This is a genomic window from Hoeflea sp. AS16 (genome assembly GCF_038900095.1).
GTDB lineage: Bacteria > Pseudomonadota > Alphaproteobacteria > Rhizobiales > Rhizobiaceae > Hoeflea.
The window spans coordinates 1-115,343 of record NZ_JBBMQQ010000010.1; the positions used below are offsets into that span (position 1 = coordinate 1).

The following is a 115,343-nucleotide window of genomic DNA, read 5'->3' on the forward strand; positions in this document are numbered from 1 at the left end:
CTGTCGGCAGCCGCATCCACGTCCTCGACGATCGCAACGGGGTTGGTCACCGCATCGATCACCGGAACGTCATTGGTGCCGGTAATCGTGATGGTCACCGTTTGCGTCACCGTGAAGATGCCGTCGTTGATCTGCACGTCGAAGGACAGTGTGACGACGTCGCCATTGGCAAGAAAGTCGACCGCTTCATTGCCGACGGCATAGGTCCAGTCGATCGAACCACCGGCCTCGGTCGTCGATTCGACCGTGATGCCGCCGGGCGAATTAAGACTGAAGCCGGCCAGAAGAGCATCAAGCTGCGCCGCGGTCAGCGAGCCGCCGCTCTTCAGCGCCTGGGAGACGACATTGCTTGCCGCAACTTCCGCAGTCCGGGCTTCGCCGAAATCCGGATCGAAGAAGGTGATCGAGCCCGTGGCGGCAGCCGGATCGGCATCGACGCCACCCGGATTGTCGACAGATTCGACAATGCTACCGGTGCTCACGCCGCCGGTCAGCTCGGAAGCGATATTGCCGGTGTCCTCGTCCGTGGCAGCCGTGGTCGCGCCACTGCCATTGCTGGAAGTATCCTCCAGCAGGTTCAGCGTCTGCAGCCCGTCGCCGGCGATCGAGGCGCCGCTCGAATCCTCGAACTCCCCGCCCGAACCGGTCGGCGCCTGCTGTGCGACCGAAAGCGTGTTTCCAGGTCCGGCAGCAACGTTGAAACCGTTCGTTTCAAGGGCTGCAACCAGCACTTCCTGCGGCACTTCGATGTCGCCGATAACAAAGGTCGGAACACTCAGGGCGCCGCCGATGATCCGGATCTGCGATCCGTCCGGCTGGATCAGCAGCAGATCATTGCCGTCGAGCTGCATGTTTTCAATGCTTGCGCTGGCCGCCAGGGTCACCCGGTTGTCCGCGTCCGGAACGATCACGCTGATCCCCGGCGCTCCGCCGGAAGAACCACTGTCTGATGATACAGAAGCTGACGGATCCGAACCGGTATCCGCCTGGGCCATCAAAACCGCATCCATGCCGCTGTCGGCTTCTGCGTTTTCGATTATGGTTTCCGAAGAATCAAGGCCGCGGTCTTCAATCATGACAGGACTCCTAAACTGAATTTACCCACCCTTAACCAGTTAGTATTTCATCAACAAATACTTTGAATCCAAATCGAATATATAAGTATGCCGAATTGGATTTTGTAAAGATATGGTAAATTCTTGCGCATATTTATCTATGCTTTTTAGCCTTTAATAATATTCGAATGCGAAATATGGCCTCGACCGCGCGGAATCGCCTGCCTGGTCGCCCCAAGATATTTGATTCAATTTTTATCGAAACAACTGCGTAATCGTTAGTTTTGTTTGTTTCTGAGATCTTATGTTTCTTTGAGTAGTCTTCCATCAGCAAACGGGGAAGGCGAAACAGATGTATAGCCAAGTAAAAAAGGCAATCACTCGCACCAATACTGTTCTCATGATGTCTCTGCTCTGTGCTTCCGCGGCACAGGCAAATGTCTACGGGACTCTCCAAACAAACCCCGTGGTTTTAAACGCGACCAACACAGCCGCGCCGCTGCAACAGAGCCTGATTGCCGTTCCTGACGGCACCCGGAAACTGGCGTGGCTGCCTGCCGCCCAGGCCGCCACGACCCTGCACCTGACCAACACCGGCCTGCCTCGCCTTGCGTCCGCAACCTTCGCCGTCCTTTCGGCGACAGGTTCCGCAAACCCGGCTGTCGCCCGCGACCCGATCACCACCGCCGCCATCCCGGCCGCAACCGCGCCCGCCGGCAAGGCCATCGGCAGTTCCACCCGCCTGGCCATTCGCAACACGCTTCGCCAGGAGCGGCCGCTGTTTGGCGCCCATCGCATCCGTTTCGGCAAGATCGGCAGCGGCGCCCGCATTTCCGGCCTGATCCGCAAGGCAGCCGCCTCCGGCTCGTCCGCCATCTGCATCAATCACTGCGCCAGCCTTGCAGATCGCCTGAAGCTCGAGGGATCGGACATCGCGGCCCAGCTCCGCCATGTCTCGGCCTCGGTCAACAAGATGGTCACCTACCGGACGGACCAGGAAAACCACGGCCGCCTCGATCAATGGTCGACGCCGAACGAGACCCTTGGCCGCGCCAGCGGCGACTGCGAGGACTACGCCATCCTCAAGATGGCCATCCTGAGCCATCTCGGCGTACCAATGAATGCGATGGAAATCGTCGTCGTCAAGGACACCAGCCGCCGGCTGTTCCACGCCGTTCTCTCGGTCGCACTCAATGACCGCACCGTCATCCTCGACAACATGACCGACGCGGTTGAATCAGACACCGAAAAGCGCAGCTATGCGCCACTGTTCTCGCTGTCGGGCAATGCCAACTACATCTTCGGCTACAAGGGCGGAAAACAGAACCTCACCGCATCGCTGAAGAACATCGCCGCGATCGCACCCGGCGCAGGCTTCTGAAAAGTCCGAACGGCTCGCAGTCCCAGCAATGGTCCAATAGGATTCGGCCGGTCAGGTCGGGCCGGAGACAAAGGCAATCGCCGCCGGCGGATCATCCATGTCCGGAGCCAGCGCCATGCTCAACCGCCCGCGCAACCGCCGCTCGCCGTAACCCACGGTAAAGCCGGTATATTTCGGACGGCCGCTGTCGCGTCTCATATCTTCGATCAGGTCGATCAGCGGTGTTTCCAGCGTCAGCTTTATGTTGCTCAGCGCCTCGATGGTATCCAGACCGGTAAACCGCGTCTGCAGGTACATGAGAAAACCGCTGTTCTGGAACAGGATCTTCTTGTCGATAGAAATGATGAACCCGGGAACCGGGCAGGCTGCGACGATTGTCTTGGAATTGAAATTGTCGAGCCGGTGGCGCAAGCGGTCATGCTGCTCCAGCACCCGCTGCATGATCGAGGCCCGGAGATAGGAACTCAGGCCATTGTCACCGGTTCTGATCTCGTTGAGTTTCGACACGTAGTCCGCCACCGACATTCCGTCGGTCCGGGTCACGGTGTCCAGCGCCTTCCAGAACACGTTTTCCAGCCGGAAACCCCGGCGCTTGCCACCGGAGTTGATTGCGCGGAAATGCGGTTTGAACGGATCTGGATCAGACATCATCAGATGCTTTCTTCGAAGAGCAGCTACCGCTCTGTCAGGGCCTCGTAACGCGCTTTGCTCAATGGCTTGATTAGATAGTCGAGAACCGATTTTTCACCGGTCAGGATTTCAACAGAGGCAATCATGCCCGGCCGGATGGCATGTTTGATTTCGCCTTTTCCAAGCTGGAAATCACCGGTCTGGACCAGAACCTGGTAATAGGTTTCGCCGGTCTCGGGATTGACGATGCTGTCCGCGGATACGTTCGAGACGCTGCCTTCGAGGCCGCCGTAAATCGAGAAGTCATAGGCGGTCAGCTTGACCAGCGCCTTCTGTCCCGGCTGGACAAACGCCACGTCCTTGGGTGAAATCCGCGCTTCCACCAGCAGCGTGTCAGTCACCGGAACAACCCCGGCAACCACCGAGCCGGGCTGCAGAAATGCGCCGATCGTGTTGACTTCCATCGTATTCACGATCCCGTCCACCGGGGAAACGATGTCGGTGCGCCGAACCCTGTCCTGCGCTCCGGTCAGCGTCGCTTCCAGCACGCTGATGTCGGCAAGCGTATCGCCGAGTTCACGGCGGGCTTCCTGCTTGAACTGCGAATCCAGTTCCTGAACCTGCAGCTCGGCTTCGCGAAGCGCGCTTTCAAGCCGCTTGAGACTCTGGTTCACGTTTTCCCGCTGGCCCTGCTGCTGGGCGATCTCGCGATCGAGCCGCAACAGGTCGATTTCCGGATGCAGCTTCCGCTTGACCAGCGGCGCGATCTTGTCGCGTTCGTTGAGCATCGCCTTGATGACCAGATCGGTCTGCTCGATATTGGATTTTGCCTCGCCGATTTCATCCAGCCGCTGCTGCCGCCTTGCCTCCAGCACCTGCAGCTTGTTGAGATAATTCTCGCGCCGTGCGTCGAGCAGGCTGGCCTCGTTGTCGCAGATGCTCTGCGACACCCGCCGGGTCTGCTCGGGACAGACGAAATCGGTATCGAGCAGATCATCGATCTCCAGCTCCAGCCGGGCGATCCGCGCCTGCAGCGCATCGTAGCGAGCCTGGGATTCTCCCAGCGACGCCAGGTTGCCCGAGCTGTCCAGCCGGACCAGCAAGTCGCCTTTCTTGACCAGCTGGCCGATCGTCACCGCGATTTCCTGCACGACACCAGGTTCACTCGATTGCACGATCTGCGTCTTCGACAGCGGAATGACCTTGCCGTCGCCACGCGAAATCTCGTCCACCCGCGCCCATGCCGCCCACACCAGAAACGTGATCACCGTCAACAGGCAGATCCAGACGATGTAACGCGACATGACCGGCGGTGTGTCCTGCTCCATCGCTCGCATCACTGAACCCCGGTCGATTTGCGTTGCAATGCTGCAATCACCTGTTCCTTCGGGCCATCCGCGATCAGCTTTCCGTTCTCGATGACAATCAGCCGGTCAATCAGGTCGAGCATGCTGTACCGGTGCGTCGAAAGTACCAGCGTCACTTCCGGCGCAATCGCCTGGCGCAGGCAGCCGATCAGATGGCGTTCACTGGCAAGGTCCATGGCCCCGGAAGGCTCGTCCAGGAATATGACCTTGGGAGAGGCCAGCAACAGCCGCGCAATGGCCACCGACTGTTTCTGCCCGGCCGAAAGATTGCTGCCGTTTTCACCGACCTGCATGTCGAACCCGCGCGGATGCCGCGCGACGAAGGATTCGATTCCCACCTTGCGCGAGACCTCGATCAGGTCCTCATCCGTGGCATTCGGATTGCCCATCAGCAGATTGTCTTTCACCGATCCAGAAAACAGGTCACTGGTCTGTCCGGCCACGGCCACGGCCGAGCGGACTTCGGAGGGATGAAACTGCTGCATGTCGATACCGTCGATCAGCACCCTGCCCTCATGCGGCTGGTACAGTCGCGACATCAGCCGGCCGATGGTCGTCTTGCCCGATCCGATCCGGCCGATGATGCCGACCTTCTCGCCGGCCCGGATTGAAAACGACAGCCCGTCGAGCGCATCCTGATCGGCCTGCGGATAACGGAAATGGACATTCTCGAAAGCAATGTCGCCCCGCACGATGACCCGGTTGACGAAGCCCGAGGTCTCCGGCGTGTCCTCCGGCTGCTCCATGATCTTGTCAAGAATCCGCAGCGAAAGCAGCGCCTGGCGGAACCGCGCCAGCGTCATAGTCAGCTGGCCCAGCGGGCTGACCGCCCGGCCCGACAGAATCACCGAGGCGATGATCGCACCGGTCGTTACATGGCCTTCGCGGAACAGATAGGCGCCAACAAGGATGATGCCGACGGTCACCAGCTGCTGGACGAACTGCGTCGCATTGACGGCAAAGGCCGAAATGCTCTTGATCTGTTCATTGGTTGCCGAGCTGTTGATGGTCAGGTCGCGCCAGCGCTTGAGCAGCAGGCCTTCGGCCCTCAGCCCCTTGACGGTTTCGGTTGTGTAGATCGTTTCAACCAGCATCGACTGGCGAAGTGCGGCCTCATTGGCCGCCGCCGCGACCCTGCGGCTGATCAGCGACTGCGCCACCAGCCCGATGATGGTCACCGCGACCAGCGCCACGGCCGGCACATAGGCCAGAGGCCCGCCGATCGAATAGATGACGGCGATGAAGATGAACACAAAGCACGTGTCAATCATCGTCGCGATCGTGTTGGAGGTGAAAAACTCCCGCACGAATTCATACTGCGACACCCGGCTGACATACTCGCCCGTCGACATCGAGCGCGCCGACAGCGACGTGTTCATCACCTTCTGAAACAGGATATAGGCAAGCTTCAGATCGATCTTCCGGCCGGTATAGTCGATCAGCGAGGCACGCGCGAACTTGAGAAGAAAGTCGAACGTGAACGCAAGGCTGATCCCGGCGGCGAGAACCCAGAGGGTTGAAATCGCCTCGTTCGGCAACACCCTGTCATAGACATTCATGACGAACAGCGGTGACGCCAATGCCAGGATGTTGATGAACAGGGCAGCAAAAGCGACCCGGACAAAGGTCCGCCAATAGGGACGGGCAGCAGCATACAGCCAATGCTGTTTTTCGATCCTGCCCGTGTGCAGCTCGCCGGTCTCGTCGCGGTTGTTGAAGTAGACCTTCTTGAAATCCAGAACGGTCGGATCGAGATCCGCCACCTTGCCGCGAAGGTCGACGCTCTCCGGAGCTGTCTCGCCGACAGCCTCCTTGCACACGAAGGTTCCGTCATCATTGATGGCAAACACCGGAATGAACGAGCCATCCAGTGTCTTGACCAGCGCCGGAAGATCCGCATTGCCGCCCAGCAGGTCGGCAAGATGGATCTTGGAGACATCAAGACCGATGCGATGGGAAACCTCGCGCACGGTCTCGATATCGGCTTCCGCGAGCTGGTCGTCGGGAATTCCGGAGTACAGGACCGTCGCAGAACCGCTGCGCTCGAAATGAACGCTTATTTCACGGAAAGCATCGTTGAACCTCATCGCCGCTCACCGATCAGCATCTTCACCCCGATAAATGGAAGAATCAATTCTTCCGGACGGGAGCGAGAAGATCGAAAGGTGCGCCTGCGACCTGCCGCGACGGCAGGCGGTTGTAGACCGGCTCGGCTTCATGGGAGATCGCCTTGAACTCTTCCCGGGCATAAGCCTCGGACTGAGGTGCGCTATCCAGATTGAAGGCCCGAACCAGCGAACCCATGGCAGCCAGCGCCTGGTAGTCGGCATAGACCGCAGCATACTGCGCCGTCTTGGCCAGAACCTCGGTGTTGAAGCGGGTGTTCTGCGCGCTCAGCACATCGAGAAGCGAGCGCTCACCAACCCGGAACTGGTCCCGGTAGGATGCCACCAGCGAACCCGAAGCCTGCGCCTGTTCGCGCAGAAGTGCAGCCTGCTGGGCACGCTTGCTGCGCTTGTCCCAGGCCGACTGGATCGATTCCTGAACTTCGCGGTGAACCAGCGCATTGTCCATACGGGCCTGACCGGCGCGGCGGATGCGCTCCTGTTCGGCTGCGAGGTCACGGCCGCCGCGATAGAGGTTCCAGCGGGCCACGACCTTGGCTTCAAGATCGGAGGTACGGCCTTCCGAACCATCGATGTCATTGCCGACACGGGCCTTGGCCTCAAACGAGATCACCGGCAGATAGGAAGCCTTGGCGCCGCGGGCGAGAGCGTCTGCCGCGTCGACATCGGCACCGGCGGCCGCGATCCGCGGGCTCTGGCGGCGCGCGATGTCAATCGCTTCGGCTGCGCTGCGCGGCAGCGCCTTGGCCACCGACGGCGGATATTTCATGGAATCGAGCTTGACGCCGACCAGACGCAGAAAACGGATCTGCGCCTGCGCCAGGTCCTCTTCGGCTTCCTTGAGCCGTGCCTTGGCCGACAACAGCCGCTCGCGGCCCTGTGTACGGTCGGCCGATGTCAGCGTACCGCCGGAAACACCCGATGAAATGTCGGACACGATGCCCGCCAGCACATTGGCGTTCTTGCGGGCAATCGCCACGATTTCGGCCTGCAGCAGGATCTCGAAATATTCCTGGGTCACGGCCAGCGCGATGGCTTCCGAACGCTCTGCGACGCGGAACGAGGCGCCATCAACGCGGGCGGCCTGCCGTTCGACTTCAGCACGGCGGGCGCCGCCGTCAAAAAGCGTCTGCTTGAAGGTCAGGCCGACATCGGAAGAGTTGAGCGTATCATCCTCGGTGCCAAGACGGCGACGGCCAGGGCTGTCGAGCTTGCGGCCACCGAGCGAAGCTTCAAGATCCAGCGTCGGCAGGTAAAGACCACGGGCCTGCCGGAGTTCAAACTCGACGGCTTCCCGATTCTCGACCGAAGACAGAATTTCAGGATTGGACCTCAGCGCTTCGTCAACTGCCTCCTTCAGCGTCAGCGCGCTGGCCGGCACTGCGGCAAGAGCACTGAACCCGATCGAAAAACAGCACGAATAGAAAAGCGTCTTAATCATCACGACCCCAAAAACCTACACCCGATAATTGCTTGTTACACATATAGCTCTGCAGACGCGAGTCATGAAATTACGAATCCTTAAGTACTAAGGCATCACGATCAGGATTGTTGCGTTTTTGACACATGAATTGACCATAAGCATTGGCTTAAACCGCAAGCATAAGCAAAGAATAATTCGATTTTACGCGCGTAAAATTTTCTTTTATATTGATAGCTTGAAAAATTTCGCCAGAAATTCTGTGTATATATTTCGATTCTGGCAAATTGTATTTTGAAAGAATGCGATTCTGTTGTGACAAGGTGCGAAATTTCGAACCATTGATTTACTTATGGGCATAAATATATATACAATTAGTAGTTGCAAAAAATATGGCAAAGCCGAATCATTCGAGACAATAACTATCGCGAAAAAACGTGAAAAAACAACACGGCAGCAGCTGGGAATCAGCGCGATTCAGCCGGCTGCCGACTGAAAACCGGCCGTACAGCTCCGGCAACCGATCCGCGAACGCATCGCGCCGCCACTGGCATCGCAGCACCCGGCAGGTTTCGCTGCCGCGAAACGCCGGGATCATGCCGAACTTGGGAAAAAATGGTGGGCGCGCACGGGCTCGAACCGTGGACCCGCTGATTAAGAGTCAGCTGCTCTACCAACTGAGCTACGCGCCCCACCTGTTCCGTCACCGGAACGAGGGGGCGTATAGACCGGATGAGAGAGCTTGTCCACACTGTTTTTTCCACCATCGCAACATGCGGCCCAAAATCGGCGCAAAACACATCAAATCAGAAGCTTGCCCTCGGCAATCCGCACCGCTTCCCCGCCGATCCGGACGTGGGAAACTTCTGTCCCGGCGCAGTCGATATGCAGATGAATGAGCGACGGCCGGCCCATTTCCACCCCCTGCTCGATCACCAGCGCATGGTTGCCCTCGGGCAAGCCGTCGAAATGGTGAATCGCACCCGAAAGCGCCGCCACGGCCGAACCGGTCGCCGGGTCTTCCGGCATGCCGTCGCCCGGAGCGAACATGCGGGCATGGAACGATGCCGAGTGATTCACGCCGCCACGGCAATAGACATAGGCAAAGGCCAGCTGCCCGTCCCCCATCGGCGCAACCCGCTCCCATTCGGCCGCATTGCACTCGGCCTTGGCAGCAGCGGCAAGATCATGCACCGGAACCAGCACGAACGGCACGCCGGCGCTCCACAGCGAAACCCGGTGATTCTCGAACCCGATCTCGTGCGGATCAAGTCCCAGCGCCGCACCTATGTCGGCCGGCTCGATTTCCACATCCAGTTCGCGCGAAAGCTTCGGCAGATCGAACTCCGCGAACCCGGCCTTGCCCTGCATCATCCGGACCGCGCAACGCACCTGGCCGATCTGCTCTTCCAGCATCTTGACCAGATCGATGCCATTGGCCGGCAACGCGCCGCCAAGCCGCCGGTCGGCCAGCGCCACCGCGGCCCCGACGGTCGGATGGCCGGCGAAGGGAAGTTCGCGGTGTGACGTGAAGATCCTGAGCCGCGCGGTGTGTGCCGGGTTCCCGGGCTTGAGCACGAACACCGTCTCGGACAGGTTGAACTCCCGCGCGATCGCCTGCATCTGTCCGTCGCTGAAATGATCGGCCTCGAACACCACCGCCAGCGGATTGCCGGCCAGGGCTGATCCGGTGAACACGTCATAGATTGCGTAATCTGTCATGCCCTGGTGCATCCTCTGCTTCTGCCGCCTGCGCGGTCACGTTTGCCGCGAGCGCGCATCCTATCCTTTTCCCGCAGCCTGCCAACTGCTGTCTGACGCTTGCGGGTTGAAATGAAAATCGATCATCGCCTGCATGTAGGTCGGCGTGGTCGGACCGGCGTCCTGCGCTGCGCGCACCACCACCACGTCCTCGATTTCCTGCTCGGGATCGGTGCGGATGTGCTCACGCATGCGCGCGGCCAGCACATCGGCGGTCTCGTCAAGCCGGAACCGGCGAAACACCGCCACCCGGCGGCCCTGGCGCCAGCACAGCAGCCGCCTCTCCGCCACCGCCTGCGACAGGTCCAGCCCGGTCTCCTCCCGCGCCTCGCGATGGATGCTGCCCTCGACATCGACCATGCCGCCCTTGATGTCGCTTTCATCGAGCGAACCGGCCGGGGCATAGACCTTGCCGGGATTGGCCGTCTTCGCCGCCATCCGGATCAGCATCATCGCCCCATCCGCCGACAGGATTACCGCCGAGCCGAACAGGTGCCAGGCGTCGGCCTCGGGCTGGGTCTTCACCCAGTGCAACAGCGCCGCATAGGGCGCCCGGTGGCTCACGCCGCGGATCTCCCTGCCCTCGAGCCTGAGCCCGCGGTGGATCATCACCGTGCCGTTGAAAAGCCAGGGCCGCTCCACCTGTTCGCGCGCCCAGTGCGCCTCGATGGCAGCTTGCTCGGTACGTTGCCAGGGATGCTCTGCCGGATCGACGGCAAGGTGCACCGCATCGATCTCGAAGATACGGCTTTCGGGAATCCCGGCCATCGCGGTCAGACCATGTCGAAGGTCATCGCCACCGGGCAATGATCCGACGCCTTGGGCCGGTCCCAGCCGGTGCGCGGATAGCGCTCGACCTCCTGCCCTTCCGGAAACAGCGTCCGCCAGGGCTGGCCGGCGCGGACGATGTCGGGCAGCCGGTCGCGGCTGGTGCGCGTAAGCGCCGGCGAGGCCATCAGGTAATCGAGCTGGCACAGGTGCCGCTCTTGCGGCCCGCGGGTGTGGTAGAGCGTCCAGCGGTCCATTTCGGGACGCCGCGCCACCACGTTCTCGCAAAAGCCGCCGGCCTCCAGCACCCGCACCGCGCCGTCCTCGGCCTCTTCCGGCGTGAATGTGTAGCCGTTGCGACGGTCGCCGGTGATCACCAGCTTCTCGGAATAATCGTTGAAATCGCCGGCAATGACATAGCGCTTGCCGCCGCCATCCGGGCCGAAGCGGTCGGAGATGATCTTGCGCACTGCCCGCGCCTCCGCCACCCGCACCGCCATGGTGTGGGTGCGCCCGTCGACGCCGTTGCGCGGGCCGCCCATCGACTTGAAATGCACCACGTAGACCGTCAGCCGCTTCGGCCCGATCTTCAGGTCGACCTCGAGGCAATCGCGCTTGAACACCTTGTCGTGCGGCTTGGCCACCTCGGCCAGATCCGGCGTGTAGACCCCCGCCGCCTTGTAGCTCAGATGGGCGTGGCTGGTGACCTCGAGGATCTCGATCTTCGCTCCGTCGAGCGTGTGCTCGCGCGCCATCAGCGCCAGGTTGATGCCGCGGCCGTCATTGCCGTCGATCAGCACCTTGTGGCGGTAGCCGTCGCCGATCATCTTGAACAGATAGCCATATTCGAACCGGTGCAGCGTATCGAGGTTCTCCACCTCCTGCATGCACAGGATGTCTGCATCCGCGTCCGCAATCGCCAGCGCGGTCAATTGCCGCGTGTCGTCGGTCAGCGAGATGGCGCGGGCGATTTCGGCCTGGTGATATTGCGCCTCGGAGGAAAAATCATAGAGCTGCGCCACCCGGTCCTGCCTGAGCTCGTTGCGGTAACCGGAGAAATCGAACCGGCTCATCAGGTTCTCGGTATTGAAGGTGGCAATGCGAACTGTCATGCGGCGTCCCTGTCCTGGCCCGTAAGCGGGGCTTGAAACCTAACAGTCCGGCCCGGCACCGCAAGGCAAATTGATTAGCCCCCGGCGATCAGCAAACCGGCGGCTGACGACACCGGCTCAGCGGCCGGTCAGCAGACCGAGCACCAGTTGCTGCACCGCGCCGCCATCGCCCATCTCGACCCGGTCGAAGTCTCGGCCGCGGGCGCGCTGCTCGTCCGACAGCCGCTTGAGATGGCGCTGCAGTTCGGCCCGCACCTTGTGGCAGCCCGGATCATCGGGCGCGGAGAGCCCGACACTGACATCCTCGATCGCCCGCACCATCTCGATGATGTACTGCCCGTGAACCCGTTCGTGCTTGGCCAGCCCGTCATAAAACCGCTTCCAGCTCGAGGCCACCGCGGCCGGAACCGGCCCGAGCGGCTTGGGAAGCGTGTAGGTGATGATCAGCTTCGGAATGTTCCGGGCGATGACGCAACCGCCATCGGCACGCTGTTTGTAGTCGCGCCGCCAGGTCAGCTTGAAGGTGGTGTGGGCGATGGTGCGCCGGTTGCCGGAAATCACCGGCCCGTTCTCGCCGATCGACTTGTAGAGTTCAGGCCCCGACTGGCCGCTGACCGGGTAGGTCCTGACCTGCTCGACAGCCTCCCAGGCCAGCGCCGGTTGCGCCAGCGCGATGCAGGATGCCGCAAACGCGGCAGCGAAAGATAAGCTTCGGATCACGGATATCGGCCTCATTTGATCACGGTGAGATAGATCCACCAGCCGGCGAATGCCAGCCCGAAACCGGTTAAGCCGAAGATTGTGGCGCCCCTGAGCCGCCGGCCGGGATTTTTGCCGACCCCGAACCACGCCCCCAGCACGGCACCGATGACAAGTCCCGGCGCGCAGGCGACGAGGATCATCACCACGATGTCGCTGGTGGAAAAGATGCCGATATCGGACATGCCGCGCCTTTCCTGCTTTGCCCGATGATGCCACGCCTGCGCCCGCCCCGCCAAGAGCCCGGTGACGATCTCAAAACGGAGAACGGCAGACACATTCATTGACATGCATCAATGCGGAGGACGGCCATGCAGGTACCGATGGAACCAAGGCCCACCTTGCCGACCAGCCTTGACGCCCGACAGTGCCACCCACGCAAAGGAGACGCAGATGAAACCCTCCCTGATGATTGCCGCAGCCGGACTGGCCGCCGGCCTCACCGGCCTCGTCCCCGCGGCCTCCGCCGCCAGCTGCTGGGATCTCTGGTACGAGCGCAACGCCATCTATGACCGCAACGGCTACTGCTTCTCCTCGAGCCTTGGCAAACGCACTTTCGACAATGCCGATTGCTGGACCAAGACCCCGGCCCTGAGCCAATGGGAACAACGCCGCGTCGCCGAGATCAAGGCCGAGGAACGCCGCCGCGGCTGCAAGGTCAACAATTAAGGGGGAGGGCCTGAACGCACCCCACCATCGTCATCCTCGGCTCGGGGGCCGAGGATGACGATGGTGGGAGGCCGAAGTTGTATCAGGCGTCACGACAGGCATTGGCCAGCCGCAAGCGGTCCCGCGCGAAAATCTTCGCCGGGGTGTGGGAAAGGACAGTCCGGAGGGCCGCACGCGGGCAGTGCCTCTGGGAATGGGTAGTGTATGTGGGTGGCGCTGTTCGCGCGCGGCCCGGAACTCGCCGGGCGGTGTCCGCACCCGACAGGCGGCGCCTTGCACCCTCGGGGATGTCTCCCCGCCCGGGTTGCCCCGGCCGCGGCTTCGACAGGCCGCGGGAGATGCGTCTGGCATGGGTTCCGGCACGGACGCTGACCGTGTTTTTAAAGGATGCATGTACGTTATCGTTCAAACGAAGGGATTTGAACGCGACATGCATTCACGCAACCATGTCCGCCACAGGCCCGGCCCGGAAATGACGCCCCTCGCCCGCCTTTTGAGCTGGCATGGAACGAAACCGGCCCGGTGGCTGGCTTTCCACCGGTTCCTTCGGGATTAGCCCCTCGGGAAACACCAGTGCTGCCAGCGGAACCCCGATGGCCTCCGCCTCCTGGACCCTCGCGCGCCACGTCAGCACGCCCGGCCCCAGGCATTCCCTCCCGCCTGCATCGAAACGTTCGCGATCCATCCGGCAGCGGGAGTGCGGAGGAGTATGGCATGGGGGTGGAGGGTGTGGATGAAGATGAGGGGCTTTAGCTTTGACACATCCACGCAAATCAATGAGAATTGCGACTTCCGGTTGAATTATAGCAAAATGAATTAGGTGAAACTTTGGCTGACTGGGCGACAATCACATCACAAATTGCTACTACCCTAACTCTGCTCAAGCAGGCCGGTGGTCTTGTCAGAGAAGTGGTTCCTCTTGTGCAAAGCTCCGAAGCAAAGGAAAAATTAAACGAGATACGTGAACAGCTTCTGGATGCAAGTGAGCGCATTAACGATCTGCGCGCAGTCAATAACGAAATAGCAGACAGGAATTTAGTACTCGAAGGAGAACTTCGAGAAATCAAGGCGTTTATTTCCAATAAAAATGGCTACATTGCACACAAATTGGGAAGAGGTGCTTTCGTATATGTGTCGGAAATGCATATGGACAATCCAGAAAAAGCACCATGGTATTGTCAGCACTGTTTTGAAGTAGAATTCAGATTATCTCCTATTAACTATCAAAAAGGCGCACCCAATCGGATGGCAATATTTGAGTGTCAAAGTTGTGGCGCAACGATTGAGGACTATCCAAGGAACTAAAATGAGACTGACGCCAGACTCACGGGACCCTCTGGTCCCCGACAGCGCTTCGCTTTTCTTGAACTGCCCTGAAGACAACGATGTTTTGAGTATGCCAATAAATATACAACTAACTACATATTTGGTGCCGTTCCGACCACGCCTTGAAGTTTATTTTGCAAAGCATCGAGAGACTGAATTGTCATGTTGGTTTCGCCAACCAAGGTCTGACTATCAAGTTGCAGTGTTTTCCAATCGCTGGGCTTAAATGCCGGAAGACCACCCAACTGATTAGGGCTTGAAACTCGCAATTCTGCTTCAAGCGCCTGAATTTGCTCGGTAATTCTGCCAACCGCATCGGTTAACCTTACCACCTTGCCCGCAAGTTCTATATGCTGCTCCGCAATCGATTTCACGTTCCCCGTCAGTTGTGCGCTTTCGGATTTGGTGGTGAATTTCAGAGTGCCGTTAGACCATTCAAAATTCAGAATGTGCGGCAAGGCCATCAGTGCCACACCAAATACAAAGACCATCGATTGCCCTGCTGAAATATCCCTCTTGAAATAAATCGTCGCTATTCCGATCACCAGTAGAACCGATCCCGCAATCGTTAGATATGTGTCCATAACGACCTCCTCCATGAGAAGCACCAAATCTATCATTAATTGCGTGATTCCGCTAGCTGCACGCAATTTTTGCATGCATTTGTTCGTCATCCCCGGCCTTCGAGCAGAGGATGACGACGGTGGGAGAAACAGGTGTGAGGTACGCCTCCCCAAAAAACCCGCATCCGGGAAACCATGCAGGCGATCCCGTCGAGTGTGCTAGAAGGCCCCATCCGGCCCGCGATCCTGCGGGCTTGTAGAACTTCTGAACTGGACTGCCATCATGAACATCCCCGAATGGACGAAACCTGCGCTCGTGGGCGCGGGCGCCGGCGCTATTGCTCTGGCCATTGTCGGATTCAGCTGGGGTGGCTGGATGACAACCGCTACCGCCATGAAGATGTCGGACAAGGGATCGACCGCTGCGGTCGCCACCGCGCTGACACCTTATTGCCTCGAGAACGCCAAGAGCGATCCGATGGCGGCCAGCGTCATGGCGGAACTGAAGACCGCCAATTCCTACAAGCGGCGCGGCATTGTCGAGAAAGCCGGCTGGGCCACCCCGCTGGGCGAGGAAAAGCCCGACCGTGCGCTGGCCGAAAACTGCCTCGACGCGCTCAACGACTCCATCTGACTGATACCGCCCCCGGACCGGTGACTGCCGCAAGCGGCGGATGACGGGTTCGGGGGTGCGGGCGGGGAAACGCGCGGCAGCCTAGCCCGGCTCGCCGTCGGACAGCGCGGTGGCCAGCATGGCCCAGAAGTCGGCCCCGGTTTCGGGCACCCCGATGCTGGCCGTGTAGGCAATGGTGGTCTTGCTCAGTGCAAGCAGTTCGCCCGCCAGGTTGATCGTGCCGGGATCCGGCCAGGCCGGACGCACACGCACGGCCGGTGCCGGCTCTGCGGGCGGGCTGGCACTGGCTTCGCCATCGGTCCCGGGCATGGCCCGCAACGGATGGACCATCGTGCCGGACAGCGGCACGGACAACTGGATCATGCTGGCGGACATCGCTCCGGCACTCCTCTGCGGCTGGTGATTTGCATCAGGTTTCCGCCGCAAATCTACCGCCCGCACTCTTGGGCGCGGGTAAACAGCAGGGCCGGCATTTGAATCAAATGCCCGGTTTCCGCCGCAGGGCGACGCGCCCTACTTCTCTTCGATCGAAATGCCGCCTTCGCCGATCTTGATCTCGACACCGGAGGTCTGCTGGTCCTGATAATACAGGTAGCCGAGGATGGCCGCGCCGACAGCGAGGATGGCGATGACGATATAGAGCGTGTTGCGGGACATGGAGTGTGATCCTGAAGGGGGCACGCGGTGTGCGGTGACGGGGATCTAGCACGGATTTGTGGGACGTGGCGGGAAATTTGTGGGCGCACTCCACCTCTCCCCTGGTGGGAGAGGACACAAAATCACGGGCTTAGCCGCAGGCTAAACCTCAGATTTTGTTGGTGAGGGGGCCTGGCGAGATTTAGGCGCTTAAGCAATCTCCCCGTAGGTGACAGAGGGGGGTGAACGTGAGGCTGGCGCTGGGGGAGAGATTACCCCCCTCTGCCCTGTCGGGCATCTCCCCCGCAAGGGGGGAGATCGGGTGCCGTGGGCATCGCAAGCGATATCAGCATCCCAATTGCCTTCCCTACCGCCCCGGACGCCCCGTCTTGCCAGGCCGGCGTTTCTGCCGCGCGGCTTCCGCCGGATCCTCGTAGCTTCCCGCGCCGACCTTGCCGCGCTTGACGATCGGGTCGTCGGGCTTTGACGGCAGTTTGCCGGGCACCGGTTTTTCGGTGCGACCGACGGTCATCTCGTCGAGATCGTTCTTGCGAAAATAGGACGATTCCCGGTTGCGCATGATGTCGGGATTGGGCTCCTTGGAGGGGCCGCGCATGGGCTTGCCGGTGGCGGTAGCCTTGCGGCTGGCCTTGGTGTTCTCGATGCCGGCATTGCGCGCCATCGGGTCGTCCATCATGTCGAGCTCGACCGCCTTGAGCCGCTTGACCTCGTCGCGCAGGCGCGCGGCGGTTTCGAAATCGAGGTCGGCGGCGGCGTCGCGCATCTGCTTTTCCAGAGCTTCCAGATGCGCCTTGAGATTGGCGCCGACAAGCGCGCCCTCGTCCACCGCCTGGCCCTTGCCGCCGGGCGCGGAGATCGAGGCGCGGACATGGTCGCGCTCGTAGACAGATTCGAGAATGTCGGAGATGTGCGCCTTGACCGATTCCGGCGTGATGCCGTGTTCGGCGTTGTAGGCGGCCTGCTTGGCGCGGCGGCGCGAGGTTTCCTCCATCGCCCGTTCCATCGAGCCGGTGATCTTGTCGGCATAGAGGATGACCTTGCCGTCGACATTGCGCGCAGCGCGGCCGATGGTCTGGATCAGCGAGGTCTCGGAGCGCAGGAAACCTTCCTTGTCGGCGTCGAGGATCGCCACCAGTCCGCATTCGGGAATGTCGAGCCCCTCGCGCAACAGGTTGATGCCGACCAGAACGTCGAAAGCGCCAAGCCGCAGGTCGCGGATGATCTCGATCCGCTCCAGCGTGTCGATGTCGGAGTGCATGTAGCGCACCCGCACCCCCTGCTCGTGCAGATACTCGGTCAGGTCCTCGGCCATCCGCTTGGTCAGCACCGTGCACAGCGTGCGGTAGCCGGCCTCGGCCGTGGCGCGGATTTCGCCCAGCACGTCGTCGACCTGCGCACGCGCCGGACGCACCTCGACCGGCGGGTCGATCAGCCCGGTGGGACGGATCACCTGTTCGGCAAAGACGCCGCCGGCGGCTTCCATCTCCCAGTTGCCCGGGGTGGCCGAGACGGCGATGGTCGCGGGCCGCATCGCGTCCCATTCCTCGAACCGCAGCGGCCGGTTGTCGAGGCACGACGGCAGCCGGAAGCCATATTCGGCCAGCGTCGCCTTGCGGCGGAAGTCGCCCCGGTACATGCCGCCGATCTGCGGGATCGAGACATGGCTCTCGTCGATGAACAGAAGCGCGTTGTCGGGAATGTATTCGAACAGCGTCGGAGGCGGTTCACCCGGCGCACGGCCGGTGAGATAGCGCGAATAGTTCTCGATGCCCTGGCAGACGCCGGTGGCCTCTAGCATTTCCAGGTCGAACCTTGTGCGCTGCTCCAGCCGCTGCGCCTCGATCAGCCGGCCCGAGGCTTCGAGTTCCGCGAGGCGATGCTTGAGCTCCTCGCGGATGTGTTTTGTCGCCTGGTTCAGCGTCGGCCGCGGCGTGACATAGTGCGAGTTGGCGTAGATCTTGACCGATTGCAGATCGCCGGTCTTCTGGCCGGTGAGCGGGTCGAACTCGGCGATGCTTTCGATCTCGTCGCCGAACAGCGTGATCCGCCAGGCCGCATCCTCAAGGTGGGCCGGGAACAGCTCGATCGTGTCGCCGCGCACCCGGAACGAGCCGCGCTGGAAATCCATGTCGCGGCGCTTGTATTGCTGCGCCACCAGGTCGGCCAGCAATTGCCGCTGGTCGATGCGGTCGCCGACCTGCATCTGGAAGGTCATGGCGGTGTAGGTTTCCACCGAACCGATACCGTAGATGCACGACACCGAGGCGACGATGATGACGTCGTCACGCTCCATCAGCGCCCGGGTGGCCGAGTGCCGCATCCGGTCGATCTGCTCGTTGATGGTCGACTCCTTCTCGATGAAGGTGTCGGTGCGCGGAACGTAAGCCTCGGGCTGGTAGTAATCGTAGTAGGAGACGAAATACTCGACCGCGTTGTCGGGGAAGAAATTCTTGAACTCGGAATAGAGCTGCGCGGCAAGCGTCTTGTTCGGCGCCAGGATGACGGCGGGACGCTGGGTCTCCTCGATCACCTTGGCCATGGTGAAGGTCTTGCCCGAGCCGGTGACGCCCAGAAGCACCTGGTTGCGCTCGTTCTCGTTCGCCCCGGCGACAAGATCGGCAATCGCGGTGGGCTGGTCGCCGGCGGGCTTGTATTCGGTGACCATGCGGATCGGCACCCCGCCCTCGGATTTCTCCGGCCGCGCCGGACGGTGCGGCACCCAGGTCTTGCCGTTCTTGAACAGCGGGTTGCCGCTTTCGATCAGATCCGACAGCGCCTGAACGGTTGCGGTGTTGGCGCTGGTTGCGCCCGAGGCTTCCGCCTCCTCCACCGACATGTCGAGACCGGCCACGGCATTGAGCCCGGCGGCAGCACGGTCGCGCGGATTGTTGCTGGCGCCGATCGAGGTGCCGCGCGCGGTTTTCTTTCCCCCGTCCTTGCCGGTGGATTTGCCGCCAGCCTTGCCAGCGGCCTTGCCTTTCGGCGGCAGCGCTGCGGCTTCTTCGACACTGAGCTTGCCGGCCTTCAGCCGGTGCTTGCCGGCAGCCGAACGGATCTCGCGGTTTTCCGCCTTGCGCCGCGCCTTGACCGCGTCAAGCTCGGCTTCCTTGGCCAGGTCGGCGGCCCAGTCGGCGATCGATCCGGACGCGGATACCGGCGCGCCCTCAAGCGACGGCTGCGGCGCTTCCTCGAAACCATCGAACTCGGAACCATCGGGACGGGAGGATTTTGCGGGGGTTTTTGCCATGGCTGCAATATGGGCAGAGTCGATGGCGAAAGAAAGAGGCCCGCGGGGCAAAAGGAGAACGGAAGTGGCTCATGCTGACAGGGGATGTCAGCAGGGAAAGCTCCCACAGCTCGAAAGCGCAGCAGACACGACGCGTTCTTGCTGCTGCTGCGCCGATTCGGCATGAGCGATCGCAACGTTCGTCACGTGATCACCACAATCCCGCCGCAAGCAGCCGCCACCTGTCAAACACAAACCAGCCTCCCGAAATATGCATCTAGGCTTCCCGCCCGGATATGATACAAAACCTGCCAACGCGGCAGCTGTGTGGACCCTTGGATATTTTGAACACGCAGCCCTTTTTTCGGCGAAAAAGACCTTATGGACACCACACTTTCAGCCCCCCTTATTTTTCTCGATTCCGACGCCGTCATTACCGGCTGGAGCGAAGGTGCCGAGCGGTTGCTGGGCTGGAAGGCCGAGAAAATCGTCGGCCACCCCTATAGCGACATTTATGACGAGCGCGGCTTCTTCATCGGTTCCGAAGGCCCGGTCGATCTCGATTCCGTCTCTGTGCCCACGCCCGACAACGGCCGGGTCGTGGCGCTGCGCAGCTCGCAAACCAAGCATCTGCTTGAGCGGCTCGACCTGACCATGACCAATGCCGATGTCATCGGCGCCTGGAACTGGGACGTCTCCGAAGACATGATCTTCACCGATGGCCGCTTCGCCGACAGCTTCGGCCTCAACCCGGAGCAGACCGAAAGCGGCCTGCCGCTGGAGGAATTCGTCAACCGCATCCATGAGGATGACCGCGCGCGGGTCGCAGACGAAATTGTCCGTACCATCGAGACCGGCGGTGCCTACAGCACCGAGTACCGCGTGAAGCGGCCCGATGGATCAGTCTCCCATGTCCTGGCCCAGGGAAAGCTGGTCAAGGGCACGGACGGCAAACCCGACCGCTTCCCCGGCGTGCTGTTTGATGTCACCGCCCGCCGGAAGGCCGAGATGGAGGCACAGGCGCAGAGGGAGCGGTACCGCAACCTGTTCGAAAATCTTGATTCAGGCTTTTGCGTCATCCGCATGATCTGGGACGAGGCCGGAAATCCGGTCGACTATGAATTCCTCGAAGCCAACAAGACCTTCACCCGCCACACCGGCATCGAGGAGCCGATTGGCAAGTGGATGCGCCGGGATATCGCCAGCGGGCATGAGCAGTACTGGTTCGATCTCTACGGCGATGTGGCACGCACCGGCAAGGCGACCAACTTCGAAAACCCGGCCAGCGAACTCGATGACCGCTGGTTCCAGGTCCAGGCCTTCCCGATCGATGGCCCCGGCTCGGACAATGTCGCCGTCCTGTTCACCGATGTGACCAACAGCAAAAAGGCCGAACTGTCGCTCAAGGCCAGCGAGGAAGAGTTCCGCTCGCTGTCGCAATCCATGCTCAACCACATCTGGACCGCCACCCCGGACGGCAGGATCGAGTGGCTCAACGACCGGGTGCTGGCCTACAGCGGCGAAACCGCCGAACGGCTGAAGGGCGACGGCTGGGCCACCATCGTTCACCCGGAAGATTTCCCGGCTGCGGCCGCTGCCTGGGCGACGGCGGTGGAAACCGGCGACGTCTACCAGGTCGAATTCCGCATCCGCCGCCATGACGGCCAGTACCGCTGGCACGTGGTCCGCGCCACGCCGGTCAGGAACGAAAAGGGTGACGTCCGCCGCTGGGTCGGAAGCAACACCGATATCGAGCACGCCAAGCTCAACGAGGCGGCGCTGGCCGAACTCAACGCCACGCTGGAAGACCGCATCGACGAGCGCACCGAGGAGCTTGTGCAATCGCAAAAGGCGCTGCAGCAGTCCCAGAAGATGGAGACCATCGGCAAGCTGACCGGCGGTGTCGCCCATGATTTCAACAATCTGCTTCAGGTCGTGGCCGGCAATCTGCAACTGCTGGCCAAGGATGTGGCCGGCAATGAGCGTGCCGAAACCCGGGTCAAGAATGCGCTCGCGGGCGTCGATCGCGGCGCCAAGCTGGCAAGCCAGCTGCTGGCCTTCAGCCGGCGTCAGCCGCTTGAGCCGAAGGTGATCAATGTCGGCCGTTTCGTCGGCGGCATGGATGACCTCCTGCGCCGCTCCATCGGCGAGACCGTCGATATCGAGGTCATCATCGCAGACGGGCTCTGGAACACGCTGGCTGATCCGACCCAGATCGAGAACGCCGTGCTCAACCTCGCCATCAATGCCCGTGACGCCATGGAAGGCGCCGGCAAGCTGACGATCGAGGCCTCCAACGCCCGGCTCGACGACACCTATACCGCCGGCCTCGATGACGTCAGCAGCGGCAATTATGTGCTGCTCGCAGTCACCGACACCGGTTCAGGCATGGACGAGGACACGCTCGAGCAGGTGTTCGAGCCGTTCTTCTCCACCAAGCCGGAGGGCAAGGGCACGGGCCTGGGACTGTCAATGGTCTACGGCTTCGTCAAGCAGTCCGGCGGCCACATCAAGATTTACAGCGAGCCGGGCCAGGGCACCACGGTCAAGCTTTACCTGCCCCGGGCGCTTGGCGAGGAAGAACACGAAGCGCTCGCCCCTTCCGGCCCGGCCAGGGGCGGCACCGAGACCATCCTCGTGGTCGAGGACGATGACGATGTCCGCGCCACAGTGGTCGCAACCCTGACGGACCTTGGCTACCGTGTCTTGACCGCACGTGATGCCCAAAGTGGCCTCGCGGTGATTGAAAGCGGCGTCCCGGTGGATGTGCTGTTTACCGACGTGGTCATGCCCGGCACGCTCAAAAGCCCGGAGATGGCAAAGCTCGCCAAGGCCAGCAACCCCGATCTGGTGGTGCTGTTCACCTCCGGCTACACCGAGAACTCCATCGTCCATGGCGGCAAGCTCGACCCCGGCGTCGAACTGCTCTCCAAGCCCTACACACGCGAAGCGCTGGATGGCCGCATCCGCCACCTCCTCGCCAATCAGCAACAGAAATCCCGGCCCGCGCCCGCCAGGACCACGCCTGAAACGATCACCGCGCCCGAGCCGCAAACCGCCACGCCCGGGAGCGGCAAGCTCACCGTGCTGCTGGTCGAGGACGAAGCCCTGATCCGCATCAACACCGCCGACATGCTCGAGGATCTGGGCCATTCAGTCATCGAGGCCGGTACCGCCACGGAAGCGCTGAAGGCGGCTTCCGAGCAGGATTTCAATATCCTGCTCACCGATGTCGGCCTGCCCGACATGAAGGGTGGCGAACTGGCCAAGGAAATACGGCGGCTCAAACCCGGTGTCGGCATTGTCTTTGCCACCGGCGAAAGCCAGTTGCCCCACGGCGCCGACGAGGATGCGGTGCTGCTGACCAAGCCCTATTCCGACGACTCGCTGAAAGCAGCACTCGAGCGGGCCGGATAAAAGCCGGACCACACCTCTGCTGAACCCGGCATTAACGCGCCGTTAACCGTAAATTCAGGCCCGGTGTGTTCGACAGCACCAGCAAACAAGCATGGCCGGCGGCACCCGCCGGCACAACCAGACCGCATGAGGAACAAGACATGATCCGCAGACTATTGGCCGTAACATCTCTCGCACTCGTTCTCGCTGCCTGCAGCGACGAGGAAAAGGACGCGGCCAAGACCGCGGATCCGGTTCAGCCCGCAGTCACTGAAGCCGACACGCAAAAGGCCGCCGAGGCCGCGGAAAAAGCCAGGCTCGAAGCGGAAGCCCAGGCAGAAGCCGAGTTGAAGGCCAAGGCCGAACGCGAAGCCCGGATCAAGCTCGAAGCCGAGGAAAAGGTCCGCGCCGAGATGGAAGCCGAGAAGAAGGCCGCGGAAGCCGCCGCCGCCAAAGCAGCCGAAGACGCCGCCGCAAAAGCGGCCAAAACCGAGGCAGAGATCAAGGCCAAAGCCAAGGCCTTGCTTGAAAACGACAACTTCGAGAAACTTCAAGCCGACGAAGCCCTGCGCATTCAGGCCGAACGTGAAGCCCGCATCAAGCTGGAGGCCGAGGAAAAGGTTCGCGCCGAAATCGAGGCCGAGAAGAAGGCCGCTGAAGCAACCGCCGAGCGCGTGGCTGAAGACGAGGCCGCAATGGCCGCGGAAAAGGCGGCCGCAGCCAAGGCTGCAGCCGAGGAAGCCGCGCGGCCGAAGACCGAAGCCGAACTGGAAGCCGAGAAAATGAAGAAAACCATCGACGACGTCGGCAATGCCGTCAACGCCATCGGTGACTTGCTGAAGAAATCAGACTGATCGAATTGCCTCGCCGGCAGTTTTCTGACCGGCGAGGCAATCCATTTGACCGCGGCAGGGTCGCGCTCAGCGCCGCTTCTTGGCGAACGACCCGTCCGGCTTGCCGGTGAAGCACTTGATCACCCAGGGATAGCTGTCGGTGACGTAATAGGCATACTGGCCGTTGACCACCATGCCGTTGCAGGCATCGAGATCGCCCGCGCCGGTGAACTCGAAATCATCGATATACATTCCGTCATACACCCCGCCCGGATCGTTCTTTGACGAAGGCCGCTTGCCTGGCTTGAGGCTGTAGCCGGATCTCGCCTTGCGGACCTTGCCGGAACTGTCCTTGAAGTAACTGCCGTAAATCGGAAACCCGTCGGCGGCGAAACCGATCACCGGTGATCCCTCGGTGCCCGGGTTGTCATCGAATAGTGCCATCGGGTTGCCGTGGTAATGGTACTGGCCGTTGGGCTGGGTGTGGGCATTGTGCTTGTCAGCAGCGAAATTAGCGCCCGGTCCCAGCGGATCCAGCAGCCATTTGTCGTTGCTCCGGCAGCCGATCGCCACATTGCCGTTCTTGTCGACGCGTCTGCCGTTTGGACGGTAGCAGCCCGCCGACAGGATATCGACAACCACCCCGTTGAGCAGGATCGCATCATAGCTGCGCTGATCGAGCGCCGTGGCGGATTTCTGCGGCTTGGGATTGCGCGGGATCTTAAACGTGCCCGAAATCTCGGTCACCGGCGCAACGAAATTCCGCGCACTGCCCTCACCCGTGTCGTGGTTCGGAATAGAGTTCGATTCCAGCACGCAATGGTCCTTCTGGGCCGTCACGTGAACCGCACCCTTGAGCTTCCGGTTTTGCTGGGTGTCGGTGACATCCGAGGAATAGCGGTTTTCGTAACTCGCACAATCGGCGTTGCGGCTGGCAAAAATCGCATCGGTGATGTCGAGGCTGGTGGCCTCATGCGCCGACACCGCGCCTGCCACGGCGACGACTGAAACCACGGCCAGCGCCAGGCGGAGTCCCGCCGTGCCTGTCCGGGTGAAGTGTGCATGCAAAGCCATCAAACCGTCCTTCCGTTGTCTTTGTCAGCCGCCGCGCTCGAAATTTAAACGCCTGCGGCCCGGCGAGGAAAGACAAGTTCTGGTCTTTTTTCGGGCCATCCAGAATGCAAAGCCCCAGCAGAGCGCAGTTTTCCTCACGCCGATTCGGCTTTCGGCCCTGCCGGCGCCCCTTAATTACACTGCAACATCAGCCTGAAAAGGCCGCTGCCCTACAAACCGAGCAGACCTTCGAGATAATGCTGTTCGATCCCGAACAAGGTCTTGATGTCGGTGATCTGTTTGAGCACCGCCTCGCGGTCGCGTCCCGCGCGGCCGTCCTTTTCCGCAACGATCAGATTGTTCTTTGGCGTGTGCGCATCGGAGACGAATTCGAACACCTTGGTCTTGTAGCCGTTGAGCTCGAGCAACAATGCCCTCAGCGTATCGGTGACCATTTCGGCCTGACGCTCGACGAAGATGCCGTGACGCAGCAGCGGCTCAAGCCGCGCGTCGGCCTGCCCCGCTTCCATCTGCCGGCGGATCTGCTTGTGGCAACACGGCGCCACCGCAATCAGCGCGGCGCCGGCACTGATGCCCCTGAAGATCGCGTCATCGGTGGCCGTGTCGCACGCATGCAGTGCGATTACTGCGTCAGCTCCCGTGGCGTCGAATTCCATGATGGTGCCGGACTGGAAACTCAGGCCCGCAAATCCTGACGCCTTGGCCGTCGCATTGCCGTCAGCTACCAGTTGCTCGCGCATCTCGACACCGACAATGCGGACCGGGCGCTCTGCGACCGTGGCGAGATAGTCATAGAGCGCAAAATCGAGATAGCCCTTGCCCGCGCCCATATCGACGATCAGCGGACGCTCGGCCTTGATCACTTGAATCAATGGGGCAAAAATCTCCACCATCTTGTTGATCTGACGGAATTTATCCTGGGCGTCGTGGCGTATCGCACCGTTCTTGCCGGCAAGCCCCAACGCCTTGAGCCAAGGCTTGTCGGTTTCGGTCAAGGGCCGATTCTTGGCCCGGTTGTGATCGGTCGACGGCACTTCGCGGCCCTCGACATCGGTGCGCTTGAGCCGCATCTTTTCGCCGTTGCGCTCGAACAGCATGTCGAAGTCTGTGGTCGCCAGTTGCGCGCTGCGGAACGCGTCCTTGAGGCCCTCGCGCAGCAGCGCCAGCGCTTCGGACTGGCTGTAATTCTTGATCGTGTCACGGGTCTTGTAGCGCCAGGTGAAGGAGTATTTCTCGCCTGCCTTGGTGGTGATCTTCTTGACCAGCACCGCCTTCAGCTCCGGCTCGTCACCGTGATAGCCGCCGAGCTTGAGCTGCACCAGCGCCCCGCTCGCGAAGGCATCTTTGGTGGCGCTCAACAGTTCTTCAATGCGATCAGGGGCGTTCAAGGGCGTTCCTTCGGGGACAATGGGCGGGTCAGGCTAAAGTCCTGACCGGCAGGGCTCCTTCTACCTGCCCACGCGGGAGATGCAAATCGGCAGTGTGGAATTTCGTCCACCGGACTTGCTGTCCCCAGACACAAACCGGGTCCACGCTGACAGCATGGACCCGGCAAGTTACGGTTAAGCCGTAGGAGTGTCTGAAGCCTTAGCCCAGCCCGCCATTGTACCAGTCGTGCAGCTTGACTTCGGTCGAGCTGCCGGCCTCGCTCAGCATCTTTGCAAACACCTGCGGATCCTGCGTACCGCCGTCACGGCCACGATAATGGTAGGGAATAGCCATGGCTGGCGCGAATTCGGCCACCGCATCGGCTGCCTGTTCGGCGTCCATTGTGAACGGCAGGTTCATGCACACGAAAGCCAGGTCGATATTTTCGAGCGCCCGCATCTCCGGCGTCCCTTCGGTGTCGCCGGAGATATAGACGCGGGTCCCGTCGATGGTCAGCACAAAGCCGAGATCGCCGCGGTCCTTCGGGTGAAAATCCTGCCTGTCGGCGGAGGTGTTGTAGGCCGCGATGGCCGCAATTGCGATGCCCATCTTCTCGGTGCTGCCGCCCGGGGCGATGACATCGGTGCGTGCCTGCAGAGCCTCAGGCATCATGCCTTTGACATCGGCATTGGTCAGGATCGGCGCATCGGCAAGGGCCGCCAGAAGCTCGGCATTGTAGTGATCGCCATGGCGGTGGGTGATCAGGATCAGGTCCGGCTTGGGTAGCCCCTCGTACAGGCTGGCCTCACCAACCGGATCGACATAGAGAGTTCCTGCGGGGGTCTCCATGACAAAGGAGGCGTGCTCGACCGGATGGATGGCGATTTTGCCGTCCATGAGGTTGAAGCTCGCTGCATGCGCGGCCGCAAGGCCAAGCGATGGCAGCAGCGTGACGGCTCCGACAGCGGCGGCGCCAACAATAAAGGTGCGTCTGGTCGTCATGGCAATCTCCCTCGGCATCGTTCTGGTTGGTGGTTTTGTGATGTCTGGATCATACCAGATGCATCACCGCACCGGAAATTCAAGAGGACCTCAGCGCAAGAACCTGATCCACCGCGCGAGATTGAGCAGACCCGCCAGGGCGGCTGCGACATAGGTGAACGCCGCGGCTTTCAGTACGCTGCGGGCGCCTGCCAGATCCTCGTCACCAAGATAGCCGCCCTCGCGCAGGATCGGCAGCGCCTTGTTGAAGCTCGCATCATATTCGACCGGCAGCGTCACCAGATGCACGACAACGCGAATGCCCAACAGCCCGATGCCGATGACCGCCATGCCCAGAAGCGCCACCGGCGCGCGCAGCACGATCGCCAGCACGGGTGCAGCGATGAAGAAGATCGAGGCGATCCGGTCTGTCATCATGGTGAGACCGGCCAGCGATTGCCTGAGCGCCAGTCCGCGTTCGCCACGATGATGCTGCAGCGCGTGGCCGACCTCGTGGGCTGCCACTGCCACGGCAGTCAGGCTGGCGCCATTGAAGTTGGCTTGCGACAGGCGCACCGTGCGCGAACCCGGATCGTAGTGATCGCCGGCATCGGTGGCTTCGACACCGACACCTTTCAGCTCGAGACGCTCGATCAGATGTTGCGCCATTTCACCGCCTGTGCCGGGAAAATCCGGCCGCTCGGCGCTGTGGCGGCGCATGGTGTGGCCGACCCAGTATTGCGGGCCATAGATGGCGGCAAGCACCACCAGCAGGCCGATTATCCCGAGGATTGCCATTATCAGTCTCTGTCAGAGCGAGGCTGGATCATCCGCCTTACATAGGGTGCGACGCTCAGCTGATAAAGGGCCGACACGCAGACTGCCAAGGCGGCACTGTCAGCACAGTGCAAGTGTGCCCGCCGGACGAGGCTGCAATTCCGGGTTGACGACGAGCCCGATGTGGCTTTCGATGGTGCCACGTCTTGGCCTGGCGCCCGCGTGACTTCGTCCGAAGCGCTGACAGTCTTGAAAGGACCGCCCGATGATCCGCCCGCTCACCGCCCTCGCCTCCGCCGCTTTATTCGTCATCGGCCCAACTGCCGCCACTGCGCAGGAGGCGGCGATCTTTTCCAGCATGGATGCGGTGCATCCGGTCTGGGCGAAATCGGCCATGGTCTCCGTGCAGGAGGCGGTCGCCGCCGAGGTCGGGCTGCAGGTGCTCAAGGACGGCGGCAATGCAGTCGACGCCGGTGTTGCTGTCGCGCTGGCGCTGGCAGTCACCCTGCCCCGTGCCGGAAATCTCGGCGGCGGCGGCTTCATGATGGTGCATGACGCAAAGAGCGGCGAGACCAGGGCCATCGACTACCGTGAAATGGCGCCAGCCAGTGCCACCCGCGACATGTATCTCGACGCCGAGGGCAATGCCGACAGCAATCTTTCGCGGTTTTCAGGCCTCGCCGTCGGCGTGCCCGGCACGGTGGCCGGAATGCAGCTGGCGCTCGACACTTTTGGCACGATGACGCTCGCTGAGGCCGCAGCCCCTGCGATCAAATTGGCCGAAGACGGCATCATTGTTACCGCCGATCTGGCCGACAGCCTGAAGGGACTGGAAAAGCGGCTCAAAACCTGGCCGGCTTCGGCGGCGATCTTCTACAAGGAAGATGGCAGCTTCTATGAGCCCGGCGATGTGCTCAAGCAGCCGGATCTGGCAACTACGCTGAAGGCAATTGCTGCCAACGGCCCGGATGGATTTTACAAAGGCGCGGTGGCTGAGAAGATCGCCGCGTCCGTGCAAGAGGCCGGCGGCTCGATGACGGTTGAGGATCTGGCGAACTACAAGGCGGTCATCCGCGAGCCGGTCAGCGGCAGCTATCGCGGCTACGACATCGTCTCGATGCCGCCGCCAAGCTCCGGCGGCACCCACATCATCCAGATCCTCAATGTGATGGAGGGCTTTCCCATCGGCTTCCTCGGGCACAATTCCTCCGACACCATTCACCTGATGGCGGAAGCCATGAAGCGCGCCTATGCCGACCGCTCGGAATATCTCGGCGACCCGGATTTTGCCGATGTCCCGGTCGCAGCCCTGACCTCGAAGGACTATGCAGCCAAGATCCGCGACGGCATCAGCCTCAACCGCGCCACGCCCTCGGCCTCGATCAAGCCGGGCAAACTGGCGCCCTACGAGAGCGACCAGACCACGCATTTCTCCATCGTCGATCAATACGGCAACGCGGTGTCCAACACCTACACGCTGAATTTCTCCTATGGCTCGGGCATGACCGCCGCCGGCACCGGCGTGCTGCTCAACAACGAGATGGATGATTTTTCCGCCAAGCCGGGCGTGCCCAACGCCTATGGCCTGATCGGCGGCGACGCCAATGCGGTGGAACCCGGCAAGCGGCCGCTGTCCTCGATGAGCCCGACAATCGTGCTGAAAGACGGCAAGCCGTTCCTGGTCACCGGCAGCCCCGGCGGCTCACGCATCATCACCACCACGCTGCAGGTGATCTCCAACATGATCGATCACGGAATGAACGTCGCCGAAGCCACCAACGCCGCGCGCATCCACCACCAGTGGCTGCCCGATGAAATCCGCGTCGAGGATGGCGGCCTGAGCCGCGACACGGTGGCAGCTCTCGAGGCCAAGGGTCACAGGATTGCGGTCAAAAGCGTCATGGGCTCGACCCAGTCGATCCACGTCGACACCGGCAAGGACCTGCTGCTGGGAGCGTCGGACCCGAGGCGAACGGGATCGGCGACGGTGGGGTATTGAGGGGGTAAGCTTCCCTTTTACCACCCCTTACCGTTCCCTGCGCCGTGCCAGCGCCAGCCATACCTGCCCCAGCACCAATGGCCCGAAGCTTGCTGCCGCTGCCAATGCCAGTCCCTCAATGCCCGGATCGGGCAGGCCGAGAAGGCTGGCGAGCGACGGCAGCCAGTGCGCCATGCCGATCAGTCCCAGGCACAGCGCCAGCGCACCCCAGACATAGGGATTGCGGGTGATTTCATTGTCGATCAGCCCGGCATCGGCATCGCGGACATTGAACACGTTCCACAATTGCGCCAGCGCCAGCGTCAGGAACGCCACGGTGACGGCAGGCCCCGCCTCGAGCTTGAGCCAGAACAGCGCCAGCAGGAAGGCGGTCAGCGTGGCCAGCGTGATCGCCCCGCCCAGCACCCCGATCTGGATCCAGCGCCCCCGGTCGATGATCTGCTCCTTCGGGTCGCGCGGCGGCCTTGCCATCACATGCGCGTCGCCCTTGCCCAGCCCCAGCGCAAAGGCCGGGAAGACATCGGTCACGAGGTTGAGAAACAGGATCTGCAGCGGCAGCAGCGGCGCAGGCAGGCCCGAGCCCACCGCCAGCCCGACGACCAGCACCTCGCTGACATTGCACGAGATCAGGTAAATCACGAATTTGCGGATATTGTCGAAGATCACCCGGCCCTGCCGCATGGCGGCGATGATGGTGGCGAACTTGTCGTCGCGCAGCACCATGTGGGCTGCCTCCTGGGCGACCTGGGTTCCGCGCAGCCCCATGGCGACGCCGATATCGGCCTTCTTCAGCGCCGGTGCATCGTTGACGCCGTCGCCGGTCATGGCGACGACTTCACCGGCCTTCTGGTAGATCGAAACAAGCGCCAGCTTGGTTTCCGGCGCAACCCGGGCAAACACATTGGCCGAGAGAATGCGGTTGCGCATCTCCTCGCTGATCCGGTCCGGGTCGATGCCCGCAAGTTCGCGACCCTCGATGACAGTGAGATCGCCGTCGCACAATCCTGCCTGCTTGGCGATGGTGGCGGCGGTCACGGCATGATCGCCGGTCATCATCACCACCCTGACGCCGGCTGCCCGGCTTGCGCTGATCGCGGCGGGCACATCGTCGCGAACCGGATCGAGCAGGCAGACAAGCCCCACCAGCGTCAATCCGGAATAGGGATCGGTCTCATCTTCGTCGCTGCGCTTCATCGCCAGCCCGAGCAGCCGCAACCCCTCGCTCGCGGCCTCCGCGCTGCGCTCTCTCCAGCGTTCCCGGGTTCGCGCATCAAGCGGCCGCGGCCCCTGGGCCCCGAACACCTGATCGGCGCTTTCGATGACCGCTTCGGGCGCCCCCTTGACCGCGACAACAAAGCCCTCGCCGTCGCCCCCGTCATTGCCCTTGCCATGAACCGTCGCCATCATCTTGATGACGGGATCGAACGCATGTTCGCGGATTTCGGGGAAATCGTCTGCCAGCGCCTTGCGCGTGATGCCGCTTTCCGCCGCCACCGACAGCAGGGCCAGTTCCATCGGGTCGCCGGCGCGGCCATCGGCCTTGCCGTCGCCAAGTTCGGCGCTGTTGCACAGTGCCCCGATCCGGAGCGCCCAGCCCAGCGGCTCGTCGGACGCCGGATCCAGGCGGTCGCCGTCGACCTCGACATCGCCGCCGTCGAGCAGGTAGCGCACCGCGGTCATCCGGTTTTCGGTCAGCGTTCCGGTCTTGTCGGTCAGGATCACCGTTGTCGCGCCGAGTGTCTCGACCGAGGACAACCGGGTGATCACCGCATTGCGCTGGGCCATGCGCCACATGCCGCGCGCCAGGCTCAGTGTCGCCACCACCGGCAGACCTTCCGGCACCGCTGCCACCGCCAGCGCCACCCCGGTCTGGATCATCGCGACCACATCATGGCCACGAAAGATCCCCGCGCCGATGGTCAGCCCGGCAAGCACGAAGGTCAGCCAGACCAGCCGGTGGCCGAGCCGGTCGAGCCGCTTCTCCAGCGGTGCCACTTCGCTGTCGGCGGCCTGCGCCAATGCGCTGATGCGGCCGATCTCGGTGGTCATGCCGGTGGCCACCACCAGCCCCTCGCCGGTGCCTTGCGTGATCGCCGTGCCCTTGAACGCCATGCCCGCGCGCTCGCCCAGCACCGCGTCCGGGCTGGTCACCTCGGTGGATTTGGTCACCGCAAGGGATTCGCCGGTCAGTATCGATTCATCGGCCTGCAGGTTCGAGGCCTGGCTGATCCGCAAATCGGCGGTGACAATATCGCCGGCCTCGAGAATGACCACATCGCCGGGAACCAGCTCGTGCGCGTCGATCATCCGCTCCCGCCCCGCACGGCGAACCCGGGTTTTCACCTCGGCCATGCGGATCAGGGCTTCCATCGACCGCGCCGCCCGGACCTCGGTGGTAAAACCGATGGCGCCATTGATCAGCAGAACAACGACAATAGCCACGCCCTCGGCGATATCGGTCATCACGAACGACAGCACCGCAGCTCCCCCCAGCAGCCAGACAATGATGCTGTTGAACTGGTGGACGAGGATACTCAGTGCGCTCTTGGGTTTCTGGCGGAACAGCTGGTTGGAACCGTAAACCTTGCGCCGCGCCTGCACTTCAGACGAATCGAGGCCTGCGGCGGGGTCGGTCTCAAGCCGGGTGACGACGTCCTGCACCGTGTGCGCATGAGCGTTTTCAAGCCTGTCTGGTGTCACGTGAATGCCTGCCTTTGGAACAAAATTGGTTCGCCCGCCGATTGCCGAACGAAACCGCAATGGGCAGACACAACCATAAAAGCATTCACATCAGCATGACCGAGATCAAACTCCGCTCAATCGAACGGCCGCAGAATTACGGCTTGCCGTTTTCCCAGGTCACGTCCTGGCCGTAGAGCGGCACGGTGGAGATGTTCATCTTGGCCGAGCCGTCCTGCACCTGCTGCGAATTGACCAGATAGATCAGCGTGTCGTTACGCTTGTCGTAGATCCGGCGCACCACCAGCGATTTCCAGATCAGCGAGCGCGATTCCTTGAACACCACGTCGCCGTCTTCATCGAGATCGATGTCCTTGATGGTGATCGGGCCGGTCTGGCGACAGGCGATCGAGGCATTGGAGGGATCCTCGAACCAGTTGCCCTTCTGCAGCCGGTCGATGACACCACGGTCGAAATAGGCGACATGGCAGGTCACGCCGTCAACTTCGGGATCGGTGACCGCATCGATCAGGATATCGTTGCCGAGCCAGTCGACGCCAACCTCGCCAACCTGTTCGGCAGATGCCGGTGTTGCCATCAGTGGTGCGGCCAGCACGGCTGCGGCAACCAGGCCTGCGGAAACGGTCGAGCGGATGTTCTTGCTTGTGATCACGAATTTTCTCCTTGCCCGTTGAACGCGCCAGACCTCGGGAAGTTCCCCGGCACGCCAGGGATGAAACTGACAGCCTTGATATGGGCGACGGGCAGACCGAATGAAAGATGCAAGGGCGCAGGATGTCAAATCGACCGGTCCAGGCACCTGAAATCCTGTCAGCCCCGCGGGCAATGCACCGCAGTGGAGCCGCCCGCAGCTGGCCTGTTTGGCTGGCCGGCGCAAACAACCGGGCCAATCAAACCACTTCCATTTGCGCATGATCGGCTCTAGATAGGGCAAATGACCAGTGCACCTGCGCCCCGACACCAAGCCAGCCGGCATCAGCCCAGTTCGTTCCAGGGTTTTCTCCCCCGCGCGCTCGGCATCATCGCCGCGGCAATCCTGACCGGGCTTGCCTTTGCCGCCTGGCAGGCAAACGGGCCGGCATTGCTTAACGCGCTTGCGGCCAGCGGTCTTGCCTGGTGCCTCTGAACCGATAAAGCCGATCCCGCCCGGCTGTCCCGGACACAGGCGGGAAGCAAACGGCAGCCTTACTGGAGACTTCAATGAAAGCCATACGTCTTGTCCTCTGGGTTCTTGTCGCAGCCATGGCGCTGGCGCTTGGCTGGCTGACCTATGAATGGCAGCGGACCGAGACCGAACTGTCGGCCAAGCCCTATGGCGTACCGTTTGAACTTGTCGACCAGTCCGGCCAGCCGATCACCGAAGCGGCTTTCCGCGGCCGTCCGACAGCCTTGTTTTTCGGCTTCACTCACTGCCCGGAAATCTGCCCCACCACCCTGTTCGAACTGGACGGCTGGCTCAGGCAGGTTGATCCCGAGGGCGGCAGGATCGGCGCCTATTTCGTCACCGTCGATCCGGAACGCGACACGCCGGAGCTGCTGGGATCGTACATTTCCGGCGTCAGCGACCGCATCGTCGGCATTTCCGGATCGCCCGAAAAGGTCGGGGAGATGGTCAAGGGCTTCAGCATCTATGCCAAGAAGGTGCCTATCGACGCCAGCAAACCCGATGGTGAATACACCATGGATCATACGGCTTCGGTGTTTCTGCTCGATGCACAAGGCCGCTTCAAGGGGACGATCGCCTGGGGCGAAAATCCGGACATCGCCGTCACCAAGCTTGAGAATCTGCTCAAGCCGTAACTCCGGCCCCGCGCCGCACGACAGGGGACTATCATGGACGACATCGTTCTCAAACTTGCCGTGATCGGTGTTGCCGGCATTGCCGCACAATGGTTCGCATGGCGGTTGCAACTTCCGGCCATCGTGCTGCTGCTGGCGGCAGGCTTTATCGCGGGACCGGCCACCGGCTTTCTCGATCCGACGGCAGATTTCGGCTCGATCTACCGGCCGGTTGTCTCGATCGCAGTGGCCATCATCCTGTTTGAAGGCGGGCTGACGCTCAACTTCAAGGAAATCAGGGAGACATCCACCGCGGTTCGGCGCATCATCATGTACGCCGGCCCCTTGACCTGGGGCATGGCGGCATTGGCGGCCCACTACATTGGCGGCCTGAGCTGGCCGACAGCCATTGTTCTGGGCGCGATCCTGGTGGTGACCGGCCCGACCGTGATCATGCCGCTGCTGCGACAGGCCCAGCTCGATGCCCGCCCCGCCTCGCTCTTGCGCTGGGAGGCCATCGTCAACGACCCGATCGGCGCGCTCTTCGCCGTTGTCGCCTTCGAGGTTATCCTTGTCTATATCGGGCTGCATGAAGCCGACAATCTCGTTATGCTTCTCCTCGCCGGTTTCGCCGTCGCCATTGCTGGTGGCTGGCTTGCCGCAAAACTGATTGTCTGGTCGTTCGTCCGCGGCCATGTGCCCGAATATCTCAAGGCCCCGGTGCTTCTGGCCTCGGTGGTGGGGATCTATGCCGCGACCAACACGCTGCTGGAGGAATCCGGCCTGCTCACCGTTACCGTGATGGGAATGGTGCTGGCCAACAGCCGCATCGCCTCGCTCACCGACATGCGCCGCTTCAAGGAAACCATCACCACGCTGCTGGTCTCCGGCGTCTTCATCATTCTCACAGCATCGCTGAGCATGGATGACATCCGTTCGCTCGACTGGCGCGCGGCACTGTTTGTCGCCTCCCTGTTGCTGGTCATCCGTCCGGTTGCGATCATGCTCGCCACCATCCGCTCCGGCGCCACCATCCAGGAACGTCTGCTCAGCGCATGGATTGCCCCGCGCGGCGTGGTCGCCGTCGCCGTCTCCGGCCTGTTCGGAACCCTGCTGGCCGATGTCGGCATCGAGGATGCGGGCCGCATGGTCGCCTTCACCTTCGCAGTCGTGGTCACCACCATCGTGCTGCACGGCTTCACGCTAGCGCCGCTGGCAAGCTTCCTCAACCTCAAGCAGGCGTCCAAGCCCGGCATTCTCATTGTCGGCGGTTCGCGCTGGTCGACGGCGCTGGCCATCAAGCTCAAGGAAGCCGAGGTTCCGGTGATGCTGGCCGACCAGAACTGGAACCACCTGGCCGAGGCCCGTCTGGCCAACATCCCGGTCTATTTCGGCGAGGTCCTGTCCGAATCTGCCCATCACAGCATCGACCCGAAGCGGTTTTCCAACCTGATCGCAACCGGCGACAACGACGCCTACAATGCACTGGTCTGCACCGATTTCGGACCGGAACTCGGCCGCAGCCACGTCTACCAGATCGGCCGCGTCGACGAGAAGGCACGCCAGGCGCTGAGCTTCACGCTCGGTGGACGTTCGCTGACCAAGGAGCCTGTCGGCTTTCTCGATCTGCGTGAAAAACTGCTTCAGGGCTGGACCTTCCAGCTCACCCGCCTGACCGATGAATTCAACTGGGAAGCCTATGAGGCATCCCGCCCCGAAGGCGCGCTCGTCCTGCTCTGGATCAAGCCATCCGGATCGATCGTGTTTGCCTCCACCTCGGCGAACTCTCCCGGCCAGAACGACCGGATCCTGAGCTTCGCGCTGCCCAAGGACGACGCCCGCGCAGAGGCCGCCAGCAAGACGGCCCGCAAGGCGGAAGAGACAGCCGCAACCCAGGCGGCCACCGACGAAGGAAAGAACCGGACGTGAGCGACCACCGATACTATTTCCGCACCGACGAAGCCGGGGCCAAACGCGGGCTGGATCTGCTCGACAGCATATTCGAGGACGAAGGCCTGCCCGTCGCCACCATGGAGATCGACGAGGACAAGGGCCTCTGGGAGGTGTCGGTCTATGCCCCGGGTGAACCCGGCGATACGCTCAAATCTCGCATCAGCACCTGCCTTGCTGACGAATTTCCGAACGTGGAGATCGAACTGGAAGTCTTCGGCGAGACCGACTGGATCGCCAAGTCGCTCGAAGGCCTGACACCGGTCCGTGCCGGACGCTTTCTGGTCCACGGCGCCCATGACCGTAGCGCGGTGCGTATAAATGACCTGGCCATCGAGCTGGAGGCCGGGCAGGCCTTTGGCACCGGCCATCACGGCACCACGGCCGGCTGTCTTGAAATGATTGAATCCGTCATGCGCGCCAGCCCCGGCAGTTCCGCCGGCGTGAGCCCGGTGCTCGATCTCGGCACCGGCTCCGGCGTGCTGGCGATCGCCGCCGCCATGCTCGGCCCCGTCCGCGTCCTGGCCACGGACATCGATCCGGTTGCCACCCGCGTGGCCCGCGACAATGTCCGCCACAACCACCGCACCGCACAGATCCGATGCGTCACGGCGACCGGCTTTCATTCCACCGCTTTTCGCGAAGAAGGCCCGTTCGGGCTGATCATCGCCAACATCCTGGCCCGGCCTCTGATGCGCATGGCGCCCGACATCAAGCGCCATCTTGCACCTGGCGGCTCGGTGATCCTGTCGGGGATTCTGGCAAGTCAGCGCTGGCAGGTTCTCGCCGCCTTCAACGGCCAGGGCATGCGCCACGTCCAAACCCTGTGGCGCAATGGCTGGGTGACACTTCATCTGAAGTAATCGGGATCACCCGGGACAAGACCGGACGGCACGGCGATCCGGTCAAATCCGCCCAAACAAAAACGGCTCCCAAGGGAGCCGTTCGCATTCGCTGTAGATGAGAGTGCCGTCATGGCGCATGTTCGGCTTCTTAGAAGAAGTAAGCCTGTGCGCCTTCGCGCTGAAGTTCTTCACGGGTACGGCCGATCGACTTGAGCTGAGCGTCGTCCATCGCCAGAAGCGCGCCATTCACATAGCGGCGAACCTGGCGTTCGCGGGCGCTGACGAGACGGTCGAAGGCATTTTGAAACATGTTTACGGACATTTGGTAATCCCCTTTGGGTAAGTGATTGTTCTGTCCTCCTGCAAACCCAAGATAGTCTCTTCTGCAGAAATGTGCAGAGCTTATGTTGCAGTGCAGCTATGAATTCAACGCAAAGCTCGCGCCTGAGCGATGCGCCGTGCTGCATATTTATGCGGCATCGTGCACTGCACAGAGATTGTGCGCACCCAAAACAGGCACCCGGCCCTGCCCCGTTGATCAAATCCGTTTGACCGCCTCCCAAACGCAAACGGGATTGCTATAAGGAAGGTTCGCTTTGGCTCCCAGGAATCCCATGATGTTTCAGAATTTTGAAGTGCTCTCCTCCCCCGATCAGGCGGCCGGCCGCGTTGCGCGCCTGCGTGAAGGCTTTGCGGCGTCCTCCGTCAATGCCGTCGCCGTGCCCCGCTCGGACGAATATCTCGGCGAATATGTGCCCGCCTGCGCCGAACGGCTGGCCTGGCTGACCGGCTACACCGGATCGGCGGGATCGGTACTGGTACTTGAGGACAAGGCCCATATCTTTGTCGATGGACGCTATACCAACCAGGTCCGCGCGCAGACCGACCCGAAGGTCTTCGACTATCAGGACAGCGTGGCCAATCCGCTGCCATCCTTTCTCGAAACCTCCTGCCTTAACGGGCTGCGGCTGGGCATTGATCCCTGGACCTGGCCCTCAAGCGAAGTGGCCCGTCTCGAAGCGGCATTGAAGGCGCTCGACGGACAGCTGGTGTTCCTGCCGCGCAATCCGGTTGACGCAATCTGGGAAGACCGGTCGCAACCGCCCTTGGGCACCGTGACGCTGCAGCCGATCGATCTTGCCGGCAGGCTGGCGAGCGAGAAGCTTGCAATGATCGCCGAAACCGCATCAACGGCCGGAGCCGGCGCGGTGGTCTTGGCCGACCCGTCTTCGGTGGCCTGGAGCTTCAACATCCGTGGCGAGGATCTGCCCTCGACGCCGCACCCGCTGTCGCGCGCCATCATCCCGGCCTCGGGCAGGCCCTTGCTGTTCATCGACAAGCGCAAGACCGGCATCGAGGCCGAAGCCTATCTCAACCAGCTTGCCGATCTCGAACCGCCGTCCGGTTTCGATGATGCCCTCGTGGCGCTCGGGAAATCCGGAGCCACCGTCATGGTCGATCCGGCGGTGGCGCCGCACGCCATCTCCATGCTGATCGAGCAATCCGGAGGAACGGTGCTCAATGCGCCCGACCCCGCCCGCCTGCCCCGCGCCTGCAAGAACAAGGCGGAAATTGCCGGAAGCGCCAGCGTGCACCGGCAGGATGGCGCAGCAATGGTGCGGTTCCTCGCCTGGCTCGATGGGCAGGCGCCCGGTTCGGTCGATGAAATCACGGCTGCAACCCGGCTCGAAGAGTTCCGCCGCCAGACCGGCGAAGCCATGCAGATGCCGCTCAAGGCGCTGTCATTCGATTCCATCTCCGGCGCCGGCCCCAACGCGGCAATCATCCACTACCGCGTCAACACACAGACCAACCGCCGGATTGAACCTGGCGAGATGCTGCTGATTGATTCCGGCGGCCAGTATGTTGCCGGCACCACCGACATCACCCGCACCATTGCGGTGGGCGATGTTCCCCACGAGCAGAAACGGTTTTTCACCCTGGTGCTCAAGGGCATGATTGCCATCAGCATGCTGCGCTTCCCGCAAGGCACCCGTGGCCTCGACATCGATCCGTTCGCCCGGATCGCACTGTGGAAGGCGGGCGCCGATTTTGCCCATGGCACCGGCCATGGTGTCGGCAGCTATCTCTCCGTGCATGAAGGCCCGCAATCGATCTCGCGGCGCGGCACACAGGAGTTGCTGCCCGGCATGATCCTGTCCAACGAACCCGGCTACTATCGCGACGGCGCCTTCGGCATCCGCATCGAAAACCTCGTCGTGGTGCAGGAACCCCAGGCCATCGAAGGCGGCGACAAGCCGATGCTCGGCTTTGGCACCCTGACGCTGTGCCCGATCGACAAGCGGCTGATCCTGGCGGACCTGCTCGCCCCGGAAGAGACAGAATGGCTCAACGCCTATCACGACCGGGTGCGCGAGGAACTGTCACCGCTTCTCTCCGGCGACCCGGCACTGCAATGGCTTCAGGCAGCAACCGCGCCGCTGTGAAACCTCGCCCGGTCCCGCCTTCAAATTCACCGGCACACCGGAAAATCGACCCCGGACCGACGATTGCGTTGCAGGTTTGACATGGAAGCCTGCTATCCATTTTGCTCGACAAACACCATCAAAAGGCCATTGCATGAAACCGCTTCGCCAAACCTCGCTTTCACTGCTTGTTCTCAGCCTGGCAATCGCGCCCGCCGCTGCGATCGAGATCAAGTCGGTCTCGGTCGCCGCCGCAGGCAAAGCCCATCTTTGCAACAAGCTCGGCGGCAAGGGCCTTGACCCGAGCATCACGATAAAACACGCAGCCAAGGCAGGCGATACGATCAAGGTGAAGATGTATGATGTGCTCTCCACTGGACGGATCATCCAGCACAAGACCAAGACCATCAAGTCGGAAGCCGATGGCAGCACCACGCTGACCGCCAATTTCCTGCCCCCCTGCAACACAACAGGTGGAAGGGCCAATTCTTCCTACCGGTTTGACGTGACGTCGAAGGGGGCTTCGAAAAAGACCGTGCGCTGGTTCGATTTCAACAGCAAGACCGGAAAGATCAGCCGCTGACCCGGCGTATCACAGCCCGGCGGTCCTCAGTGCCACGATCAGAACCCAACCGATGCAGAACATCGCCATCATCGGCACCCTGAAGCCGACCACCAGGCAGACGGCCAGGGTCAGTGCTTCGGCCGGCCCACTGGAAACAGCGGCAGGAGCGACAAGCGTCGCCAGCACCGCCGCCGGTACGGCATTCAGCGCCGCATCGACGCGGGGCGGAATCCGCTTGAACCGCGACAGCACCAGGTGCCCGCCAAACCGTGCCGCATAGGTGACGATGGCGGCCCCGAAGATGGTCCAGACATTGACGGGCAGCCCGAGAAACATTCCGTTCATGGCGCCTCCTCCCCGGCTTCAGGATCCGGCAGCGGCAGCAGCATTGCCGCAATCACACCGCCGAGCGCCCCCACGCTGACATGCCAGGGCGAACCCACGGTGTAGAATCCCGCAATCGATCCAAGCCCGGCGACAATCACCACCGGCAGCCAGTTCGGCCGCGTGCGAAATCCCATGACCAGCCCGAGGAAATAGATCGGCAGCAGGAAATCGATCCCCAGCGCCGCCGGATCGTTGATCAGCCTGCCGAACAGCGCCCCGACCCAGGCTTCCACGATCCAGAACACATAAACCGGCAGCGCCATACCCATGTACCAGCTCATGGTCAGCGGTATCTTGCGGTCGGCCCGGGCCTCGGAGGCCGCATATTGCGGATCGGTGAGAAAGAAAAAGGCGATCATCCTCTGCCAGCCGGCAAACAGCCCGGTGCGGCGGCCCAATGCCGCCGAATAGAGCACGTGGCGGAAATTGACCGCGAACACCGACAGGATGATGATCCAGGGCGCGATATGCGCACCGAACATTTCCAGCCCGACCATCTGGCTGGCGCCGGCAAACACCAGCGTGCTCATCAGCACCGCCTCGCCGACCGTCAATCCGTTGTCGACAGCCAGGGCGCCAAACAGCATGCCGAACGGCGCTGCCGCAGCCACGATCGGCAGGCTGTCGCGAACACCCTGGAAAAATTCCGGCCGGGTTTTGGACATGCAAAGACTCTCCTGTGTCCCCGCTGGATAGGTCAGCATTGCTGACCAGTCAATTGAATAGGATTGATCCTGGGGTCAAGCGAAGTGATGGGGCGAAGTGATGGCGCGGAACGATGGGCGGCATCACCCGATCCCACCCGGCGCTGAACAAGGCTGTCAGGCTTGGGCCTTGCGCGCCAGATACACCGTCTGGGTGAAGGGCTTGTCCTGCAGCGGGTTGTGAAATGTCACCGGTTCGGCCCAGGCCTGGCTGAACACGCCGGCAAGCCGTTCGGTGAAAGCCGCATCTGTCTGTTCATCCGACCACAGGCCGAAAATGCCGCCGGGCCTGAGATGTGCGGCCAGCTTCGCCAGCCCCTCCGGCTGATAAAAACTTTCGCTGCGCGCATCGAGCAGCGCATCGGGGGAATGATCGATGTCGAGCAGGATGGCATCGAACTGACGGCCCGGTTTGTCCGGATCGAACCCGGCCTCGCTGCGGGCCAGGGCGAAGAAATCGCCCTCGACCAGCCGGCAGCGATTGTCTCCGGTCAGCTCCGGCCCCAGCGGCAGCAGGCCTGTCCGGTGCCAGTCGATCACCGCCTCGAGATATTCGACGACAATCAGCGAGCCGGTACGCGGCTCGTCGAGCGCCGCCTTGGCGGTGTAGCCGAGACCCAGTCCGCCGACCAGCACATCGAGGCCCTCGCCTTCGCAGGCCGCCAGCCCCAATTGCGCCAGCGCGATTTCCGACGCCGTGAACAGATCCGACATCAGGTGCTCTTCTCCGAGCTTGATCTCCAGAACATCAACCCCGAGCCGCGCCTCGCGCCGCCGCCTGAGCACCAGCGCCCCGATTGGGGTCGGGCGATAATCGAGTTCTTCGAACAAACGGCTCATGCGATCTCCTCCGCCGTGACGGGCGGTCTTTGCGGGCACTACGAAAGCCCTTGCTCAGGCCTTATCCGTGGTTTGACCATGCATGACAAGCGGCAGCACCGCTTCCCGACACCCCGCGCTCAAGGCTCATGCACTCCGGTCAGAACGCTGACCATCCGCAGCGCCAAATGGCCGCATAGGGCTGAAACAGTGCCTTCCGCGCCACCAAAACGGCAAAATGCGCGAATATCCGTTGATACGCCAGACCTGCCGCTTGACTGCAATGCCCCGGACCTTCATCGACTGCGGTTACAGGACTGTCACATTCGGCTCTCGCCGGATCCGGACCGGAACACGGGAAGCATCACCTCACATGGCTGAAACCTACCGCAAGCCCACCCTCGACAAGGATCTAGACAAGCTCGCGACGATGGAGGAGGCAACCGGCCTCATCAATCGCGGCTTTGTCACGCCCGGACTTGCGATCGTCTTCATCTTTCTCTGCGCCGTCATTGCCGCGGTCTTCGTCACCGGCCAGCCCGGCGCGGTGGTGATCATCGCTGCAGCCACGATCGGTGCCTACATGGCGCTCAATATCGGCGCCAATGATGTGGCCAACAATGTCGGCCCGGCTGTCGGCTCGCAGGCGATGACGCTCGGCGTTGCGCTGGCCATTGCCGCCGTGTTCGAAAGCGCAGGCGCACTGATTGCCGGCGGCGACGTTGTCTCCACCATCTCGAAGGGCATCATTGATCCCGTCGCGGTCTCCGATCCCAATGTCTTCATCTCGGCGATGATGGCGGCGCTAGTCTCGGCGGCGATGTGGATCCACCTCGCCACCTGGCTGGGTGCCCCGGTTTCCACCACCCACTCGATTGTCGGCGGCGTCATGGGCGCGGGTATTGCCGCAGCCGGCGTCGATGCCGTCAACTGGTCGACCATGGGTTCGATTGCCGCCAGCTGGGTGATCTCGCCCTTCCTCGGCGGCCTGATCGCCGCCAGCTTTCTTGCCTTCATCAAGACCGCGATCATCTACCAGGACGACAAGATTGCCGCCGCGCGCCGCTGGGTGCCGGTGCTGATTGCCATCATGGTTGGCGCCTTCGCCACCTATCTGTCGCTCAAGGGCGTCAAGGCAATCATCAAGATCCCGATGGGCACCGCCATGCTGATCGGGCTTGGCGCCGCGATTGTCAGCTGGCTCATTGCCAGGCCGGTGATTGCCCGCCAGTCCCGTGGCCTTGAAAACCGCAACCAGTCGCTCAGAAAACTGTTCGGCCTGCCGCTGATCTTTTCCGCGGCGCTGCTGTCGTTTGCCCACGGCGCCAATGACGTGGCCAACGCCGTCGGTCCCTTGGCGGCGATCGTCCACACAGCCGAACTCGGCGAAGTCGCGCCCAAGGTGGTGATCCCGCTCTGGGTGATGGCGGTCGGCGCGGTCGGCATTTCGCTCGGGTTGCTGCTGTTCGGACCGAAGCTGATCCGCATGGTCGGCAACCAGATCACCAAGCTCAATCCGATGCGCGCCTATTGCGTGGCGCTGTCGGCGGCCATCACCGTGATCATCGCCTCATGGCTGGGCCTGCCGGTCAGCTCCACCCATATCGCCGTGGGTGCCGTGTTCGGTGTCGGCTTCTTCCGCGAATGGTACACGGAGAATTCGACCCGCCGGGCCGAATATGTCGCCCGTCACCAGATCAACTCGACCGACGAGGCAACCGCCAAGCCAACGCGCAACGAAGACCAGCGCCGCCGCAAGCTCGTCCGCCGCTCGCATTTCATGCAGATCATCGCCGCCTGGGTGATCACCGTGCCGGCTGCAGCCGTGTTGTCAGGGTTCCTGTTCGTGGTGCTGCGCGCCGTGCTGGCCTGAAACCGGCAAGTTCGCGGAGCAAGGCAAGAACCTCAATCAACCACAACACCTAGGCCGTCAGGCGTCCGTTCTCGCAGTGATGCAGACTTCGATTGTCTCCGGCAGGCTGGCAGTACTGCCGTCCGCAGCCTCCAGGCTGGCTTCCCACTTGATAATGCCGTTCGGAAACTTGCTGCTGGAAATGATGCCCGCACACCCGTTGAACTCAGCCGTCGACTGACCATCGGAAAGCGGTTCGGTCGATGCCGTCACCGCGGTCGGATCCGGCTTGCCATCGGGCAGCAGGCTGTGCGAAAGAAGCGCCCTGACGCCCGGCGGCAGCCCCTTGACCATGGTTTTGGTGACCACGAAGACATCCGTGTAATCGGGATTCGAACGAACCGTTTGGGAATATTGGTTGGAGGTATCATGCCGCACGAGAGTGTGGCTGGCCCGGGTGATTTCGTAGTAAATCCCGGATTTCTGTTCAGGAGCAAGCAACTTGCGGCCTGGCGCGCGTTCACCGCCACGGCGGCCTTTCAACCAGAAATAAAGCAAACCGCCGAGAACCAATAAAAGCAGAGTTGCCGTCATAACGCCCATGACGCTGCCTCCCTCTAGTGCCCATACCCCGAGCATGCCGAATCATAGCAGCATTGAATAAAGTATGCATATTCTCATGCAACCTTTACACGCAGAAAACTTCATGCGGGAACAGCATCGGCAACCGACGGGCTGCCCATGTTCAGGCCTTCGCCAATTCTGGGCGCGTCGGAGACGGCGACAGCAGGTGCTTTGGGATTTCAGCTGACGAGTTCGAACCAGCCGTCTTCGCTCATGGTACGCACACCGAGTGCTTCGGCCTTGGCAAGTTTCGAGCCTGCGCCGGGGCCGGCGACAACGATGTCGGTTTTCTTTGACACCGAGCCCGCCACCTTGGCTCCCAGCCGCTCGGCCATCGCCTTGGCCTCGTCACGGGTCATCTTTTCCAGGCTGCCGGTAAAGACGACCGTGAGGCCCGCGACGGGGGAATCCTGCGTTGGTTTCTCGGCCTCGAGAATGGTCAGTTGCTCGGTGAGCCTGTTCACCATCTCGATATTGTGCGGCTCGCCGAAGAAGCGGCCGATGGATTCGACCACCGCCGGTCCGATGTCGTCGAGCGCGTCCATCTCCTCGATTGCCGCGGCGTCGCCATTGGCGATCGCGATCGCCGCCTGATGCACCGATTCCCAGTTGCCATAGGCGCGCGCCAGCGTCTTGGCGGTCTGCTCGCCGACATGCCGGATGCCGAGCGAAAAGATCAGCCGGTCGAGTGCAACAGTGCGCGCCGCGTCGATGGCGTCAAACAGCTTTTGCGCCGAAGTCTCGCCGTAGCCTTCGCGGTTCTTCAGCCGCTGTAACCCGTTGGCCTCATCGCGCTCTTTTAGCGTGAAGATGTCGGCCGGCTGGCGGATCGGCAGCAAGGCATCGTCGTAGAAAAACTCGATCTGCTTCTCGCCCAGGCCGTCAATGTCAAAGGCCTTGCGCGAGACAAAATGCTTGAGATGCTCCTTGCGCTGGAACGGGCAGGCAAACTCGCCCGAACAGCGGCGGATGACGCCTTCGACCCCACCTGCGGTTTCCTCGCGGATCACCGGTGTCTTCAATTCGCACGGACAGACCTTCGGAAACTCGAAATAAACCGCATTCGCAGGGGAATCGACCACCCGCAGGATCTGCGGAATGACATCGCCCGCGCGCTGGATCTCGACCGTGTCATGAATGCGCACCCCGAGCCGCTCGATCTCCTCGGCATTGTGCAGTGTCGCATTGGTCACCACCACACCGCCGACGGTGATCGGCTCAAGCCGCGCCACCGGGGTTAGCGCGCCTGTGCGGCCGACCTGGATGTCGATAGCCGTGAGCTTGGTGACAGCTTTTTCAGCCGGGAACTTGTGCGCAATCGCCCAGCGCGGGCTGCGCGAGCGGAAACCCAGACGCTCCTGCAGGTCGAGCCGGTCGACCTTGTAGACCACCCCGTCGATGTCATAGGGCAGATCTGCCCGGGCGAGCCCGATTTCGTTGTAGTGGCCGATCAATTCCTCGACGCTGTGCAGACGTTTGGTCAGCGGGTTGACCGGGAAGCCCCAGGCCGAAAACACCTCGATCATGCCATGCTGGGTATCGGCCGGCATCTCCGACATTTCGCCCCAGGCATAGGCAAAGAACTTCAGCTTGCGGCGTGCTGTCACCGAGGCATCAAGCTGGCGCAGCGAGCCTGCGGCGGTGTTGCGCGGATTGACATAGGTCTGCTTGCCTTGCGCCGCCATGCGCTCATTCAGCGCCAGGAAATCCGCCTTGGCCATGTAGACCTCGCCGCGCACCTCCACCACCGAAGGCGCACCGGCGGGAAGCATGTTGGGGATTTCGGAGATGGTTTTGACATTGGCGGTAACGTTTTCGCCCGTGGTGCCGTCGCCGCGGGTCGCAGCCGACACCAGCTTGCCGTCCTCGTAGCGGATCGACATCGACAACCCGTCAATCTTCGGCTCGGCGGTCAGTGCTATCGAGTTGTCCGGCAACTGCCCGAGGAAGCGGTAGATCGAGTTGACGAAATCACGCACGTCCTCGTCGGAAAACGCATTGTCCAGCGACAGCATCGGCACCCGGTGGATGATCTTGCCAAACCCTTCGGCAACGGCAGCGCCGACCTTGTCAGAGGGTGAATCCGCCAGTTTGAGATGCGGAAACCGTTGCTCGATGGCAAGGTTGCGCCGCTTCAGCGCATCATACTCGGCATCCGGAATGATCGGCGCGTCCTGACGGTGATAGGCCTCGTCATGACGTGCGATCTCGGCCGCAAGCCGCGCAAGTTCGGCTTTTGCCTCTGTTTCGCTCAGCGCGTCCACGGGCTTGGTCTCGTTCATCATCTGCGGCACTCCGGAATCGAGAGTGTTTTAGCGCAACTGGCGCGAATGAAAAGCCGCTTGCCACATCACGGCAGTCAATCGGGCTTTAATAATTCGCTGTTAGGGTGTCCGGGAAAACGACCGTCTTGGAAGGGCAATCAGGAAGAACGGACGAATGATCGTCGGAGCCATCAACGCCATCACGAAAGCCCCTCTTACCCAACGCACTGTCCCGGCCCCCCCGCAATCTGGCGATGACTCGTCGGATGCGCTCTCCCGGCTTGGCAATCTTACCGAAGCTGCGGCCCACAGCCGCAAGGCGTTGGCCGAGGAAAGGCTCAAGCAACTGCGCGAGCAGATGAGCCAGCTGATGCTGTTCGACATGACGCCCGGCGCGCTGGCTAGCCAGTCAGCCCAGTTCGCAAAGGAACTCAAGGCAGCGGCGGAGGATTTCGCCGGTGCATTCGAGGCGCTTGCCGCGATCGCGAACGCCGACACCGCCGGCATGTCGCTGGCGCAGCAGGCCTATCTCGATCTCGATGACGGACCACAGGCCACCATGCCGGTTCACAACGAAGCCGATATGGAAACCATGGCGAGCTTCGCCAGCACCGCCCGGCAGATCGACAGCATGGCCGAAAGAGCCAGCGGCAGACTCGATCCCAGGGATGGCGCCGTGACACGTATGGCCGAAGCCCGCAGCATCGCGTCCGCCATCGTCGGCCTGATGACCAGCCTGAGCAAGGCTTCAGCGCCACGGGCGTTCTACTGGTAAGGAACCATAAAGTTCTGCAAGCCCCCGGACTTTGCCAGATCCGGGCCTCGTCAAACCCAAATCAGCTCAGATATTGCCCTCGAGCAATCGCGCCGCCGCGGCCCGTGCCTCAGCGGTAACATGCTCACCGGCCAGCATCCGGGCGATTTCCTCGCGCCGCGCATCGGCGCCCATGGTGGAGACCCGCGTCGACACCGTTGTCGAGCCCGCTTCTGACGGCCCCTTGGCGATCAGCAGATGCGTCGCAGCCCGCGCCGCCACCTGGGGCGCATGGGTGACAGAAAGCACCTGAACACCATCTGCCAGCCTTTTCAGCCGTTTGCCAATGGCATCCGCCACGGCCCCGCCCACCCCGGTGTCGATCTCGTCAAACACCAGCGTCGGCGCCGAACCACGATCGGCCAGCGCCACCTTGAGCGCCAGCAGGAAGCGCGACAGCTCGCCACCCGAAGCCACCTTCATGATCGGGCCAGGGCGCGATCCGGGGTTGGTGCGCACATGAAAGGCGATCGTGTCGATGCCCGACGGCCCGGCATGGGCGACGTCGCTCGCAATCTCGACGAGGAACTCGGCCCGTTCCAGCTTCAGCGCCGGCAATTCGGCCATCACCGCGGCCGCCAGCGCTTCACCGGTCTTGTGCCGCCGCTGGGAAAGCTGCTCGGCTGAATGCAGGAAAGCGGCCTTGGCCTCGTGAACCCGGGCTTCCATGGCGGCGAGTTTGTCTTCGCCGGCATCGAGATCGGAAAGATCGGCAACCATCCTGGCCGCCAGTTCCGGCAAGGCCTCGACCGGCACATTGTACTTGCGTGCAGCCCCCCGCAGCGCGAACAGCCGCTCCTCGGTCTCTTCCAGTTCGCGTGGATTGAAATCGGCAGCCCGAAGCGCCGTCTCAACCGCCGTCTGCGCATCCGCCAGCGCATTGAGCGCCGCATCGAGCGCCGCCACCGTGTCGTTGAGCAGTTCCGGCGCTTCCTGCGCCTTGCGCTCCAGCCGCCGCACCAGCCCGCTGATCACCGGCATCGGCGAGCCCTGACCATTGAGAACCTCGTTGGCTTCGTTGATGTCGCTCGCCATCTTCTCGGACTTCATCATCAGCGAGCGGCGAACCGCGAGCTCTTCCTCTTCGCCCTCGACCGGATGAAGCTTCTCCAGTTCATCCACCGAAGACCGCAGCCAGTCGGCTTCCCGCCGGGCTTCCTCGACTTTTGCCCGGTGCGCCTTCAGCGCCCGCTCGGCCTCGCGCCATCCATCGTACAGACGCCCGACATCCGCCGCCCGTTCGCTCAGGTCGCCGAACACGTCAAGCAGCGCCCGGTGCGCGTCGGTGTCGATCAGCGCCCGGTCGTCGTGCTGTCCGTGAATTTCCACCAGCAACGATCCCGCCTCGCGCATCAGCGCCACGCTGGCCGGTTGATCGTTGATGAACACCCGCGTGCGGCCATCGGCCGACTGCACCCGGCGGAACACCAGGTCGCCATCATCATCAATGTCATTGGAGCGCAGCAGCTTGCGCGCGGGATGATCGGCACCGACGTCAAACACGGCGGTGACCTGGCCCTTATCGGCACCATGACGCACAAGGCTGCCGTCACCTCGGCCGCCAAGCGCCAGCGACAGGCTGTCAAGCAGGATGGATTTGCCTGCGCCGGTTTCGCCGGTTAGCACCGACAGGCCAGCGTCAAACTCGAGATCAAGCTTCTCGATCAGTACGATATCGCGGATCGACAGCTGGACAAGCATCGCCGTCCGTTTCAGGAGCCGACGAGGACGGACCCGGCACGCGAAATCCAGGAACCCTTGTTCTCCCGCGGCTCAAGGCCACGGGTCTTCAGGAGCTTGTAGGAATCCGCATACCACTGGCTGTCCGGGTAATTGTGTCCGAGCACGGCGGCTGCCGTCTGTGCTTCGCTTTCCAGTCCCATCGCGTAATAGGTCTCGACCAGACGCGCCAGCGCCTCTTCGACCTGGCGGGTGTTGGGATATTGCTCGACCACGGCGCGATAGCGGTTGGCCGCGGCCACATATTCCTTGCGTTCCTGGTAGTAGCGGCCGATCTGCATTTCCTTGCCGGCCAGCTGGTCGCGGGCGTAGCGCAGCTTGGCCTGACTGTCCTCGACATATTCGGAATCGGGATAGCGCTCGATCACCTCGGTAAAGGCAGCGATGGCGCGGGCCGAAGTCCGCTGGTCGCGCGTTACCTCGGGAATCTGCCGGTAATAGGAAAGACCGACGATATATTGCGCGTAAGCTGCATCTTCATCGTTCGGATAAAGGCTGAGATAGCGCGACGCGGTGTTGATCGCCTCGGCGTAGCGGCCCTGCCGGTAATTCGTAAACGCGCTCATCACCATCGCCTTGCGGGCAAACTCCGAATAGGGATGCTGCTTGTCGACGGCTTCGAACTTGCGTCCGGCTTCGGTCAACTGGCCCGCCTGCAGGTTTGCAAGGCCCTGGTTGTAGAGCACATCGGCCGGCTCGACGGTCTGCGCATAGTTGGAGATGTCGATATCGGGATCGGATTGACAGCCGCTGACCACTGACGACACGCCAGCCAGCCCGGCGACAATGAGCGCAACTCGAATCGCGCGCCCGCGCCTACCTTCGACCGAAGTATCCATCCTGCAAACCTCTCAACAGCCGCGAAAACAAATGTCTCGCAGAACCAGACCAGCGTTTCTATCCGGAAATGCCCGAACTTCGCAACGTCATGAAGACGCTTTGCCGCAATTTTGTGGCAATGATCCTCTTCAATATCACGAGTTTAGAACCGATGGTGACAGGAAAACGTGTTCGAGCCGTTAAAGGGCCCAGGGAGCGAACACTGCGGCATTGACGGCCACCAGTTCACCATGGCGAACCGTGTTGCGGCGGGCCGGCGCTTCAACCACCTCATAGGCCGACTGATCGGCCAGCAGCGCCCTGAGCGCCAGTGCGTTGAGCTTGTGGCCACCGCGATAGCTGCGGTAGCAGCCGATGAACTGGGCACCGGCGAGAGCCAGATCGCCCACAGCATCAAGGGTCTTGTGACGGACGAACTCGTCGCGGTAGCGAAGTCCCTCGACATTGATGACCTTGTCGTCATCACCGATCACCACGGAATTCTCGAGTGACGATCCCAGCGCATGGCCCGAGGCCCACAGCCGCTCGACATCGCGCATGAAACCGAAGGTACGGGCGCGCGCCAGTTCACGGCGGAACGTGTCGGCAGTGACTTCGCCCTTCCAGGACTGACGGCCGATCAACGGCGTCTCGAAATCGATGTCGATCTCGAAACGGGTGCCGTTGTGCTGGCTGAATTCAGCCCATGACCCGCCCATTTCAATGCGGACAGGCTTGATCACGCGGATGTAACGGCGCTTGACCGAATGATTGATCAGGCCTGCGGTATCGATTGCCTCGATGAACACGGCGGCGCTGCCGTCCATGATCGGCACTTCGCCGCCATCGAGATCAATGCTGATATTGTCGACGCCGAGCGCATACAGCGCGGCCATCAGATGCTCAACCGTCGCGATCGATCGGTCGGGAGCCTTGCCCAGAAGCGTGCACAGATCCGTGGAGCCAACCTGCGAGGACACGGCGCGAACGCTGACGACGTCGCCGGACGGGAGCTGGCGGTTGAAAACAATACCACTGTCGGGATCTGCGGGATGGAAGGAGATCGAGACATTTTCACCGGAATGAACTCCGATGCCAGAAAGCGAGATTGACCTCGAAATTGTGGTCTGCAGTCCTACTACATCGCTACTCATAAGGTTCGCCGTTTCCCGCAATATCTGGCATGGTCAGTCAAGACCATGATGTCCCCAATCGTCAGGAGCAATCCCGCACCTCCCCAGTGCGAACGACTACCCCAGCCCCGTGTTGTTGTCGGGGAAGATACGGCGATGGGCTCCAGTTTCCAAATCACGCTTTTTTTCCATCTGTTACGAAAACGTAACACCGAGAGGAATTCAAAAACTCACGCGAAACAAGGAGTTAAAAAGGACATGGCGGCCATCGGGCCGCCATGTCCATAAACTGTAACAACCCGTTACGGTTTCACTTGGCCTGACGGCGGAGGAAAGCCGGAATTTCGAGCTGTTCGTCGTCCTGGGCCGAACGCGTCTGCGGCGTCATTCTGCCCTGGTCGTCGAGCTGGCCGCGGCGCGGCGCATAGACGCTCGCCTCGGCAGACAGCGGACGGCGAACCTGCGGCGCATGGCCGGACGGCGCGGCGTGAGCGGCATCGTCCTCTTCGCGGCGCCCGAGCGTGCTTGAGATCCGCTTGAGCAGACCCATCGGGCCGCGTTCGTCGGCATGGGCCTGCGGTGCAGCGCGATGCTCCATCTCGGCCTTGACCACCGGGGGGAAGTCCTCGACGCGCGGCATCCGGGTCGAATGCGGCTCCATCTGCATTTCCGGTGCGGCCTGTACCGGCTGCTGCGGTGCGACCGGAGCGGCTGGGCGCGGTGCGGCGCTCATGGCCGGTTGCGGCGCTGCCACTGGCGGCTGCTGGACTGCGCCTTCACCGGCGACACCGGCAAAAAGACGGCTCTGCGGCTGGAAACCGGGCTGGGCAACAGGCGCAGGCTTGGAAGCCACGCTCTGCGCCGCAAGTTCGATTTCGCCGGCGATATCGAGTTCACGCTCAAGATCGGCTTCCGCCGACAGGATGGTGTCAGCCACGGGATCTGCCGAAGCAGCTGTCGCCGGACGGGAGGCCGTGACTGCCGGGCGGGCAGGCTGCGGCTCGGCGGTGGCGGCAGGACGCGGAGCCGGACGCGCGGTCGGCATGGCCGGACGCTGGTCGACTGCACCTTCGATCCGGTCGATGCCGGTGGCGACAACCGAAACCCGGATGAGACCTTCAAGCGCCTCGTCGAAGGTCGCGCCGAGGATGATGTTGGCGTCGGCGTCGACTTCCTCGCGGATGCGGGTTGCGGCTTCGTCAACCTCGAACAGGGTCATGTCGCGGCCACCTGTGATCGAGATCAGCAGGCCTTGCGCGCCCTTCATCGTGGTTTCGTCAAGCAGCGGATTGGCGATCGCTGCTTCAGCGGCGGCCATCGCGCGGCCTTCGCCCGAAGCTTCTCCGGTGCCCATCATGGCGCGGCCCATCTCGCGCATCACCGAACGGACGTCGGCGAAGTCGAGGTTGATCAGGCCTTCCTTGACCATCAGGTCGGTGATGCAGGCAACGCCCGAATAGAGCACCTGGTCAGCCATCGCGAAGGCGTCGGCGAAGGTGGTCTTGTCATTGGCGATGCGGAAAAGGTTCTGGTTCGGGATCACGATCAGCGTATCGACGCATTTCTGCAGTTCCTCGATGCCCGCTTCTGCAAGCCGCATGCGGCGCTGGCCTTCGAAATGGAACGGCTTGGTGACGACGCCGACGGTCAGGATGCCCTTGTTGCGTGCAGCCTGCGCAACCACGGGAGCCGCACCGGTGCCGGTGCCGCCGCCCATGCCCGCGGTGACGAAGCACATGTGAGTGCCATTGAGGTGATCGATGAGCTCATCGATGCACTCTTCCGCTGCCGCACGGCCGACTTCCGGCTGCGATCCCGCGCCGAGACCTTCGGTGACGGCAACGCCAAGCTGGACCAGCCGGTCAGCCTTGGACATTGTCAGCGCCTGGGCGTCAGTGTTGGCGACTACGAAGTCGACACCTTGCAGTCCAGCATTGATCATGTTGTTGACAGCGTTTCCGCCGCCGCCGCCGACCCCGAACACCGTGATGCGGGGCTTCAGCTCGGTGATATCCGGCTTCTGCAAATTGATGGTCATGGCACCCGTTCCTTCCTTTGGCATGGCCGCACCGCCGCGTCGGCCAATTCTGTGAATTCAAAAACTCTCTTTAAGCCACTGCCCCATGCGGGACAGGCGGCCGCCAGCACCGGCCATGACGGCAAAGCCGCCCTCGCCCGCGCCGTGTGATTCAAGATGGGCGACCTGGGGATAGATCATCAGCCCCACCGCCGTTGAGAATGTCGGCCCCTTTGCCGAGGCCGGCAGTCCCGAGACCCCGAGCGGCCGTCCGATGCGCACGTTGCGCGCCAGAATCCGCCGGGCTGCTTCTGACAGGCCGGTCATCTGGCTGGCACCGCCGGTCAGCACCACGCGCTTGCCGACAAGCGGGCCGTAGCCCGATTGCTGGATCCGGTCGCGCAGCATTTCCAGTGTTTCCTCGACCCGGGCGCGCACGATGCGCGAGACAAGCCCGCGCGGCACGTGGGTCGGCAGATCACGCTCGTCCTCGCCAAAGGGCGGGATCGAGATCACGTCACGGTCTTCGCTCGCCTGCGGCAGCGCCGAACCGTGCACGACCTTGATGCGCTCGGCATCGTCGAGCCGGGTCGAAAGACCGCGGGCAAGATCCATGGTCACATGATGGCCACCGAGCGCGATCGCATCGGCGTAAACCAGCTTGCCTTCGGAAAACACCGAGATCGTGGTGGTGCCGCCGCCCATGTCTATGGCGGCGCACCCCATTTCGGCTTCGTCGGAAACAAGTGCAGCAAGCCCGGATGCATAAGGTGTTGCCACCATCGCCTCGACGGTCAGATGCGCCCGGTTGATCGACAGTTCGAGATTTTTCAAAGGCGCCCGGTCAGCCGTCAGCACATGCATGTCGACGCCAAGCAGGTCGCCATACATGCCGGCCGGATCACGGATGCCGCGCTCGCCATCAAGCGTGTAGCTCGACGGCAGCGAATGCAGGATGGCGCGCTCGTTGAGCTGGCTCTGCCGGGTGGCGGCATTGACCACCTTGGCCAGGTCGCCCGAAGCGATCTCGTGGCCGCCCAGATTGACCGACGCCGAATGGGTTTCGCTCTTCAGCCGTCCGGCGGTGACATTGACGATCAGGCTCTCGACCGTCACGCCTGCCATCCGTTCGGCCCCGTCAACAGCGAGACGCACCGAGTTCTCGACCGCATCCATGTCGGATATCACACCGGCTTTCAGCCCGCGCGACTTCTGGTGACCGATACCGAGAATTTCAACGCTGTGGGTGCGTCCCGACAACACTTCGGCGCCCTCGACCGGCGTCAGCCGGCCGATCATGCAGACCACCTTCGACGAGCCGATATCAAGCACCGTGACTATGCTGACGCGCTTCGACGAAAGCGGCTTGAGCCGGGGCAACATGGAAGAGGGGCGGAACAGACTCACGACTTTTTCCCCGCCTTGATCAGCTTGGCTCGCGCTTCGAGCGCCTGCTTGCGGCGTTCATACGACGCTTCGCTCAGACGCAGCGTTACCCGGTCCTCGAGGCGAAGGTCGACAGCGGTGATATCGCGCGACAGCACATCGCGACCGCCGTCGAACTCGGCAAAACGCTTCAGCGCAGCACCGACATCGTCCGCAGGCAGGCTCAGCGTCACGCCATTGTCGAGCCGCAGGTCCCAGCGCCGGTCGGCGATGCGGATCGCGGCCTTCACCCGGGCGCGCAGCTCGGGGTAAAACAGAAGCCGGGCTTCGAGTTCGTCGGCATGGCGGTCGGCGCCCAGGCCAACATAGAGCGGCAACTCGGCATGGCGGGCGCCGTTGAGCGGTGCAATCACATCGCCGCGCGCATCGATCAGCGAGAGCATGTCGCCATGCTGCCAGATGCCCACCGGTTCACGTTCCGTCAGCCGGACCGAGAGCCCGCGCGGGTAGATTTTCTGTACCTGGGCATCGATGACCCAGGGCAGCTCGATCAGCTTTTCACGCGCCGCATGGGCATCAATCGCCACGACCGAAGTCGAACCGTCGAGCCCGAGCTGCTGCAGGATATCGATGTCGGATGTCTCGACATTGCCGCTGACATGCACGTCCTCGAGCGCAAAGCCAGCACTCGTGGTCACGGCCTGCGTCACCGTTTGGGTATGGCCGCCCAGCGCCATGCCATAAAGGCCGGTGGCGGCAAAGAATGCCAATGCCGCGACCGAGCCGGCATGCGGACGAATGCTGACACGGCCGGTGGCCAGCGCCTTCGCATAGCGCGCCGGACGCCGCAGGAAACGTGGCAGAACAAACGCGCCGGAGAACGTTTCACGTCCCGGCGCGTTTGCCGCCGAAGCGGCTCTGCCCTTGTTTCCTGTTATCGACGACACGAAGCGTCCTCCACCATCCAGCTGACAAATTCTTCAAACGAATGACCCGCCTGCAGGGCCATTTCTGGCGCCAAGGATGTCGGTGTCATGCCGGGCTGGGTGTTGACTTCGAGCCAGATGACCTCTCCTTCTTCGGAGAAACGGTCATCATAACGGAAATCGGACCTGCTCACGCCGCGACAGCCGATCGCTTGATGCGCCTTCAAAGCCAACCTACGTATTTTTTGGTAAACAATTGGTGAAATTTCTGCCGGACAAACGTGTTTGGAGCCCCCGGCGACGTATTTAGAGTCATAATCGTAGAAGCTGTGTCCTTGCGGCACTATCTCGGTCACCGCCAGCGCCACATCGCCCATGATCGTGCAGGTCAGCTCCCGTCCCGCGACGTAACGCTCGACCATGACCGTATCGCCGTATTTCCAGTCTTTCGAGGTGATCACCTGCGGTGGATGCGACTGCCCCTCGCTGACGATGACAACACCGAAGCTCGACCCTTCGTTGACCGGCTTGACCACGTAGGGCGGCGCCATCGGATGCGCCGAGGTGAAATCGTGCCGGTTCATCACCTTCGATTCCGCCACCGGGATGCCGACCGCCTTGGCAACGATCTTCGACAGCCGCTTGTCCATCGCCAGCGCCGATGCGGTGACACCGGAATGGGTATAGGGAATTCCGAGATATTCCAGGACACCCTGGATGGTGCCGTCTTCGCCATAGGGGCCATGCAGCGCATTGAAGCAGACATCGGGCTTCAGCTCCGCCAGGACCGAGGCGACGTCCGGAGTCACATCGACACGGGTGACCTGGTAGCCCGCGCTTTCCAGTGCATCGGCGCAGGCCGTTCCCGAGGAGAGGCTGACCGGACGCTCGGAAGAGAACCCGCCCATGAGCACGGCCACGTGCTTTTTCGATGTGTCAGCGATCATACCATTTCCTCATATCGAAGCGTGTCCGATGCCATGTGGCCTTCCCACCGGCATTTCGCAGCCTTCCCGTTCAAACAGTGCCCAGCGCCAAATCGGGCGCACAATCCGGCACATTACCCCTCAAGATACAAAACGAAGATTGCGCCAAACCGTCCCGAACCACGCCCAGAGCGGCGCAACACCTTGCAAACACGACACATCCGTCCCGATGCAACCTGCCTGATGCCCGCCGATTGTGGACACAGTCGGGCAGCATGGCTTAAACGAGGCAATGGGGTGCGGTGGGCATCATGCCCGTTACGGAGATCGTTGTACCATCAGCAATCCGGATGCCCGGAAGCAATGACCAGACAGCGGCTTCTCCATAAACCAAGTATCGCCGCATCTAGTCATCTTGTTTACCATAAAAAACCATTATCTGTCTTCTTGCTAAATTACCACTGGCAAGCCCGTTCAGCGGTTCAACCCAGAACACTACGTTAACGCTTCTCACCTATGCTTTCAGGTGAAACAAGTGCCTGAATGCAGCTCATGATTGAACTCGCGATCAAGATCCGGCCTTGGCCATCCCTGTATATTTGTCCGTTCACTGGAAATGGATTTGTGGAGCTCGTTGCGCAAGCAGCAACCTGCGCCATTACTCCACAACAACATGGTGTGGCCACACCGAAAACATGATCGTCACCCTGAAATCGCCGACCTGAGAGAAGCATAAGCATGAGAATGACAAAGCTGCTCGGCAAATACATCGCTTCAGTCGATCCGTTGCGGCAACAGGCCATGGCCAACGCCTATGCCCCAATCCTGCGCGCCATTCTGGTCCCGGGCTGCGCCTACTACGTGTTCATAACCTGGAGCCATTGGCAGGATGAAACCGGCCTGACGCTGGCAATACTCGGATCCATCAGCGCGGTCACGGCTCTCAGCTACTACCTGCTCAGACGCTACGGCCTTGCCGAACACTCGATGTCGCTGCAGCGGCTGGAGCTGGCAGGCCTGTTCATGAACCTGCTCATGTACATGAACGTACTGAGCTACTTCATGATCCATTTTGAGCAATCCAAGCTGGTCTATTTCGCCTTGATGGCGGTTGTATTCTCGACAACCGGCGTAACGCTGAGAGGCACGTTGATCAGCGTGTTCCTCTCCCTGGCAACGCTTTACTGGTTCGCCTCCGGCCTTTCGCACCAGGTCTTCACCCAGTATCTCTCTATCGGCGTGGCCACCGCCTTCGCCTCTTTCAGCATGGCTTCGCTGCTGCGCAAAGCCATCCTTCGGCAAATCGACGCACGCCTGCTGGCCGACGAACTGGCTTCCAAGGCCAGGCGGCTGGCCGACACCGACATGTTGACCGGCATTCCCAACCGGCGCGCCATGTTTCAGAAGATCGACTACCTGGTCGAACAGGGACGCCCCTTCTGGATGGGAATATTCGATCTCGACGGCTTCAAGGCCATCAACGACGTGTATGGGCATATCATCGGGGACAGCCTGCTGCGCGCCGTAGTCGCCCGGGCCACCGAACTCGATTTTGACGGCGCAACATTCGGCCGGATCGGCGGCGATGAGTTCATCGCCATCTTCCCCGGGCACCTGAACGAAGACAAGATCGGGTTTCTTGGCAACTGCACCATCGAGGCGATCAGCCGTCCCTACCCGGTTGAACTCATGCAACTCGCAGTCGGCGCCTCGGCCGGTTTTTCCCATTTCCCCAGCATGGGCGTTTCCAGCGCCCAGCTCTACGAGAAAGCCGATTTCGCGCTTTACAAGGCCAAGATCCACAACCGCGGCCAGTGCGTGCTGTTTGACACGGCCGAAGACGAGGAAATGAAACAGGCCATCGAAATAGAGCGCGAGCTGCGCGAAGGCGATCTCGAAAAAGAACTGTTCCTGCTGTTTCAGCCACAATACTCGCCCGTCCACAAACGCGTCGTCAGTTTCGAAGCCCTTGCCCGCTGGCAGAGCCCCAAACTCGGACTGGTGCGTCCCGACCTGTTCATTCGTGCGGCAGAACGCTCAGGCCACATCCGCAAGGTTACGGAAATCCTGTTCAAGAAAGGCCTCGCCGAGCTGGCTGCATGGCCAAGTGACATCAGCCTGTCCTTCAACCTGTCTGCACAGGACATTTCAAGCCATACCTTCATTCTGTCCCTGCTCACCCAGATCATGGAGTCCGGCATCTCGCCAAGCCGTCTGGAATTCGAGATCACCGAAACTGCGGTCATGTCTGACCTTGAAAAATCACGGGCCCTTCTCGATCAATTGCGGGCCAGTGGCTGCAAGATTGCGCTGGATGACTTCGGTTCGGGGTATTCGAGCTTCGAGTATCTCGACCAATTGCCGCTCGACAAGGTCAAGATCGACCGCAGCTTCGTCCGCAAGGTGCCTCACAGCGTTACGTCGAAGGAGATTGTTGCCGGTGTGATCGGCTTGTGCCGCAAGCTGGATTTGCGCTGTGTTCTCGAAGGTGTCGAGACCCAGGATGAAATGGACATTCTGGGCAAGCTCGGACCCGACCTGATCCAGGGATACCTTTACGGCAGGCCGATGAGCGCGGAAGATGCTGTGCGCATGATTCTGGATCAGGACAGGGCCCGGGCCGAACAGGAACCATTGAGCCAGTCTGCGTAAAACGCGACGCCCCCCCCAAGCACCGAGATTTTCAACACCAACAGGAAACTCAACACCACCTCTTCAAACCGAAACCGCTGAAGATACGCCCGGTCAATGTGCTCCCCGCTTCGAAACGCGCGCAAATGCGTTCCGTCCGTTTTTGCGACATCACCCCTGCTCTCTGACAATGTCAGCCGACAAAGGCTCAGGCGATCTTGCTGCGGGGCGCAGGCCTCACGTCGCCAATGTTACCCGTCTCGTAGCAAAGCACGATCTGGTCGCGTCCGCCGGTCTTGGCCGCATAAAGCGCCTTGTCGGCGCGTGAAAACACCTCTCCGAATTTCTCTTCCGGCAATGCCCGGGCCACCCCTCCCGAAACGGTGACGGAAAACCCGGCGTCATCGGCTTCGATCCGCATGCCGGCAATCCGCCGGCGGGCGATCTCGCCAAGCGCTGCAAATTCGCCGAAAGGCATGTCCCGGCAGAACACCGCAAACTCCTCGCCGCCGATCCGTGCACATGTGCACGTGTCGGGGAACACCTTCGCAAGCGCCTCGCCAACCTTGGCAATCACTGCGTCCCCGGCGAGGTGCCCGTAAGTGTCATTGATGAACTTGAACTGGTCGAGGTCGAGCACCAGCATCGCCTTGTCCTGGTCGCAGCGGTCGAACTGGTCGAGAAACGCACGGCGGTTGGCAAGCCCGGACAGCATGTCGGTCCGGCTCAACCGTTCGAACTCCGTCCGCGACACGCCAAGATCATGGATCGCAAACCCGACCGGAACATAGGCAAGCACGGCAAGGATGAATGTAATGGGTGGTGTCAGAACCGTGGCGATGATCAGCGCCGAACCAAGCCCGTAGGGAAGCAGGTCGAACGCGTAAAGCAGGAAATGGGCTCCAAGATTGAGGCCATAGGCCACCAGTGCCACCTTGCACGCCACCCAGACGGCCTTGCGGCAAATGTCGCGGTAGCTGGCAAATCCGCCGAAAAACAGCTGGTCGACAATCCACCCGCGGATAACGCTGCCCATGAAACCACTCCCCTTCACCAGGCAGGTTTTAGGCATGCCGCGTTAAGAATTTGTTTCCATTAAGCGTTTCCGGTGAAACCGCCGGAAGTGCCGGGTGCGCGTCGTACACTCGGCGATTGTATCAAACCATCTGACCTAGAAATTCCTGCACCACCTGCTCCGGCTCGAACAGCCCCAGCCGCTTGATCTCCCATTCGAGCCTGACGCCCGAACTCTCGAGCACCCGTGCACGCACGGTTTCGCCAAGGTTTTCGAGCTCGTAGCCCGAAGCCGTGCCGGTGTTGATCATGAAATTACAGTGCATCGGCGACATCTGCGCCCCGCCAACGGTCAAGCCGCGGCAGCCGGCCTTGTCGATTTCCTTCCAGGCTGAACTGCCCTCGGGGTTCTTGAAGGTCGAGCCGCCGGTCTTCTCGCGGATCGGCTGCACCGTCTCGCGGTGATGCTGAACCGCGTCCATGGCTTCACGGATCTCGGTCTTGTCGGCCGGCATGCCTTCGAAAATCGCGCGGGTGAAGATCAGGTCCTTCGGCGCCGAGGAATGCCGGTAGGCATAGCCCATGTCGGCGTTCGACAGCACATGCCGCCCGCCCTTGCGGTCGATGGCATGAACTTCGACAACCCGTTCGCGGGTTTCCACCCCGTTGGCCCCGGCATTCATGCGCAGGGCGCCGCCGATGGCGCCGGGAATCCCGTGGTAGAAATGAAACCCGCCAAGCCCGGTCTCGAGCGCCAGCGCCGCCAGATGCTTGTCCGGGCAGACCGCACCCGCCGCAAGCCGCGTGTCCGACACCTGCTCCGCGCGTCCAAACCCCTTGGCCGACAGGCGGATCACAACGCCCGGAATGCCGCCATCACGCACCAGCAGGTTGGAGCCGATGCCGACCGGAAGCACCGGAACGTCCTCGGGAAGCGCTGCAAGAAAAGCCGAGAGATCATCCTCGTCAAGCGGCTGAAACAGAAGTTCCGCCGGCCCGCCGGTCCGGAACCATGTCACCTTTGACATCTCCGCATTCGGCGTCATCCGGCCCCGGACATCGCCGAGCTTGCCGTCAAGCGATGCCAGCAGCTTTTCGCCATCGACCTGCAGCGGCTTCATGCACCGCCCCCGGCCTGAGGCTTGAGCGCATTGAGTTCCTTGGGTAACTGGTTGGCCCATTGCGTGATCGTGCCGGCCCCGAGACAGACAACGTAATCGCCCGGCTTGGCGATCTCGGCGATCAGCGGCGCCAGCGCCGACGGTCCGTCGATCAGCCGTGCGTCGCGATGGCCGCCAGCCTTCATGCTTGAGACCAGATGCGCGGAATCAATACCTTCGATCGGATCTTCCCCGGCCGCATAGACCGGCGCCATGATCACCGTGTTGGCGTCGTTAAAACAGGCGGAAAAATCATCGAACAGGCTTTCAAGCCGCGAATAGCGATGCGGCTGGGCAACAGCAATCACCCGGCCCGGGCAGGCATCACGGGCAGCAGACAGCACCGCCTTGATCTCGACCGGATGGTGGCCGTAATCGTCAAACACCTCGACGCCGTTCCAGCTGCCGGTGTTGGTAAAGCGGCGCTTGACCCCGCCAAACTGCCCCAGGCCCTTGGCGATCTGATCCGGCGTCAGCCCCAGTTCACTGGCAACGGCAATCGCCGCAACCGCATTGGAGACATTGTGCTTGCCCGGCATCGGCAACCGCAGATCCTTGAGCTCGACCGTCTCGCCCGACTTGCGGCTGTGGATCACCACATCGAACACCGAAACCGGTCCGTCCATGCGGTGATTGGAATAGCGCACGTCCGACTGCGGGTTTTCACCATAGGTGATGACCCGGCGGTCCTCGATGCGGCTGACCAGCGCCTGCACTTCCGGATGGTCGAGGCACATCACCCCGAAGCCGTAAAACGGCACATTCTCGACGAACTGCCGGAAGGCTGCGCGCACGGCATCGAAGGTGCCGTAATGATCAAGGTGTTCCGGATCGATATTGGTGACGACCGCAATATCGGCAGGCAGCTTGAGGAACGTGCCGTCGCTCTCGTCGGCTTCCACCACCATCCACTCGCCCTCACCCATGCGGGCATTGGTGCCGTAGGCGTTGATGATGCCGCCATTGATCACCGTCGGATCAAGTCCGCCTGCTTCCAGAAGCGTCGCCACCATCGAGGTTGTCGTGGTCTTGCCGTGGGTGCCGCCAATCGCAATCGCGTTGCGGAACCGCATCAGTTCGGCCAGCATTTCGGCCCGGCGCACCACCGGCAAAAGCCGCTCGCGGGCAGCCATCAGCTCCGGATTGTTCTTCTTGATCGCGGTCGAGACCACAACGACTTCCGCGTCTCCGAGATTGGCGGCGGAATGGCCGATATGCACCTCGATGCCCTTGTCGCGCAGCCGCTGCACATTGGCGCTTTCGGACTGGTCAGAGCCCTGCACCTTGTAGCCGAGATTGTTGAGAACCTCGGCAATGCCGCTCATGCCGATGCCGCCGATGCCGACAAAATGCACCAGGCCGATAGTTTGTGGCATCTTCATGCGGGCGAACTCCTGAATTGATCTACACTGACGCCCTCCGCAATAGCTTCTGCCAGATTGGCAAGCAAGCGCGCGGCATCAGGTTTTCCCGTGGCCTGGGCGGCAGCGGCAGTCGATGCCAGCCCGGCGGGATCGTTCATGCGGTCGGCGATCATGTTGGAGAGAACCTGTGCGGTCAGCTCCGATTGCTTGACCACGCTGGCGCCACCCTTGGCCATGAGAGCCTGTGCATTGGCGGCCTGGTCATGGTCGAGCGCAAACGGATAGGGCACCAGAATGGCCGACCGGCCAATCACCGCGATTTCAGATACCGTCGAGGCGCCGGAGCGCGAAACCACCAGATGCGCAGCCCCGATACGCGCCGCCATGTCGGTGAAGAATGGCGACACCTCGGCCTTGACGCCCAGCTCCTCGAGCCGTTCGCGGACATGGGCTTCATCCTCGGGCCGCGCCTGCTGGGTGAGTTCCAGCCGCGCGCGCAACTCATCAGGCAGCAAGGCGATCGCCGAGGGAATCGTGTCGGAAAAGAATTGCGCACCCTGGCTGCCGCCGAACACCACCAGCCGGAACGGCTCGCCGTCAACCGAAGGCACATAGGGAATGGCCGCAGCGGCGATGACTTCCGGGCGCACCGGATTGCCGGTGATCACGGTCTTGTCCGCATATCTGCCCGTGCCCTCGGGCAGGAACCCGCCGGCGATGGCCTTGACCCGCGAGGCCAGCGCCTTGTTGGCCCGCCCCATCACCGCGTTCTGTTCATGCAGCATCGTCGGCAATCCGGCATTCGATGCCGCCAGCAGCGGCGGGATCGTCGGATAACCGCCAAACCCGATCACCGCATCGGGCCGGATCCTGCGGATCAGCGCACCGGCTTCCCGCACCCCCTTGAACAGGGTCCACAGCGCCTTGATCACCTTGACCGGGTTTTTCGAGCCTATCGTGGCCGAGCGCACAACATGGATCTCGGATGCCGGAAACTTGCCGGAAAACCGCTCGGCGCGGCTATCGGTGACCAGGTGCACCCGGTGCCCGCGCGACGTCAGCTCATGTGCCAGCGCCTCGGCCGGAAACAGATGCCCGCCGGTGCCGCCCGCCGACAGCAGAAAAAGCTTGCTCTTTGCCATCGCTCTATTCCGCCGCCACGCTCGCCACGGGCCGGTAGACGGTGCGTGGCTGGGCCCTGCTTTCCGGCCTGCGCCGGGTCAGGGCCAGCACGAAACCTGCCGTGATCGAGACCGCGATCATCGACGACCCGCCATAGGAAATCAGCGGCAGCGTCATGCCTTTGGCCGGAAGCAATTCGAGATTGACGCCGATATTGATGAACGACTGGAAGCCGATCAGCAACGACAGGCCGGCAACCGCCAGGCGGGTGAAGTCATCCTGTTCCTGGCCGGCCCGGATGAGCCCGCGGATGACCACGAACCCGAACAGCGCCACCAGAACCATGCAGAAGATGATGCCGAATTCCTCGGCCGCAACGGAGAAAACGAAGTCGGTGTGGCTGTCTGGCAGGATCCGCTTGATCGTGCCCTCGCCCGGCCCCTGGCCCAGCCAGTCGCCGCGGATGATCGCCTCGCGCGCAGTATCGACCTGGAAGCTGTCGCCTTCGCCGAACAGGAAGCCGTTGATGCGCTCGGCCACATGCGGGAACATGAAATAGGCGGAGATGAACCCGGCAATGGCGAAGCCGCCAAGCAGCGAAATCCAGAACCAGGACATCCCCGCCATGAAAAACATGCCGCCCCAGACCGCTGCCGTCAGCATGGTCTGGCCCAGGTCAGGTTGGGCGACAAGCAGCGCCGCCACAATGCCGAACAGGATGATGGCAAACAGGTTGCCTGGAATTTCGGGATGCCGCGAGCGCTCCGAAAACAGCCAGGCACAGATCACCACGAAGGCCGGCTTCATGAACTCGGATGGCTGGACCGAGAGCCCGAAAATCGAAACCCAGCGCCGTGATCCCTTGATCTCGACGCCGAAAAACAACGCCATGATCATCATCAGGATGGATGCGACCAGCAGCAGCAATGCCGTGCGGCGCACCAGCCGCGGGCTCATGAAGGACACACCCACCATCACCCCCAGCGCCGGAAGCAGATAGAAGCCATGACGCTCGACGAAATGAAAACTGTCGAGCCCCAGCCGCTCGGCCACCGCCGGGCTGGCGGCAAACGACAGCATCAGACCGATCCCCATCAGCGCGACAAAGGCCGCCAGGAAGAGACGATCGATGGTCCAGAACCAGTCTGCGACCGGTCCACGTTCGACGCGGCTAACCATGGTGTTCTCCATTGTTTTCAACATCGATGAGCATGTCGATATCACTCAAACCCGACACCAGGCTGACAAACGCGTCTCCCCTGACCTCAAAATTGCGGTACTGATCGAAGCTTGCGCAGGCAGGCGACAACAAAACCGCTGGCATCTCTGCCGCATCCGATGCCGCGTCGCGCGCTGCTGACGCCACTGCGTTGTCCAGCGTGTCTGAAATTTCAAACGGCGCATGCGCTCCAATGGTCGCGGCAAAACCGGCCGCCGCTTCCCCGATCAGATAGGCCTTGGCAATACGTGGAAAGAAAGGCTCCAATGCGGCAATGCCACCCTCTTTCGGCAAGCCGCCGGCGATCCAGTAGATGTGCTCGAAGCTCTGCAGCGCCGGCGCTGCGGCTTCGGCATTGGTCGCCTTTGAATCATTGACGAAGACAACCCGCCCCCGCCGTGCCACCGGTTGCATCCGGTGCTTGAGACCGGGAAAGACGGCAAGGCCAGCGCGGATTTCGTCCGCGCTCAATCCGACAGCCAGACAGGCAGCGATGGCGGCAGCAGCGTTTTGTGCATTGTGCGCACCGCGAAGCGTGGCAATTCCGCCCAGGTCCGCCAGATCATCAACCGTGCCGCCCTTTGCCCGGCGGATCAGCGATCCTTCTGCAAACAGGCCTTCACTCAGCGGATGATCCTTGGAAATCCGTTCGACCGTCCGGCCCTGGCTTTCCAGCCTGTCGGCTATGCCGCGGCACCAGTCGTCATCGACACCGATGATCGCCACGTCGCTCTGCGCCACAAGCCGCGCCTTGACGTCTGCGTAGTGCTGCATCGAGCCGTGCCGGTCGAGATGATCCGGGGTCAGGTTGAGCAGCAGCCCGGCGCTCGGGTCGAGCGAGGGTGCCAGATCGATCTGGTAGGACGAGCACTCGACAACGTGAACCCGGTCGGCCGCAGGCGGCGCCAGTGTCAGCACCGCAGTGCCGATATTGCCGCCCAGCTGCGCATCCCGGCCGCTGTGCGCAATCAGGTGCGCAATCAGCGCCGTGGTGGTGGATTTGCCGTTGGTACCGGTGATCGCGATGAACGGGCTTTTGGGCGCATGCGCCCGCCGCTCGCGCACGAAGATTTCGACATCGCCGATGATCTCGACACCGTGGCTTGTTGCCAGCTCCACCGTCCAGTGCGACTTCGGATGCGTCAGCGGTACGCCCGGCGCCAGCACCAGCGTGTGAAGCGACGCCCAGTCCAGGCCGCGCAGATCGGCGACGGGAATTCCCTCGGCTCTTGCTGCGTCAACCTGGGCCGGATTGTCATCCCATGCCGAGACGTCGGCCCCGCCGGCCAACAGCGATCTTGCGGTGGCGAGGCCCGAGCCCCCCAGTCCGAAGAGCGCCACGCGTCTGCCGCGAAATGTCGACGCCGCGATCATCGATCACCTCAACTTCAGCGTCGCGAGACCGATCATCGCCAGCCCGACCGAGATGATCCAGAACCGGACCACAACCTGACTCTCGGTCCATCCCAGTTTTTCGAAATGATGGTGGATCGGCGCCATCAGGAACACCCGCTTGCCGGTCAGCTTGAACCAGCCGACCTGAATGATCACCGACAGCGCTTCGATCACGAACAGGCCACCGATGATCGCCATGACGATCTCGTGCTTGGTGGCGACAGCGACAGTGCCGATCAGCCCGCCGAGCGCCAGCGAGCCGGTGTCGCCCATGAAGATTGCCGCCGGCGGCGCGTTGAACCACAGGAACCCGAGACCGGCGCCGATCACCGCGCCGAGGATCACTGCCAGCTCGCCGGTGCCGGGCACGAAATGGATCTGCAGGTAATTGGCAAACACCGCGTTGCCCGCCAGATAGGCGATGGCGCCGAACGAGGCCGCGGCGATCATCACCGGCACGATCGCCAGCCCGTCGAGACCGTCCGTGAGGTTGACGGCGTTGCCGGCCGAGACGATCACGAAAGCGCCGAAGACGATGAAGAACCAGCCCAGATCCAGCAACAGATCTTTGAAGAACGGAAACGCGATCGAGGAGCCGAAGGTCGACCCGTTGATCGTCGGCGCCGCCATCGAGGCCTGCATGATGAAGTACACCGCCAGCCCGGCGATAATGAACTCGATCCCCAGCCGAGCCTTGCCCGAAAAGCCCTTGTCGCTCTGCTTGGTCACTTTCAGATAGTCATCGTAAAAGCCGATTGCGCCAAATCCGAGCGTCACCAGCAGCGTGGTGACCACGTAAACACTCGACAGATCAGCCCACAGCAGCGACGAGCCGACAATGCCTGCCAGGATCATCAAGCCGCCCATGGTCGGCGTGCCGGCCTTGAGGAAATGGGTTTGCGGTCCGTCAGCGCGAATTGGCTGTCCCCGGCCCTGCCGCACCTTCAGTGAGGCGATGATTCGAGGTCCGAACAGAAACACGATCAGCGCCGCGGTAAACATCGCGGCACCGGTCCTGAAGGTGATGTACCTGAAAAGATTGAAAAACTGGACCTTGTCCGCCAGATCCACCAACCAGATGAGCATGATTTCGGTCCCCGAGCCGTTTAATCTTGAGTGCTGCTGTCAGACAGCACCGGATAGTTGTCAAGCAATGCCTTAACAATACGGCCGAAGCCAATGCCGAGCGATGACTTGACCATCACCACATCGCCATCTCTCAAAACCGTCTTGAGATACTCGGCCAGTTCGGTGGCTTCGTCCCTGTAGACGGTCTCGATGTCTGTTCCCAGCTCATCGCGCAGCGCCCGCATTTCCGGACCGGCGAGACAGACCAGATCGGCGCCCGCATCCTTTACAGGCCCGGCCAGATCGCGGTGCACCTGTTCGGAAAAGCGGCCCATTTCCAGCATGTCGCCAAGCACCGCGATCCGCCGTCCCCTGAGCCGCACCGGCGTGTCGCGCATCAGCTCGAGAGCAGCGCGCATCGAGGCCGGATTTGCATTGTAGCTTTCGTCGATCAGCGAGAAGCTGCCGCCATCAATCTTCAACTCGTGCCGTGCACCGCGGCCCTTTTCAGCCGAAAGCCGGGCAAGCGCATGCACTGCCTTGGCAAGGTTCGCCCCGGCAAGCTGCACGGTGCCAAGCACCGCCAGCGCGTTCTGCACCTGATGCCGGCCCGGCGCGCCGATCTTGGCAGCCAGATCTTCAGGGCCGATCCTGGCGGTAATCGTCGAGCAGTCGGGCAACAGCTTGCATTTGAGCAGCCGGAAGTCGGCCTTGGCGTTTTCGCCGAAGGAATGAACATGGCTGACGCCGAGTTCTCCTGCTCGCTTTTTCAGCAAGCTGTATTTCTCGTTGTCACGGTTGAGCAGAATGTGACCATCCTCGGTCAGCCCTTCCATGATCTCGGATTTTGCCGCCGCGATTTCGGTCAGGTTCTTGAAATTGCCCATATGGGCTGCGGCAACCGTCGTGATGATGGCAATGTGCGGCTGTACCATCTTTACCAGCGGCCGGATTTCGCCGGGATGGTTCATGCCGATCTCGAACACGCCGTAGGCTGTGCTCGCGGGCATCCGCGCCAGCGTCAGCGGAACGCCCCAGTGATTGTTGAACGAAGCAACCGAGGCATGCACCTCGCCGCTCGGCTCCAGCGCCTGGCGCAACATTTCCTTGCTCGAGGTTTTGCCCACCGAGCCGGTCACGGCAATAATTCGCGCCTCCGAGCGGGCCCGTGAGGCGCGTCCCAGATCCTCTAGAGCGGCCAGTACGTCATTGACCACGATCATCGGCGCGGTCAGCCGGCCAAGTGCGGGCAATTTCGATTCCGACACGACCAGCAGGCTTGCCCCGTTGGCCACAGCCACACTGGCAAAATCATGCCCGTCGAACCGGTCGCCCTTGATCGCGAAGAAGGCGTCACCTTCGCCCACGGTCCGGCTGTCGATGGAAATTCCGGTCACGCCATCCGGCAGGGCGCCGACCGGACGCCCGTCCATCGCTTCGATCATCTCTTGCGAGGTCCACAGCAGGGTCATGCCTTGAGCTCCTCCAGTGCCTTGCGAATTTCGGCATGGTCGGAGAACGGCAGCACCTTGTCGCCGATGGTCTGTCCCTCTTCATGCCCCTTGCCGGCAACAATGAGAGTGTCGCCGGCGTCAAGCATTCCGACCGCCTGACGGATCGCCGCCGCCCGGTCACCGATCTCCGTCGCGCCCTTGGCCGCAGCCATGATTTCGGAGCGGATCGCGGCCGGGTCTTCCGAGCGGGGATTGTCATCGGTAACGATAACCACATCGGCAAGCCGCGTCGCGATTTCGCCCATGATCGGCCGCTTGCCGCGGTCCCGGTCGCCACCGCAGCCAAACGCCACGATCACCCGTCCGGTGGTAAAAGGCCGCACGGCCTCCAGCACGTTTTCCAGTGCTTCCGGCTTGTGCGCGTAATCGACATAGGTCGGCGCACCCTGGGGCGTGGAGCCGATCAGCTCGAGCCGCCCCGATGCGCCGGAAAGATGGTCAAGCGCTGCCATAGCCTTGTCTGCCGATGTTCCGCTGGCGATTGCCATGCCGGCGGCGACAAGCGCGTTGGCGATCTGGAAATCGCCCGCCAGCGGCAGATGCACCTCGAAAATCCGCCCGTCCATGTGAACTTCGGCAACCTGCTTGTCGCGCAGATGCTCAACCCGCTTGAGGTTGAGGAAACCGCCCTTGCGGCCAACCGTCAGCACACGCGCACCGGCCCGTTCGGCCACCTCGACGGCCTTGTCCGACCAGCGGTCGTCAGCAAAGATCACCGCCGGTCCGCCCTTGGGCAAAAGCGTATCGAACAGCCGCATCTTGGCCGCCATGTAGTCTTCCATGGTCGGGTGATAGTCCATGTGGTCGCGGCCCAGATTGGTAAAACCCGCGACGCTCAGCGCCACGCCGTCGAGCCGGCGCTGGTCAAGCCCGTGGCTGGACGCCTCCATCGCGGCATGGGTCACACCTTCGCTGGCAAGCTCTGCCAGCAGCCGGTGCAGCGCAACCGGGTCCGGCGTCGTCAGCGTGCCGTATTCCGTACGTCCGGGCGCCACCACCCCGGTGGTGCCGAGCATCGCTGCCTGTTCGCCGGCATGGGTCCAGATCTGGCGCAGGAACGAAGCAACGGAAGTCTTGCCGGCGGTCCCGGTCACGGCAGCCATCACCCGCGGCTGTGGTCCGAAAAAGGCTGCCGCCATGCGCGCCAGCGCCAGCCGCGGATCATCCGCCCGCAGCACGGGAAGTGCGATGTCCGCAAGATCTGCATCACGGCCGGCAACGATCGCCATGGCACCCCGGGACGCGGCCTGGGCGGCAAACCGCGCGCCATCGGTCTTCACGCCTGCAAGTGCGAAAAACAGGTTGCCCGGCTCGACCATCCGGCTGTCGGCGGTCAGTCCGGTAACCGGAAGCCCGGTATCGGCTGCTTGCGGCACCGCAAGAGATCCGGGAGACAGGGCGGCGATCAAGGCGGACAGTTTCATGAAATGCTCTGGTCTTTCATTGCTGTGGCAAAACCCGGTTCACTCTAATATCAGCGAAGCCCTGCCCGCCACTTGTGTTTTCAGTATGACAGCGACAATGCCTGCGTGTCATTTCCAAACCGCGGCCGGACGCCGAGGAAGGCTGCGGACCGGCGAATGATGGCGCTAACCATGGGGGCCGCATTAAGACCCGCCGTGGCCGAATGCGCGCCCTCCTCCGGCTTCGGCTCGTCGATGACAACCAGCACCACATAATCGGGGTTGTCGATCGGGAATGCCGAGAGAAAGGCGTTGAAACGCACGGCAGATGAATAGCGCCCATTGACCACTTTTTCCGCCGTGCCGGTCTTGCCGCCAACACGAAATCCCTCGACTTCCGCACGGCGTCCCGACCCTTTGGCGACATTGAGTTTCATCAGCTCGCGCATGCTGTCGCTGGTCGATGGCTTGATCACCTGGACGGCAACCTTGTCGGCTTCCTCGACGGTGCGCGGCAGGAAGGTCGGCTCGATCAGCTTGCCGCCATTCATCAGCGCCGCCGCGGCAACCGCCGTCTGCAGCGGTGTTGTCGACACGCCATGCCCGAAGGAGATGGTGATAGAATTGATCTTCTTCCATTCCGCCGGCTGGTGCGGTGTGGCGACTTCAGGCAATTCTGTCTGCATCCGGGTCAGCAGGCCCAAACGGGTGAGAAACTCCTTGTGCCCGGGGATACCGACGAGATCGGCCATCCGGGCAGTTCCGATATTGGAGGAATAGATGAAGATCTCCGGCACGCTGAGCACCCGGTTCTTGCCGTGAAAGTCCTTGATGGTGAAACCGCCGATGCGGATTGCCCCCCGGGCATCGAATGAATCGGACATCTTCACCAGCCCGGAATCAAGCGCCATCGCCGTTGTGAAGGCCTTGAAGGTCGACCCCATCTCGTAGGTGCCCGCCGACATCCGGTTGAGCCGGTCTTTTTCCAACGCTTCCACCGGGTTGTTCGGGTCGTAGTCCGGCAGCGACGACATGCCGATCACTTCGCCGGTATGCACGTTGAGCACCACTCCGGCGGCAGCAATGGCCTTGTAGCGGTCCATCGCGGCGGCAAGCTCGTCGCGCAGCACGTGCTGCACCCTCAGATCGAGCGACAGCCGCACCGGCTTCATGTCCTCGTTGACCGTCAGCCCCGCCGCAGCCAGGTCACCGAGCCCCTGCCCGTCGACATATTTCTCCATCCCGGCAATGCCCTTGTTGTCGATGTTGACGTGGCCGACAACATGCGACGCCGTCGGCCCGCCGGGATAGAAACGCCGTGTTTCCGGCCGGAAGCCGATGCCGGGAATGCCGAGCGCAAGGATCTGGCTTTGCTGCTTGGGCGTCAGCTGCCGCCTGAGCCACTGAAACCGCGAATTGGAAGACAGTTTGCGGTGAATGCCGCGCATGTCGAGATCGGGCAGAACCGTGGCAAGCAATTCGACCGCCTCGTCCGGATCGACAATCTTGTTGGGCTCGGCAAACAGCGACACCGTGCGGATGTCGGTGGCCAGCACCTCGCCATTGCGGTCGAGCAGGTCCGGCCGTGAAATCAGCAACTGGTCGGCACGTACAATCGAGGAAACCGTTTCCGGCGAGCGCATTCCATATTGCACCAGCCGCGCCCCGATAACCGAGTAGAACACCCCGAAACAGGCAATGGCGATGATGATGCGGTTCTTGGCCTGCGTGCCCTGCGCCTTGCGCACGCCCTCGAATTCGAGCGGTGTGCGGCCACGGCCACCTGCGGCGTTGTTGGCTGGCTTGAGCCCGGAGATAAGCGTTCCCAGATTTTTCATCGCTGCACAGACCCCGTCGTCAGTTCCGCATCGGTTGCACCGTCCGCCACTTGCGGTTCGAAGTCGCTTGCCCGCCCGGGCAGTTCATCCGGCTCGGCCATTTGTTCCGGCGCTATCGGTTTCAATCCGAGTTCGGCCTCGAAGGCTGTCGAAAGGCGCTGCAGCCGCGAGGGCTGATTGAGCAGGCTCCAGTCGGCTTCCAGCAGGTCGATGGTTTCTTCCTGCAGTTTGATCTCGGCCTGCAGCTCACGCACCTGGGCCAGCTTTTCCTCGGCTGCGTGCTTGATCTGGTAGGTCACTGTGGCGGCGGCGATCATCGCGCCAACAAGCACCAGGTCGAGAGTTCGCAACATGGCTCAGCCTCCGAGCGCCGCAAGCGCGGCAAGGTTGGGGACGGGAAGAATATCGGCGTCGGTTTTTCCGGCAGGCGCTGTTGTGCGCAGGCCGGCGCGCAATTTGGCCGACCGCGAGCGCGGATTGATCGCGCATTCCTCCTCGCCCGCCGTCAGCGGCTGCTTGCCGATCAGCGTAAACGTGGATTGCCGCTCGGCCACCATCGGCAGATGCCGCGAGCCTGATGCCTTGCCGGCGCGGTCCTGGAAGAAGCGTTTGACGATGCGGTCTTCGAGCGAATGAAAACTGACCACCACCAGCCGCCCGCCGGGCTTGAGCGCCCGTTCGGCGGCAAACAGCGTGCGGGCGAGTTCGCCAAGCTCGTCATTGACGTAGGTCCTGAGCGCCTGGAACACCCGTGTCGCCGGATGGATCTTGTCCTGCGGCCGCCGCGGCGAAACCTTCTCGATCAGCCCCGCCAGTTGCCGGGTGGTCTCAAACGGCGCCTTCTGCCGCTCCGCCTCGATGGCGCGCGCGATCCGTCCCGCTTTGCGTTCCTCACCCAGGATGCCGAAAATACGGGTCATGTCGGATGGCTTGGCCCGGTTGACCACATCGGCGGCGCTGACACCCGATTGCCCCATGCGCATGTCGAGCGGTCCGTCGCGCATGAACGAAAAGCCACGCTCGGCTTCATCGATCTGCATCGACGAGACGCCGATATCGAGCACCACACCATCAAGGCTTGCCTCCTCGACATGATCGAGCAATTCGGAAAACTTCGCATGAATGAGCTTGAGCTTGCCGCCCGAAGCCTCGACCATTGCAGCTCCGGCTGCAATCGCATCGGGGTCGCGGTCAAAGGCGATGACCTCGGCACCGGCATCGAGAATGGCGGCGGTATAACCGCCCGCGCCGAAAGTACCGTCGACTATGGTTTCGCCCGATGCAGGTGCGAGTGCCGCCAGAACCTCGCGGAGAAGAACCGGAATGTGGCGGACAGGTCCGCCTTGGACGTCAGTTTCACCCTCGCCCATGTCCGCCGCCATTCCGTTTCTCCATCCGTTGCGGACGGTCAGGAAATGGCCGTCCGTTCTTTCCGGGCTTGCGACTGCATTTCCTCGAATGCCGTCGGCTCCCAGAGCTGAAAATGATCGCCCCGCCCCGCGAACGTCACCTTGTCGGTGATGCCCGTGAAATCGCGGATAAAATCCGTCACCAGAAGCCGTCCCTCGCCGTCGAGCTTCATGAATACCCCGCCGCCATGAATGAGCAGCGACATCTTGTTGGCTTCCGCAGAGAACGGGTCCTGCGACCCGATCATCCGCTCGAAGCGCTCGAGCACCTCCGGCCCGGCCATCGAGACCGCCGGAAACACGAAATCCTGCCAGGCGTAGAGCTCTTCGACCGCCGATCGCGCCAGCACAGCCCGAAACATCGATGGCACGGATACCCGTCCCTTCGCGTCGATCCTGTTTGTCGCATTCGACAGGAACCGGTTCATGACTCTGTACCGCCGCTTCCGCCTGTTGGCCCCACTCCATCGACCCTCCGCTTCGCCTCCATTTCATCGCGCATGCAGGACTCTGGGCGGCGAGGACCGCCTGCGCGGTTCCTGGCTGGAACCGCAGTCCGGATTTGGATGAAACGGCGGATGCCCGCCTGCTGATCTTGGGCATTTGGGATAACATGGGCCACCATGGGCGTCAATGGGAACCACTCCCCTCCGCCACTCGAGTTTGACCCATTAATATCCTGTCAAGATTAACGAAGGGTTAGGAATGGTGGACAGAGTGTGAACGGCCGCAAGCAGCGGCGAAAACTGCCGCCCGCTTCGTGCCGGGGTTCATCGTCATGTCGGGGATTGTCCAAGCCACCGCCGCACCCGCAGTGCTGCTAGCAGGGTCGGGACCGCTCAGGCGGCCACTCCGCCTGGTGTCAAATCAGGCCGCTGCGCTCAGGGGCAAACACCGGCCGCATCGATGTATTTGCGCGACACCCAGCCGGATGGCATTGGCGTTCCCCACAATGGCCGCATGCATTGTCCCGACATGCAGGTGATCGCATACCAGTTGCCGCGCCGGTCATAGACCGACACTTCGTCACCCCGGTAGACTTCGCCAGTCTGCTGGTAGCTCGATCCCGGCCCCGTGCGAACGGCCAGAAAGCCGTTGCCGCGGGCGTGGTTGTACTGGCTGATCGGTTTGACCCCGACGACAAATCCGGTGCAGTCGCCCGCCGATGCCGGACCGCTTGCCAGGGCGGCAAAGCCTGTCAGCGACAGGACGAGCAAAACGGATCTGATCGAGAAAGCCATGTCTGTTTCCTTCAGCACAGGAGGAGAGGCAACCGAGCCCCAATGTGCGCAAAACAGCGGATCGCCGCATTGACGTGGATCAACGGCCCCGGCTTGCACGAGACCGCAATCGACACGACCGGTCAGGCTTCACCCAGCATCACCATCGTGCACTGCTTCAACGTCGCAAGCAGGCTTTCGAGATGCGCGGCATCGTGGGCGGTAAACTTGAAGCTCGACGAGCTGGCATAAAAGAACTCCGCAAGCCGCTCCGGGCTGCTGCCCTTTACCGCGAGCGCCTCCGTGTGCCTCTCGAAAAGCCCTGCCAGCAGATCGATCTTGCCTTGCTCGACCTTCCGCTGGGCCTCGGTTCCCTGATCCCAGTAGCTGACCATGAGATCACTGGAATCCGGCATCTGCTTGATCTGGTCGAAAAACCTCACGATGGCGCAATCGAGAAAGATATCGATCCGCTCGCTGATGCTGGCCGCAGAGCGCCAGGCTTGCGTCACCTCTTCGACGACCCGGTCGGAGATCAGCTGCATCGCTGCCGCCATGACCTCGTCCTTGTTGGAAAACCGCGCATACAGCGTCGGCCGTGAAATGCCGGCCTGCTCGGCGATATCGCCCATCGTCGCCTTGCGCACGCCATAGCGCGAGAACACGTCAATTGCGGCATCCAGTATTTTTTGTTCGCGCTCGCTCATGCTAAACAACTTGACATTTATTGTATAATTGTAAAATGGTTTCTTCGATCCCGATTGGAAACGTGACCATTTGCCACCCGCCTGGCCATGTTCCGGTCTCCATATACCCTGTTTGACGATCACTGCTGCTGCTGGAGGCATGCCGATGAAACTTACCGTAGACGGAAAAATTCATGAGGTCGATGTCGAACCGGACATGCCTCTGTTGTGGGTCTTGCGCGACGAACTCGGCATCACCGGGGTGAAATATGGCTGCGGCATCGCCCAGTGCGGCGCCTGCACGGTCCATGTCGATGGCGTTGCCATCCGCTCCTGCCAGCAGCCGGTGGGCGATCTCGAAGGCGCGGTCACCACCATCAACGGGCTTGGCACACCGGACGCGCTGCACGCCGTGCAGGCCGCCTGGATCGAGCATCAGGTTGCCCAGTGCGGCTACTGCCAGTCCGGCCAGATCATGTCCGCCGCAGCCCTGCTGTCGGAAAACCCGGCGCCCAGCGACGAGGACATCAATGATGCCATGAGCGGCAATCTGTGCCGCTGCGGCACTTACCCGCGCATTCGCGAAGCGGTGAAGACCGCCGCCAAAACAATCCGGAGCGCTTGATATGGGCCGTTTGAAAACAATCACCCGCCGCGCCTTCCTGATCGGCTCGGTCGCAGTTGCCGGCGGCGTCGCCTTCGGCGCCTATATGGTCAAGCGCCCGCATGACAATCCGCTGCTGGCCGATCTCGGCGACGGCGAAGCCGCCATCACACCTTACGTCCGCATCGATGCCGACGGCGTCACGCTGATCACCCCGCGCGCCGACAAGGGCCAGGGCGCCTATTCGGTGCAGGCGGCATTGATCGCCGAAGAGCTTGATGTCGAACTCGATCAGGTCAAGGTCGATCCAGGCCCGCCCTCGCCCGCTTACTGGAACACCGCACTTGCCGACGAAGCCGCCCAGTTCATGGTGCCGGGCGACGGCATCGGCAACCAGGCTGCCTATGGCGCGCTTTCGGCGATCATGAAACTGATCGGCATGCAGATCACCGGCGGCTCGACCACGGTTCCCGATGGCTTCGTCAAGCTACGGCAGGCTGGCGCTGTCGCCCGCGAAACCCTCAAGCTTGCCGCTTCGAAAAAATCAGGCATTGCCGTTGCTGATTTGAAAACCAAAGCAGGCGAAGTGCTGCTTCCCGATGGCACGTCTCTGTCCTATGCCGAATTGGCGCCGCTGGCAGCAGATATCGAACCACCACAGGGCATCGAACTGCGGCCCGCATCTCAATGGCGCCTGATAGGCAAGCCGATGCAGCGTGTCGACATCATCGCCAAATCCACCGGCACGCTCGATTACGGCATCGACCACAAGGTCGACGGCATGGTCCATGCAGCCATCAAGCTCAATCCGGCCCAGATCGGCCCGCTGCTCAGCTTCGATGCGGCCGAGGCGCTGAAAATGCGCGGCGTCAAGGAAGTCGTTCCCGTCACCGGAGGCATCGCCGTGATCGCCGACAACACCTGGCGCGCCTTCCAGGCTGCCGAAATGGTCGAGGCCGAATGGGGCCCTGCCCCCTTCCCGGCCACCATGGACGAACATTGGGACACGCTTTCGGCCAGCTTCACAGACGACCTCCGCGACAGCCGCAAGCGTGATGATGGTGATGTCGAGATCGCAATCGCCGAAACCAGCAACCTCGTTAAAGCAGAATACCGCGCGCCGTATCTGGCCCATGCCCCGCTGGAGCCGATCAACGCCATCGTACGTATTGACGATGACAGTGCAGAGGTCTGGACCGGCACCCAGGTTCCGCGCTTCATCCAGAACAATGTCGGCAAGATCGCCGGCATCGATCCGGAAAAAGTCATCGTCCATGCGCTCTATATCGGCGGCAGCTTCGGCCACCGGCTGGAGGATGAGGTGGTCAAACAGGCGGCCGAAATCGCCGTGCAGATGAAGGGCACTCCGGTCAAGCTCACCTACTCGCGCGAAGAAGACCTGAGCCATGATTTCACCCGCCAGATCGCCATGGCACGGATGCGCGGCACCGTCCGCGACGGCCATATCGAGACCTATGATCTCGGCATCGCCATGCCCTCGGTCGTGGTCTCGCAGATGGGCCGTCAGGGCCTCTCCGTCCCCGGTCCCGACAGCCAGATCGTCGCCGGCGCCTGGGACCAGCCCTTCGCCATCCCTAACCAGCGGGTCACCGGTTACCGCGCCCCTGAACTGGCGCCGATCAGTTCCTGGCGCTCGGTCGGCGCTTCATCGAATGGCTTCTTCTACAACGCCGGCCTGGATGAACTGATCCACGCGGCAGGCGCGGATCCGCTGGAAGAACGCCTGCGCTTGTGCAGCACCCCTGAGGCCCGCAAAGTGCTCGAGGCAGTGGCCGAAATGTCAGGCTGGGACGGTGTTCTGGGCAACGGTCGCGGCCGTGGCGTGGCGCTAACCCAGTCCTTCGGCGTCCACTGTGCCGAGGTGATCGAGGTCACCAGCACCGAAGACGGCATCAGGATCGACAAGGTCTATGTCGCAGCCGAAGTCGGCACCGTGGTCGATCCGGTCAATTTCGACAATCTGGTCAAGGGCGGCGTTGTCTTCGCGCTTGGCCACGCCATGAATTGCGAAATCACCTACACCGACGGCATTGCTGATCAGAACAATTTCGACAGCTATCAGGGCATGCGCATGTATCAATGCCCTCAGATCGAAGTTCGCGGCCTTGAAAACGGCGAGCATGTATTCGGCATTGGCGAACCGCCCGTGCCGCCCGCAGCCGCAGCCCTCGCCGGTGCCATCTTCGCCGCGACCGGCACACGACTGAGGGAAATGCCGTTCAACAAGTTCGTCGATTTCGTCTGATCAATCCTGCCCCGGTCGAAAGGCCGGGGCCAGTTAGCCACGTCGGGCTGCCGTCAGCGAAGCTCGAGAACCGAACCGTCGCCGAGCACAACCTTCTTCATCGGGATATCCCATGGCATCGGGAAGATCGTCTTCATCCGTGCAAACGGCTGGCCGACGCCGATGATCATCAGATCGTCGGGCAACCGCGCCAGCGTGCGGTCGTAGTAACCGCCGCCATTGCCGAGCCGGTAGCCCTCTTCATCCACACCGACCAGCGGAACGATCACCACATCCGGCACCACCGGCCCGAGATCGGCCGGCACCGGAATGTTCCAGATGCCCTTGGCCATGGCGCTGTCGGGTGACCAGCGGTGAAACTCCACCGGCTCGTTCTTCTCCACCACCACCGGCAGGCAGATCTGTGCACCGCGTTCGCTGGCGTCCACCATCCAGGGATGCAGATTGAGTTCGCCGCGGATCGGCCAGTACACCGCAATCGTCCGCCCGGTCACATCGCCGAGAATTTCAGTCAGCCGCGTGGATATCGCCGCAGCCATCACCTTGCGGTCTTCAAGCGAAACCTGTTGCCTTTCAGTATAAAGCCGGGTCCGTTCGGCCTTGCGAAACACCGAGACATCTTTCCAGGTCTGCGGATCGACAACATGGCCGTCGACCAGCATATGCGCAAAGCAGACAGTGGATCCGGGGGCTTCTTCATCATCATCATGGGTCATGGCGCCGATATAACACCCGGGACGGACCGCTGCACTTGCCTGATTGCGTCATGCTCCGTCTCACGAAAAGGCACAGTCTTAACGGCCGGCAGACGGGTGAGCGGCGCCGCCCCGTATCAAACAGGCCTGTTTGATGGTAAGTCATATAACCGCCGGTTTCCGGCATGAAGCGCGAAAAACGGGTGACGAAATGCAACCATCAAATGCGGCCAACACCAACTTCCCGATGCTGGAAGGCGCCATTCGAAACCCTGACAACCCCAACCATCTCATGGTCGTCAGACCGGTCAGGCGAACGGTTCGCGTCTATGTTGACGGCACCTTGATTGCGCAGACACAAAACGCACTGCGCGTCATGGAGATGGGAAAATCACTCTATGATCCCGCACTTTACATTCCCGCGTCGGACATCATCGCCACACTTGATCCGCTCGACAAGACCACCCACTGCCCGCTGAAGGGCGATGCCAGCTACGTCACCCTCAATGGCAATGAAATAGCCTGGACTTACGACCGGCCCCTGGAGGTCTCCAGACAGCTCGCCGGACACTACGCATTCTGGCCGGACAAGGTCAAAATCACCGAAGGCGATTGATCCGGCGCGCAGAAAACAAGCGGGCGGGAGAACCGGCAATCTCCGGCTTATCCCGCCCGTCGATTTTGGGATGACGTTCCCGCTTACGCGCTATTCCTCGTTGATCGAGGACACGGCCAGGTTGGTCAGCTTGCTGTTGGCCGCCTTCTCCTGGTCGAGAATGTCGGACAGCAAATCATGGGCTTCCTTGTGACCGAGCACCTTGGCCCATTCGCGCAAGGTGCCGTAACGGGCGATCTCGTAGTGCTCGACGGCCTGGGCTGCAGCGATCAGGGCAGCGTTCTTCGCTACACCTGTTGCCTCTTCGATGATGCCGTCAGTCTCCTTGATCAGGCCTTCGATTGCGTCGCATTTTTCACCGGACGCCTTCTTGCCGATCGACTGAAACACCTTTTCAAGCGTTTTGATCTGGCCCTTGGTTTCCTCGAGATGCTCGCCGATCGCGTCCTTGAGCTTCTTGCCGTTGGCGGCCTGCTGAACCTTGGGGAGCGCTTTCACCAGCGCATTTTCGGCGTAATAGATGTCTTGCAGGGTGTGTTCAAAGGCATCGGACAGGGTTTTCATGGCACGTTTCCTTTCAAACAGATGATATCGCGACGACCGCGGATTTCGGGCAGTTGGTCTGGGGTGACCTGGTTCCGGTGCGACAGGACATCGCGTCCGGTCTGGCGCTCAACGAAGCTGATGGAGATTGGTTCCCGGACACCCGGCGTAAGGGCGCGGCGGCAACACGGTCCCGCAAGCGACGTCTTCATAAAAGTGAAAGTGCCAGTCGGCCTGTAAGCCGGGTTCTGTATGGCCTCCGCCCGGAGACGAAAACGTGGCAGCCATTCCTCTGGGGTACGCGTTACCGCGCACCTCAAGCAACCTACCCGGATGATCAACCCCGGAAAAAGGGCCGGGCTTGCGCCCTGCGTCATCCCTATTCGGTCTTGCTCCCGGTGGGGTTTACCGTGCCGCTTCCGTTGCCGGTCGCGCGGTGGGCTCTTACCCCACCCTTTCACCCTTACCCTGCCCGTCAAATGACCGGACGAACCGGCGATAAGAAGGCAAGGCGGTTTGCTTTCTGTGGCACTTTCCCTGGGGTCGCCCCCGCCGGACGTTATCCGGCACCGTTTATCCGTGGAGCCCGGACTTTCCTCGCCCTGCTGTCTTTCGACGTTGCAAGGCGCGGCTGCCCGGCCGACTGGCGCGCCCTCCTTAGACCACAGAGCCAGCGATGACCAGAGAAATGCTGGCCCATCCGGCAGGCCGGCCAATTGACAATCCCGGCACACGGGATTATCGAGCGCTCAGGGTGAAGGCCCCTGCCGCTCGCTGGCTTGTCCATGGTGAAGTCCTTCGCAATTCTCTCATCCACCGATTTCGGTCGAATGCGGTTTGATGGCAACGCGAGCGCCCTTCTTGTTTCCGCATCCAGACACTGAAAGAGGTTTGTGATGACAGGATCGTCTACACCCGAAGAAAATATCTACCTTGCCGGTTCACTGCCGGCCCTGTTTGCCAGGACCGCCACGCCGATCATCGTGGTGATGGGCGTCAATGGCCTGTTCACCGTGGTCGATGCCTATTTCCTCGGCGCCTATGTCGGGGCCGATGCGCTCACCGCGGTCACCCTGATGTTCCCGCTCTACATGCTGCTGGTCGCCCTTTCGACGCTGGTCTCGAACGGTTTCGCCAGCGTTTTTGCGCGTCTTATCGGCGGCGGCGAGCGGGATCGGGCCCACACCGTGTTTGCCCAGGCCGTGCAACTGGCGCTCGTGGTCTGCGTGATCCTGATCGCGCTGTTCCTTCTCTTCGGCAACGCGCTCAGCCTCATGGCCGCCAATGGCGATGCCGGCCTCGCCGGGATGGGCTACACCTATATCTCCATCCTGATCCTGTGTTCGCCGCTGGTCTTCGTGTTGTCGATCAGCATCGCCTCGCTGCGCAGCGAGGGCTTGCTTACCGCGATGGCGGCGATCACGCTGATGTCGGCGCTCCTGAACATCACTTTCGACTATCTCTTCATCGTCCAACTCGGCGCGGGCGTTGCAGGCTCCGCTTACGGAACCGTGCTGGCGCAGTTCTGTGCGATGGCGGCAGTGCTGATCTACCGGTCACGCTCGGGCAGCAAGAGCGGGTCCCGCCGTGGGGTGCACGGGTTCGGATACAGCCATTGGGGCGAACTGCTCGCACTCGGGGCACCATCGAGCCTGGGCTATATCGGCCTGTCGCTTTCGGCCGGACTGACACTCTACTGCCTGCAGCTCTGGGCCGGAGAGACCTATGCCGCAACCGCCGGCGCATTCGGCATCATCACCCGGCTGATTACCTTCAGTTTCCTGCCCCTGCTGGGACTGAGCATGGCCTTCCAGACCATCGCCGGCAACAATTACGGCGCGAAACTGGCGGCGCGAACCGACAGAAGCATCGTCCTGGCGTTGACAATCGCGCTGATCTATTGCGTGACCGTGGAGCTGATATTCCTGTCCGCCCGCAGCGAGATCGGCTTCATCTTCATTGACGACAGCGCGATCGTCGGCGAGATCGCCCGGATCCTGCCTTACACTGTGATGGCGATGTTCATCTTCGGGCCGCTGATGATGATCGGCTCCTATTTTCAGGCGATCGGCGATGCCCCGCGGGCCGCGCTGCTGGGGCTGTCGCGAACCTATCTGTTCGCCCTGCCTTTGACCTTCGCACTGCCCTTCTGGTTCGGTGAACCCGGGATCTGGTACGCAGGCATCGTCGCCGAAATGCTGGTGCTGATAACGACAGTGCTGGTGCTGATGCACCGCGGCAAGTCACGCGGCAACCGCTGGGGTCTGCTCGAAGCACGGAGTTGAGGTCAAACGTGACAGTGGCCTTGGGCAATCCACCATCAGCCATTGCGGAAACCACCATTCGAAAGCAGAACGGCCGCCAGACTGGCGGCCGTAATTATTTTGCTTTCAGGAGGAACCTATTTCATCGAGCCGCGTTTAGGCTTTGCCAGGCTGATGAAGAAAGGGTTACCTCCGGCCTTACTTCATCAACCGGGAAACCTTGCCGCAATAGCGCTTGGAGACCGGGTTCATCCGCTTGGCGCCGTGTCCGGCGTTGTATTTGAGGATGGTGCCGCAGGTCGTGCCGCCGCCGAGCTGGTGTGCCTTGGCGAGATACAGCATGCCGTATTTGATGTTGGTTTCGGGATTGTAGAGCCCCTTGGTCGAACCGCGATAGCCCATCATCCGCGCTGTCGCAGGCTTGATCTGCATAAGCCCGACCTCACCGGCAGCGCCCCGCGCCTTCGGCCGGTAATTGCTTTCCACCGAGATCACCGCGTGAGCCAGCGCTTCGGGAACGCCGTTTTTCTTGGCGTAGCTGGAAATCAGCTTGCCGTAAGGCCGCTTGGAATATCCAAAGCTCATGCTGGAGCTCTTGATCTTGCCATTGGAGATCGAGCCGGTTGTCCCCTTCGATGTTCCGGAGGTTTCGCAGCCCGAGAGCGCAAGGGAAATCAGGGCCACCGCAGCAGCCGTAAAAAAGAGACGCATATTTTGAATTACTCCGATGGCGCCTTGCCCAACCGTTCATCGACGAGGACGGGATATACCCCTGGCGCGTTGCTTTTCAGTCCGGAACCGCGACAGGCTTTTGCCGTCACCCGGTCCGTGCGTGGAAGCCAACTTAATCAAGGCACAGGCAGGCGTATTTAAGGCCAGGCAACCCAAAAATTGCTGCGTCGCAATAAATTTACATGTCAGAGTGTAACATTGTGTCCGCCAAGACCGGTCGGAGCAGCAGTTTCCTGGCGGTCTCAGGCCACTGTTGGCAGCGCGGTCAGCAGCTTGTGCAAGGTCCCGATGGTCGACGCATCGGCGATGCCATCGACGCGCTCGGGACGGAAATGCCGCTGGAATGCGCGGATCGCCGCCGCCGTCTCGGCGTTGAATGCCCCGTCGACCAGAACGGCGTACCCATATAGCGCCAGCATGGTCTGCAGCGCCTCGACCGGCTGGCCCGCATCCCCTTCCTGGAAAAACCGGCCGCCACCGACCGGTAGCGGTTCGACCCAGTGGCCGATACCTTCTTGATGCAGCAGGCCCCAGGGAAATTTCTCGCCCGGATCCTGCTTGCGCATCGGCGCGATGTCGGAATGCGCCAGCACCCGCTCGGCGGGTATGGCGTTGCGCTCTATTATATCCCGGCAAAGCGCGATCACAGACTGGATCTGCACCGTCTCGAATGGCGGTGAACCTGCCTCGTGCCCCGGATTGGCGATCTCGATGCCGATCGAGGCCGAGTTGATGTCCGTCTCGCCCTTCCAGCAGCTTTTCCCCGCATGCCAGGCACGCGCGCTTTCGGGCAGAAGCTGGGTAACGGTGCCGGCCTCGTCGACAAAGTAATGCGACGAAACCTGGCTTTGTTCGGTGCACAACCAGTCAAGCGCGGCTTCCGCCGTCGGCATTCCGGTATAATGCAGGATCAGCATGTCCGGCTTGCGGCCGTCCTTGCGCTCGCCGCAATTGGGCGATGGGCGCACCCGGGCGGACTTGTAATCGGGATCAAACTCACTCATGCGGCAGCGCGGGCTTTCTCGATCACCGAGAAGGCGTCATTGAGCGCCGCCATCCGGTCATTGGCGATACTGAGGAATTCCTCGGGCACGCCACGGGCGCGCAACCGGTCGGGATGGCTCTCCGAGGCGAGCGCACGATAGCGTTTCTTGACCTCATCGAACGGCGTGCTGTCGGCAAGGCCAAGCACGGCGTAGGGATCAATGCCGTTGGGATGAACATGGCGCGCCATGATGCGGTCAAAATAGGCTTCATCGAAATGGAAGATGTCCGCCACATCGGCGATGAATTCCAGTTCCTTGTGGTGGATCACGCCATCCGCCTTGGCGATGTGAAACAGCCCGTCGAGCACATCCTCGAGCATGGCGCAGTTGGCCTCGCCCGATCCGCACATGCCGGCCACCCGTTGGGCATAGGCCTGGTAACCCGCAACATCCTGCTTGGCGAGATTGTAAAGCCGTGCCACGTTGTTGGCTTCGGATTGCGGAATGGCGAAGATTTCCTGGAACGCCCGCACCTCTTCCGGCGCCACGATGCCGTCGGCCTTGGCCATCTTCGCCGACAGCGCAATCACGGCCACCGAAAATGCCACTTTCCGCCGGGTTTCCGGATCACCGGCAAACGCGGTACGCACGGCCTCGACAACGCCTGAAAAGGCGGTGGAAGCGGTTTCGCCGATGGCGTCAAAAAGGCGGCTGAACATAGACATGCTGTCTTCTTACGTGATTTGGTCTCAAAAATCGAGTATGGCGCAGTGCACAATCCGGTGAACGATCCATCACCGCCAGCACCCCGATCCATCGCCGGAATTCGTTGGACCCGGACCGCTTTGTCCCGGTATGCCGTGGCCATGACCGATTCAACCAGCCCATCAGCGCCCGTGCCTGCCGCTGCCGTCCATCCACTCGCCGGCATGGCGATTGGCTTCGTCGGCATTGTCATCTTCGGTGCCACCCTGCCCGTCACACGCATCGCGCTGGAAGGGTTCTCGCCGGCGTTCATCACCTTTGCCCGCGCCGCCATTGCCGCAGCGGTCGCAGGAGCAACCCTGATCGCGCTGAGAAAGCCGTTCCCCCGTCAGCATGCGCTGTCGCTATTCATCGCCGGCATCCTGCTGGTCTACGGCTTTCCGGGCTTTTCCAGCGTCGCCATGCAGACCGTGCCGGCCTCGCACGGCGGCGTCGTGCTCGGCGTGCTGCCGCTGATGACCGCCACCTTCGCCGCCCTGTTCGGCGGCGAGCGCCCGGGGATGGCATTCTGGGGCTGGAGCATTGCCGGCGCCGTACTGGTAATGGTCTTCTCTCTCTCCGGCGCCGACATCGACCCCGGCATCGGCGATTTCTGGCTCGCCTGTGCAGCGCTCTCCGCATCCTGCGGCTACGTCATCTCCGGCAAGCTCGCCCGCACCAGGCCGGGCTGGGAGGTGATCAGCTGGGCCCTGATGGTCACTGCGCCGATCTCGCTGGCAGGCACCGCATTCACCTGGAACACCGGGATTTACCAGCCTGACAGCCACGCATTGATGGCGATGGCCTACCTGGCGCTCGGATCGATGTTCGCCGGCTTCATCTTCTGGAACTGGGGCATGGCCATCGGCGGCATCGCCCGCGTCGGCCAGGTGCAATTGCTGCAAAGCTTCGTCACGCTCGGCCTTTCCGCGCTGCTGCTGGGCGAAACCGTCACCCCGGTGATGCTCGGCTTCGCCTTCGCCGTCGGTGTCGTGGTCTGGTGCGGACGCAAGGCCAAGGTGGGCTGACGGACGCCTAGCTGTGCCCCGCCACCTCGCGCGGCTTGTAGGCGCCTTCGAGCAGGCGAATGGAAGCTGCGTCGAGTTTGACTTCGAGTGCGCCGATGGCTTCATCGAGTTGGCCGATCTTCGTGACGCCGACAATCGGCGCGGTCACGAAGGGTTTCGACATCACCCAGGCATAGGCCACCTGCGCCGGTTTGACGCCGAGTTTGGCCGCAACCTTTTCGACGCGTGACAGGTTGGCATAATCCTGCGGCGACCCGAAATAACCCTGCGCCATCTTGTCCGTGGCAGCCCTGTTGGTCGCCTGTCCATCCTTCGGCCGGTTGCCGGCCAGAAATCCGCGCGCGATCGGCGACCAGGGCATCACGCCCACACCTTCGGACGCGCAATAGGGCATCATCTCGCGCTCTTCTTCCCGGTAGGCCAAATTGTAGAAATTCTGCATGGCGACGAATTGCTGGAAGCCCCGCGCCTTCTGCATCTCGCGCAGCTTGGCAAACTGCCAGGCCCACATCGAGGACGCCGCAACGTAACGCACCTTGCCCGCCTGGTTCACCGCTTCGAGCGCATCGAGCATCTCTTCGTGTTCGGTGTCGGGGTCGAGGCGGTGAATATAGAGCACATCGACATAATCCATATCCAGCCGGGTCAGCGACTGGTCGATCTGGTCGAAAATATGCTTGCGCGACAGGCCGCGGTCGTTGGGCCGGCCATCGCTCATTCTGAGGCCCACCTTCGTCGCCACCACGATCTCGTCGCGCCGGGCATAGGTTTTGAGCGCCTTGCCGGTAATCCGCTCGGAATCGCCGTAATTGTAGTGGTTGGCCGTATCGAAGAAGTTGATCCCGCTCTCGACCGCCTTGCGGAAGAACGGCTGCGCCTCATCTTCCGGGATCACCCAGGGATGGGTCGGTCCGCCCGGCGTGCCGAAACTCATGCAGCCAAGGCACAGCGGTGAAACCTTCAGTCCCGTTTTTCCCAGCCGGACATATTCCATGCGCCTTCTCCCGTCATGTTTGCAAATATGCGGCGACGATAGGCAGCCCGCAGCTTTGCGGTCAATAGCTGGCAGCCGCGCGCGAGGCCTGGTCATACTGCCCCGACATCACCCGCATCAGCGCCGCGATCTCGGTGACCCGCGCCTCGTCCAGACCGAGAGACTTGACGGAATCGATCAGCAGCTTCTCGCGCAAATCCCGGTAGCGCAGGCACAAATCGGCGCCGGTCTTTGTGATCCGCGCGGTCTTTTCCTTGCCGCGCCGGCCGGCCTCCACCAGCCCCAGCGCCTCAAGCTTCTTCAGCGCATAGGCCACCACATGGGTGTCCTCGATGTTGAACATCATGCACAGTTCCGACTGGCTCTTGTCGCGCTCGCGGTGATTGACCGCATGCAGGATCTGCACCTCGATCGCCGACAGGCCTTCCCCGCCCGCGGCGGAAGTGCAGCGGGTGATCCAGCGCTGGAAGGCATTGCTCAGGATCACCAGGCCGAATTCCATTTCCGACAGCGCCGGCATGCCGCCATCGGCCAGATGCGAGGCCGAGACAATCGGGCCGATATCCGCCGCAGCGGTGGATTTCTGTTGAGCCATGTCAATTACACTCACACTTTATCGATAAAATGTTGACGTTATGCCGACAATAAGCATTATACGCGGACCATTATCCGTGTCCATGGCAACAGCAGGACGCGCAATCTTTCAGGAGCGATTGATATGAGCGGTGTTTGGGATTTCTGGATTGATCGTGGCGGCACTTTCACCGATGTGGTTGGCCGCGCACCCGATGGCACGCTGCACCAGCGCAAGCTCCTGTCCGAAAACCCGGAAGCCTATCCCGACGCCGCCATCCAGGGCATCCGCGACCTGCTCGGCATCGACCAGTCCGCCCCCATCCCCGCGGACAGCATCGGCCACGTCAAGATGGGCACCACGGTTGCCACCAATGCGCTGCTTGAGCGCAAGGGCGACCGCACGCTGCTGGTCATCACCAAGGGCTTCCGCGATGCGCTGCGCATCGCCTATCAGGCCCGGCCTGATATCTTCGCCAAGGAAATCATCCTCCCCGAACAGCTCTACGAGCGCGTCATCGAGGTCGATGAACGCACCATGGCCAACGGCAAGGCAGTTCGTGGCGTCGACCTCGAAGCCCTTGAGCCGGAACTGGCAAAGGCCCGCGCCGACGGCATCGATGCCGTCGCCGTGGTGCTGATGCATTCCTGGCAGAACTCCATCCATGAGATCATCGTCGAAGATGCGTGCAAACGCGCGGGCTTCGGGCAGATCTCGGTAAGCCACCAGGTCTCGCCGCTTGCCAAGCTCGTCGGCCGTGGCGACACCACCGTGGTCGACGCCTATCTCTCGCCAATCCTGAGACGCTATGTCGACCGGGTCGCAGGCGAACTCGGCGCCACCCCTTCCGGCGAACCGGGTCCCACCCTTCAATTCATGATGTCGTCAGGCGGCCTGACCGCGGCCGACATGTTCCGCGGCAAGGACGCCATCCTCTCCGGTCCCGCAGGCGGCGTGGTCGGCATGGTCGAGACCGCGGCGCTCGCCGGTTTCGACAAGGTCATCGGCTTCGACATGGGCGGCACCTCCACCGACGTCGCCCATTATGATGGCGATTACGAACGCGCCTTCGACACTGAAGTGGCAGGCGTGCGAATCCGCGCGCCGATGATGCGCATTCACACCGTCGCCGCCGGCGGCGGCTCGATCCTGCATTCGGGTGAAGGCCGTTTCCGCGCCGGCCCCGATTCCGCCGGTGCCAATCCCGGCCCCGCCTGCTACCGCCGCGGCGGACCGCTCACCGTAACCGACGCCAACGTCATGCTCGGCAAGCTGCAGCCCGATTTCTTCCCCGCCATATTCGGCCCCCGGCAGGACCAGCCGCTCGACGTCGACACGGTGCGCCGGGCGTTTGATGACCTGGCGAAAGACCAGCCCGGCAAATCCGCCGAGGAAATCGCCGAAGGCTTCATCACCATCGCGGTCGAGAACATGGCCAACGCGATCAAGAAGATCTCGGTGCAGCGCGGCTATGATGTCACCCGTTACCTGCTCAACTGCTTCGGCGGCGCCGGCGGTCAGCATGCCTGCCTGGTGGCCGATGCGCTGGGCATGGAATCGATCCTGATCCACCCCTTCTCCGGCCTGCTCTCAGCCTACGGCATTGGCCTGGCAAGTGTCTTCGCCAGCCGCCAGCAGGCCCTGATCAAGCCGCTTGCGGATGACAGCCGCACCGATGTCAAACTGCTCGTCGATACCCTGTGCAAGGGCGTGTTCGAGGAACTGGCAAGCCAGGGTGTCCCCGATGACGCCATCAGCTGGCGACCGGTCCTGCAACTGCGTTACGACGGCACCGACACCACCATTCCGGTGGCCTTCTCGGATTTCGATTTCGACGCCGCCCGCACCGAGTTCGAAAAGGCCCACAAGGCCCAGTTCGGCTTTGTCTACGACAACAAGACCATCATCATCGAGGCGATCTCGGTGGAAGGCATCGATGACCGCGAAGATCACCGCATCGAAGCCGAGCACGAACTCGACCAGCTGGAAATCGAAGACGGAGAAACCCGCCCGGTCTACGCCGGCGGCCAGTGGCATGATGCCCGCATCCTGCGCCGCGACAGGCTCAAGCCCGGCAACCGCCTCAAGGGTCCGGCCCTGATCATCGAACCCAACCAGACCATCGTCATCGAGCCGGGCTGGGAAGCAACCATCAACGCCCGTGACCACGTCGTGCTCACCCGTTACCAGAAGCTCGAGCGGGCGCTCGCCATCGGCGCCGACCGGGCGGATCCGATCCTGCTCGAAGTGTTCAACAACCTGTTCATGTCGATCGCCGAGCAGATGGGCGTGACGCTGCAGAACACCGCCTATTCGGTCAACATCAAGGAGCGGCTGGATTTCTCCTGCGCCGTCTTCGACCGCAGCGGGGCACTGGTTGCCAACGCCCCGCACATGCCCGTGCACCTGGGATCGATGGACCGCTCCGTGGAAACCATCATCCGGCTCAATGAGGGTGACATTCACCCCGGCGATGTCTTTGCCCTCAATGCCCCCTACAATGGCGGCACCCACCTGCCCGACATCACAGTCGTCACCCCGGTGTTCTCCGATGACGGCTCGGAAATCCTGTTCTGGGCAGCCTCGCGCGGCCACCATGCCGATGTCGGCGGCACCGCGCCCGGCTCGATGACGCCGCTCGCCACCACGGTCGACGAGGAAGGCGTGCTGATCGACAATTTCCGCATCGTCGAGCGCGGCCGCTTCCGTGAAAAGGAACTGATCGAGATCCTCACCGATCACCCCTTCCCGGTCCGCAACGTCACCCAGAATGTCGCCGACCTGAAAGCCCAGATCGCCGCCAACGAAAAGGGCGTGGCGGACCTGCGCAAGATGGTCAACGACTTCGGGCTTGATGTGGTCGAGGCCTATATGGGCCATGTCCAGGACAATGCCGCCGAAAGCGTCGCCCGGGTAATCGAAACCCTGTCGGATTGCGAATACGAATACCCCACCGACACAGGTCAGGTGATCAGGGTCAAGATCTCGGTCGATCGCGAGAAGCGCGAGGCGACGGTCGATTTCACCGGCACCTCGGATGCGATGGAGAACAATTTCAACGCGCCCGAGCCGGTGGCCCGCGCCGCCGTTCTCTACTGCTTCCGGGTGATGGTGGAAAAGCCAATCCCGATGAACGCGGGCTGCCTGCGCCCCATCCGCATCGTCATCCCCGAAGGCTCGATGCTGAAGCCCGCCTACCCGCGCGCGGTTGTTGCCGGCAACGTGGAAACATCACAGCACGTCACCAACGCCATTTTCGGCGCGCTGGGAGCACTGGCCAACAGCCAGGGCACGATGAACAACCTCACCTTCGGCAACGACAAGTACCAGTACTACGAGACCATCTGCTCGGGCTCGCCGGCCGGTTACGAGAACTCGGGCCGAGGCTTCAACGGCACCTCGGGCGTCCACACCCACATGACCAACTCGCGGCTGACCGATCCGGAAATCCTCGAGATGCGCTTTCCGGTCGAGCTGGAGGACTTCCACATCCGCGAAGACTCCGGCGGCAAGGGCAAGTTCAGCGCCGGCGATGGAACCAGGCGCACCATTCGCTTCCTTGAGCGCATGGACCTGGCGATCCTGTCCTCGCACCGCAACCGCCCGCCGCTCGGCGTCAATGGCGGCGGCGAAGGCCAGGTCGGCAAGACCGAGATACGGCGGCGCGATGGCCACATCGAAACGCTCAAGGCCTGCGATCAGACCATTCTGGAAGCAGGCGATGCGGTCATCCTGACCACGCCGACCGCCGGTGGCGCAGGCAAGGCCTGACACCATCCAGTTGCCTGGCAGGCTCAACTCCTGTCAGGCAATTTTCAATACGCTTGGCGCTTTTGCGGCGGTCTGCGCCTGGTCCTTTAGGGGCTTGGAAAACCGGGATGCATGAAGTGTCGACAACCGGGTGCCGGTATAGGCGCCCTGAACCTGCTCCGCACCCGCAGCGCAGGCACTTTTCAGATCCTCCTCACTGTCAACACCGGTCAGGATGACCGGTGTTTCGACTGTTGAGGCCAGTTGCAGAAACAGCGTCAGCATCTGAACCAGACGGGTTTCCCCCGCAAGCGACCTGATGCCGGAGAAATCGAGGCGGACACGGTCGACCGGAAAGGCCCGGACCATCGACAGGCCGGCAATGCTGGCAGCAAGCTCGCTGACGGCGATCTTGATGCCTTTTTCCCGCAGCTTTTCGAGATTGGCCAGCACGATCGCGGCTTCCGTCCGAGTCGCGTTGGACTCGACATCCAGGATCAGGCGGCCTGGCTCGAACCCGGTCCTCTCCAGCGCATCCATCACCGACTGGGCAAAGGCAGGATCGCGAAGCTGGATCGCTGACACCGGCAGGGTGATGTCCGCCTTGTCTGCCCAGCCACCCGCATCCGTCAGCGCCCGTTCAAGCATCCACTTGCCCAGCGGCAGGACCAGACCGCTGGCTTCGGCCAGCGCCATGAAGTCTTCCTGGGCGAGGTCTTCCTCCTCGGAACGGGACCAGCGCAACCGCACTGTAAATCCTGACACCGACAGCGTGGATGTTTTGACCACGGGTTGGTAATCGAGATGAAATGCCCCGGCGGCAATGCCTTCACGCATTTCCGCTTCCATTTGCTGACGGTGCCGGTGGTTGTCTTCCATTTCATGGGTAAAGAAGCAGTGGGTAGAACCTGTCTTGTCCTTGGCATGATAGAGCGCCAGATCGGCACGTTTGAGCAATTCGGACAATGTGACGACACGGTCATCGGTAACGGCAAAACCGATGCTGCCGGCAGTCTCGATCAGACCGGCCGGGCTTTCGACCGGGCGAAACACGAAGGCCGACAGGCCATCGCAGAAACTCGAGATCGTCTTGGTGCCGGGCGCGCTTTCCCACAGCAGCACAAACTCGTCGCCGCCCAGCCGGTAGACCCGCTGCCCCGGCTTGCAATAGGCCTTGAACCGCTCGGCAAGCACCTTGAGCACCAGGTCGCCGGCAGCATGTCCCATCGTGTCATTGATATATTTGAAGCGGTCGAGATCAAACAGCAACAACGCCACCGGAGGTGATTTCCCGGTCCTGCAGCGGATGATCCGCTCCACGTCCTCGCTCAACGCATGGCGATTGCCCAACCCTGTCAGACTGTCGTGATATGCCGCTTGCCGCAGCTGCTCGGTTACGGCCCGTTCGCTCTGGATCTGCCGTGCCAGGCGATCATGGCGATAGCCAAGACCTGCGACAAGCACGGTAATGCCCAAGGGCGCCGCAATCGCGGCCAACCCGAACGGACTGGATAGAAATTCATAGCCTGCATGCGCAATAGCCGCCCCGAGAAGCACCTCATACAAAATGGCTGCCAACGGCGTAACAATTGCGATCACCAAACCAGCGATTACATATCGCTTACAAGCGTTTGGCACATACGAATTCAGCATCATGCCAAAGTCTCCTGTTCCGAAGACCAGATGCACCGCCAGAACTTAACAAAAAGTCACTAGCGAAATGCCGTGGTAAACGCCGCATTGACGGGATTCTTCAAAATTTAAGCTTTTACCGGTAAACCGGTGGAAAATTCCGTCCCGGACATGCCAGGGGTGGAGTTCAGGTTGATGCAAAACGCGCATACATCATTGATTTTTCACACAAATCCCCCAAAAGGCAGCCCCATGCCCATCCGTAAGACAGTATTAACGCTATCAACGCTTAGTTTTTCGTTGCAGCAGCTGTTTGCGCGGCCGGCAGCACGGCGTGCGAAATCCGGATCAGGCATGCTGCCGGTTCTGGCATCATTGATACTGGTCGCAGCAACCGGTCTGTCGGGTTGCAACTCGACCAGTCTTGAAGACGGATTGCAGCCGATCGGCAACGCTGGCAAGCAGGCATCAAAGTCCAAGAGGCCTGATGTCAAGAAGCTGGATCCGCCCGGCAATGGCCGCTACGGCGATCGCAAGCCGGTCGATTTCGGCAAGTTTCACCCGGATCGCTATCCGGTCCACGGCATCGATATTTCCAAATGGCAGGGCGATATCGACTGGAACAAGCTCCGCCGCGCCGGTGTTGGCTTTGTCTTCATCAAGGCAACCGAAGGCGGCGACCACAATGACAGCCGTTTTCCGGAATACTGGCGCAGCGCCCGCGCGGCCGGCATCCCGCACGCGCCCTACCATTTCTACTATTTCTGCCGCCCGGCACGCGAACAGGCCGCCTGGTTCATCGCCAACGTGCCGCGTGAATCCGTGCAGATGCCGCCCGTTCTCGATGTCGAATGGAACCATGCCTCCAAGACCTGCACATCCCGTCCCGATCCGGAAACCGTGCGCATCGAGATGAAGGTGTGGATGGACATTGTCGGCCGTCATTACGGCAAGCGCCCGATCATCTACACCCCGGTCGATTTCCACCGCGAGAACCTCGACGGCCATTTCCAGGGCTACCAGTTCTGGCTCAGGTCGGTCGCAGCCCACCCGCAGGACATCTATCCCGATCACCCCTGGACCTTCTGGCAATATACCGGCACCGGCATGATGGACGGCATCAAGGGCGACACCGACATCAACGCCTTTGCCGGTACCAAGAGCCAGTGGGAAGCCTGGCTGAGGAAGTACGCGCGGTGAACTCGACCATGTTCTGCCGCACGGCTTGGCGGACTTGTGTGTGAGTGAGCCGATGGAGCACCGGATCGAGGTTGCAATGCAGGATATCGAAATCCGTGAGAGCCGGGCCGGCGATCTACCCTCGATAGACCGGCTCTATCCCGCAGCCTTCCCCGACGAGGATCTGCTGCCGCTAATACGGCATTTGCTCACGCAGGAACCCGGCATCCTCTCACTGACCGCTCACGCAGGTGATGCAATGACCGGCCATATCCTTTTCACCATCTGCGCGATGACGGACGGTGATGCGAAGGCCGCCCTGCTGGCCCCGCTCGCTGTAGCTCCCGCATTCCAGCGTCAGGGCATCGGCACTGCACTGATCCGCGACGGTCTGAAGCGGCTGGGCCAGTCCGGCGTGGCCCATGTCTATGTGCTCGGCGATCCCGCATACTATGGCCGGAGCGGTTTTAGCCCCGAAACCGGTGTCACCCCACCCTATCCCCTCGCCCCGGAATGGCGCGAAGCCTGGCAGTCGTTTGGCCTCACGTCCGCGCCGATGCCGGCTGAAGGCAAACTCGTTCTCCCGCAAGTCTGGATGCAACCGGCGCTGTGGGGGCCGTGACAAGTTTGTTGCATCCCGTAGAATACCTCATCATTGCCACAAATCTGGGGGCCGCTCGCCGCCCCATCAGGAGTTGACGCCATCATGACATCGAAGCTTTCCCTCGCCATTCTTCTCGCAGGCCTTGCCACCCCCGCCATGGCCCAGGCCCCCGCCTGCGGCGGCAATTTCGCCCAGTTTCTCGAAGGCGTCAAAGCCGAGGCGATGGCCCGCGGCGTCAGCGGCGAGGTCGCGACCCGGGCGCTGCGCAATGCCTCGATCGACAGGAAGGTGCTCTCGCGCGATCGCGCCCAGGGCGTGTTCCGCCAGACTTTTCTTCAGTTCTCCAAGCGCTCTGTGAGTTCCAACCGCATGCAGGTCGGCGCCAGGAAGATGAAGCAATACGCTAACACCTTTGCCCGCGCCGAGGCCCAGTATGGCGTACCCGCAGCCGTCATCACCGCGTTCTGGGGACTGGAGACAGACTTTGGCGCGGTCCAGGGCGACTTCAACACCATGAACGCGCTGGCGACACTGGCGCATGACTGCCGCCGGCCAGAACTGTTCCGCCCGCAGCTGCTTGCCGCCATCGAAATGGTCGGACACGGCGACCTCGACCCCAATAGCACCACCGGCGCCTGGGCCGGCGAGATCGGCCAGGTGCAGATGCTGCCCAGGGACATCATCGAATACGGCGTCGATGGTGACGGCGATGGTCACGTCAACCTGAAGAAGTCCTCCGAAGACGCGATCATGACGGCGGCAAAATTCATCAAGGCCTTGGGCTGGCGCGCCGGCGAACCCTGGCTGGCCGAAGTCTCCGTGCCGTCGGGCAATTTCCCCTATGAGAAGTCAGGCCTCGACGGTGGCATGACGCTGAACGACTGGACCGCATTGGGCGTCAAATTCCGCAATGGCGTACCGACATCGAAGAACCTGCCTGCCGATCTGCTGTTTCCGCAGGGGCGCAATGGTCCGGCCTTCCTGGCGTTTCCGAATTTCTCGATCTATCTCGAGTGGAACCAGAGCTTTATCTACACCACTTCGGCCGCCTATTTCGCCACCCGGCTTGCCGGCGCCAAGCCCTATGATGCCGGCAATCCCGGCAACGGACTTGACGATGCTGCGATGAAACAGTTGCAGCAGAAGCTCGCCGCCCGCGGCCATGATGTCGGCAAGATCGACGGCATCCTGGGGGGCGGCACCCGCGCCGCCGTCCGCGCCGAACAGCTGCGGCTCGGCCTGCCCGCCGACGGTTGGCCGGATCAGGCGCTGCTGGGCAAGCTCTAGGGCTTTTCCGCTTCAGGCTTGTCCGCTGCAGCATCAGCCGCAGCCGCCGGTCGCGCGATGTCCGGGCTTTCCGCCTGGACCTCGGACCGGCGCGCCCGGCGCTGGTAAAGCGCGAACCGGGCAGCCCGATAGCGTGCACGCATCGCCCACATCACGTTCTCCACGCCATCGATTTCGCCCTCATAGGCTTGCGCAAGCGCTTCCTTATAGGAGCCCAGCCCCTCGTTCGCCAGGTCCTCGACGCGCTCCATCAGGTTGAACCAGATCGGCGATACCAGAAGCGAGATTGCCGTTACAGCAATCGCCAGCCGGTAGATATCGGAGCCAAAGGCGCCCGAGGCAAAACCCGCAGCAGCAAGCACGAACGAAAACTCGCCGATCTGCGCCATCGACAGGCCGGCCAGCAACGCGGTTTTCGGATCGGAACCGGTAATCCTGAGCAGGAAGATATTCAGTGCCGTCTTCAGCCCCACCACCAGAAGTGCTGCGGCAAGCACCAGCGCAATGTTGGCGAGAATGAAATCGAGGTCGATCAACAGCCCGATCGACAGGAAGAACACCACCAGCAGGATGCTCTGGATCGGTTCTATCACCGGGATGACCCGGCTTCGAAGCGTCGAGTTGCCAACGATGATGCCTGCGAGAAACGCCCCGTAAACCGGGGAAAGACCGGCTAGGCCTGACAGGGCCGCGGCGGAGAAGCACAGCGCCAGCGAGCCGATCGCCAGCAGGTCGACATTGTCCTCGATGGCCTCGGCAAAAGGCAGCTTGAGCTTGGGATTGCGGCCAAACCACCACAGCAAACCGGCCAGCAGCGCCACCGCGACCACAACCTTGAACGTTACCTCGGCTATATCAAAACCATCGCCGCCAAGGCTTGAGACCAGGATCAGCATCGGCACCACCGCGATGTCCTGCGCGATCAGCACGCCAACGGCGACCCGGCCCGGCGCACCGCGCAATTCACCCATTTCCTCGAGCATCTTCATCGCCACCACCGTGCTCGACAACGCGATGATGAAGCCCAGGATGAGGGTTTCCGAAGGGCTGGCACCCAGCATGAACGCCAGCAAGGCAGCCAGCACCATAGAGGCAATCAGCTGTCCGCCGGCCACGATCACCGCCTGCTTGAGGCTGAGCACGAACGCCTTGATCGACAACTCCATGCCGATGAAGAACAGCAGAACCACCACGCCCATCTCGGCAAGCAGCGCCACATTCTCCGACGACGAAATTACCCCGAGGCCGGTGGGGCCCAGAGCCAGGCCCGCCAGGATGAAACCGACCAGCGGCGGCTGCCGCAACCGCATGAACCCCAGGCCGAGCAGCGCTGCAATTGCCACGGCAATCGCAATCGCCACCATCGCGTCACCATGATGGCCGCCCTGGCCGACGGCTTGCTCGACGACTTGCGCAACGGCCTTTTCCACCACCTCGCCAACAACTTCGACCGCACCCGAGATTTGTTCTTCCATCAATCACCCCTCAAGCGCGCAGCCTAGTGTGCTTCGCAGCAAAAAGAAAACGGATCGGGCAGAATTCAGGTTTATGGAAGGCAAAGACATCCGCGATAAACAAATTTCTACTTGCCGGCCCGCACCGCATTTCCCGCGGCCCCAACTGGCCCGGATCAAGAAAAGCAAACCAACTAGAAAACGGAAAAACCCGGCGGGACCACCCACCGGCCAGAGCGCGTCTCGCCTGTGTTTCCTGGCCGCTTAAGTGTGTGAAAAGGCAGTCTGCATTCGACTTTTGATCAAGGCAGACCCGCCGCACCATTTACGAAAAGGAAACAATTTTAATCAATAAGTATCTGAATATTTGAATTTAAATATACACATCCGAAGACGCTCAATACCTTCCCGCAGTCAAATGAGAAGACGCGGCAAGGATCAAACCCGAAACAGCTGGCCCTGACGGATCATGATTGGTTCCCGGTGACCGCATCATGGCAAACGAGGATCTCTCCATGATCAAGATGAATATCAGCAGCAAATTCAACACGCTGCTATTTGGCGGCGCACTGATTTCCGCCATTGCTGTTGCGGGAACCGTGTTCACGCTGAGCGAGCGCTTTGTCTCTCAGGCGATGCAGGACAAGCTTGCAAGTGTCGAGACCGAGTTCCAGTCCGAGCTGTCAGCCTCGCAGCGCTCGGCCACCATGCTGGCCAAGCTCGTTGCCGAGCAGCAGAGCGTCAAGCAATCTTTCGCCGCCCTTGATCGCGATACCCTGGCCGCGGAATTCAAGAGCTCGTTCGAAATGCTCAAGAACGAGTACGACGTCCGCCAGTTCCAGTTCCATCTGCCCCCCGCCACCTCGTTCCTGCGCGTTCACAAGCCGGAAAAATTCGGCGACGACCTGTCCGGTTTCCGCAATACGGTGCTGCAGGTCAATTCGACCAAGACCAGCCTCTCCGGCCTTGAAGCCGGTGTCGCCGGCATCGGCATCCGCGGCCTCGCCCCGATTTCGCTGGACGGCAAGCACATTGGCTCTGTCGAATTCGGTCTCAGCCTGCACAGCGGCTTTGTCGAGAAATTCACCCGCAACACCGGCAACCCCGCTGCCATCTTTGCAATCGGCAAGGACGGCCTGAACGAGATCGGCACCACATTGCCCGCCGGCCTGGATCCGGAGAAGTCACTCGGCCTCGGCGACCTGACCGGCAAGCGGGTAACCTTCGAAAAGACACCCGGAACCGATGGCGTCTATGCCAACATCGTGTTTCCGATCGCAGATGTTTCCGGCAACACCATCGGCGTTGCTGTCGTTGCGGTTGATCGCACCAACTACAATGCCATTGCCACGGCCGGCCTTTGGGCCGCAGCAGCCGTTTTCGTGCTGATGATCCTGATTGCCGCGGCCATCTCGCTGATCAGCCGGCCGATGATCTACCGTCCGCTGGCCAGCATGACCGATTACATGGGGCTGCTTGCAAAGGGCGATCTGAAAACCGAAGTCCCCTTCACCCAGCGCTCGGACGAACTCGGATCCATGGCCAAGGCCGTCGAAGTCTTCCGCAACTCGGCGCTGCGCAACATCGATCTCGAAAACGAAGCCGAGGAAACCCGCTTCGCCTCCGAGGAAGAGCGTGCCGCCAACGAAGCCGAAAAGGCGCGCCAGGCGCAGCAGTTGCAGGAAGCGGTCTCCGCACTTGCCGAAGGCCTGGGGCAACTGGCCGAGGGCAACCTCGCCTTCCGCATCACCAAGGCCTTCCCCGGCTCGCTCGAAGCCGTCCGCCAGGATTTCAACACATCGATCGAAAGCCTTGAGACCGCCTTCACCACCATCGCCGGAAGCTCAGGCAATATCGGCCAGGGCACCGCCGAGATCCGCAGCTCGACCGACAACCTGTCGCGCCGCACCGAACAGCAGGCTGCCTCGCTCGAACAGACCGCCGCAGCCCTCGACGAGATCACCTCGACGGTGCAGGCAGCCCACAAGCGGGCGACCGACATCGGCCGCATGGTCGGCGAGGCCTCAAGCGTTGCCAGCGAGTCCGAAACCATCGTCCAGGATACCGTGACCGCCATGAGCGAGATCGAAACCTCATCCAAACAGGTGGCCCAGATCATCGGCGTGATCAACGAGATCGCCTTCCAGACCAACCTTCTCGCACTCAATGCCGGCGTCGAGGCCGCCCGCGCCGGGGAAGCCGGCAAGGGCTTCGCCGTGGTTGCCCAGGAAGTTCGCGAACTGGCTCAACGCTCGGCAAGCGCCGCCAAGGAGATCAACACGCTGCTGGAAAAATCCGAAGCCCACGTCCAGTCCGGCGTGACGCTTGTCACCCGCACCGGCGAGGCCCTGCAGAAGATCGGCGGCCACGTGCAGTCGATCAACTCCAACGTCAAGGCGATGGTCACGTCCTCGCAGGAACAGTCCGTCGGCATCCAGGAAATCAACACCGCCGTCAACCAGATGGACCAGGTAACCCAGCAGAACGCAGCCATGGTCGAGGAAACCACCGCTGCCGTTCATACGGTCTTCGAGGAAACAGAAACCCTCAACCAGGCCATCGCCCGCTTCCAGATCGGCGGCAAGGCCAGCCATCAGGGCAGAGCCCGCGCCGCCTGACATCAAGCAGCCTGAAGAACACGAGGACCACGTTCACCCCGGCGGTGCGCGTGGTCCCTTGTTTTATCGGGCTGCGTCTCGCCCAGTTTTTCTTCAGGGCTTTGTCTCCGGATACCGCCGTAGACGGAAGGCCAACCCGCCGCAGCACTTACAGCTTGTCGAACTCGTCCTTGTCGATCGGCATAAGCATCACCGCCGTCGCCATCACCGCGAACCCGAAAGTCGAGCCGAACGAGACCAGCAGGATGAACACTGCAGCGATCCGGCTCGATGAGCCAAGCACCAGATCACCAAACCCGTTGATGTTGAAATAGACCACGGCAGCAGCCACCAGCCAGCCGATCAGCACCCCGAGGGCTGAATTGATGAGTACGAAACGGATCAGTTTTGGCATGTGTGATCTCCGCACCAGCCAGGGGGCTGGGTCTGAAACGCCATTCTAGCGCAAAACCCGCACCCGGACCGCGTGACAGATGCGCGCGGCGCAATGTGTTGCGTCAGTCTCGCGTCAGGCGGCCTCGAACACGTTCAGCGAACCATCGGTTTCAAGCACCACCGAAGTCTCGGCTGACAGGTCCGTCCTGCCGTTCTGATGCAGCGCCGCCGTGATCTCTTCGATCGTGACCCGTTCCCGCCGCATCGCCTTGTCCTGGTAGACACCGCGATGCACCAGCAATCTGGGTTCACTCTTGATCAGGTTTTCAACCGGTTTCCAGCGCACCGACAGCCAGGTGATGCCAAATTGCAGAACGATCAGCAGCGCCAGCGCAACGATGCCCTCGATCAACGGCACGGACTTGCTGATGATGATCGACGACAGCATCGATCCGAGGCAGATGGTAACGATGAAATCAAACGCGTTGAACTTGCCCAGCGTCCGTTTTCCTGAGCTTCGCAACATCACGATCAGCGCCGCATAGGCCAGCACCCCGGTGACCAGGATGCGGCCAATCCCGGCCCAGTCATCGAAAAAGATCGGATTCTCCATTCTCGGCGTCCCTTGTGAATTGATCGGCTGCAGCGCCGGCATCGTCATCACTGGACAGCCAAAAACCGCCCGGCGCCTTGATGCCGGCACCGGTCAACCCGCAAGCAGCAGCATTGGTTCCCCAAACCCCGGCGAAGCCTTGGTTGGAGCCCGCTGCCCTCAATCCGCCATCGTCTCCAGGCTGGCAAAGCCGTCGGGTGCCCCCTCGCCGCCAAACGGCGTTGTCACCTCGACGAAATCATCGGGATAGAACCCGTTGAAGCGGGTCCTGAGCGACAGCGAATAGGCACCGATATGACCGATTTCGATCCAGTCGCCGGTGTCCACCGTTTCAGGCAGCCAGAATGGTCGCGACAGGATATCGACGGAATCGCACGTCGCACCGCAGACCTTGAACGGAACCACGTTTTCCGCCTTTCCCTTGCGGATACGCCGCGCCGGGTCGGGAATGAACCGTGCCGGCAGCGTGATCTTGCCTGTCCAGCTGTCCGACAGCGAGGCCCAGATGCCGTCATTGATGTAGAGCCTGCGGCCCTTTCTCAGCAGCACCCGCACGATCAGCGAGAAGGCCCGGGCCACCACCACCCGGCCCGGCTCGGCCACCAGCGGCATGTCGTCAAAGGCCCATTCGGTGATGTTGGACTTGAGTTCGCCCATCAGCTCCTCGAGCGGCGGCATCGGCTTTGCCTTGCGGTTGGGATCATGCCCATAAACCGCAGGAAACCCGCCACCGACATCAAGCCCCACCAGCGCCACCCCGGCGCGGTTGCGCACCCAGTCGGCGGATTTGAGCGCCAGCTCGTAGGATTCCGCTTCCTCCACCTGGCTGCCGACATGAAAGCACAGCCCCACCTTGAAACCGATCCGGTCAAGCCGCTGCACAAGTTCCACCGCATGGCCGGGTGCCGCACCGAATTTCTTCGACAGCTCGTACATGGCGTGGCCTTTGGTCTGAAGCCGCACGAAAATGCTGATCGAGCCCGGATCGAGGTCCAGCGCCCGCACGATCCGGAGCACCTTGGCGATCTCGTCCTCGTGATCGAGCGACATCACCCGGATGCCGTATTTTTCCAGCGCCAGCCTGATGTCGGACTGCGCCTTGACCGGGTGCATGTAGAGCATCTCGGCCGTCTTGGACGCAGCCCTTACCGCCGCGAATTCACCCGGCGAAGCCACGTCGAAGATCTTCACCCCGGCCTCGACCAGCGTCTTGAGCACCATCGGCTCGCCATTGGTCTTCACCGCATAGGCTGTGTCGCCGGGAAACAGCTTCATGAACTGGCGCGCATCCTGCTTGAGAATTTCAGGCCGAAAGCAGTAGAGCGGGTGATCCGGCCTGAGTTCGAGTGCAGCGTCGGTACCGGTGGCGAATCGTTGCATCTTTGTCTCCAGGTTGGACCGGCACAGTATCAACCGGCCAGACAACCGGCAAATGACATACTGTCCGTACAGGCGCTGATTTCGGGTGGTGCGCGTTCCACGCCTGTGGCAAGCAACAGTGGATACCGCAAGGAAACCCGCATGCCCCAATCCGCCAACCGCTCGATGGACCTCGCCACCTGGGGTCTCCTGATCCTGCTCGGTTTCATCTGGGGCGGGTCGTTCTTCTTCGGCCGCGTCGCAGTACAGCATGTGCCGCCGATGACGCTGGTGCTGTTCCGCGTCAGTCTCGCAGCCATTGCGCTGCATCTCGCGTTCGGCCGCATGCCCGGCTTCTACCAGACATTGAGCAGCCGCTGGCGCGAACTCCTGGTCATGGGCCTGATCAACAATGCCATTCCCTTCACCCTGATCTTTGTCGGCCAGACCAGGATCGGCTCTGGCCTCGCCTCCATTCTCAACGCCACCACCCCGGTCTGGGCCGTTCTGGTGGCGCAGGTTCTCACGACCGACGAAAAGATCACCCCCGCCAAGCTGATCGGCTGCGGTCTCGGGCTTGCCGGTATGGTTCTGCTCATCGGCCCGTCTGCGCTGGGTCTTGCCGACAGCCCGCTCTGGGCCATGCTCGCCGTGGTCGGTGCCGCCATCTCCTATGGTTTCGCCGCCACCTTCGGCAAGCGCTTCAAGAACATCTCGCCGCGCGTCACGGCCACCGGTCAGCTGACGGCCTCGACCCTGATCATGCTGCCGCTGGCTTTCATCGTCGACCGGCCGTGGACGCTGCCGCTGCCGCCAACCGATGTCATCGTGGCCATGCTGGCGCTGGCGCTGGTCTCCACCGCTTTCGCCTATGTCGTCTTCTTCAGGATCCTCGGTGTCGCCGGCGCCACCTCCGCCTCGCTGGTCACATTGCTGGTGCCCCCCGCCGCCATCCTGCTCGGCGTCCTGTTCCTGGGCGAAAGCCTCTCGCTCACCGAAGCGCTTGGTCTTGGCCTGATTGCGCTTGGCCTCTTGTCACTGGACAACCGGCTGGGCATAAAACGGAATGGATAGGTCGGGCGGCCTTTCCGGTTTGAGAGGGGCAAGATGGACACCAATCGCATGATGAGCCTGGCGGCGCTGATCAAGGCGCGAGACGCAGGCAAGGCCAATCCGGAACTGATGGTGGCGCTCTGCCGCGACGCCATCGAGCGCAAGGACGGCCACATCAGGGCTTTCGCCCATGTTGCCGAGGCACCAGCCCTTCACACCGAAGGTCCGCTGGCAGGCATTGCCATCGGCATCAAGGACATTTTCGACACCTTCGACCAGCCCACAACCTACGGATCGCCTGCCTATGAGGGCTTCCAGCCCCGCGTCGATGCCGCGATAGTCGATCTCGCCCGCAGACAGGGCGCCACCATCATCGGCAAGACCGCGACGACCGAATTCGCCTTTTTCAATCCGGCGCAAACCGTCAATCCGCACAATCCCGCCCACACGCCGGGCGGCTCTTCCTCAGGCTCCGCCGCCGCCATCGCAGCCGGCATGATTCCGGCTGCCATCGGCACCCAGACCGGCGGGTCGGTGGTGCGCCCGGCAGCGTTCTGCGGCGTCACCGGCTACAAGCCGAGCTACCGGCTGTTGCCGGCCACCGGCATGAAGAATTTTGCCCCCTCGCTCGATACCGTCGGCCTGTTCGCCGCTGGCGTCGAGGATGTCGCATTGCTGGCAAGCCTTTTGACCGGCCGGGACCTTGCTCTCTCCACCGGCACGCCATCCTTCGATCCGGCCGGGATTCGCGTCGGGCTTTACCGCTGCGCCCAGCTTGAAGGCGCTGATCCGGAGATGCGCGATGCTCTTGCCCGGGCGGCGGACCTCGCCGCCAATGCGGGCTTCGATGTCGGCGAGATCGGCGAGCCCGAAGCCCTGGCCCAGGCCCGCGACGCCCACAAGACCATTCAGGATTACGAGGCAGGCCTTGCCTGCGGTCCGGATCTTGCCCGCCACCGCGATCAGCTCAGTCCGGTTCTGCTCCAGACAATCGAGCGCGGCCAGGCGATAACGCCGTCGGAATATGACGCGGCCCGCAGGCTGGTCAAACGCGGACGTGGCGCAACCCGCGCCCTTTTTGGCGAGGTCGACATCCTGCTCACCCCGTCGGCACCCGGAGCCGCGCCGCGTGGACTGGAAACAACCGGCGATCCGCGCTTCAACAAACTCTGGACCCTGATGGGAACGCCAGCCATCAACATTCCGGGGTTCAAGGATAATGCAGCCATGCCACTCGGCATCCAGGCCGTTGCCCGCTTCGGTCATGACAAGCGGCTGCTTGACGTGGCCGCCATGCTCGAATCCGCGTTCCGCAGCTGAGCCGGTTTCACAGCACCTGTAAGCTCATCAGCAGCCCGTTGTTTTCGTGAGGATCGAAGCGAATCCGGCGGGCTTGCGGCGCTGTCCGCGGGCAAACCAGCGTCGGGAAGTAAGGCGGAATTGCGGCGGACAGGCAAGGGTTGCTTACCGGATTATTTCCCCGATAGGAGGTATTTTACAAATTCTTAACAACCTATTAAATCGCTAATATTCGCGTTTTTTCAAATGGATGAAAGACCGCCCCGGATGAATTTTCCCAATTCAGGTTGCAGTGCAGCAACGATTTTGCTTTCCACGAAGCCACAGCCATGACTATCATTTGACGGTAAACGCGATGGAGGACCACCATGGGATTTACGCAGTCGCTCAATGCCCTTGTGATCTGTGCAGCGTTCATTTTTATTGGAGCAATGCTCTTCATCTGACGGTGATGCGCATTGAATAAAAATCGAAATTTCAAGGACGGGAGCGTTTCGGCGCTCCCGTCTTTTCTGTTTGAGGTCTCCGTCTGTCCGGCCTGTTGCGCACTGCACGCAAACCCGCCCACGGGGCAACAAATAAGGCCTTGGCCGCGGGATCTATCTGCCTGACGGATCAGAACTGATCAGGCGGCAGCTCCAACCGAGCCCGCCTCATCGCCGCGCAGCCCGAGCATGTGGCAGATCGCGTAGACCAGCTGCGCCCGGTTCATCGTGTAGAAATGGAAATCGTCAATCCCGCGCTCGACCAGATCGTTGACCTGCTCGGCAGCGATCGCAGCCGCGACCAGTGAACGGGTCTCCACATCCTTCTCGAGACCATCGAACCGCCGGGCCAGCCAGTCCGGCACCGAGGCGCCGCAGAGCTTGGAAAACCGTGCCACCTGGCCGAAATTGTGGATCGGCAGGATACCGGGCACGATCGGGATGTAGATGCCCGCGCGACGGACCCGCTCGACGTAGCGCTCGTAGACGTCATTGTCGAAAAAGAACTGGGTGATCGCCCGCGTTGCCCCGGCATCGACCTTGCGCTTGAGCATGTCGATATCGGTGGCGAAATCCGGGCTTTCCGGGTGCCGTTCGGGATAGGCCGACACGGAGATCTCGAAATCGGCAATGGCGCGCAGGCCCGCCACCAGTTCCGCACCATTGGCATACCCGTCAGGATGCGGCTTGTAGGCGGCGCCCACGCCTTCCGGCGGGTCACCCCTGAGCGCCACGAAATGATTGACGCCCACGGCCTGGAATTCACGCGCCACGGCGTCAACCGTTGCCTTGTCGGAGCCGACGCAGGTCAGGTGCGCCGCCGGCGCCAGCGCGGTCTCCTTGCAGATCCGGGTAACGGTGTTCATCGTCGGCTGCTTTGTCGAGCCGCCGGCACCGTAGGTCACCGAAACGAAATCCGGCTGGAATGGCGCAAGCCGGGTGATGCTTTCCCAAAGCTGGCTCTCCATGTCGCCATTCTTCGGCGGGAAGAATTCGAACGACACCTTGATCCGTTCGGAGAGAGCTTCTGCGCTGGAGCGGAAGGAGCTGGTCATGTCAGGCGGTTCCTGTGCTGGATGAAGGCATATCGGAGGCAATCAGCAGGCGCGGATCGCGCGCCAGCCAGATCGTCACCGTCAGCGCTCGCGTAGCGCCGGTATCGGGCGGCAGATCGACAATCTTCTCAACCATCAATCCGGATTGTTCGAGCCATTCTGCAACCTGGCGATGGCTGAAGCCAAGCCGCGCATGGGCGTGCTCGGTACGCAGTTCCTCATGCTCGTGCGTGGCAAAATCGACCACCACGATCCGGCCTCCCGGCCTGAGCATGCGTGCGGCCTCGGTGATCGCCGGCAGCGGGTCGTGCAGGAAATGCAGGACCTGGTGAATCGTCACCACATCGAAACTCTCGCGCTCGAGCGGCAGGTTGAAGATGTCGCCCTGCCTCACTGAAGCATGGGTGATACCGGCCTCGTCGAGCTGCGTGCGGGCAATCGACAGCATGCTGCGGCTGGAATCGATGCCAATGGCGCGGCGATAGCGGTCAGCCAGCAGTTCCAGCATCCGGCCTGTGCCGGTGCCAAGATCCAGCAAACCGTCAAACGGTGTGCGCCCGATCAGAGTGAGAATTTCCGCCTCGACCTTTTCATCCGAGACGTGCAGGCTTCGCAGATCGTTCCAGCTTTCCGCATTGGCCGAGAAATAGGCTTCCGCACGGCTGGCCCGCGCCTGCTTGACGGTTGCCAGACGCTCGGCGTCACGCGCCAGGTGCGCATCCGATGAGGACGTCGCATTGAGCGCCTGCTGCATCAGCTTGGCGCGCACGCCATCGCGTGTCAGCCGGAAATAGGCCCAGGCGCCCTCCTGGTAGCGCTCGACCAGCCCCGCCTCGCCCAACAGCTTGAGGTGCCGCGAGATCCGCGGCTGCGACTGGCTCAGCACTTCCGTCATTTCGCTGACCGTCAGATCGCCATGGCTCAACAGCGCAATCAGCCTGAGCCGCGTCGGCTCGCCGGCGGCCTTGAGAACCTCGACGCATTCCTCAAGTGTGAGCGGAGAAAGAGACAGCATACGAAACCTCGAAAATGATATAAAGATATGTTTATGTCATTCCGGAGGTTTTGGCAAGCGCAATGTCGCGTCCGCCAAACTTAATGTCGCAGCGGTTTTGAACTCATGAAGTGGTGCAGCCGGGCAACGCCCTTGCTGGGGATTGCGCAGCAATCAGCCGGCGGGATAGATCCACTGTTCCCAGATATGCGCGGTGACGGTTTCGCCATTTGCGATCACCCCGGGCTTTTCCACCCAGGCAACGACGCCGCGGCGGCGTTTGGCGGCCTTGACGAAGGAGAGCGCCAGCGAGGTCTCGTCCCTGTCGGGGAAGTTATTCGCAATCGACGCCCCGGCAATCCGGCACGGCCCGTTGTCGCCGTCGATCCTCAGCGTCACCCCGCCTTCGAAGAACAGTTGCGTGCGCGGCGGCAGCATCGACAGCAGCGGAATACCTTCAATCAGCAGGTTGGCGCCGATCCAGGCAGGCTCGATCCGGTCGATGCCCATCCCGGCAGCAGCGATAGCCAGTTCGTCCGGTGCGACAACCGATATCTGCCGCTCGTTGCGGATTTCGGTACCGCGCGGGTACCAGGGCTCGCGGCTGCCGGATTTGCGGGTCGGGCCGGCATGGTAATCGCCGACAACCCCGTCAAAATCCATTGTTAGCGACTGGACCTCTTCGGTCGGGAAATCACCGCCAAGCGCAGCCAGAACCGCCGACACAGTGCCCTTGATCCGGCGCGCCGGACGGATCTCGGGCAAGGCGGGCGCTTCGGCGGGAAACATCGGCAAGGTCATCGGTCACTCCGGAAATGGCTGAACAGGAACAGACCCATAGCGAATGCGCCGGTGATGAGCCAATCAAAATGCGTGAACACTTGTGACCGCACGTCGCCGGCAACGCTTGCCAGCGGGGATCCCGCGGGGGCGTACATCCTTGCTGGCGGGTGCAATTCGCGCTGCTGCAAAACTGTGATAGGATACGGGCTCGGGGAGCTGACAGTCACGATATCAGGGAGATGATCGATGATGCCTGCCCACGGACTTTCAAAACCGCTTTGCCTGGCCCTCGCCTTGAGCATGAGCCATCCGGTGGCGTCACTCGCCGCGGACCTTTCCTGCAACCGCCTGCTCGAAACCGGCCAGACCATGATCTGCTCCGGCTTTGAGCCCAACTGGGCGCTTGAGCTCAGCTGCAATGGCGGCATGAGCGCCAGCTTCATCGACGCGTTTTCCGGTGACACCATCCAGAGCACACCCGGCAGCATCAGCTTTGCGTCAGAAGATCCCTGGCAGCTCGAAACCAGTCATCCGGTCACCGGCACCATCGCCTACACCCCGGGCGGCTGCACAGACGAGAGCGACGCGGTCCGCGATTTCACCTTCACGCCCACCGGTGCGCCGGGTCTCTCTGCGCCTTATTACCCGTTCTGCTGCCGGTTGGAGTAATGCCCGCGCCTCAAAAGTCGAGCGCCGAGCCATCCCAGTTGTAGAACTGCCCTGTGCCTTCGAGCGTCAGTCCCTCGGCAATTTTCAGAATGCCGGCGGCACTCGTCGCCGGGTCAATATCGGCTGCCGCGCCGCCCATGTCGGTCCTGACCCAGCCCGGATGCAGCATTGCCACCGCCACGCCCATCGGCTCAAGATCTGTCGCCAGCCCCTGCATCACCTTGTTGACCGCCGCCTTCGACGCCCGGTAGGCAATCCGGTCGGACTTGGCGTGCGACAGGCTGCCCATCCACGACGACACCGTAAGAATACGTGGGCTTGAACTGCGCCTGAGATGCGGCAGGAAGGCCTGGCTTACAGCCAGCGGCGCCAGCGTGTTGACCGCAAGCGTCCTGGCAAACCCATCGAAATCCATGTCCAATGTCGATTGCCGCTCCGGCCCGATGATGCCGGCATTGTTGATCAGGATGTCGATCGGTTCGCTGACACTCGCAGCCGCCGCGCGCACTGCCTCATGATCGGTGACATCGAACTGGAGATCATGAAACTTCGGATGCGCGCAGATATGCGCGTCCGGATCGCTGACAACTTCCCGCGCCGACCCATAGACCGTCCAGCCCTTGGCCAGGGCCTGTCTGGCCATTTCAAGCCCAATGCCGCGATTGGTGCCGGTAATCAGGGTAGTAGTGGTGGTCAACGATAAATCTCCCTGCGATGGCCTATCTCTATGACCACTATGGTCATCAGCCCCTCTGATATCTGCACTATGATCCGCAGGTCCCCGACACGGAACCTCCAAAGCTCTTCAGTCTTCGCCTGCAATCGCTTTGCCAGTAACCGGGGATCAGGGTGAGGCACAACCCGTTCATGCAGGAATTTGAGCACCCTGCTGCGATCTGTCGGGCTGAGTTTTGAAAATTGCTTGCGCGCCGGTTTGGTGAACGAGACCGCCCAGGTCATTCTGCTGCGTGCAGAGAATTTCCATTTTCGTCAGTGCCGTCGCCGAATTCGGCGATGATATCGGCCAGAGGGATGCGTTCGCCATTATCGTCGGCAAGAGCAGCCTCAGCGGTCGCCAGATCTTCCAGATCTTCGATCCGCTCCCTGATTGCCTGAAGCACAAACTCCTCCTTGCTCACACCAAGATTCTTGGCGAAGCGATCAAGCAGCTGTTCAAGCTCTTTCGGCAGATCGAGTGTGATCATCGCAGCATTCCTTTGCGCGAAATTGTAATGCGTGCAGCAATGCAATTCAACCGCGCCACAATCAGGCCAATCAAGGCCTGATTGTGCGTCGCGTATCAGGGATGGCAGATGCCTACCGCTTCAGCGGCTTGTAGGTCACCCGCTTCGGATTGACCGAGTCGGCACCGAGCCGGCGGATCTTGTCCTGCTCGTAATCCTCGAAGTTGCCTTCGAACCATTCCACGTGGCTGTCGCCTTCGAACGCCAGGATGTGGGTGGCCAGCCGGTCGAGGAACATGCGGTCATGCGAGATGATGACGGCGCAGCCGGCGAAATTCTCGAGCGCATCTTCGAGCGCACCGAGCGTTTCGGTGTCGAGGTCATTGGTCGGCTCATCGAGCAGCAGCAGGTTGCCGCCGGATTTCAAGAGCTTGGCCAGGTGCACCCGGTTGCGCTGACCGCCCGAAAGCGTGCCGACCTTCTGCTGCTGGTCGCCGCCCTTGAAGTTGAACGTCGAGCAATAGGCGCGGGAGTTCATCTCGTGCTTGCCGAGCTTGATGATGTCGTTGCCGCCGGAAATTTCTTCCCAGACGCTTTTGTTCGGATCAAGCGAATCGCGGCTCTGGTCGACGTAGGACAGCTGCACCGTTTCACCGACAGTGATGGTGCCGGAATCGGGCTGTTCCTGACCGGTGATCATCCGGAACAGCGTGGTTTTACCCGCACCGTTCGGACCGATCACGCCAACGATGCCGCCGGGCGGCAGCTTGAACGTCAGGTCGTCGATCAGCAGCCGGTCGCCATAGGCCTTGGAGATGCCCTCGACGTCGATCACCTGGTTGCCGAGCCGCTCGCCGGTCGGGATGATGATCTGGGCTTCGCCGGGGCGCCGATCGGAAGCGGCCTTGACCAGCTCGTCATAGGCCCGGATACGCGCCTTGGACTTGGCCTGGCGGGCTTTCGGAGACGAGGCGATCCATTCCTGTTCGCGCGAGAGCGATTTCTGCCGCGACGCCTCTTCCCGGCCCTCCTGCTTCATCCGCTTGGCCTTGGCGTCGAGATAGGCGGTATAGTTGCCCTCGTAGGGAATGCCGCGACCGCGGTCGAGCTCGAGAATCCAGCCGGTCACATTGTCGAGGAAGTAGCGGTCATGGGTGATCATGATCACGGCGCCGGGATATTCCCTGAGATGCTTTTCGAGCCAAGCGATGCTTTCCGCGTCCAGATGGTTGGTCGGCTCGTCAAGCAGCAACAGGTCGGGCTGGCGCAAGAGCAGCGCGCACAGCGCGACGCGGCGTTTTTCGCCACCCGAAAGGTTGTCGACGGTGGCCTCGGCCGGCGGGCAGCGCAGCGCTTCCATCGCCATTTCCACCTGGCTGTCGAGATCCCACAGGTTCTGCGCGTCGATGATGTCCTGCAGTTTCGCGCCTTCATCGGCGGTCTCGTCGGAATAATTCATCATCAGTTCGTTGTAGCGGTCGAGCACAGCCTGCTTTTCGGCCACGCCCTGCATGACGTTGCCCAGCACGTTGAGACTCTCGTCGAGCTGCGGCTCCTGCGGCAGGTAACCCAGCGTCGCGCCATCGGCCAGCCAGGCCTCGCCGGTAAACTCGCTGTCGAGCCCGGCCATGATCTTCAGAACCGTCGATTTACCGGCGCCGTTCGGACCCAGGATACCGATCTTGGCGTCCGGGTAGAACGACAGATGGACGTTTTCGAGGACCTTCTTGGCGCCAAAGGACTTGTTGAGCCCCGCCATGTGATAGATGAACTGCCGTGCCACGATGCGCTCCAGACATGATTTGGATGATTGCCCGCTGTCTAGTCGAATTGGCGCGGAAGGGCAATGACAGGCTTAGGCCGAGAAAGTGACAGCCACGCCCTTCTTGCGGAAATACGACTGCATGATCTTGCGCCCCTGGCGGTTGGACTGCGCCAGTTTGGACGGCTCGAACACCGCTTCCTTGACGCCTTCGCGCGCCATCGCCGCCTTCAGCGCGGCAATGTGGCTGTCCAGTTCTTCGTTGTCATTGGTTATCGACGCATAGATATTGTCGATGGCTTGGGTAAGGGTCAGATCGCTCACGTCTCGGCACTCCATGGCTTATTGCCCCTCAACTAGCGATTTTTACGGCAAGAGCAAGCGTGACACGCATTCTCCGGCCACATGATCTCCCATCCCCTCTTGATTTTCGCGCTCCGGGCATGGCCAATGGGTGATGAGCGATTTTTCTCCCTTTACCCGTCAAAGCCCTACCGGCGCCGCACTTGCCGTCCGTCACATGCCGGCAACCGGCACACCGCGCGCCGTGGTGCAGATCAATCACGGCCTGGCCGAACACGCCGCCCGCTACCAGCGTTTTGCCCGGTTTCTCGCCTCCCGCGGCTTCCACGTCTATGTCCACGACCACCGCGGCCACGGCGCCACCCGGGCGCCCGATTCGATACCCGGCGCATTCGCATCCAGGGACGGCGCATCGAAGGTGATAGCGGATGTCGCCGCCATCCATGCGCTGATCGCCGAGCGCCATCCGGGCCTGCCGGTCGTCACCTTCGGCCATTCCATGGGCGGCCTGATAGCGCTCAATTTCGCCGAGACCCATCCGGGAGCAAGTGCCGCGCTGGCGGTGTGGAATTCGAATTTCAACGCCGGGCTGGCCGGACGCGCCGGTCAGATCGCGCTCAGGCTGGAAGCCTTTTTCAAGGGCTCGGATACGCCGAGCGCCATTCTGCCCAAACTCACCTTTCAGGCCTGGGCCAGCGCGATGCCCGACCGCCGCACCGATTTCGACTGGCTGTCGCACGACACCGTCGAGGTTGATCTCTATGTGGTCGATCCGTTGAGCGGCTGGGACGCCACGGTGAGCATGTGGCAGGACGTGTTCAGGCTGATTTACGCTGGTGGCGACGCGGCAAATCTGACGAAATTGCCCAAGGCGCTGCCCATCCACCTGGTTGGCGGCGCCGAGGATCCCGCCACCGACAACGGAGAGGCCATCACCTGGCTTGCCGGAGAGATGCACAAGGCCGGGCTGACCGGCGTCACCACCCAAATTCTCCCGCGAACGCGGCACGAAACCCTCAACGAGATCAACCGCGACCAGTCGATGCTGGGCTTTGCAGCCTGGCTCGACGAGGTGCTTCCAGCGAGCAACTGAACACGCATGCAGAGCGCCGCCGCCTCCTGGAAACAACCGTCGCAGTGCCGCGATCAAACGCCTCGGCTGCGGGCGTGACAGGCTCCGCGAAAACCTGCTAACACACAGTCGCGAACCGGAGGGCTGAGCATTTTTTCCGATCTTTTCACACGCCTTGAATGCACCATATATGTTGCGCTGATTCCGTCCACCGCAGGGAGCGTTCCCCATGTCTGAGACCCCGGACGCCAATCCTTCAGATACAAACACCGGACCGCTCGCAGGCGTTCGGGTCATCGAGCTTGCCCGCATTCTGGCGGGGCCATGGGCCGGGCAATTGCTGGCCGATCTCGGCGCCGACGTGATCAAGATCGAGCACCCTCAGGGTGGCGACGACACCCGCCGCTGGGGCCCGCCCTTTGTCGAAGGCGCCGACGGCGAAAACCTTTCGGCGGCCTATTATCACTCGACCAACCGCGGCAAGCGCTCGATCACGCTCGATATTGCCAGTCCCGAAGGGGCGCAGACCGCGCGCGAGCTGATCTCGACTGCCGATGTGGTGCTCGAGAATTTCAAGGTCGGCGGGTTGAAGAAATACGGCCTCGACTATGACAGCCTGAAGGCGGAAAATCCGCGGCTCGTCTACTGCTCGATCACCGGCTTCGGCCAGACCGGACCCTACGCGCCGCGCGCCGGCTACGATTTCATCATCCAGGCCATGACCGGCATGATGTCGATCACCGGCGAGCCCGGCCGCGAGCCGCAAAAGGCCGGCGTCGCCATTTCCGATGTCTTCACCGGGCTATACTCGGTCATCGCCATCCAGGCCGCCCTCCGCCATGCCGAGAAAACCGGCCAGGGCCAGATGATCGACATGGCGCTGTTTGACACCCAGGCCGGAATCCTCGGCAACCAGAACCTCAACTATCTGGTCTCCGGTGTCGCCCCGGTGCAGATGGGCAACGCCCACATGAACATCGCACCCTACGAGGTGTTCCCGGTCGCCGATGGCCATGTCATCATCGCGGTCGGCAATGACGGCCAGTTCCAGCGCTTCTGCAAGCTGCTGGGCGCCACCGAACTCGGCACAGATCCCGACTTCCAGACCAACCCGTCACGCGTCGCCCACCGCAAGCGGTTGCGCGACGAGATCATCGCCGAGATGAGCAGCTGGACCAAGGCCGACATCCTCGCCGCCTGCGAGGCCAATGCCGTGCCTGCCGGGCCGATCAACACCATCGCCGAGATGTTCGATGATCCGCAAGCCATCGCCCGCGGGCTGAGGATGGACCTGAAAGATTCCGCCGGAACCGAAATTCCCTCGGTCCGCGCGCCGATCCTGCTCCCCGCCTCCCCGCTTCACTATGACCGGCCAAGCCCGCGCCTGGGCGAGCACACTCAGGAGGTGCTGGCCGAGCTCGAAACCATCAAGTCAAAAGGACAACGCACATGAAAACCGGCGGCCAGCTGATTGTCGATTCACTCAAGGCCAATGGCGCCGAGCGTCTGTTCTGCGTGCCGGGCGAAAGCTATCTCGCGGTGCTCGATGCGCTGGTTGATTCCGGCGTCGGCGTCACCGTCTGCCGCCAGGAAGGCGGAGCCGCGATGATGGCCGACAGCTGGGGCCGCTTGACCGGAAAGCCCGGCATCTGCTTTGTCACCCGCGGCCCCGGCGCCACCAATGCCACCGCCGGCCTGCACATTGCCCGGCAGGATTCGATCCCGATGATCCTGTTCATCGGCCAGGTCCAGCGCGATGCCCGCGAACGCGAGGCCTTCCAGGAAGTCGAATACCGCCGCGCCTTTACCGAATTCGCCAAATGGGTGGCCGAGATCGACGATCCGGCCCGTATTCCCGAATTCGTCAACCGCGCCTTCTCCGTGGCCCAGTCCGGCCGCCCCGGCCCGGTGGTGCTGGCGCTGCCCGAGGATGTGCTGCGCGAAGTGGTCGAGAACCCGCCAACTTCGATCCTGCCCAACCCGGTGCCCGTGATCCGGCCGGGCGAGCCGGAAATGAAGGATCTGGCCGACCGCCTGTCGCGCTCGACACGCCCGGTGATGATCCTCGGCGGCACCCGCTGGACCGATCAGGCAGTCCGCCAGGTCGAGCATTTCGCCGCCAGGGCGCAGGTACCTGTCGGCTGTTCGTTCCGCCGCCAGATGTTG

The 115,343-nt window shown here is 61.9% G+C and carries 99 protein-coding genes, 1 tRNA gene and 1 other RNA gene (1 of these 101 running past the window's edge); 32 read left to right on the top strand and 69 right to left on the bottom strand.

Annotated elements, in window-relative coordinates; genetic code table 11:
- On the bottom strand, nucleotides 1–1,076 hold a 1,076-nt coding region (locus tag WNY80_RS19215; RefSeq protein ID WP_342889021.1), incomplete at its 3' end, for a VCBS domain-containing protein.
- Nucleotides 1,077–1,521: 445 nt separating this feature from the next.
- Here WNY80_RS19215 and WNY80_RS19220 point away from each other — a divergent pair.
- Nucleotides 1,522–2,436, top strand: coding sequence for a transglutaminase-like cysteine peptidase (locus tag WNY80_RS19220; RefSeq protein WP_342889022.1), 915 nt, complete (start codon nucleotides 1,522–1,524; stop codon nucleotides 2,434–2,436).
- A gap of 51 nt (nucleotides 2,437–2,487) precedes the next feature.
- On the opposite strand, the gene WNY80_RS19225 is transcribed toward WNY80_RS19220, so the two are convergent.
- From WNY80_RS19225 to WNY80_RS19270, 10 genes are all read right to left on the bottom strand, one after another.
- On the bottom strand, nucleotides 2,488–3,087 hold the full coding sequence (locus WNY80_RS19225; RefSeq protein WP_342889023.1) for a ribbon-helix-helix domain-containing protein: 600 nt from the start codon (nucleotides 3,085–3,087) through the stop codon (nucleotides 2,488–2,490).
- Nucleotides 3,088–3,110: 23 nt separating this feature from the next.
- Complete coding sequence (locus WNY80_RS19230; RefSeq protein ID WP_342889024.1) at nucleotides 3,111–4,370, bottom strand: HlyD family type I secretion periplasmic adaptor subunit; 1,260 nt, start codon at nucleotides 4,368–4,370, stop codon at nucleotides 3,111–3,113.
- 32 nt (nucleotides 4,371–4,402) lie between these two features.
- Nucleotides 4,403–6,520, bottom strand: a complete 2,118-nt coding sequence (locus tag WNY80_RS19235; protein WP_342889025.1) for a type I secretion system permease/ATPase — start codon at nucleotides 6,518–6,520, stop codon at nucleotides 4,403–4,405.
- Between the two features lie 43 nt (nucleotides 6,521–6,563).
- Nucleotides 6,564–8,000: a TolC family outer membrane protein gene (locus WNY80_RS19240; RefSeq protein WP_342889026.1), complete on the bottom strand. Its 1,437-nt coding sequence runs from the start codon at nucleotides 7,998–8,000 to the stop codon at nucleotides 6,564–6,566.
- Between the two features lie 595 nt (nucleotides 8,001–8,595).
- A tRNA-Lys gene (locus WNY80_RS19245) sits at nucleotides 8,596–8,671 on the bottom strand.
- Nucleotides 8,672–8,780: 109 nt separating this feature from the next.
- Nucleotides 8,781–9,701, bottom strand: a complete 921-nt coding sequence (locus WNY80_RS19250) for a PhzF family phenazine biosynthesis protein (RefSeq protein WP_342889027.1) — start codon at nucleotides 9,699–9,701, stop codon at nucleotides 8,781–8,783.
- Between the two features lie 60 nt (nucleotides 9,702–9,761).
- Nucleotides 9,762–10,508 carry an NUDIX domain-containing protein gene (locus WNY80_RS19255; protein ID WP_342889028.1) on the bottom strand — a complete coding sequence of 249 codons (747 nt, stop codon included), beginning with the start codon at nucleotides 10,506–10,508 and terminating at the stop codon, nucleotides 9,762–9,764.
- Between the two features lie 5 nt (nucleotides 10,509–10,513).
- Entirely contained in the window at nucleotides 10,514–11,620 is a 1,107-nt protein-coding gene (locus WNY80_RS19260; protein ID WP_342889029.1) for an endonuclease/exonuclease/phosphatase family protein, read from the bottom strand.
- 117 nt (nucleotides 11,621–11,737) lie between these two features.
- Complete coding sequence (locus WNY80_RS19265) at nucleotides 11,738–12,340, bottom strand: DUF922 domain-containing protein (protein WP_342889030.1); 603 nt, start codon at nucleotides 12,338–12,340, stop codon at nucleotides 11,738–11,740.
- An 11-nt stretch (nucleotides 12,341–12,351) separates the two neighbouring features.
- On the bottom strand, nucleotides 12,352–12,564 hold the full coding sequence (locus WNY80_RS19270; RefSeq protein WP_342889031.1) for a hypothetical protein: 213 nt from the start codon (nucleotides 12,562–12,564) through the stop codon (nucleotides 12,352–12,354).
- Between the two features lie 208 nt (nucleotides 12,565–12,772).
- Here WNY80_RS19270 and WNY80_RS19275 point away from each other — a divergent pair, with 208 nt between their 5' ends.
- Complete coding sequence (locus tag WNY80_RS19275; protein ID WP_342889032.1) at nucleotides 12,773–13,048, top strand: YARHG domain-containing protein; 276 nt, start codon at nucleotides 12,773–12,775, stop codon at nucleotides 13,046–13,048.
- A gap of 828 nt (nucleotides 13,049–13,876) precedes the next feature.
- Complete coding sequence (locus WNY80_RS19280) at nucleotides 13,877–14,353, top strand: hypothetical protein (protein WP_342889033.1); 477 nt, start codon at nucleotides 13,877–13,879, stop codon at nucleotides 14,351–14,353.
- A gap of 113 nt (nucleotides 14,354–14,466) precedes the next feature.
- On the opposite strand, the gene WNY80_RS19285 is transcribed toward WNY80_RS19280, so the two are convergent.
- A complete protein-coding gene (locus tag WNY80_RS19285; protein WP_342889034.1) occupies nucleotides 14,467–14,958 on the bottom strand; it encodes a hypothetical protein in 492 nt (163 codons plus the stop codon).
- Between the two features lie 262 nt (nucleotides 14,959–15,220).
- On the opposite strand from WNY80_RS19285, the gene WNY80_RS19290 reads away from it, so the two are divergent.
- A complete protein-coding gene (locus WNY80_RS19290) occupies nucleotides 15,221–15,571 on the top strand; it encodes a hypothetical protein (protein ID WP_342889035.1) in 351 nt (116 codons plus the stop codon).
- An 81-nt stretch (nucleotides 15,572–15,652) separates the two neighbouring features.
- Here WNY80_RS19290 and WNY80_RS19295 read toward each other — a convergent pair whose 3' ends face one another.
- The 3 genes from WNY80_RS19295 to uvrB all read right to left on the bottom strand — a co-directional run bounded on the left by WNY80_RS19295 (nucleotide 15,653) and on the right by uvrB (nucleotide 19,475).
- Nucleotides 15,653–15,946 (bottom strand): hypothetical protein, encoded by a 294-nt coding sequence (locus WNY80_RS19295; protein WP_342889036.1) that lies wholly within the window; start codon nucleotides 15,944–15,946, stop codon nucleotides 15,653–15,655.
- A 138-nt stretch (nucleotides 15,947–16,084) separates the two neighbouring features.
- A complete protein-coding gene (locus WNY80_RS19300; RefSeq protein WP_342889037.1) occupies nucleotides 16,085–16,228 on the bottom strand; it encodes a hypothetical protein in 144 nt (47 codons plus the stop codon).
- A 346-nt stretch (nucleotides 16,229–16,574) separates the two neighbouring features.
- Complete coding sequence (gene uvrB, locus WNY80_RS19305; protein WP_342889038.1) at nucleotides 16,575–19,475, bottom strand: excinuclease ABC subunit UvrB; 2,901 nt, start codon at nucleotides 19,473–19,475, stop codon at nucleotides 16,575–16,577.
- Between the two features lie 360 nt (nucleotides 19,476–19,835).
- On the opposite strand from uvrB, the gene WNY80_RS19310 reads away from it, so the two are divergent.
- Both WNY80_RS19310 and WNY80_RS19315 read left to right on the top strand, forming a co-directional pair.
- Complete coding sequence (locus WNY80_RS19310; RefSeq protein WP_342889039.1) at nucleotides 19,836–22,871, top strand: PAS domain-containing protein; 3,036 nt, start codon at nucleotides 19,836–19,838, stop codon at nucleotides 22,869–22,871.
- A 140-nt stretch (nucleotides 22,872–23,011) separates the two neighbouring features.
- Nucleotides 23,012–23,704, top strand: a complete 693-nt coding sequence (locus WNY80_RS19315; RefSeq protein WP_342889040.1) for a hypothetical protein — start codon at nucleotides 23,012–23,014, stop codon at nucleotides 23,702–23,704.
- A 66-nt stretch (nucleotides 23,705–23,770) separates the two neighbouring features.
- Here WNY80_RS19315 and WNY80_RS19320 read toward each other — a convergent pair whose 3' ends face one another.
- The 4 genes from WNY80_RS19320 to WNY80_RS19335 all read right to left on the bottom strand — a co-directional run bounded on the left by WNY80_RS19320 (nucleotide 23,771) and on the right by WNY80_RS19335 (nucleotide 27,904).
- Nucleotides 23,771–24,757, bottom strand: coding sequence for a YHYH protein (locus WNY80_RS19320; RefSeq protein WP_342889041.1), 987 nt, complete (start codon nucleotides 24,755–24,757; stop codon nucleotides 23,771–23,773).
- Between the two features lie 209 nt (nucleotides 24,758–24,966).
- Nucleotides 24,967–26,145, bottom strand: a complete 1,179-nt coding sequence (locus WNY80_RS19325; protein WP_342889042.1) for an SAM-dependent methyltransferase — start codon at nucleotides 26,143–26,145, stop codon at nucleotides 24,967–24,969.
- Between the two features lie 199 nt (nucleotides 26,146–26,344).
- The gene (locus tag WNY80_RS19330) at nucleotides 26,345–27,127 is read right to left on the bottom strand and encodes an MBL fold metallo-hydrolase (RefSeq protein WP_342889043.1); all 783 of its coding nucleotides are present in this window, start codon (nucleotides 27,125–27,127) and stop codon (nucleotides 26,345–26,347) included.
- A 90-nt stretch (nucleotides 27,128–27,217) separates the two neighbouring features.
- Nucleotides 27,218–27,904, bottom strand: a complete 687-nt coding sequence (locus tag WNY80_RS19335) for a zinc metallopeptidase (protein ID WP_342889044.1) — start codon at nucleotides 27,902–27,904, stop codon at nucleotides 27,218–27,220.
- A gap of 244 nt (nucleotides 27,905–28,148) precedes the next feature.
- On the opposite strand from WNY80_RS19335, the gene ggt reads away from it, so the two are divergent.
- Nucleotides 28,149–29,882, top strand: coding sequence for a gamma-glutamyltransferase (gene ggt, locus WNY80_RS19340; RefSeq protein ID WP_342889045.1), 1,734 nt, complete (start codon nucleotides 28,149–28,151; stop codon nucleotides 29,880–29,882).
- Nucleotides 29,883–29,909: 27 nt separating this feature from the next.
- Here ggt and WNY80_RS19345 read toward each other — a convergent pair whose 3' ends face one another.
- Both WNY80_RS19345 and WNY80_RS19350 read right to left on the bottom strand, forming a co-directional pair.
- Nucleotides 29,910–32,582 carry a cation-transporting P-type ATPase gene (locus tag WNY80_RS19345; RefSeq protein ID WP_342889046.1) on the bottom strand — a complete coding sequence of 891 codons (2,673 nt, stop codon included), beginning with the start codon at nucleotides 32,580–32,582 and terminating at the stop codon, nucleotides 29,910–29,912.
- A gap of 136 nt (nucleotides 32,583–32,718) precedes the next feature.
- On the bottom strand, nucleotides 32,719–33,159 hold the full coding sequence (locus WNY80_RS19350; RefSeq protein ID WP_342889169.1) for a CreA family protein: 441 nt from the start codon (nucleotides 33,157–33,159) through the stop codon (nucleotides 32,719–32,721).
- 357 nt (nucleotides 33,160–33,516) lie between these two features.
- Here WNY80_RS19350 and WNY80_RS19355 point away from each other — a divergent pair, with 357 nt between their 5' ends.
- The 4 genes from WNY80_RS19355 to WNY80_RS19370 all read left to right on the top strand — a co-directional run bounded on the left by WNY80_RS19355 (nucleotide 33,517) and on the right by WNY80_RS19370 (nucleotide 37,174).
- A complete protein-coding gene (locus tag WNY80_RS19355; protein ID WP_342889047.1) occupies nucleotides 33,517–33,708 on the top strand; it encodes a hypothetical protein in 192 nt (63 codons plus the stop codon).
- Between the two features lie 74 nt (nucleotides 33,709–33,782).
- A complete protein-coding gene (locus WNY80_RS19360; protein ID WP_342889048.1) occupies nucleotides 33,783–34,382 on the top strand; it encodes an SCO family protein in 600 nt (199 codons plus the stop codon).
- A gap of 33 nt (nucleotides 34,383–34,415) precedes the next feature.
- Nucleotides 34,416–36,290 carry a sodium:proton antiporter gene (locus WNY80_RS19365; protein WP_342889049.1) on the top strand — a complete coding sequence of 625 codons (1,875 nt, stop codon included), beginning with the start codon at nucleotides 34,416–34,418 and terminating at the stop codon, nucleotides 36,288–36,290.
- Nucleotides 36,287–37,174, top strand: a complete 888-nt coding sequence (locus WNY80_RS19370; protein ID WP_342889050.1) for a 50S ribosomal protein L11 methyltransferase — start codon at nucleotides 36,287–36,289, stop codon at nucleotides 37,172–37,174. The genes WNY80_RS19365 and WNY80_RS19370 overlap by 4 nt, the downstream gene beginning before the upstream one ends.
- A 130-nt stretch (nucleotides 37,175–37,304) precedes the next feature.
- Here WNY80_RS19370 and WNY80_RS19375 read toward each other — a convergent pair whose 3' ends face one another.
- Nucleotides 37,305–37,478, bottom strand: coding sequence for a hypothetical protein (locus WNY80_RS19375; RefSeq protein ID WP_342889051.1), 174 nt, complete (start codon nucleotides 37,476–37,478; stop codon nucleotides 37,305–37,307).
- 295 nt (nucleotides 37,479–37,773) lie between these two features.
- Here WNY80_RS19375 and WNY80_RS19380 point away from each other — a divergent pair, with 295 nt between their 5' ends.
- On the top strand, nucleotides 37,774–39,603 hold the full coding sequence (locus WNY80_RS19380) for an aminopeptidase P family protein (RefSeq protein ID WP_342889170.1): 1,830 nt from the start codon (nucleotides 37,774–37,776) through the stop codon (nucleotides 39,601–39,603).
- 133 nt (nucleotides 39,604–39,736) lie between these two features.
- Complete coding sequence (locus tag WNY80_RS19385) at nucleotides 39,737–40,165, top strand: hypothetical protein (protein ID WP_342889052.1); 429 nt, start codon at nucleotides 39,737–39,739, stop codon at nucleotides 40,163–40,165.
- A gap of 9 nt (nucleotides 40,166–40,174) precedes the next feature.
- Here WNY80_RS19385 and WNY80_RS19390 read toward each other — a convergent pair whose 3' ends face one another.
- The 3 genes from WNY80_RS19390 to WNY80_RS19400 form a co-directional block, all read right to left on the bottom strand.
- A complete protein-coding gene (locus tag WNY80_RS19390; RefSeq protein ID WP_342889053.1) occupies nucleotides 40,175–40,492 on the bottom strand; it encodes an AzlD family protein in 318 nt (105 codons plus the stop codon).
- Nucleotides 40,489–41,199 carry an AzlC family ABC transporter permease gene (locus tag WNY80_RS19395; protein WP_342889054.1) on the bottom strand — a complete coding sequence of 237 codons (711 nt, stop codon included), beginning with the start codon at nucleotides 41,197–41,199 and terminating at the stop codon, nucleotides 40,489–40,491. The genes WNY80_RS19390 and WNY80_RS19395 overlap by 4 nt, the downstream gene beginning before the upstream one ends.
- A gap of 156 nt (nucleotides 41,200–41,355) precedes the next feature.
- On the bottom strand, nucleotides 41,356–42,078 hold the full coding sequence (locus WNY80_RS19400) for a spermidine synthase (protein WP_342889055.1): 723 nt from the start codon (nucleotides 42,076–42,078) through the stop codon (nucleotides 41,356–41,358).
- 352 nt (nucleotides 42,079–42,430) lie between these two features.
- Here WNY80_RS19400 and WNY80_RS19405 point away from each other — a divergent pair, with 352 nt between their 5' ends.
- On the top strand, nucleotides 42,431–43,930 hold the full coding sequence (locus WNY80_RS19405; RefSeq protein WP_342889056.1) for an inorganic phosphate transporter: 1,500 nt from the start codon (nucleotides 42,431–42,433) through the stop codon (nucleotides 43,928–43,930).
- Nucleotides 43,931–43,987: 57 nt separating this feature from the next.
- Here WNY80_RS19405 and WNY80_RS19410 read toward each other — a convergent pair whose 3' ends face one another.
- A complete protein-coding gene (locus WNY80_RS19410; protein WP_342889057.1) occupies nucleotides 43,988–44,548 on the bottom strand; it encodes a hypothetical protein in 561 nt (186 codons plus the stop codon).
- Nucleotides 44,549–44,712: 164 nt separating this feature from the next.
- Nucleotides 44,713–46,818 (bottom strand): NAD-dependent DNA ligase LigA, encoded by a 2,106-nt coding sequence (gene ligA / locus WNY80_RS19415; protein ID WP_342889058.1) that lies wholly within the window; start codon nucleotides 46,816–46,818, stop codon nucleotides 44,713–44,715.
- Between the two features lie 154 nt (nucleotides 46,819–46,972).
- On the opposite strand from ligA, the gene WNY80_RS19420 reads away from it, so the two are divergent.
- Nucleotides 46,973–47,572, top strand: a complete 600-nt coding sequence (locus WNY80_RS19420) for a hypothetical protein (protein ID WP_342889059.1) — start codon at nucleotides 46,973–46,975, stop codon at nucleotides 47,570–47,572.
- Between the two features lie 66 nt (nucleotides 47,573–47,638).
- Here the strand turns inward: WNY80_RS19420 and recN are convergent, their stop codons facing one another.
- The 7 genes from recN to WNY80_RS19455 all read right to left on the bottom strand — a co-directional run bounded on the left by recN (nucleotide 47,639) and on the right by WNY80_RS19455 (nucleotide 56,579).
- Entirely contained in the window at nucleotides 47,639–49,312 is a 1,674-nt protein-coding gene (gene recN / locus WNY80_RS19425) for a DNA repair protein RecN (RefSeq protein WP_342889060.1), read from the bottom strand.
- An 11-nt stretch (nucleotides 49,313–49,323) separates the two neighbouring features.
- The gene (locus tag WNY80_RS19430) at nucleotides 49,324–50,190 is read right to left on the bottom strand and encodes an outer membrane protein assembly factor BamD (protein ID WP_342889061.1); all 867 of its coding nucleotides are present in this window, start codon (nucleotides 50,188–50,190) and stop codon (nucleotides 49,324–49,326) included.
- 180 nt (nucleotides 50,191–50,370) lie between these two features.
- Complete coding sequence (gene lpxC / locus WNY80_RS19435) at nucleotides 50,371–51,324, bottom strand: UDP-3-O-acyl-N-acetylglucosamine deacetylase (RefSeq protein ID WP_342889062.1); 954 nt, start codon at nucleotides 51,322–51,324, stop codon at nucleotides 50,371–50,373.
- Nucleotides 51,325–51,613: 289 nt separating this feature from the next.
- Complete coding sequence (gene ftsZ / locus WNY80_RS19440; protein WP_342889063.1) at nucleotides 51,614–53,341, bottom strand: cell division protein FtsZ; 1,728 nt, start codon at nucleotides 53,339–53,341, stop codon at nucleotides 51,614–51,616.
- Between the two features lie 57 nt (nucleotides 53,342–53,398).
- Nucleotides 53,399–54,727 carry a cell division protein FtsA gene (gene ftsA, locus WNY80_RS19445; RefSeq protein ID WP_342889064.1) on the bottom strand — a complete coding sequence of 443 codons (1,329 nt, stop codon included), beginning with the start codon at nucleotides 54,725–54,727 and terminating at the stop codon, nucleotides 53,399–53,401.
- Nucleotides 54,724–55,653 (bottom strand): cell division protein FtsQ/DivIB, encoded by a 930-nt coding sequence (locus WNY80_RS19450; RefSeq protein ID WP_342889065.1) that lies wholly within the window; start codon nucleotides 55,651–55,653, stop codon nucleotides 54,724–54,726. Before WNY80_RS19450 ends, ftsA begins: the two co-directional genes overlap by 4 nt.
- Entirely contained in the window at nucleotides 55,641–56,579 is a 939-nt protein-coding gene (locus tag WNY80_RS19455) for a D-alanine--D-alanine ligase (protein WP_342889066.1), read from the bottom strand. Before WNY80_RS19455 ends, WNY80_RS19450 begins: the two co-directional genes overlap by 13 nt.
- A 717-nt stretch (nucleotides 56,580–57,296) precedes the next feature.
- Between WNY80_RS19455 and WNY80_RS19460 the strand changes: the two genes are divergently transcribed.
- Nucleotides 57,297–59,210, top strand: a complete 1,914-nt coding sequence (locus WNY80_RS19460; protein ID WP_342889067.1) for an EAL domain-containing protein — start codon at nucleotides 57,297–57,299, stop codon at nucleotides 59,208–59,210.
- Nucleotides 59,211–59,397: 187 nt separating this feature from the next.
- On the opposite strand, the gene WNY80_RS19465 is transcribed toward WNY80_RS19460, so the two are convergent.
- The 15 genes from WNY80_RS19465 to WNY80_RS19535 form a co-directional block, all read right to left on the bottom strand.
- Nucleotides 59,398–60,225 carry a GGDEF domain-containing protein gene (locus tag WNY80_RS19465; RefSeq protein WP_342889068.1) on the bottom strand — a complete coding sequence of 276 codons (828 nt, stop codon included), beginning with the start codon at nucleotides 60,223–60,225 and terminating at the stop codon, nucleotides 59,398–59,400.
- Nucleotides 60,226–60,346: 121 nt separating this feature from the next.
- Nucleotides 60,347–61,315 (bottom strand): UDP-N-acetylmuramate dehydrogenase, encoded by a 969-nt coding sequence (murB, locus tag WNY80_RS19470; RefSeq protein WP_342889171.1) that lies wholly within the window; start codon nucleotides 61,313–61,315, stop codon nucleotides 60,347–60,349.
- Between the two features lie 5 nt (nucleotides 61,316–61,320).
- Nucleotides 61,321–62,745: a UDP-N-acetylmuramate--L-alanine ligase gene (gene murC / locus WNY80_RS19475; RefSeq protein ID WP_342889069.1), complete on the bottom strand. Its 1,425-nt coding sequence runs from the start codon at nucleotides 62,743–62,745 to the stop codon at nucleotides 61,321–61,323.
- Nucleotides 62,742–63,869, bottom strand: coding sequence for an undecaprenyldiphospho-muramoylpentapeptide beta-N-acetylglucosaminyltransferase (gene murG / locus WNY80_RS19480; protein ID WP_342889070.1), 1,128 nt, complete (start codon nucleotides 63,867–63,869; stop codon nucleotides 62,742–62,744). The genes murC and murG overlap by 4 nt, the downstream gene beginning before the upstream one ends.
- Before the next feature lie 4 nt (nucleotides 63,870–63,873).
- Nucleotides 63,874–65,028 (bottom strand): putative lipid II flippase FtsW, encoded by a 1,155-nt coding sequence (gene ftsW, locus WNY80_RS19485; RefSeq protein ID WP_342889071.1) that lies wholly within the window; start codon nucleotides 65,026–65,028, stop codon nucleotides 63,874–63,876.
- The gene (murD, locus tag WNY80_RS19490) at nucleotides 65,021–66,442 is read right to left on the bottom strand and encodes a UDP-N-acetylmuramoyl-L-alanine--D-glutamate ligase (RefSeq protein ID WP_342889072.1); all 1,422 of its coding nucleotides are present in this window, start codon (nucleotides 66,440–66,442) and stop codon (nucleotides 65,021–65,023) included. The genes ftsW and murD overlap by 8 nt, the downstream gene beginning before the upstream one ends.
- 3 nt (nucleotides 66,443–66,445) lie before the next feature.
- Nucleotides 66,446–67,549, bottom strand: a complete 1,104-nt coding sequence (mraY, locus tag WNY80_RS19495; RefSeq protein WP_342889073.1) for a phospho-N-acetylmuramoyl-pentapeptide-transferase — start codon at nucleotides 67,547–67,549, stop codon at nucleotides 66,446–66,448.
- A gap of 20 nt (nucleotides 67,550–67,569) precedes the next feature.
- The gene (locus WNY80_RS19500) at nucleotides 67,570–69,003 is read right to left on the bottom strand and encodes a UDP-N-acetylmuramoylalanyl-D-glutamyl-2,6-diaminopimelate--D-alanyl-D-alanine ligase (protein ID WP_342889074.1); all 1,434 of its coding nucleotides are present in this window, start codon (nucleotides 69,001–69,003) and stop codon (nucleotides 67,570–67,572) included.
- Nucleotides 69,000–70,469, bottom strand: a complete 1,470-nt coding sequence (locus tag WNY80_RS19505) for a UDP-N-acetylmuramoyl-L-alanyl-D-glutamate--2,6-diaminopimelate ligase (RefSeq protein ID WP_342889075.1) — start codon at nucleotides 70,467–70,469, stop codon at nucleotides 69,000–69,002. The genes WNY80_RS19500 and WNY80_RS19505 overlap by 4 nt, the downstream gene beginning before the upstream one ends.
- Nucleotides 70,470–70,549: 80 nt before the next feature.
- Nucleotides 70,550–72,286, bottom strand: coding sequence for a penicillin-binding protein 2 (locus WNY80_RS19510; protein WP_342889076.1), 1,737 nt, complete (start codon nucleotides 72,284–72,286; stop codon nucleotides 70,550–70,552).
- Complete coding sequence (locus WNY80_RS19515; RefSeq protein WP_342889077.1) at nucleotides 72,283–72,639, bottom strand: hypothetical protein; 357 nt, start codon at nucleotides 72,637–72,639, stop codon at nucleotides 72,283–72,285. Before WNY80_RS19515 ends, WNY80_RS19510 begins: the two co-directional genes overlap by 4 nt.
- A gap of 3 nt (nucleotides 72,640–72,642) precedes the next feature.
- Nucleotides 72,643–73,668 carry a 16S rRNA (cytosine(1402)-N(4))-methyltransferase RsmH gene (gene rsmH, locus WNY80_RS19520; protein ID WP_342889078.1) on the bottom strand — a complete coding sequence of 342 codons (1,026 nt, stop codon included), beginning with the start codon at nucleotides 73,666–73,668 and terminating at the stop codon, nucleotides 72,643–72,645.
- 26 nt (nucleotides 73,669–73,694) lie between these two features.
- Nucleotides 73,695–74,123, bottom strand: a complete 429-nt coding sequence (mraZ, locus tag WNY80_RS19525; RefSeq protein ID WP_342889079.1) for a division/cell wall cluster transcriptional repressor MraZ — start codon at nucleotides 74,121–74,123, stop codon at nucleotides 73,695–73,697.
- Nucleotides 74,124–74,576: 453 nt separating this feature from the next.
- Nucleotides 74,577–74,936 (bottom strand): SH3 domain-containing protein, encoded by a 360-nt coding sequence (locus tag WNY80_RS19530; RefSeq protein ID WP_342889080.1) that lies wholly within the window; start codon nucleotides 74,934–74,936, stop codon nucleotides 74,577–74,579.
- 122 nt (nucleotides 74,937–75,058) lie between these two features.
- Nucleotides 75,059–75,622 (bottom strand): helix-turn-helix domain-containing protein, encoded by a 564-nt coding sequence (locus WNY80_RS19535; RefSeq protein ID WP_342889081.1) that lies wholly within the window; start codon nucleotides 75,620–75,622, stop codon nucleotides 75,059–75,061.
- Between the two features lie 145 nt (nucleotides 75,623–75,767).
- On the opposite strand from WNY80_RS19535, the gene WNY80_RS19540 reads away from it, so the two are divergent.
- Nucleotides 75,768–76,226: a (2Fe-2S)-binding protein gene (locus tag WNY80_RS19540; protein ID WP_342889082.1), complete on the top strand. Its 459-nt coding sequence runs from the start codon at nucleotides 75,768–75,770 to the stop codon at nucleotides 76,224–76,226.
- A gap of 1 nt (nucleotide 76,227) precedes the next feature.
- Nucleotides 76,228–78,471 carry a molybdopterin cofactor-binding domain-containing protein gene (locus tag WNY80_RS19545; protein WP_342889083.1) on the top strand — a complete coding sequence of 748 codons (2,244 nt, stop codon included), beginning with the start codon at nucleotides 76,228–76,230 and terminating at the stop codon, nucleotides 78,469–78,471.
- Nucleotides 78,472–78,524: 53 nt separating this feature from the next.
- Here the strand turns inward: WNY80_RS19545 and WNY80_RS19550 are convergent, their stop codons facing one another.
- Entirely contained in the window at nucleotides 78,525–79,187 is a 663-nt protein-coding gene (locus tag WNY80_RS19550) for a 5-formyltetrahydrofolate cyclo-ligase (RefSeq protein ID WP_342889084.1), read from the bottom strand.
- 190 nt (nucleotides 79,188–79,377) lie between these two features.
- On the opposite strand from WNY80_RS19550, the gene WNY80_RS19555 reads away from it, so the two are divergent.
- Entirely contained in the window at nucleotides 79,378–79,782 is a 405-nt protein-coding gene (locus WNY80_RS19555) for a DUF427 domain-containing protein (RefSeq protein WP_342889085.1), read from the top strand.
- A gap of 90 nt (nucleotides 79,783–79,872) precedes the next feature.
- On the opposite strand, the gene WNY80_RS19560 is transcribed toward WNY80_RS19555, so the two are convergent.
- Nucleotides 79,873–80,346 carry a ferritin-like domain-containing protein gene (locus WNY80_RS19560; RefSeq protein WP_342889086.1) on the bottom strand — a complete coding sequence of 158 codons (474 nt, stop codon included), beginning with the start codon at nucleotides 80,344–80,346 and terminating at the stop codon, nucleotides 79,873–79,875.
- 200 nt (nucleotides 80,347–80,546) lie between these two features.
- Nucleotides 80,547–80,972: RNase P RNA component class A (gene rnpB, locus WNY80_RS19565), an RNA gene on the bottom strand.
- Between the two features lie 249 nt (nucleotides 80,973–81,221).
- Between rnpB and WNY80_RS19570 the strand changes: the two genes are divergently transcribed.
- Nucleotides 81,222–82,610 (top strand): MATE family efflux transporter, encoded by a 1,389-nt coding sequence (locus tag WNY80_RS19570; RefSeq protein ID WP_342889087.1) that lies wholly within the window; start codon nucleotides 81,222–81,224, stop codon nucleotides 82,608–82,610.
- A gap of 177 nt (nucleotides 82,611–82,787) precedes the next feature.
- Here WNY80_RS19570 and WNY80_RS19575 read toward each other — a convergent pair whose 3' ends face one another.
- From WNY80_RS19575 to WNY80_RS19585, 3 genes are all read right to left on the bottom strand, one after another.
- Nucleotides 82,788–83,300 carry a transglycosylase SLT domain-containing protein gene (locus WNY80_RS19575; protein ID WP_342889088.1) on the bottom strand — a complete coding sequence of 171 codons (513 nt, stop codon included), beginning with the start codon at nucleotides 83,298–83,300 and terminating at the stop codon, nucleotides 82,788–82,790.
- A 263-nt stretch (nucleotides 83,301–83,563) separates the two neighbouring features.
- Entirely contained in the window at nucleotides 83,564–84,325 is a 762-nt protein-coding gene (locus tag WNY80_RS19580) for an N-acetylmuramoyl-L-alanine amidase (protein ID WP_342889089.1), read from the bottom strand.
- Complete coding sequence (locus WNY80_RS19585) at nucleotides 84,322–85,032, bottom strand: DnaJ family molecular chaperone (RefSeq protein ID WP_342889090.1); 711 nt, start codon at nucleotides 85,030–85,032, stop codon at nucleotides 84,322–84,324. The genes WNY80_RS19580 and WNY80_RS19585 overlap by 4 nt, the downstream gene beginning before the upstream one ends.
- A gap of 141 nt (nucleotides 85,033–85,173) precedes the next feature.
- Here WNY80_RS19585 and WNY80_RS19590 point away from each other — a divergent pair, with 141 nt between their 5' ends.
- Complete coding sequence (locus WNY80_RS19590) at nucleotides 85,174–86,079, top strand: DMT family transporter (protein WP_342889091.1); 906 nt, start codon at nucleotides 85,174–85,176, stop codon at nucleotides 86,077–86,079.
- A 7-nt stretch (nucleotides 86,080–86,086) separates the two neighbouring features.
- Here the strand turns inward: WNY80_RS19590 and WNY80_RS19595 are convergent, their stop codons facing one another.
- Together WNY80_RS19595 and WNY80_RS19600 are read right to left on the bottom strand one after the other, a co-directional pair.
- Nucleotides 86,087–87,073 (bottom strand): aldo/keto reductase, encoded by a 987-nt coding sequence (locus tag WNY80_RS19595; protein ID WP_342889092.1) that lies wholly within the window; start codon nucleotides 87,071–87,073, stop codon nucleotides 86,087–86,089.
- Nucleotides 87,074–87,134: 61 nt separating this feature from the next.
- A complete protein-coding gene (locus tag WNY80_RS19600) occupies nucleotides 87,135–87,668 on the bottom strand; it encodes a winged helix DNA-binding protein (RefSeq protein ID WP_342889093.1) in 534 nt (177 codons plus the stop codon).
- A gap of 123 nt (nucleotides 87,669–87,791) precedes the next feature.
- On the opposite strand from WNY80_RS19600, the gene WNY80_RS19605 reads away from it, so the two are divergent.
- A complete protein-coding gene (locus WNY80_RS19605; protein ID WP_342889094.1) occupies nucleotides 87,792–91,418 on the top strand; it encodes a hydantoinase B/oxoprolinase family protein in 3,627 nt (1,208 codons plus the stop codon).
- Nucleotides 91,419–91,451: 33 nt separating this feature from the next.
- Here the strand turns inward: WNY80_RS19605 and WNY80_RS19610 are convergent, their stop codons facing one another.
- Nucleotides 91,452–92,975, bottom strand: coding sequence for an EAL domain-containing protein (locus WNY80_RS19610; protein WP_342889095.1), 1,524 nt, complete (start codon nucleotides 92,973–92,975; stop codon nucleotides 91,452–91,454).
- Between the two features lie 408 nt (nucleotides 92,976–93,383).
- On the opposite strand from WNY80_RS19610, the gene WNY80_RS19615 reads away from it, so the two are divergent.
- From WNY80_RS19615 to WNY80_RS19625, 3 genes are all read left to right on the top strand, one after another.
- Entirely contained in the window at nucleotides 93,384–94,229 is an 846-nt protein-coding gene (locus WNY80_RS19615; protein WP_342889096.1) for a GH25 family lysozyme, read from the top strand.
- Nucleotides 94,230–94,269: 40 nt separating this feature from the next.
- Entirely contained in the window at nucleotides 94,270–94,830 is a 561-nt protein-coding gene (locus WNY80_RS19620) for a GNAT family N-acetyltransferase (RefSeq protein WP_342889097.1), read from the top strand.
- 138 nt (nucleotides 94,831–94,968) lie between these two features.
- Nucleotides 94,969–96,099 carry a lytic murein transglycosylase gene (locus WNY80_RS19625; RefSeq protein ID WP_342889172.1) on the top strand — a complete coding sequence of 377 codons (1,131 nt, stop codon included), beginning with the start codon at nucleotides 94,969–94,971 and terminating at the stop codon, nucleotides 96,097–96,099.
- Here WNY80_RS19625 and WNY80_RS19630 read toward each other — a convergent pair.
- Nucleotides 96,096–97,574: a cation:proton antiporter gene (locus tag WNY80_RS19630; RefSeq protein ID WP_342889098.1), complete on the bottom strand. Its 1,479-nt coding sequence runs from the start codon at nucleotides 97,572–97,574 to the stop codon at nucleotides 96,096–96,098. The genes WNY80_RS19625 and WNY80_RS19630 overlap by 4 nt on opposite strands.
- A 494-nt stretch (nucleotides 97,575–98,068) precedes the next feature.
- Between WNY80_RS19630 and WNY80_RS19635 the strand changes: the two genes are divergently transcribed.
- A complete protein-coding gene (locus WNY80_RS19635; RefSeq protein ID WP_342889099.1) occupies nucleotides 98,069–100,171 on the top strand; it encodes a methyl-accepting chemotaxis protein in 2,103 nt (700 codons plus the stop codon).
- A gap of 148 nt (nucleotides 100,172–100,319) precedes the next feature.
- Here the strand turns inward: WNY80_RS19635 and WNY80_RS19640 are convergent, their stop codons facing one another.
- From WNY80_RS19640 to WNY80_RS19650, 3 genes are all read right to left on the bottom strand, one after another.
- A complete protein-coding gene (locus WNY80_RS19640; protein WP_342889100.1) occupies nucleotides 100,320–100,565 on the bottom strand; it encodes a hypothetical protein in 246 nt (81 codons plus the stop codon).
- A 114-nt stretch (nucleotides 100,566–100,679) separates the two neighbouring features.
- Entirely contained in the window at nucleotides 100,680–101,159 is a 480-nt protein-coding gene (locus tag WNY80_RS19645; RefSeq protein ID WP_342889101.1) for a YetF domain-containing protein, read from the bottom strand.
- Between the two features lie 159 nt (nucleotides 101,160–101,318).
- Nucleotides 101,319–102,539 carry an alanine racemase gene (locus WNY80_RS19650; RefSeq protein ID WP_342889102.1) on the bottom strand — a complete coding sequence of 407 codons (1,221 nt, stop codon included), beginning with the start codon at nucleotides 102,537–102,539 and terminating at the stop codon, nucleotides 101,319–101,321.
- A 141-nt stretch (nucleotides 102,540–102,680) separates the two neighbouring features.
- Between WNY80_RS19650 and WNY80_RS19655 the strand changes: the two genes are divergently transcribed.
- Both WNY80_RS19655 and WNY80_RS19660 read left to right on the top strand, forming a co-directional pair.
- Nucleotides 102,681–103,592: a DMT family transporter gene (locus WNY80_RS19655; RefSeq protein WP_342889103.1), complete on the top strand. Its 912-nt coding sequence runs from the start codon at nucleotides 102,681–102,683 to the stop codon at nucleotides 103,590–103,592.
- A 33-nt stretch (nucleotides 103,593–103,625) separates the two neighbouring features.
- A complete protein-coding gene (locus WNY80_RS19660) occupies nucleotides 103,626–104,891 on the top strand; it encodes an amidase (RefSeq protein WP_342889104.1) in 1,266 nt (421 codons plus the stop codon).
- A 604-nt stretch (nucleotides 104,892–105,495) separates the two neighbouring features.
- Here the strand turns inward: WNY80_RS19660 and metF are convergent.
- From metF to WNY80_RS19675, 3 genes are all read right to left on the bottom strand, one after another.
- Entirely contained in the window at nucleotides 105,496–106,410 is a 915-nt protein-coding gene (gene metF / locus WNY80_RS19665; RefSeq protein ID WP_342889105.1) for a methylenetetrahydrofolate reductase [NAD(P)H], read from the bottom strand.
- Nucleotide 106,411: 1 nt separating this feature from the next.
- Nucleotides 106,412–107,425 carry a metalloregulator ArsR/SmtB family transcription factor gene (locus tag WNY80_RS19670; RefSeq protein WP_342889106.1) on the bottom strand — a complete coding sequence of 338 codons (1,014 nt, stop codon included), beginning with the start codon at nucleotides 107,423–107,425 and terminating at the stop codon, nucleotides 106,412–106,414.
- A gap of 153 nt (nucleotides 107,426–107,578) precedes the next feature.
- Nucleotides 107,579–108,205 (bottom strand): molybdenum cofactor sulfurase, encoded by a 627-nt coding sequence (locus tag WNY80_RS19675; RefSeq protein WP_342889107.1) that lies wholly within the window; start codon nucleotides 108,203–108,205, stop codon nucleotides 107,579–107,581.
- Between the two features lie 228 nt (nucleotides 108,206–108,433).
- Here WNY80_RS19675 and WNY80_RS19680 point away from each other — a divergent pair, with 228 nt between their 5' ends.
- Nucleotides 108,434–108,856 (top strand): hypothetical protein, encoded by a 423-nt coding sequence (locus WNY80_RS19680; protein ID WP_342889108.1) that lies wholly within the window; start codon nucleotides 108,434–108,436, stop codon nucleotides 108,854–108,856.
- Nucleotides 108,857–108,866: 10 nt separating this feature from the next.
- On the opposite strand, the gene WNY80_RS19685 is transcribed toward WNY80_RS19680, so the two are convergent.
- From WNY80_RS19685 to WNY80_RS19700, 4 genes are all read right to left on the bottom strand, one after another.
- Nucleotides 108,867–109,553 carry an SDR family oxidoreductase gene (locus tag WNY80_RS19685; RefSeq protein WP_342889109.1) on the bottom strand — a complete coding sequence of 229 codons (687 nt, stop codon included), beginning with the start codon at nucleotides 109,551–109,553 and terminating at the stop codon, nucleotides 108,867–108,869.
- 259 nt (nucleotides 109,554–109,812) lie between these two features.
- Nucleotides 109,813–110,061 (bottom strand): DUF6290 family protein, encoded by a 249-nt coding sequence (locus WNY80_RS19690; RefSeq protein WP_342889110.1) that lies wholly within the window; start codon nucleotides 110,059–110,061, stop codon nucleotides 109,813–109,815.
- 112 nt (nucleotides 110,062–110,173) lie between these two features.
- Nucleotides 110,174–111,823 (bottom strand): energy-dependent translational throttle protein EttA, encoded by a 1,650-nt coding sequence (gene ettA / locus WNY80_RS19695; protein WP_342889111.1) that lies wholly within the window; start codon nucleotides 111,821–111,823, stop codon nucleotides 110,174–110,176.
- A 72-nt stretch (nucleotides 111,824–111,895) separates the two neighbouring features.
- A complete protein-coding gene (locus WNY80_RS19700) occupies nucleotides 111,896–112,126 on the bottom strand; it encodes a hypothetical protein (protein ID WP_342889112.1) in 231 nt (76 codons plus the stop codon).
- 133 nt (nucleotides 112,127–112,259) lie between these two features.
- Between WNY80_RS19700 and WNY80_RS19705 the strand changes: the two genes are divergently transcribed.
- The 3 genes from WNY80_RS19705 to WNY80_RS19715 all read left to right on the top strand — a co-directional run.
- A complete protein-coding gene (locus WNY80_RS19705) occupies nucleotides 112,260–113,198 on the top strand; it encodes an alpha/beta hydrolase (RefSeq protein WP_342889113.1) in 939 nt (312 codons plus the stop codon).
- Nucleotides 113,199–113,406: 208 nt separating this feature from the next.
- On the top strand, nucleotides 113,407–114,630 hold the full coding sequence (locus tag WNY80_RS19710) for a CaiB/BaiF CoA-transferase family protein (RefSeq protein ID WP_342889114.1): 1,224 nt from the start codon (nucleotides 113,407–113,409) through the stop codon (nucleotides 114,628–114,630).
- Nucleotides 114,627–115,343 carry the 5' portion of a thiamine pyrophosphate-binding protein gene (locus tag WNY80_RS19715; protein WP_342889115.1) on the top strand. 948 nt of this gene lie beyond the right edge of the window, so only the first 717 of its 1,665 coding nucleotides appear in the window; it begins with the start codon at nucleotides 114,627–114,629; its stop codon lies beyond the right edge, outside the window. The genes WNY80_RS19710 and WNY80_RS19715 overlap by 4 nt, the downstream gene beginning before the upstream one ends.

Coding starts and splice junctions, on each gene's coding strand:
- WNY80_RS19225 (WP_342889023.1), bottom strand. CDS start 3,087: ATGATGTCTGATCCAGATCCGTTCAAACCGCATTTCCGCGCAATCAAC.
- WNY80_RS19230 (WP_342889024.1), bottom strand. CDS start 4,370: ATGTCGCGTTACATCGTCTGGATCTGCCTGTTGACGGTGATCACGTTT.
- WNY80_RS19235 (WP_342889025.1), bottom strand. CDS start 6,520: ATGAGGTTCAACGATGCTTTCCGTGAAATAAGCGTTCATTTCGAGCGC.
- WNY80_RS19240 (WP_342889026.1), bottom strand. CDS start 8,000: ATGATTAAGACGCTTTTCTATTCGTGCTGTTTTTCGATCGGGTTCAGT.
- WNY80_RS19250 (WP_342889027.1), bottom strand. CDS start 9,701: ATGACAGATTACGCAATCTATGACGTGTTCACCGGATCAGCCCTGGCC.
- WNY80_RS19255 (WP_342889028.1), bottom strand. CDS start 10,508: ATGGCCGGGATTCCCGAAAGCCGTATCTTCGAGATCGATGCGGTGCAC.
- WNY80_RS19260 (WP_342889029.1), bottom strand. CDS start 11,620: ATGACAGTTCGCATTGCCACCTTCAATACCGAGAACCTGATGAGCCGG.
- WNY80_RS19270 (WP_342889031.1), bottom strand. CDS start 12,564: ATGTCCGATATCGGCATCTTTTCCACCAGCGACATCGTGGTGATGATC.
- WNY80_RS19275 (WP_342889032.1), top strand. CDS start 12,773: ATGAAACCCTCCCTGATGATTGCCGCAGCCGGACTGGCCGCCGGCCTC.
- WNY80_RS19285 (WP_342889034.1), bottom strand. CDS start 14,958: ATGGACACATATCTAACGATTGCGGGATCGGTTCTACTGGTGATCGGA.
- WNY80_RS19290 (WP_342889035.1), top strand. CDS start 15,221: ATGAACATCCCCGAATGGACGAAACCTGCGCTCGTGGGCGCGGGCGCC.
- WNY80_RS19295 (WP_342889036.1), bottom strand. CDS start 15,946: ATGTCCGCCAGCATGATCCAGTTGTCCGTGCCGCTGTCCGGCACGATG.
- WNY80_RS19300 (WP_342889037.1), bottom strand. CDS start 16,228: ATGTCCCGCAACACGCTCTATATCGTCATCGCCATCCTCGCTGTCGGC.
- uvrB (WP_342889038.1), bottom strand. CDS start 19,475: ATGGCAAAAACCCCCGCAAAATCCTCCCGTCCCGATGGTTCCGAGTTC.
- WNY80_RS19310 (WP_342889039.1), top strand. CDS start 19,836: ATGGACACCACACTTTCAGCCCCCCTTATTTTTCTCGATTCCGACGCC.
- WNY80_RS19315 (WP_342889040.1), top strand. CDS start 23,012: ATGATCCGCAGACTATTGGCCGTAACATCTCTCGCACTCGTTCTCGCT.
- WNY80_RS19320 (WP_342889041.1), bottom strand. CDS start 24,757: ATGGCTTTGCATGCACACTTCACCCGGACAGGCACGGCGGGACTCCGC.
- WNY80_RS19330 (WP_342889043.1), bottom strand. CDS start 27,127: ATGACGACCAGACGCACCTTTATTGTTGGCGCCGCCGCTGTCGGAGCC.
- WNY80_RS19335 (WP_342889044.1), bottom strand. CDS start 27,904: ATGGCAATCCTCGGGATAATCGGCCTGCTGGTGGTGCTTGCCGCCATC.
- ggt (WP_342889045.1), top strand. CDS start 28,149: ATGATCCGCCCGCTCACCGCCCTCGCCTCCGCCGCTTTATTCGTCATC.
- WNY80_RS19350 (WP_342889169.1), bottom strand. CDS start 33,159: ATGGCAACACCGGCATCTGCCGAACAGGTTGGCGAGGTTGGCGTCGAC.
- WNY80_RS19355 (WP_342889047.1), top strand. CDS start 33,517: ATGACCAGTGCACCTGCGCCCCGACACCAAGCCAGCCGGCATCAGCCC.
- WNY80_RS19360 (WP_342889048.1), top strand. CDS start 33,783: ATGAAAGCCATACGTCTTGTCCTCTGGGTTCTTGTCGCAGCCATGGCG.
- WNY80_RS19365 (WP_342889049.1), top strand. CDS start 34,416: ATGGACGACATCGTTCTCAAACTTGCCGTGATCGGTGTTGCCGGCATT.
- WNY80_RS19375 (WP_342889051.1), bottom strand. CDS start 37,478: ATGTCCGTAAACATGTTTCAAAATGCCTTCGACCGTCTCGTCAGCGCC.
- WNY80_RS19380 (WP_342889170.1), top strand. CDS start 37,774: ATGTTTCAGAATTTTGAAGTGCTCTCCTCCCCCGATCAGGCGGCCGGC.
- WNY80_RS19385 (WP_342889052.1), top strand. CDS start 39,737: ATGAAACCGCTTCGCCAAACCTCGCTTTCACTGCTTGTTCTCAGCCTG.
- WNY80_RS19390 (WP_342889053.1), bottom strand. CDS start 40,492: ATGAACGGAATGTTTCTCGGGCTGCCCGTCAATGTCTGGACCATCTTC.
- WNY80_RS19395 (WP_342889054.1), bottom strand. CDS start 41,199: ATGTCCAAAACCCGGCCGGAATTTTTCCAGGGTGTTCGCGACAGCCTG.
- WNY80_RS19400 (WP_342889055.1), bottom strand. CDS start 42,078: ATGAGCCGTTTGTTCGAAGAACTCGATTATCGCCCGACCCCAATCGGG.
- WNY80_RS19405 (WP_342889056.1), top strand. CDS start 42,431: ATGGCTGAAACCTACCGCAAGCCCACCCTCGACAAGGATCTAGACAAG.
- WNY80_RS19410 (WP_342889057.1), bottom strand. CDS start 44,548: ATGCTCGGGGTATGGGCACTAGAGGGAGGCAGCGTCATGGGCGTTATG.
- ligA (WP_342889058.1), bottom strand. CDS start 46,818: ATGATGAACGAGACCAAGCCCGTGGACGCGCTGAGCGAAACAGAGGCA.
- WNY80_RS19420 (WP_342889059.1), top strand. CDS start 46,973: ATGATCGTCGGAGCCATCAACGCCATCACGAAAGCCCCTCTTACCCAA.
- recN (WP_342889060.1), bottom strand. CDS start 49,312: ATGCTTGTCCAGCTGTCGATCCGCGATATCGTACTGATCGAGAAGCTT.
- WNY80_RS19430 (WP_342889061.1), bottom strand. CDS start 50,190: ATGGATACTTCGGTCGAAGGTAGGCGCGGGCGCGCGATTCGAGTTGCG.
- lpxC (WP_342889062.1), bottom strand. CDS start 51,324: ATGAGTAGCGATGTAGTAGGACTGCAGACCACAATTTCGAGGTCAATC.
- ftsZ (WP_342889063.1), bottom strand. CDS start 53,341: ATGACCATCAATTTGCAGAAGCCGGATATCACCGAGCTGAAGCCCCGC.
- WNY80_RS19455 (WP_342889066.1), bottom strand. CDS start 56,579: ATGATCGCTGACACATCGAAAAAGCACGTGGCCGTGCTCATGGGCGGG.
- WNY80_RS19460 (WP_342889067.1), top strand. CDS start 57,297: ATGAGAATGACAAAGCTGCTCGGCAAATACATCGCTTCAGTCGATCCG.
- WNY80_RS19465 (WP_342889068.1), bottom strand. CDS start 60,225: ATGGGCAGCGTTATCCGCGGGTGGATTGTCGACCAGCTGTTTTTCGGC.
- murC (WP_342889069.1), bottom strand. CDS start 62,745: ATGAAGATGCCACAAACTATCGGCCTGGTGCATTTTGTCGGCATCGGC.
- murG (WP_342889070.1), bottom strand. CDS start 63,869: ATGGCAAAGAGCAAGCTTTTTCTGCTGTCGGCGGGCGGCACCGGCGGG.
- ftsW (WP_342889071.1), bottom strand. CDS start 65,028: ATGGTTAGCCGCGTCGAACGTGGACCGGTCGCAGACTGGTTCTGGACC.
- murD (WP_342889072.1), bottom strand. CDS start 66,442: ATGATCGCGGCGTCGACATTTCGCGGCAGACGCGTGGCGCTCTTCGGA.
- mraY (WP_342889073.1), bottom strand. CDS start 67,549: ATGCTCATCTGGTTGGTGGATCTGGCGGACAAGGTCCAGTTTTTCAAT.
- WNY80_RS19500 (WP_342889074.1), bottom strand. CDS start 69,003: ATGACCCTGCTGTGGACCTCGCAAGAGATGATCGAAGCGATGGACGGG.
- WNY80_RS19505 (WP_342889075.1), bottom strand. CDS start 70,469: ATGAAACTGTCCGCCTTGATCGCCGCCCTGTCTCCCGGATCTCTTGCG.
- WNY80_RS19510 (WP_342889076.1), bottom strand. CDS start 72,286: ATGAAAAATCTGGGAACGCTTATCTCCGGGCTCAAGCCAGCCAACAAC.
- WNY80_RS19515 (WP_342889077.1), bottom strand. CDS start 72,639: ATGTTGCGAACTCTCGACCTGGTGCTTGTTGGCGCGATGATCGCCGCC.
- rsmH (WP_342889078.1), bottom strand. CDS start 73,668: ATGGCGGCGGACATGGGCGAGGGTGAAACTGACGTCCAAGGCGGACCT.
- mraZ (WP_342889079.1), bottom strand. CDS start 74,123: ATGAACCGGTTCCTGTCGAATGCGACAAACAGGATCGACGCGAAGGGA.
- WNY80_RS19530 (WP_342889080.1), bottom strand. CDS start 74,936: ATGGCTTTCTCGATCAGATCCGTTTTGCTCGTCCTGTCGCTGACAGGC.
- WNY80_RS19535 (WP_342889081.1), bottom strand. CDS start 75,622: ATGAGCGAGCGCGAACAAAAAATACTGGATGCCGCAATTGACGTGTTC.
- WNY80_RS19540 (WP_342889082.1), top strand. CDS start 75,768: ATGAAACTTACCGTAGACGGAAAAATTCATGAGGTCGATGTCGAACCG.
- WNY80_RS19545 (WP_342889083.1), top strand. CDS start 76,228: ATGGGCCGTTTGAAAACAATCACCCGCCGCGCCTTCCTGATCGGCTCG.
- WNY80_RS19550 (WP_342889084.1), bottom strand. CDS start 79,187: ATGACCCATGATGATGATGAAGAAGCCCCCGGATCCACTGTCTGCTTT.
- WNY80_RS19555 (WP_342889085.1), top strand. CDS start 79,378: ATGCAACCATCAAATGCGGCCAACACCAACTTCCCGATGCTGGAAGGC.
- WNY80_RS19560 (WP_342889086.1), bottom strand. CDS start 80,346: ATGAAAACCCTGTCCGATGCCTTTGAACACACCCTGCAAGACATCTAT.
- WNY80_RS19570 (WP_342889087.1), top strand. CDS start 81,222: ATGACAGGATCGTCTACACCCGAAGAAAATATCTACCTTGCCGGTTCA.
- WNY80_RS19575 (WP_342889088.1), bottom strand. CDS start 83,300: ATGCGTCTCTTTTTTACGGCTGCTGCGGTGGCCCTGATTTCCCTTGCG.
- WNY80_RS19580 (WP_342889089.1), bottom strand. CDS start 84,325: ATGAGTGAGTTTGATCCCGATTACAAGTCCGCCCGGGTGCGCCCATCG.
- WNY80_RS19585 (WP_342889090.1), bottom strand. CDS start 85,032: ATGTCTATGTTCAGCCGCCTTTTTGACGCCATCGGCGAAACCGCTTCC.
- WNY80_RS19590 (WP_342889091.1), top strand. CDS start 85,174: ATGACCGATTCAACCAGCCCATCAGCGCCCGTGCCTGCCGCTGCCGTC.
- WNY80_RS19595 (WP_342889092.1), bottom strand. CDS start 87,073: ATGGAATATGTCCGGCTGGGAAAAACGGGACTGAAGGTTTCACCGCTG.
- WNY80_RS19600 (WP_342889093.1), bottom strand. CDS start 87,668: ATGGCTCAACAGAAATCCACCGCTGCGGCGGATATCGGCCCGATTGTC.
- WNY80_RS19605 (WP_342889094.1), top strand. CDS start 87,792: ATGAGCGGTGTTTGGGATTTCTGGATTGATCGTGGCGGCACTTTCACC.
- WNY80_RS19615 (WP_342889096.1), top strand. CDS start 93,384: ATGCTGCCGGTTCTGGCATCATTGATACTGGTCGCAGCAACCGGTCTG.
- WNY80_RS19625 (WP_342889172.1), top strand. CDS start 94,969: ATGGCCCAGGCCCCCGCCTGCGGCGGCAATTTCGCCCAGTTTCTCGAA.
- WNY80_RS19630 (WP_342889098.1), bottom strand. CDS start 97,574: ATGGAAGAACAAATCTCGGGTGCGGTCGAAGTTGTTGGCGAGGTGGTG.
- WNY80_RS19635 (WP_342889099.1), top strand. CDS start 98,069: ATGATCAAGATGAATATCAGCAGCAAATTCAACACGCTGCTATTTGGC.
- WNY80_RS19640 (WP_342889100.1), bottom strand. CDS start 100,565: ATGCCAAAACTGATCCGTTTCGTACTCATCAATTCAGCCCTCGGGGTG.
- WNY80_RS19645 (WP_342889101.1), bottom strand. CDS start 101,159: ATGGAGAATCCGATCTTTTTCGATGACTGGGCCGGGATTGGCCGCATC.
- WNY80_RS19650 (WP_342889102.1), bottom strand. CDS start 102,539: ATGCAACGATTCGCCACCGGTACCGACGCTGCACTCGAACTCAGGCCG.
- WNY80_RS19655 (WP_342889103.1), top strand. CDS start 102,681: ATGCCCCAATCCGCCAACCGCTCGATGGACCTCGCCACCTGGGGTCTC.
- WNY80_RS19660 (WP_342889104.1), top strand. CDS start 103,626: ATGGACACCAATCGCATGATGAGCCTGGCGGCGCTGATCAAGGCGCGA.
- metF (WP_342889105.1), bottom strand. CDS start 106,410: ATGACCAGCTCCTTCCGCTCCAGCGCAGAAGCTCTCTCCGAACGGATC.
- WNY80_RS19670 (WP_342889106.1), bottom strand. CDS start 107,425: ATGCTGTCTCTTTCTCCGCTCACACTTGAGGAATGCGTCGAGGTTCTC.
- WNY80_RS19675 (WP_342889107.1), bottom strand. CDS start 108,205: ATGACCTTGCCGATGTTTCCCGCCGAAGCGCCCGCCTTGCCCGAGATC.
- WNY80_RS19680 (WP_342889108.1), top strand. CDS start 108,434: ATGATGCCTGCCCACGGACTTTCAAAACCGCTTTGCCTGGCCCTCGCC.
- WNY80_RS19690 (WP_342889110.1), bottom strand. CDS start 110,061: ATGATCACACTCGATCTGCCGAAAGAGCTTGAACAGCTGCTTGATCGC.
- WNY80_RS19705 (WP_342889113.1), top strand. CDS start 112,260: ATGAGCGATTTTTCTCCCTTTACCCGTCAAAGCCCTACCGGCGCCGCA.
- WNY80_RS19710 (WP_342889114.1), top strand. CDS start 113,407: ATGTCTGAGACCCCGGACGCCAATCCTTCAGATACAAACACCGGACCG.